The organism is Agrobacterium sp. El2ro-1b, assembly GCF_048298475.1.
Lineage (GTDB): Bacteria > Pseudomonadota > Alphaproteobacteria > Rhizobiales > Rhizobiaceae > Agrobacterium > Agrobacterium fabrum.
Window position 1 is genome coordinate 2,034,834 of record NZ_CP103459.1, and the last position, 90,532, is coordinate 2,125,365.

Here is a 90,532-nt window from a genome sequence, read left to right on the forward strand (position 1 = left end):
CACGATATGGTGCGTAAAAGCGCCCCGGATTCAACCTTGAGGACCGGTCGCGTCTTTCTTTCCCGGCCACGCCATCAGCGCAACATCGATCACGGCCTTCAACGTTGCCGTACATGCCCCGTCGCAAGCCTGTGCAGACATGCCCTGAATAATGGCGCCATAAAAGCGCGCAAGGGTGTCCGTATTGGTTTGTTCCGGTAGCTCACCGTCATGGATGGCGCGATCGAACCGCGCCTTGAGAATCTGTATCGCCCCCTCGCGCAATGCTGCCGTGGCGCGGGCGACGGAGGCGTTTTCTTCCGAATGCTGGAGAACGGCGGTCGAAACGATGCATCCGCGCGGCTTGTCCGGCTGGGTGTCGCCTTCGGCAATATCGTAAAGGTACGCGGCGAGCGCCTCGTGGGCCGGTATTTTCGCCTGCAATAGTCCGGCACGGCGCTCGCTTTGTTGCGCGATATGATGATCAAGCGCCTGCCGGAACAGTTCTTCCTTCGAACCGAAGGTCGCATAAAGAGATGGCGGCGTGATCCCCATCGCATGGGTGAGATCCATGTCTCAGAAACTGTCGAACAAAGTCGCTCTCATAACGGGAAGTTCAAGGGGCATCGGCCGTGCCGCCGCCCTGGCATTTGCCAAGGAGGGCGCAGGTCTTATCGGCGTCCATTATGGCGCAAACCCCGATGCCGCACAGTCAACAGTCCGCGAGATCGAAGCCCTCGGCTCGAAGGCGGTCGCCCTCAAGGCCGATCTGCGCGAGGGGAAAGCGGCAACGGACAACCTGTGGGATGAGTTCAAGCAAGCGTCCATCGCTTTCACCGGCACGCCATCGCTCGATATTCTCGTCAATAATGCGGGCATCGCACCGGCGACACCGTTGAAAGACATGACCGAGGCCGCGTTCGACGAGTTGATGACGATCAACTTCAAGGCGCCCTTCTTCCTGATCCAGGCTGTCGCCGATCATCTCCGCGACAATGGCCGTATCATCAATATCTCGACCGGTTTCACCCGCATCGCGGCACCGACCCATCCGGCCTATGCCGCTTCCAAGGGGGCGCTTGAAACATTGACGCTGGCGCTTGCGCCGGAATTCGGCCGGCGCGGAATTACCGTCAATTCGGTGCTTCCGGGCGTGACTGAAACCGACATGAACGCCGGATGGCTGGCAGCGCCTGAAGCGCGTGCCGGTGCCGAAGCCCTCTCGGTCTTCTCACGGATCGGCCGTGCCGAGGATATCGCTGACGTCATCACGTTCCTCGCCTCCGATGACGCCCGCTGGACGACCGGGCAGATGATCGATGCGACGGGTGGTGCGCGGATTTGATTTGATGTCATCAGGTGCCCCGCACAGCACAATGTTCGGGGCACTTCGCGTCTTGTGAGATGACGAAAGGTCACCGTGAACCATGGCTGCTCGGTTGCTTTGATATGTGGGCTTGAGGCCCGCACTCGGCCTGTGCCAGAATGTTCCGGCAGTTCAACCGGGCGTCCGTCTCCCATTCCACCTAAACGCATTGATGATCAGATGAAAATTATCGGAATTCTCGGCGGCATGTCGGCGGCATCGACGCAGATCTATTATCGCAAGCTCTGCGAGATCACCCGCGATCGCCTTGGCGGCCTTCATTCCCCCGAGCTTTTGATCCGCTCGCTTGATTTTGCGAGGATCGAGACATTGCAGGCGCGGGGCGAATGGGATGCCGCCGCAGCCATATTGAACGCCGGAGCTAAAGCCCTGCAGCGGGGCGGCGCGGACTTCGTCCTGCTTGCGACCAATACGATGCACAAGCTCGCCCGGGACATGATGGAGGGTATCGATATTCCGCTGCTGCATATCGCTGATGCTACCGCGGATCGTATATTAAGCGCCGGGCTCAGCCGGCCGGGCCTGATAGCAACTGCCTTCACCATGGAGCAAAGCTTCTACAAGGACAGGCTGGTTGCGGCGTCGCTTCATCCGGTCATTCCAGACGCTGAAGACCGCAGGCAGGTGCACCGCATCATCTACGACGAACTCTGCAAGGAAATTATCCGGGATGAAAGCCGTTCGACCTATGAAGATGTCGCCCGGCGGCTGGTCGATGCGGATGCCGATTGCATGATTCTCGGCTGTACCGAAGTCGGTATGCTCCTCAATCAAAACAATGTTTCGGTCCCCGTCTTCGATACCACGCTCATCCATTGCGAGGCGGCTATCGATCTTGCTCTGGCAATGCGAGGGGATGCGTGCGCTTTGCCGAGCCAATCCCGCGTCACCGCAAAATGACAGCTCCCGGTGCCTGATTGCCCCTCCTTTCGGCGCAATTCCAAATCATGTATAGCGGCATTACTTTTACATGCCTGGTGCCCCTATGGATCGCAATGTGACCGCCGAAAGGCAGTTGGAACCTACAGTATTTGCGCCGATTGCGCCGTCGCTTCCAGTCCGAGAGGATGAGCCTTACGCCCGCGACGAGATGCTGCACGAAATATTCGAGCAGACAGCCAGACGATTTCAGGCCAAATGCGCCGTCAGGCTGCTTGGCCATGATCCCGAAAACAGCCGCCGCACCCAGCTAAGCTATGCGCAACTGGCCGAGCGTGCCACCCGGTTTGCCCGCCAGCTTCGTGCCATGGGAGTCGAGCGCGGGGATCGCGTCGTCATCTGCCTGCCGCGCGGCCTTGATCAATATATGGCCATCCTCGGCACGCTCTGGGCCGGCGCCTGTTATGTGCCGGTTGACTGGAGCTATCCGCAGGATCGGATCGATTTCATTGCCGAGGATAGCGGTGCCACGCTCATCGTTACGGATGCGGAACGGGCCGGTGGCATGCGGGCAACAACGCTTGTGGTCAACGAGACGCTTGGTGATCTGGCCGCCCAGGATGCCGTGCCGATCACCCGCGCCGAAAGCGGCGCGTCTCCCGATGACCTCGCCTATATCATCTACACCTCGGGAACGACCGGTCGGCCGAAGGGCGTGATGATTTCCCACCGCAGCGCCTGCCATTTCCTGCGGTCTGAAGGGGCGATCCTCGCCATTGAAGAAAGCGATAGGGTTTTCGGCGGCTTCAGCATCGCCTTCGATATGTCGATCGAGACGATGTGGAGTGCTTTTTCCGCCGGTGCGGAGCTGCTTGTCGCCACCGAGGCGCTGCATAAGGCGGGCCCTGATGTGGGTATCACCCTGGCGGCTGAAAGCGTCACCGTCTGGCATGTGGTGCCGTCGCTCTTCACCCTCGTTGAGGCGGAAATACCCACGCTCCGCATCGTCAATCTGGGCGGGGAGGCATGTCCGCCTGATCTCGTCGAGCGCTGGGCGCGGCCGGGTCTTCGGATTCTCAACACCTATGGACCAACTGAAACAACCGTCACGGCCACCTGGACCGAGGTTCAGCCCGGCCGACGCGTCACCATTGGCCGACCATTACCGGGATATACGGCCTGGATTGTCGACGAAAAACTCTGGCCGGTCGCTGCCGGCGCCGAAGGTGAACTTGTCATCGGCGGCCCCGGTCTCAGCGGCGGTTATGTGAACCGCCCCGATCTCACCGCAGACAAGTTCGTCAACACGCCGTTTCATGGCCCGGAAGGGCAACCAGTCCGGATTTATCGCTCTGGTGACCTCGTGCGTCTCGATGCGGTCGGCGACATCGAATTCATGGGGCGTATCGATACGCAGGTGAAGATCCGTGGTTTCCGCGTCGAACTGGCGGAAATCGAAGCGGTCATTGCCGAAGATGCGTCGGTTGCGCAGGCCGTCGTCCATCTTTTCCGCGATAATGACGGATCGGAACTGCTGGCCGCATTCCTTGTCGCGCGCGGCAACGCCGCGATCGACATGGAAGCCGCCCGGAAACGGGTGAATGATCGTCTGCCGAACTATATGCGCCCGGTCGCCTATCAGGTGCTGGATGCCCTGCCGACCCTGCCGGCCTCCGGCAAGGTGGATCGAAAGGCGCTGCAGCGTCCGGTCGTCGTTGCCGTCACGGATCGGGAAACGGTCGCGCCTGAAACACCGCTTGAAATCCAGCTGCACGCCATCTGGTCGGAGGCTTTCGCACCGCAGAAGGTTTCGGTGGAGGATGATCTGTTCGAGGATCTCGGTGGCCATTCACTGAAGGCCGCCCGTCTTGCCTCGGCAATCCGCAAATCATCAGGCCTTTCCGGTGTTTCCATTCAGGATCTCTATGCCGCACCCACGATCCGGCGGCTTGCCGAACGGCTGCGTGACCGCGTGATGGCAGATACGGCGGTGCTGGAACCTTTCCACCGCGTCAGCGAATTCCAGAAACGCCTGTGCTGGGCGCTCCAGACGATTGCTCTGGTGCCGATCTATGCGGTGGCGGGATTGCAATGGTTCTTCCCCTATCTCGCCTATACCTATCTGGTCGAAGATTTCGGTCGTGTCTCGGCCCTGCTTCTCGGCGGCCTCAGCTTCGTTTTCATTCCGCCATTGGGAATGGTGTTCGCGATTATCGTCAAATGGCTGATCATCGGCCGCTACAAGCCCGGCGATTATCCGCTTTGGGGCAGCTATTATCTGCGCTGGTGGCTGGTGCGACGCCTCTCCGACATCATCGCCACGCCCTATCTCAGCGGCACGCCGATGATCCGTTTTTATTATCGGCTGCTGGGCGCCAGGATCGGTCGCCGCGCCTTTATCGGCACGGTCAGCATCGATACCGCTGATCTCGTCACCATCGGCGATGATGCCATCGTCAGCGATTACGCCATGCTGGCGACGAGTTCGGTCGAGCGGGGTCTGCTGCGCATCGGCTCGGTCAAGATTGGTAGCAGCGCTTTCATCGGCACCATGTCGGTGGTTGGACGCAACAGCGCGATTGGTGATGCAGCCGCGCTTGACGATCTCTCTTCCCTGCCGATGAACCAGTCGATCCCTTCGGGGGAAAGCTGGAGCGGCTCTCCCGCCAAGTGCATCGCGACCGGGCGTATCGCCCAGCGGGACGGGGAGGCGGGCTTTCTGCGTCGTCTGCTGGTAGGCTTCGGACTGTTCATCGCTGCGGTCATTCTTCCTCTGGTCGCGATCCTGCCGATTGCGCCGGGTCTGATCGCGATGATCGAAATCGACTGGAATACGGATGGTTATTCCTACCTGCTGATTTCGCCGTTCCTCGCGCTTACCTACATCATCCTGATGTGTATTTTGACCGTTGCCGCCAAACGCCTGATCCTCGGTCCGGTCCGGCCCGGGCGATATTCGATCCATAGCTGGTTCTACCTGCGGTTCTGGTTCGTCCAGCAGGTGACCGATCTGGCGCTGGCGCTGCTTCATCCGATCTATGCGACGCTCTACGTCATCCCCTGGTATCGTGCGCTCGGCGTGCGGATCGGCAAGCGCGCCGAAATCTCGACGGCTGCGAAGATCGTGCCCGATCTCGTCGATATCGGGCCGGAGAGCTTCATTGCGGATGCGGTTGTTTTCGGCGCGGCGCGCCATGAGCCGGGCATTATCGAACTGGCGCATACCCGGATCGGGCGACGGTCCTTCATCGGCAACTCGGCCGTGTTGCCAACGGGGGCGACCATTGCCGATGGCGTCCTGATCGGTGTGCTTTCCAAGCCGCCGGCAGATGGAGGCGCCGAGCAGCCGGACGGGACTTGGTTCGGTTCCCCGCCGATTTCGCTCCCCGTGCGGCAGGCCGTCGGCCTGTTCGATGAGGGCGCGCGCTTCAATCCGCGGCCGCGCCTCGTCGCGATGCGGCTTGCCATCGAGGCCATCCGCGTGATCCTGCCGCTGACATTGTTTCTGGCATTTTTCAGCCTGCTTTTCTCTGTTGTGGGCGATATCCAGGATTATGACGACAGCCACTTGCTGATCGCCGCGATTTTCCCCTTCCTCTACATTGGTTTTGCGCTCGCCTGCGGCCTCAGTGTCGTTGCGCTCAAATGGCTGGTGATGGGGCGGTATAAACCGACGACAAAGCCGCTCTGGAGCACTTTCGTCTGGCGAACGGAACTGGTGACGGCGACCTATGAAAACCTGGCGGTGCCGAACCTGCTGCAACCGCTGCGGGGCACGCCCTGGCTGGCGTTTTTTCTTCGCCTTCTCGGCTGCAAGATCGGCCGTGACTGCTTTATCGACACGACTGACATCACCGAACATGATCTTGTGCGGATTGGGGACGAAGTGGCGCTCAATGAATTCTCCGGTCTGCAAACCCACCTGTTTGAAGACCGCGTCATGAAAGTGAGCGGCGTGACGGTCGGTGACCGCGCCGTGATCGGCTCCTATGCCATCGTGCTCTACGATGCCGAAATCGGGGAGGACGCGCAGCTTGGCGATCTTTCCGTGGTCATGAAAGGCGAGACGCTGCCGGCTGGAACATCGTGGGAAGGGTCTCCGGCCCAGCTTGTTCGCAATGCATGAGCGAAGTCGCGCTGGCATTCAAGCACTGAGGGCCTGACTGCAGGAACGGGTGACGCGCCAGTCGCCTGGCGCGTGCGCCTCGCATGCGTCAGACCATGCGCGGAAGGACATCGGTCGGACCGCCTTTGTCCATCAGCCTGTGCTTCAGCGCGCCAAGCACATGAAGTCCGATCAGCACCAGAATGGCGTAGGCGCCGTAGCGATGCAGCGTCTGAAAGACCACGAAGGCATTGTCGTTCTTGGGAAGCAGTTCCGGCAGATGCGAAATCAGGAAAAACGGTATGCCGTCACTCTCGGAAAAACTGCTGGAAAGGGAATATCCGAGGAGGGGAACGAGGAAGGTCAGGAGAATGAGGAGCTTATGGACCGCGTGCGAGATCATTCGCTCCCACGGCGCAAGTGCCGATGGCGTCGAAGGCATGATCTTTGCGTAACGCCAGCGAAGCGCGAGATGGACGAGCGCCAACAGCCAGACGAGAATGCCGAACTGCTTATGGTTGGGATAAAAGATCGAGGCGGTGGCCATGTCGCTTTCCGGCAGGCGCGTCATGTACCAGCCCGATGCGATGAGTCCGATGATCAGGGCAGCCCTTACCCAGTGCAGACAGCGGATCGGCAAGGGATATTTTACGGCCGTGTGGCTGTCGGTGTTGATGTGTGACATCGCAATATCTCCGCTATTAACGTCGGCCAGATCGGCTCTGGCGCGTGAAAAAGACGGGCTCAGTGGCCCGCCTTCACGTTTTTGAGGGCAAGGAAAACGGCTGCCGAAAGCAGGCCGATCAGCGTGCCCGCCGCGGTCAGCAGAACCGCATGCGCCTGGGAAAAGGCGCTCTTGCCGGCGGCCACCAGTGTCGCAGCGACGTCTTGCGGCAGTTTGCCGGCCAAGACATAGGTATCTCCGATCGAATGGCTTGCAGCATCTGCGAGCTCTGCCGGAATACCGGCCGGAAACACCATCGCGCCCATGTAGATTGCCGACAAGGCGACGCCGAAGAAGGTGATGCCGAGTCCGGCGCCAAGCTCGTAACCGGTCGCTTCTAACGAACCGGCGGCACCGGCTTTTTCAGCCTCCACCGCTCCCATGATCGCGATGGATGAGGCGGTAAGCCCGATGCTGAGCGACAGTCCGAGCAGCACCAGGCATGCCGGCACGATGAGGCCGGGATCATGGAAGTCGGATTGCGCCAGCGCCACGAGGCAGAGGGCGGCAATCAGAAGAGACCCGCTTGCCACCGTTCGAAGGCCAAGTCGGTTCGACAGGAAGCCCGCAAGCGGACCTCCGACGGCGGCGGCAACCATGATGGGCAGCATGAAAAGGCCGGCCTGCAACGGAGATTTGCCAAGAACAAATTGCAGTTCCTGCGCAAGGGTCAGCTCCACACCCGCCAGTGCGCCAGATGTGATGATGGCCATGCCGACACCGGTAACGATGGCGGGGCGGGAAAAGAGCGTGACGTCCAGCATCGGCTCTGTGGCGGAAAGCTGGTGGCGCACGAAGATCGTCAGAGCGGCCGCGCCGATGAGGAAGGCCAACACCACAATCGCAAGCGGCTCCTTGCCGCCGAAACCGGTTTTGATGGCAAAGACCAGTCCGATGATCCCGACGATCAAAAGCAGGGCCTGGCTTATCTGCCATTTGCCGGGGGAGACGATTTCCTTTTCCGGCAGGATGAAGGCGATGATCGGCATGATGACGAGCACCACGGGAATATTGATGAGGAAGACCGATCCCCACCAGAAATGCTCGAGAAGGGCGCCGCCCACCAGCGGGCCGACCGCAGCACCCGCTGCACCGACCGTACCCCAGAGGCCAAGCGCCATCGCGCGCTCGCCCGGGTCTTCAAATGTGCGTCTGATGATGCCTAGCACGCAGGGCATGATCATCGACGCGCCAAAGGCAAGCAGGATACGTCCGGCGATCAGCATCCACGGGGTCAGCGAAAATGCAGCCACGACGGAAGCAAGGCCAAAGACGAACAGGCCGGTCAGCAGCATTTTTCTGTGGCCGATCCGGTCGGCGAGGGTTCCCATCGGCACGAGCAATCCGGCCATGAGCAGCGAATAGATATCGATGATCCACAGGACCTGTGTGGTCGATGCCTGCAGCGCCAGCGTCAGCGACGGCACGGCGATATGAAGGATCGTCATGTCGAGCACGACGGGCAGAAATGCCAGCATGACCGCAATGAGAATGACCCACCGGCGCGCATGAAGCGCGGAGGGCGGCGTGACGTTTTTCGGGTCGAGAGACACCGTCATTGTTTTCACCATCAGAATGCTTGATCGCGCAAGATGGCCGCCGCGGTGAAGGCGACGACTACTTCCGCAGCCTGAGCGTTATCGGCCGCGCCTTGTGGTTTCATGGAGGACATGTGGAGACTGTGTGGAGACTGGCACCGACCTGCAACCTCCGGTGACTGTGATCAGGAGGCTGGCCGGCCGAGCGAAATCTCGAACATGGCGCCGCCTTTTGCGGATGGCGCGTAACCTATCTTGCCGCCGTGAGCTTCTACGATGGCGCGAACGACGGAAAGACCAAGCCCATTGCCGCCCTTTTCCTGCGGGCCGGTCTGGATGCCTCTCCTGAACGGCTCGAAGGCCCAGGGTTCGATGTCGCCGCCGAGACCGGGGCCTTCATCCGTGACCCGCAGGAGCGTGACGTGGTTTTCAATCCCGAGCGTTATCTCGATAGCGCCGCGCACGGCATGACGGCGCGCATTCGTGACAAGGGCAAGGAGAGCTTGGCGAATGCGCATGGCATCGGCTTGCACCACGACATCGGAGAGGTTGAGCCGAAGTTCGAAACCCTCCTCCCGCAGTTCCTGTTCCAGCAGGCCGGCAAGCTGCTCGATTTCCGCCTTCAGCCGCACCGGTTCGATGCGCAGGTCGAGATGGCCGCTATCGGCAAGGGTGACGGTGCGCAGATCTTCGACAAGCCGGGCGAGCGAATCCACCTGCAGCACCAGCCCCTGAAGCGACGTCTCGTCAGGTTCGAACACGCCATCGATCATGCCCCGCAAACGGCCTTTGAGGATGGTGAGCGGCGTACGCAACTCGTGGGCGATGGTGGCGTTCCAGAGTTTCATATCCGCCGCCATGTCCTCGAGACGCTGCGCCATGGCATTAAAATCCTCGACGAGATGGGCGGTTTCCCCGAGCGAATGATCTCCCGGCAGGGCGCGCGCGGAAAGATCGCCATCCTTGATGCGTCTGGCGCTATGGGCGAGCGATTCAAGCGGCTGGAGAATACGCCGGGTCAGGCGGACCGAGGCGATGGCGGCAACGATGAGCGCGATGAAGATCAGGACCGAGAGGATGATGAAGTCGACCCCCGTCAGCCAGCTTTCCTCGCTTTCCGACCAGGGCGAAAAATAAAAGATGATGCTGAAGGCGATATAGGTGCCGAAAAAGACCACCAGCCCGGCAACCACGGTCATCGATGACATGGCCAGCAATATCTGCCGGCTGAGGCCTTTCTTCAGCATCATGGCTCGACCGCCAGGCGGTAACCGACACCGCGAATGCTGGCCAGCATGCCCTCGCCACCGGCCTGATCCAGTTTCTTGCGCAATTTGCTGAGATGGCTGTCGATCGTGCGGTCGAGCGCATCCGAACCGGGCAGGCAGGCGTCAACCAGTTCGCTGCGGGTGAAGACCTTGGTCGGCGTGCGCGCCAGATGCGCCAGCAGCCGGAACTCGGTCAGCGTCAGCGACAGGCGGGTGGTTTCGCCGTCCTTGTCGATCTTCGCCTGATAGCTGTCGAGATCGATGGTCAGATTGCCGACGCGGACGACGGCGCCCGCCTGGGCGAGCCCGGCGCGCCTGAGCACCGCTTTTGCGCGCGCGACGACTTCGATGGGGTTGAACGGCTTGACGATATAATCATCCGCGCCGATGCGCAGTCCCTGAAGACGGTCGACATCCTGGTCCAGCGCCGTGACCATGATGACGGGTGTGTGGCCACGCCTTTGTATTTCCGCCAGAACCTCCCACCCGTCCAGCCGTGGCATGGTGACGTCAGCCAGAACAATATCGGGTTTGAGGGCGCGGTGGAGTTCGAGAGCCACCTTGCCGTCACGGGCATGCACCGTGCGAAACCCCTCGCGGACGAAATAGGCTTCGAGGATGCCGGCGATTTCCATGTCGTCTTCAGCGATCAAAACTAGTTCAGCCATCGTCTTCAAACTCCTTGATACTTCCATGCCACCGAACGTCGGCGCCGTCGAGTATCGGGCGTTAGCCTCCACAAACCCGCAACAAAACCTCCACAAAGCCCCCACGCTCAAATCCTAGATGATCGCCAGCAAACAGGTTGTTTAAGAATTGGATGGTGGACACTCATGCGACGCGGATCACGCTTCTGGAAACTTGGCGCATTGTGCCTGCCGATCATGTTTCTCTTTGGCTGTAGCGACAACGGCCAGAGCGAAAGCGATACCGCTGAGGTGGTGGCGCCAGCGCGCGTCAGTGTCATGACCGTAGAGCCGGAAACGGTGACGGTTTATGATGAATTGCCCGGCCGGGTGTCGGCCTATCGCACGGCGGAAATCCGGGCGCAGGTGGGTGGCATCATCCAGAAAAAGCTCTTCACGGAAGGCGCATTCGTGGAAGCCGACACGCCGCTCTTCCAGATCGACCCCGCGCCGTTTTCCGCCGATGTGGATGCGGCAGCCGCCGTGCTCGCGCGTGCGGATGCGGAGCTGCTGAACGCACAGGTGAAGTATGAGCGGGCCAGATCGCTGTCTTCGCGCGAGATCACCAGTGCGGAATCTTTCAATAATGCCACGGCGGCTTTGGCGCAGGCGAAGGCAAATGTCGCGGAAGCGAAAGCCATTCTGGCGCGGCGGAAGCTGGAACTTTCCTATGCCACCCTGCGCAGCCCGATCAGTGGCGTGATCGGCCAATCCTTCATGAGTGAGGGCGGGCTCGTCTCATCATCGGCAACCTCGCCGCTAGCCGTCATTCAGCAGATCGATCAGGTCTATGTCGATGTCCGCCAGTCGGCCATGAGCCTGGAGGCATTGCGCGATACGGCATCCGAGGCGGGCGCGCAAAATCCGGAGGAGCTGCCGGTCAAGATCATGACCATTGCTGGCAAACCGTTCGTTCATGACGGGAAAGTGCTGTTCTCCGATATTTCAGTCGATAGCGCCACGGGCAGCCTCGGCATTCGTATCCTCGTTCCGAACCCCGAAGAACAGCTGCTTCCGGGCATGTATATCCGCGCCATGGTGCCGCGTGCCATCTACGGCGCCGCGATCCGGGTGCCGCAGGAAGCAATCATCCGCGATCCGGCCGGGCGTCCGCAGATCGTCGTTCTCGGCGCAGACAAGACCGGCGCGCGTCGCACGGTGGAACTGGGGCCGCTTGCCGACGGTCGATACATCGTCACGCACGGTCTTTCCGCCGGCGAGACCATCGTTGTGCTGGGGCAGGATCGTGTCCAGAGCGGACAGCCGCTCGAAACATCGCCCTTTTCCCCTGCCGCCCCAGAGACAAGAACCTAAGGAGCGGACACACCATGCCGCAGTTTTTCATCAACAGGCCGGTTTTCGCATGGGTTGTCGCCATTCTGATCGTGATCGCTGGCGTGATGTCCATCCCGCAGCTGCCGGTCTCGCGTTTTCCCGTCATCGCTCCGCCCAGCGTGTCGATCTACGCCACCTATACCGGCGCGACGCCGCAGACGATCAATGACAGCGTGACAAGCCTGATCGAACGCGAACTTTCGAGTGCGAAGAACATCCTCTATTTCGATTCATCGGCCGATTCCTCTGGTTCCGCCACCATCACCGTCACCTTCAAGCCGGGCACCAATCCCGAGCTTGCCCAGGTGGATGTGCAGAACCGGCTGAAGGCCGTGGAGCCGCGCTTGCCGGAGCAGGTTCGCCGCGCCGGCCTGACCGTGGAATCGGCATCGTCGGGATTCCTGATGATCGTATCGCTGAAATCGAAGGACGGTTCGCTCGATGCGCTCGCCCTCGACGATTATCTCGTCCGCAACGTTGCCCCGGAACTGAAGCGCGTCGCCGGCGTCGGCCGCGTGCAATCCTTCGGTTCGGAAGCGGCGATGCGCATCTGGCTCGATCCGGTCCGCCTTGTCGCACATTCCATCTCGATGGCCGAGGCGACGCAGGCGATACAGCAGCAAAATATCCAGGTCGCCCCCGGCCGTCTCGGTGAATCTCCCACCGTGCCGGGCCAGAAGGTTAGCGTGCCGCTCAATGTCAGCGGCCAGTTGCAGACGCCGGATCAGTTCGCGCAGATCATCCTCCGCTCCAATCCCGACGGTTCCCGGCTGACATTGGGCGACGTGGCGACAATCGAGGTCGGCTCGCAGACATCGAGCTTCTCCATCCTCGATGGCGGCAAGCCGGCGACGGCCGCTGCCATTCAGATGATGCCGGGCGCCAATGCTGTCAGCACCTCCACCGGCGTGCGTGAACGTCTGGCCGAGCTTTCAACGACCATGCCGGAGGGAATGGAATATGCCATTTCCTACGATACCGCGCCTTTCGTGAAGGTTTCGATCCAGAAGGTCGTTCAGACGCTTGCCGAAGCCATGGCTCTGGTTTTCCTGATCATGCTGCTGTTCCTGCAGAACCTGCGTTACACGCTCATTCCGGCCATCGTCGCGCCGATCGCCCTTCTCGGCACGTTCGCGGTCATGCTGGCGATCGGTTATTCGATCAACGCGTTGACCATGTTCGGCATGGTTCTCGCAATCGGCATCATTGTCGATGATGCCATCGTCGTGGTCGAAAATGTCGAGCGTCTGATGGCGACGGAGGGGCTTTCGCCGCTCGATGCGACCCGCAAGGCAATGACGGAGATATCCGGCGCCGTCATCGGCATCACGCTTGTCCTGACGGCGGTTTTCCTGCCCATGGGCATGGCCTCCGGTTCGGTGGGTGCGATCTACCGGCAGTTTACCGTGTCGATGGCCGTATCGATCCTGTTCTCGGCATTCCTGGCGCTCAGCCTCACGCCGGCGCTGTGCGCGACCCTACTGAAGCCGATCAGTCACGATCACCATCAGAAAAAAGGCTTCTTCGGCTGGTTCAACCGCGCCTTCGAGCGACTGACGGAACGTTATGCCGGTTGGGTGGCTATTCTCGTGCGCAAAACCGGACGGGCGATGGTCGTCTACCTCGCTATCATCGCAGCGGTTGCCTATGGCTATGGCACGCTCTCGACGGCTTTCGTGCCGGATGAGGACCAGGGCTCCTTCATGACATCTTTCACCCTGCCGGCGAATGCCACCGCCGAGCGCACCCGCGTCGTCGTTGATCTCTTCGAGAACCACGTCAAATCGAGGCCGGATATTGCCAATAATCTGACCATCATGGGCTTCGGCTTCTCTGGTTCGGGCCCGAACACCGCCATGTCCTTCACCACATTGAAGGAGTGGGGGGAGCGCAAGACGAGTGTGGACGAGGAAGTGAGCGCTGCGACCGAGGCGATGGCCGCCGCAGACGAAGGGCAGATTTTCAGCCTCAAGCCACCCGCAATCGACGAACTCGGCACGACATCGGGCTTTGCCCTGCGGCTTCAGGATCGCGCCAATCACGGTGGCGTGGCGCTTGCCCAGGCTGTCGCCCGGCTGACCCAGCTTGCAGCAGAGAGCAAGCTCGTGACGGATGTCCGCGTCGATGGTCTCCCCAGCGGCCCGAGCGTCACCCTGAATGTGGACCGTCAGAAAGCCAGTGCGCTTGGCGTTTCCTATTCGACCATCGCCGATACGCTGGGCGGGGCAATCGGCTCTACCTATGTCAACGATTTCCCGCGTGACGGCCGCCTGCAGCAGGTGATCGTACAGGCCAGGGCCGCAAGCCGCATGCAGGTGGATGACGTGCTCAACCTCCATGTCCGCAACGATGCCGGCAAGATGGTGCGCCTTTCGGAAATCGTCGAGCCAGAATGGTCGACGATGCCGCTGCAATTCACCCGCTATAACGGTTATCCGTCTGCCAGCATTTCCGGCGCGGCCGCATCGGGCGTCTCCAGCGGCAAGGCGATGGAGGAGATGGAACGGCTCGCGGCCAAGCTGCCCAAGGGTTTTGCGGTCGAATGGACAGGCCAGTCGCTGCAGGAACGGCAATCCGGTGCGCAGGCGCCGATGCTGATGGCCTTTTCGTTTCTCATCGTTTTCCTGGTTCTGGCCGCGCTTTACGAAAGCTGGACGGTGCCGCTTTCCGTCATGCTCGTCGTGCCGCTCGGCGTTATCGGCGCGGTCATCGCCGTGCATCTGCGCGGTCTGGAAAACGACGTCTTCTTCAAGGTCGGCCTGATCACGCTTATCGGGCTTTCTGCGAAAAATGCCGTGCTGATCGTGGAGTTCGCCCGAAAACGCCAGCAGGAGGGGCAGGGGCTCATCGATGCGGTCATCACCGCCTCACGTCTGCGCCTGCGGCCTATCGTGATGACCTCGCTCGCCTTCACTCTCGGCATCGTGCCGCTGGTGATCGCCAAGGGGGCAAGCTCGGAAACGCAGAATGCCATCGGCACCGGCCTTTTCGGCGGCATGATTTCGGCGACCGTGCTGGCCGTGCTCTTCGTCCCCGTCTTCTACGTCGTCGTGGCCCGTTTTCGCCGCAGCTGATCTTCAAACGGCAGGCGCTCCTGAGCCGACAAAGCCGAACAAGCTTTGAGGCCCGGAGCGCCTGCCGCCGACATTTGTTAGATTACCGAGTAATCCATGGCCCGGAGATCATCGAGCAGGCTAGGCCCATCCGTGGTCCAGCCCAGTTTTTCCCGCGTCAAGGCGCTAGACGCCCTGAGATCCATCGACGCGAACAGGGCGAACCAACCGAAATGGCCGGCGGCCTCCTCTTTCCCTACCGAAACGAGGGGCAACCCAAGGCCATGGGCAACGACCTCGGCAATGTCGCGCACGGCAACGCCTTCCTCGGCCACGGCGTTATAGCGCGCACCCCGTTCGGCCCGAGCCACCGCCTTCACATAGAGCTTCGCCACATCGTCCACATGACCTGCGGACCAGCGATTGGCGCCTTCTTCGACATAGGCGACGGCGCCCTTGCCGCGCGACATCTCGATATAAGGCGAAATGAGACCCTGTTTCACGGTGTCATGCACCTGCGGAAGCCTGACGACGCCGAGATTGATGCCCGCCTGCAATTGCTCCTCGCCCGCCAGTTCCGAGGCTATGCGCGGATTGAAGTGATGTGTGTCGAACACATCTTCACGCGCCGGTTCGCCATTGCCGGGATCGCCCATGCCGACCCCTGACGTGATGAGCAGCGGCCTGTCGGAACCCGCCAGAACGGAGCCGAGCGCCGCGATCACACGGCGATCCTTTTCGCAATTGGCCGCGAAATTCGCGAAATCATGGTCGAAAGCCGTATGGATGACGGCGTCTGCATTCTCGGCGCCGCGGGCAAGCCCCGCTGCATCTTCCAGCGTAGCGATATGCGCCGAGGCCCCGGCGGCCTGCAACTCTCTCGCACCGGCGTCCGATCGGGTAAGGCCGATCACCTCATGTCCGCCGGCCAGCAATTCACGACGAATCCGGGATCCGATGAACCCGGTGGCACCTGTCAGAAAAACACGCATACAAATCTCCCGCGTTGACGGAGCAGGTGATCCCATGAACAATTGTCCTGTTAAAGTAGTGACGTTATCATGGTATAATTCCCAACAGGCTGCGATGAGGAAACAATGACCGACAATGCGCTCAGCACCTTCCTGCGTGATCGCCGCATGCGGCTTGATCCCTCGACGTTCGGTTTTCCCATCGGCCGTCGTCGTACACCGGGCCTGCGCCGGGAGGAGGTCGCCCAGCGCGCCAATATCAGCCCAACCTGGTACACCTGGCTGGAGCAGGGTCGCGGCGGTTTGCCGTCCTCGGATGTGCTCGATCGGATCGCGAAAGGCTTGATGCTGACCGATCCTGAGCGCGATCACCTGCATATCCTGGCCTTCGGGCATCCACCCGAGCAGCGTTACCGCCAGTCAGAAACGATAACGCCGCGGCTGCAGGGCGTGCTGGATGCCATGCCGTTCAGCCCCGCCATCATCAGAACGGCGACATGGGATGTCCTGGCATGGAACCGGGCCGCCGCTGTCATCCTCACGGATTACAGCAAGCTGGCCAAGGAAAGCCGCAATATCCTGCGTCTGGTATTTTCCGATGAACGGGTGCGCTCCGCCCAAGAGGACTGGCGTAATGTCGCCCGTTATGTTGTCGGTGCGTTCAGGGCGGATGCCGCACGTGCCGGCGCGGGGACGGAGATACAGCAACTGGTCGATGAGCTCTCGGCCTCCAGCCCTGAATTCAAGGCCATGTGGGACGACAATGAGGTCACGAGCATGCATGACGGCGTCAAACGCCTCCACCACCCGGTCCTTGGAACCATCGCGCTGGAATTTTCAAGCTTTTCGGTCGAGGGACGCTCCGATCTCAGCATGATGGTCTATAATCCAGCAAATCCTGAAATGGCTGAACGCTTTCGCTCGCTGATTTCAGACAGCGTTTAGCGACGCGTTTGATGAGTTCCGAAACGCCCCGGGAGGGCGAGCAGCCACGAACTGGTGGAAATCCGCTTTGTCGCAGAAATTACAGCCGGCAGGGAGCGTCGAAACAGGTCAATCGGCATCTCGCGAATTCACATGGAATCGGACGATACCCATTTGTTCCGGCCGGTCTGTTTGGCGCTAAGCAGTGCGGCGTCCGCCCGTTCCAATACGCTGCTCACAGTTCCTGCACCCGGTGCCGTTGCGATGCCGATGGATATGGTTACCGGGTCGAGCAGGCGGCCTCTGTAGGTGAAGGGTGCCCGCTCGACGGCGTGCCGGAGTTTCTCCGCAAGCCTGGTTGCATCCTCGATGCCTGCATCTGGTATCAGCACGGTGAATTCCTCGCCGCCGAACCGGAATAGCGCGCCCTGATCGCCGATTGCTTCCGAAAGCACCTGGGCGACATATTGCATCACTGCGTCTCCGGCATCATGGCCGAAGCGGTCATTGAAGCGCTTGAAATGGTCGATATCCAGCATCAGGCAGGCAAGCGAACCGGTTGGCTTCTCAATGTGCCGGTTCAACGCCTCGTCGAGTGACCGGCGGTTTAGCAGACCGGTCAAGGCGTCCTGCCTTGCCATGCCAACCAGCCGCTTGCGAAGCTGGAGATTTGCGACGGCAAGGCCGATATTCTCGGCGAGAAGTTCCAGATACAGCCGCTCCGTCTCCAGCGTGTCGTTCCTCTCCGGAATTTCGAGATATAGCAAGCCAACCGTTTCGCCGAGCGCAGTCAGCGGTATGCACAGGCCGGTCCCGAAACTCCCATGAAGGTGATGGCAGACGACATCGTCGCCATCAGGATTGCTGGCGTGCGGACGTCCACGACGCAGAGCCCAGCAATCGTCGATCAAGAATTCCGAGGCGGAAAATGAAGGGTCGGACCATTGCCCGGTCGATTGGAGAAGCGAACTGTTTTCCTTGAGCACGAGCAGGCGGCCGGCAATGGCGGGGAAAATCTGCGGCATGAATTTCGAAACGACGTCGGACAATTCATCCTGATTCTGACAGGCCTGAATGCGATGCATCATCTGCAGGATCAGGTCCTTGATACGCTGGTTCCGGCGGTGCTCCGCGTCGAGCCGCTCCCGCTCCAGCCCGTTGCTGCGGAAGATCCTGATAGCCTGGTTCATTTCCCCAATTTCGTCACGACGCCCCTCGTCGGGCACCTCGATGCTGTAATCCTGCCGGGCAAGGCGCATGACGATATTGCTCATTCTGATCAGCGGGGCGGCAACGCGTCTGGTAAGGACGAAGTAGAGGACGGCCACAAACATCAGGGCGGTCAGGACAAGCATCACCTTGGCGATCGATCCGTAGAAATCGCTTCGGCTTTTGGCCTGATCGACGGTTGCCTGCGTACGGGCCGCAACCGTTTCTCTCAGCGTCGCAACGGTATCCAGCAGGCCCCTGTGCAGCCGGTAGTACTCATCGCCGAACAGGACCTGTTGTGCATCGCCCTGGTGGCCGGCGCGATAAAAACCGATAGCCTCGCGCTCCATCTTGTCGAGAACGTCGGCGCTCTTTTTTATCTCCTCAAATGATCTCGCCTCTTGCGGCGAAACACCGCGCGCGGCGAGTTTATCCAGGCTGTTTTCAAGGTGCTTTTCCTGGTCTTCGTCGACATAGAATTTTGCCAGATGCTGCTCGTCGCCGCGCATGACGTACAGCCGCGCCTCCTCGGTGCGCTCATCCGCGATGATCGCCAGTTCCTCGGCAAGATCGCTCACGTCGAGGTGATCCTGAATTGCCGCCCTCTCTTGAGAAGCGCTTCTGGCTGACAGAATGAATGTGGTCGCCGATACCGTTGTGAGTATCAGGGTCACGGCATAAGCCAGGTTCGTGATGGTGCTAAGTCGCATGATGGCGCCGTCTGCTTGCCGCGCGGTCTTACAAACCTCAGCGGCGGGTCCAGTTCCAGAGTCTCGTTGTTCTAGGACATATCGTCAAACGGGAAATCAGCAAGCGGTTAACCATCGATTTGATCTGTCGCGGCGAAGACCGGAAAGTCGCGGATCTGGAGGCTTTTGAAAAGCTCTGCGCCACACCGGCACTATATTTCACGCGGCATCACGAAGCCGTGAAACCTTTCAACGCATCGTTCGTTTAGCGCCCATGAGTGACAAAGACGCAGGACCGAAACCGGTCGTTGATGCCGACGAGACTGGCACCCAAACCGCATCCCAACAGGATGCTCCTGACACCGATGAGCCGCCTCCGCCGGAGGAGATGGAACCCGCTTCGGACTTGACCCCGGAGCAGGCGGAGGAGGTTCGCAGGAAATATCTGCTGAAACGCTTCTGGATCAGCGCCCGGGGCTTCTGGAGCCGGCGCGGCGATGCGCTCGCATGGCCGTTCACGCTCGGACTATTGGTAATGATCGGCATAAATGTCGGCTTCCAGTATGGTATCAACATCTGGAATCGCGGCATTTTCGACGCCATCGAGAAGCGGGACGCGTCGACGGTCTATTTCCTCGCCTCGATTTTCCCCCCGCTTGTGCTGGGCAGCGTTTTCATCGTCACCTCACAGGTTTATGTGAGAATGCGTATTCAGCGGCGCTGGCGTTCCTGGCTCACGAAGGTGCTCGTTGGCAGGTGGATTGCAAATGGCCGTTATTATCAGCTGAACCTGATCGATGGCGACCACCAAAATCCCGAAGCACGGCTCTCGGAGGATATGCGGATTGCGACGGAGGCACCGGTGGACTTTGTGTCCGGTGTCATCGCGGCCTTCGTGTCTGCCTCCACCTTCATCGTTGTCCTGTGGACGATTGGCGGCGCTCTGACGCTGTCAGTCGGTGGTGTGTGGATCACGATCCCGGGCTTTCTTGTCGTCGCGGCCGTTATCTATGCGGCCATCACCTCGACATCCATTGCCTTCATCGCCCGCAATTTCGTCAAGGTTTCCGAAGTCAAAAACCAGGTCGAGGCGGAGTTCCGCTATACGCTCACGCGCGTCAGGGAAAATGGTGAGAGCATCGCCCTGCTTGGCGGCGAGGAGGAGGAAAGAAGCGATCTCGACAAGAGGTTCGGCAATGTCCGGCGGCAGTGGCGCCTCATGGCGCAGCAATATATGCGGACAACGGTTGTCTCGAGCGGATCGATGCTGATTGCGCCCGTCGTACCGCTTCTCCTGTGTGCACCCAAGTTTCTCGATGGAAGCATGTCGCTCGGTGAAGTCATGCAGGCCGCTTCCGCTTTCACGATTGTCCAGTCCGCCTTTGGCTGGCTGGTCGACAACTATCCGCGTCTTGCCGACTGGAATGCGTGTGCCCGACGTGTTGCCTCGCTGATGATGTCGCTGGATGGTCTCGAACGGGCTGAAAAAAGCGATACGGTCGGCAGGATAGTGCGCGGCGAGACGGAAGGGGAGACGATGCTCAGTCTCAAGGATGTTTCCGTTTCTCTGGGTGACGGCACGGCCGTCGTCAAGGAGACGGACGTGGAAATCGGCGCCGGAGAGAGAGTGCTGGTCTCTGGAGAATCCGGATCTGGCAAGAGCACGCTGGTACGGGCTATTTCAGGTCTCTGGCCCTGGGGTGGAGGCAGCGTCAACTTCCGCGCCGACAGCCGGTTGTTCATGTTGCCGCAAAGGCCATATATCCCCGCCGGCACCCTTCGTCGCGCCGTCTGTTATCCGCAACCAGCCGAAAGCTGGACGTCGGAAGAGATCGGTGCTGCACTCGACAAGGTCGGCCTTGGTCAGCTCAAGGGCAAGATCGAAGACCAGGCGCCCTGGGACCAGACATTGTCGGGCGGCGAAAAACAACGGCTGACTTTCGCGCGCCTGTTGCTGAACGCGCCCGATATCATCGTCATGGACGAGGCGACGGCAGCCCTTGACGAGAAAAGTCAGGACAAGATGATGCAGACGGTGATCGAAGAACTGCCCGATGCCACCATCATCAGCGTCGCGCACCGTGCCGAACTGGAAGCATTTCATAGCCGGAAAATTACGCTGGAACGCCGGGAAGGCGGCGCAAAGCTCGTCAGCGATATCGAACTCATTCCACGGAAGGCGAGAGCGGGTTCCATGCTTCGCAGAATGGTGAAGCGCAAGTGAGTCGATCCGAGGTTTTTGACCTAGAGCCCAATCTCATATGCTGTGTCGTGGATGGCTACAAACGCCTCTCCAGACGGCGTCACCCAGCCGCGGAACATGCCCGGTGTATTGTATGGAGCGGCGATGCCGCCTTCAGCATCGATAGCTACTAGCCCCGCACCGATATCATGGGGACCCAGATCCTTGTGCACGAGATTGCCGGCGGCGGTTTCCAGATCCTGCCCGAGATAGGCGACGCGGGAAGCGATCTCGTGGCCGACGACATAACGGATGAAAAACTCGCCCTTGCCGGTGCCGGACACCGCGCAGACTCCGTCGCGCGCATAGGTGCCGGCGCCGATCACCGGGCTGTCACCCACCCGGCCGTCCGGCTTGTTGGTGTAACCGCCGGTCGAAGTAGCCGCTGCGAGATGCCCCGCTACATCGAGCGCCACCGCCCCCACGGTTCCATGTTTTTCGTTTTCCTTCGCTTCCGTACCACTGGCCGCATGACGCTTCATCGCCGCCAGCGCCTCGACGCGCTTTTGCGTGGTGAAATAGGATTGCGGCTCGGTGGCGAGGCCCTTCTCCCTGGCGAAGCGATCTACGGCCTCTCCCGTGAGATAGACGGCACGTTCATCTGTCATCAGCGCGCTGGCCGCCTTCACAGGATTGCGAATGGCGCGGGATGCGCTGATCGCGCCTGCCGCCAGCGTGGCCCCGTCCATGATCGAAGCATCGAGCTCGTGAATGCCGTTTTCGTTCAGTGCGGCACCATGGCCTGCATTGAAATGCGGGCTGTCCTCCATGACGACGACCGCTGCCTCAACGGCCTCGAGCGCTGTCCCGCCCGCCTTCAGCACGCCATAACCGGCGCGCAGCGCCGTTGCCAGATCGTCACGGGCCGCGGCCCATTCCGCAGCCGTCATGCTGTCTTCCGGCATCACGCCGCAACCACCGTGAATGGCCAGTGCGATCTTTGTCATTTGCTCACTCCTTCGTCGCCCAACTCTGACAGGGCCTCTTACAATCAATGAAAGGCGATATCGCCGATGACCCGCACGCGGACACGGCGCGCGCCCCCAGGCAGATAGGCGATCGGAATATCCTCGACTTCAAGCGTCTTGAGGCTTTCGCGCTCCGCACCTGAAGCAATCGCCGCGTTCTGCGCCTCGGTCTCGGCTTTCGCAAGGGCCTCGTCGCGGCTCAGCCCGGAAAACACCTGATCGACCTCGCCGGAAACCTGCGCCATCGCCGCGCCGAGCGCATTGGCGACGCCGGCATTTTCCACACGCAGCACTTCCGATGCGCCCGGAACAGTTTCGGGGATCAGGAACGCCCCGCCGCCGACTGCAACCAGCGGCACGTCTTCCGCAGACGTTTTCATTCGGTCGAAGCTGTCGGCCACCATGTCCCGGATGCGTTGAAGTGTGGCCTGCACGAAAGCCGGGTCCAAATCCGTCACTCGGTCCCGGTCGCCCATCTCAATCAGGCCTGCGGCCACGGCAATATCCGATGTCGTCAGTGTTTCGCCTCCAAACACGCGCGCTTCCGTCAGGATGCGATAACCGACCGAGCGCGGGCCGATCTTGCCGGTCTGCGGATCGACGATGGTGCCGCCGCCAAGTGCCACCGGCAGAAGGTCAGGCATACGGAAAAGCGTGCGCACCCCGCCAATATGGACGATATTGTTCGCCTCCCGCGGAAAACCGCCGACAAGGCAGCCAATATCGGAGGTGGTACCGCCGACATCCACCACCATGGCATCGGAAAGCCCGGTCAGGAAGGCCGCACCCCGCATCGAATTGGTCGGGCCGGAAGCGAAACTGTGCACGGGGTTGGCGGCGGCCACATCAGCAAGCGCAACGGTGCCGTCATTCTGGGTCAGATAGAACGGTGCTTTCACGCCCGCTTCGCGCAGCGCATCCGAAAATGCCTGCACTGTCGTCTTGCCAAGCGTCTGCAAGGCAGCATTCAGGAGGGCGACATTCTCACGCTCCAGAAGCCCGATACGCCCAAGCGTATGGGAAAGCGTGATGCGTGCATCGGGGATCACAGAACGGACGATTTCAGCCGCCCGCACCTCGCACTCCGTGGTCAGCGGCGAAAAGGTCGCGGAAATGGCGATGGAGGTGATGCCCGCATCGCGAATTTTCATCGCCGCCTCACGGATTTCATCCGGGATCATCGGCACCAGCGGGCTGCCGTCATATTCGTGGCCGCCATGCACCATGAAGATCAGCGGATCGACGGCGTCGTGCAGATCCTTCGGCCAGTCGCACATCGGCGGCAGCGAAGAACCTGTCGGCAGCGCGATGCGGATGGCGGCGACCCGCTCCAGCCTGGCGCGCTCCACCACTGCATTGGTAAAGTGTGTGGTGCCGATCATCACGGCGTCGATCGGACGGTCGGCCGCGCCGACATGACCCGCCACGTGGGCAAGCGCCGCCTTTACACCGGAGAGGACGTCCTGCGTGGTTGGAACCTTGATGGAAGCGACGATGGTGTCTCCATCGATCAAAACGGCATCCGTATTGGTGCCGCCAACGTCAATACCGATGCGTTTCATGGGAATACCGATCTGAAATCAATGTCATAACCGAAGGCGCGCGGGCCGACAGCGGCGATGCCGGCAGGTGTCGTCAAGAGTTCCGGCGCGGGTAAGGCGACAACCGTGACACGCTGGCCGTAACGCACCGATTCCGTGCCGATGGCGCTGCCCGAGATGGTGTCGAGAAGGCAAAGCAGGTCCGGCGTCATGGCAACCGGCTGGCCATCGCGGAAGGCGACCGCCCATTCGTTCTGGAAGGCCAGTTCCAGGCGCGAACCGCGGTCGGCGTCGATGCCTTCAATGGTCGTGCTGCCGCGCAAAAAACCACCGGTGGTCTCACGCGCAACATCCACCACCTTGCCGCGGAACAGCTGCTTGCCGCCCTCATGGTCGAGAACCGCCTGAACCGGGTCATCGTGGCGCGCACGCGCCTCCATCACCGCGCGCCCGAGTTCGGTCGCCTTGGTGACGGTGTAATGAATGCCCCATTCCTTCACCTCCCTGCCGGTGCGCGGCGCCTTGCAGGTGGCGGCAGTGGAGCCGACTTCGGTGCAGACCTTGCGCGAGATGCGCTCCATCCACTTCCAGGATGCCGCACGCGTCACGATCACCTCGTTATCGCGCACATCGACCAGCGACAGCGGAAACATCGGCAGGTTCCCTATGGCGAAGGATGTCATCTGCGCCTCCGGATAGGCGCGTCCCATGGCGTCGGCATTCACGACCGGTCGATCGAGCATGGCGGCGGCGAGGAAGGACGACAGCGCGTTGGAACCGCCGATTTCGACGCTCATGATCGCCCGGAACGGCTTGCCGAGATAATCCTCCATCACCTCGACGGCGCGGGCGAGATGGACAGGGTCCCCCAACCGCTCCTGACCCACAAGCGGTGCCCCCATCTTGGAGACAACCGCAACCATATCGTCATCGGCGAGCGCCATGGGGTCCATGACCTTTACCCGTTTGCCCTCAGCATAGAGACGCCGCAGATTAAGCGTTGAGATATAGGGGTTGCCGCCGCCGCCGGTTCCCAAAATCCAGGCGCCGGTGGCCAGAGGTTCGATATCGTCTTCGGAAAATTCCTGGATCATGCGTCATCCTCGGGCATGCCGCAGCCGTTCCGGCCGCAAGCAATGCTCCTTCCCTTTGAAGTTCCAAGTCTGGCCAACCCCGCCTTTGTGGCGGGGCCGGTTTTCATGAGGCGAAGGTCACTCCGCCTTGCAGTCCCAATGGAAGTTGGAGAAGTTCAGGTCCCAGCTCTGCATGGGAATGAACTCGTAACCCTGAAGGCACTTGTTCGCAGCATAACGGCGGTTCGGCGCAACGGCCCAGACGTCAGGCTGAAGATCGGCGATCTTCGTCTGCAGTTCCTTGTAGGTGGTGTTCTGCTCATTGACATCGGTGGTGGCGCGAACCTTGTCGATCAACCCGTCGATCTCAGCATTCTGCAGCCATTCCATTGACATCCAGGTGCCTGATGCCTTGGAGTGATACTGATTGTAGAACATCGCATCCGGCGACGGATAGGTCGGCGAGATGTTCACCTGCGTCGATGCCGGCGTCGTTTCCGGCTTGGAGGACAGCTCGACGATGCGGTTCCACGGCTCGGGCTTGATATCGAGCGTGATGCCGATCTGCTCGAGGCTGGACTGCAGAAGCAAAGCCACTTCCGCCTCGAAGGCCAGCGAAGCAACATAGCTGTTGACGAGCTTGATCTTCTGCCCGGCATATTTCGACTTTGCCAGTTCTTCCTTGGCCTTTTCCAGATCATAAACGCCGGGCTGGATATCGCCGTTATGCGCATCCTTAAAGGCATCGGAAAGCGGTCCCTGCATATCGAAACCGGGATAGATCACTTCCTGGATCGTTTTGTAATCCGTCGCATAGGCAATGGCGCGGCGAACGTGAACGTCGTCGGTCGGGTAAACCTTGGTGTTGAGCTTGATGACGAAACCGCCGGCGGTGCGGGTCTGGATCAGCTTGTAACCCTTCATGCGGCCGATGGATTCATAGGTGTCGTTGCCAAGACCATGCGAGGAAAGGCCGAGTTCGCCCTTTTCCGCCAGCGCCTTGACGGTGGCGTCGTCGCTGGTCTGCACGAAGCGCACTTCATCGATCGGCTTGCCCTTGGTCCAGCCGAGGAAATAATCGGCATTGCGGGCGATGACCATATCGGCCGAGCGGTTATAGCTGACAAGCTTGTAGGGGCCGGAACCGGCGGAATGTTCGCCGACATAGGCCTCACCCCATTTGTCTTCGGGCTTGGCGTTGGCTTCGATCAGCGTCTTGTTCAGCGCCATCATCAGCGGCGTCGCCGCCATGAAGGGCGAGAACTGACGTTCGATCTTCATGACCAGCGTCGCATCGTCAGGCGCGGTGACGTTTTCGGGCTTCAGCACGCCGACGATGAGGTTCGACGGACCCTTGTTGATGCCGAGCAGGCGCTGCACGGACCAGACCAGATCGGCAGCCTTGACCGCCGTGCCGTCCTGGAATTTCGCATCGTCGCGCAGGTGGAAGGTATAGGTCAGGCCATCTTGCGAAATGTCCCAGGATTTCGCCAGATGCGGCACGATTTCGCCCTTGGCGTTCACCGTGGTCAGGCCGTCATACATGTTCACGATGGCCATGTAGCCGGTATAGTCGGTCACCTTCGCCGGGTCGAGCGAGCTGAATATCTGCATGGTGTTGACCGCGACCGACACTTTATCTTCCGCAAAGGCTGCGGAAGAAACAAGCGGCAACACGAGCGCCGTGCCGAGCGCCAGCGTGGCGAGACGGGAAGAAAGTACAGGCATTTTCATTATCGTTCTCCTCTTTATTGGGGGCATTGGCCCCACTTATGGTTAGGCAGCCTTGCTGACCGGTACGGGCAGCGGTGAGAAAGGAATGTCCGGGTAACCAAAGGCCGCTGGCCCGACGACCTCTAGCGCGCGGGCGCTGCGCAGCAGGTCGTGGCAGGGAATGGCGATGACGGCCACACGCTGGCCATAACGCAGGACCTCGGTGGTGATCGGATACCCTGTATCGACATCGAGCAGGACGATCAGGTCGGGCACCGTCACTTCCACCTTGCCGTCACGGCGGAACAGCAGGAATTCGTTCTGGATCGCCACGCTTGCCGTCTGGCCCGAGCAATCGTCAAAGCCGGAAAGCTCGACATCGCCCACGGCGAAACCGCCGCGCAGGTGGCGCTTCAGATCGGTAATCTTGCCGTTGAAGATGCGCCGTCCGCCTTCCAGCGCACAGACAGCCGCAATCGGGTCTTCCTGCTGCTTGCGGGCACGGATCACCGCCTCGCCGATGGCGATCGCCTTGGTGTAGGTTTTCGGAATGCCGTACTGGTGCACGTAGTGCGCCTGCATCGGCGCGGTCGCCAGCATCGCGCCGCCGCCCTGCGAAACGACGCAGGCGCGCGCCATACGCTCGTGCCAGACCTCGGAAACGGCGTGGCTGAAAATGACCGCATTGCCATGCAGGTCACACATCACCGACGGCGTGGAACTATGGCCATAGATGGAGAAGGTGGTCATCTGCATTTCCGGGAAAGCCCGGCCCATGCCGTCGCAATCGAGGATCGGCAGACCGCCCAGCGCCGCCGTCACCAGCGGGTTCATGGAATTGGAGCCGCCGATTTCCTCGCAGACGATGGCGTCCACAGGCGTGCGGATCAGCTCCTCCATCGCCCGCAGGCACCGCAGGCCTTCGCGGCCTTCGCGGATGCGCTCGACGCCGACCACCGGCGCGCCGATACCGCCGATCGACATGCAAAGCGCGTCCGGCTCGATTGCGTCGGTCGCAAGGATCTTCAACTCGTAACCGGCCTTCATGGCCTCAAGTGCAAGCAGCTTGCCCAGATAAGGATTGCCACCGCCACCCGTGCCGAGAATACCGGCACCGATTTCCAGCGCGTCGAGGTCTTCCCGGGTCAGCGTGCGCAATGCCGCTTCGTCATATTTCAGCCTGCGCGTATCAGCCATGATTGGCTCCCATTTCTCCAACAACTTTCACATGAATGCGGGTGGCATTGCCGGGCAGGTAAGCAAGCGGCATGTCCTCGCGCTCGATGACCTCAAGCGTTTCGGCCAGTGCGCCGGCGGCAATCGCCTTTTCGCGTGCCTCGGCCTCGGCCTCGGTAAGCGCACTTTCACGCGTGCGTCCTTCTACCAGCGAGAAAACCCGGTCGGTCTCACCGCTGATCTGCGCAATGGCCGCGCCGACGGCATTGGCCACCGCGAAGTTCTCGGGGCGGATGACCTCCAGGTCACCGATGCGATCCGGCATCAGGATAGAGCCGCCGCCAACAGCGATCACCGGCACTGGCGATGACGAGATGCGGCTGCGCTCCACGCAGGCTTCGAGCATGTCGTTGATCTTTTGGACCGCAGCATCCACCAGCTTTTTATCGAGAGTGGTCACCAGCGCCTTCTCACCCACATTCGCCTTGCCGGATGCAACGGCGATATCGGTTGCCGTCAGGGTCGAGCCGCCGAAGCAGAGCGCATCGCGGCGAACGCGGTAACCGACGGATTTCGGTCCGACGGTCAGGCCATGATCGCCATGGACCACCAGCGAACCACCACCGAGACCGATGGAGAAAACATCAGGCATGCGGAAATTGGTGCGCACGCCGCCAATATCCACCGTGGTCGAGGCCTGACGCGGGAAGCCGTGAGAGAGCGAGCCGACATCTGAGGTGGTGCCGCCGACATCCACGACCACGGCATCCTTGAGACCGGTGAGGAAGGCCGCGCCGCGCATGGAATTTGTCGGGCCGGACGCGAAGGTGAGCACGGGGAAACCGCGCACCACGTCCGCTGCCATCAGCGTGCCGTCGTTCTGGGTGATATAAAACGGGCAGGTGATGCCCGCAGCCTTCAGCGCCTCGCCGAAAGCCGCAACGGTGCGGTCGGCCAGCGATAGCAGGCTGGCATTCATGATCGCCGCACTTTCACGCGCAAGCAGACCGTGACGGCCAATATCCTTGGACATCACCACCGGCAGGCCGGGGCAGCGGTCCTGCAGGATTTCCTTCGCCCGCATTTCCATCGCATCATTGATGCCGCTGAAAACGCAGGTGACGGCAGCGGCCTTCAGGCCCTTGGCGCGAATATCCGCGGCGATGCGGATAATTTCGTCCTCATCGAGCGGCGAAATTTCGCGGCCGTCGAATTCGTAACCGCCGCGCACCTGATAACCGTGGTTGCCGACGATTTCCTTGAGATCATCCGGCCAATCCACCATGGGCGGCAGGCCGGCGCCGGAGGGCAGGCCGAGACGGATGGCTGCGACCTCGTCCATATGCCGGCGCTCGATCACCGCATTGGTGAAATGCGTGGTGCCGATCATCACGGCGCCGATGCGCGCCCGGTCGATGCCCGATGCGTCGATGACCTTTTCAAGGGCTTCGATGACACCGGACGTCACATCCTCTGTCGTGGAGGCCTTCACCCCTGCCAGAACGGTTTTATCCTGCAACACAACGGCATCGGTATTCGTGCCGCCGACGTCAATTCCAACGCGATACACGTCAGGCTCCTCTTTATTAATCGGTCGTTTTTACGAGGAAGCGCATGCGCTCTTCCTCAGTCACGGTGGGTTTCAGACGCTCTTCCTCGTCGGTGACGACGGGGATGGCCGCGATCAGGGCGCGGGTATAGGGGTGCGACGGCTCGGCGAAGACCGCCGACGTTACGCCCTCTTCGACAATCTCGCCACGCAGCATGATAGCGATGCGCGAACAGAAATTGCGCATCAGCGACAGGTCGTGCGAGATCATCAGATAGGTCAGGCCAAGCTCCTCGCGCAGCTGCAGCAAAAGGTCGATCACCGTCTTCTGCACGGAGACATCGAGTGCTGCCGTTGGCTCATCGAGGATGAGGATTTTCGGCTCGGCCGCCAGTGCGCGGGCAATCGCCACGCGCTGCTTCTGGCCACCGGAAAGCTCATGCGGATATTTGCCGAGATAGGATTGCGGCAGTCGCACCAGTTCCATCAGTTCCTGCATGCGGCTTTCACGCACCTGGCCGTCCATGCCGATGGATTTCAACGGCAGAGCGAGCGTCTGCCTGGCGGTACGCTTCGGATTGAGCGAAGTACCGGGATTTTGGTAAACGATCTGCGTCAGGCGCTTGCCGCGTTCAGGCACCGGGGCGTCAATGACGAGATTGCCGGAAGTGGGACGCGAAAGGCCCATGATCATGCGCGCAACCGAGGTCTTGCCGGAGCCGGATTCACCGGCCAAACCGAACACTTCGCCTTCCTTCAGCGTGATGTTCACGTCGCGCACGGCATGGTAGCCATTGCGTCTGCCGTAAATCTTGTTCAGGCCTTCGATGGTGATGATCGGCTGCCGCGTGCTTTGGGCGAGATCCGTGACACGTGAGCCATAGAGCGGCGGCACCGCATCCAGCAGCGAACGCGTATAATCCGCAGCAGGAGAATGCAGGATTTGCGTGCAGGGACCAGTCTCAACGATATCACCGTGATGCATGACCACGACCCGGTCCGCCACCTTGCGCACGACGCCGAGATTGTGGGTGATCATCAGCAGTGCCATGTTTTCTTCGGCAACCAGCTGGTTGATGAGGTTGAGGATTTCATCCTGCGTGGTCACGTCGAGTGCGGTGCCGGGCTCATCGGCGATCAGAAGCTTCGGCTGGTGCAGTAGCGCAAGCCCGATCAGCACACGCTGGCGCATGCCGCCCGAAAGTTCGGACGGATAGGCATTCATCACCCGCTCGGTATCGGCAAGCTGCACCCGGCGCAGAACCGCTGCGATGCGGTTGCGGCGCTCAGCCTTGGACGAATTGATACCATCGCGTTTGTCGGCAAAGCGCATGACATCATCGAGATGCGTGCCGATTTTGAAGACTGGATTGAAGGAGGATAGCGGGTCCTGCATGATCAGCGAAAAGGCCGTTCCCTTCAGCGCCTCACGTTCTTTGCGCGGCAGAGCAAGCACATCCCGGCCATCGATGATGATGGCGCCTGATGTGATCGCGGCATTCTTCGGCAGGGTGCCGATGATCGTCTTGGCTGTGACGGACTTGCCCGATCCGGTCTCGCCGATCAGCGCCACGCGCTCGCCGGCGGCAACCGTGAAGGCGACATCGCGCAGCACCTGACGGGTGCGGCCGTAATTGGAGAAGGTGACGTTGAGGTTTTCGACCTTGAGAAGCGGTTCAGTCATGACTTTAGCTTTCCACGTCGAACATGTCGCGCAGGCCGTCGCCCAGCAGGTTGAAACCCAGCGTCACGTAAAGCACGGCCGCGCCGGGGCAGAGCACTTCCCACCAGAAATCCGGCATGAACTGGCGCCCGTCGGCAACCATCGATCCGAGGTCGGGGGTCGGCGGTTTAACGCCGAAACCGAGGAAGCTCAGCGTCGCGCCAAACAGGATGACGAAGGCGGCATCGAGCGTTGTCTTGACCGATATGACCGAGACGCAATTGGGCAGGATTTCACGAAAGAGAATGTGCAGCGGGCCCGCCCCGGCAAGACGCGCGGCTTCGATGTAGTCTTCGGAGGCAATGGATTTCGACACCGAATAGATCAGCCGCGCATGCCAGGTCCACCATAGCAGCGTGATTGCGATCATGGCGTTCGTCAGCGTCGGTTCCAGGAGGTTGGAGACCGCGAGCGCCATGACGAGCGGCGGCATGGCCAGCATCACATTCGTCAGGCCGCTGATGAGCTTTTCGGTCCAGCCACCGAAATAACCGGCGATGAGACCAAGCACGGTGCCGACTGGCACGGAAATGCCGAGCACGCCGATGACGAGAAGGAGAGAAACACGCAGCCCGAAGATGGTGCGGGAGAAGATATCGCGGCCGGCCTTGTCGGTGCCGAACCAGTGTTCCAGATCCGGCGGCATATGGCGGGCGCGGAAATCGACGACCGCGCCGATATGTTTGGGATAGGGTGTGAGCCATGGTGCGAAGATCGCCAGCACCAGCACCGATAACAGGATCAGTGAGCCGACGACCGCCGCCGGATTGCGGCTGAAGCGATACCACATCATGTAACCGGCGCTTAGGCCCCGATCGGTGGTTTCGAGCATTTTCATATCGGCCATCAGCGAGCCTCCTTGCGGCGCAGGCGCGGGTCGATGATCGAGATCAGGACATCCACGATCAGGTTCGCAACGATGAAGAACAGGCCGGCCACCAGCACCACGGCGGTCACGGCATTGAGGTCTTTCTGAAGGATGGCGTTCAGCCCATAGGAGGCAAACCCGCCCCAGGCGAATACCATTTCGATCACGAAGGCATTGCCGATCAGCGACGCGAATTCGAGCCCCATAATCGTCAGCGGCGCGATGGAGGAGAGCTTCAAGAGATAACGGAAGATGATGACCCGCTCCGGCACGCCGAAGCTTTGCAGGGTCAGCACATGGTCCTTGCGTTGGTTCTCAATCATCGAGGAGCGCGTGATGCGAGTGATCTGGCCGATGCCCGCCATGGAAAGCGCAAAGGCCGGCAACGCGAGATGCTTGAGCGCATCCAGCACCACATCGAACCGTCCGGCCAACGTGCCGTCGATGAGGATGAAACCGGTTGGACCGCCCTGCCAGCCGAGCCCGTGGTCAAGCCTGCCGATGATCGGCCAGCCGGAGAGAAACCGGGCGGCCAGCAATTGCAGCGTGATGGCGAAGAGAAAGCTTGGGATTGTCACACCGGTGAGCGACAGGATTCGGCCTATATGATCCAGTGGCCGGTCGCGATAATGCGCGGTGATGACGCCGAGTGGGATGGCGACGGCGAACATGAAGATCACGGAGACCAGCACCAGCTCGACGGTGGCCGGAACGGTCTGCGCCAGATCGGTGGTGACGGGACGCTGGGACACCAGCGAGAAGCCGAGATCGCCATGCAGCGCATTGCCGATATAGTCGAGATATTGAACGGCGAGCGGCTTGTCGAGACCCATCTCGCCGCGAAGCGCATCCACCTGTTCCTGCGTTGCCGCCGGGCCGAGCGCCATGCGGGCGGGATCACCCGGCACCACACGGGCCAGTGCGAAAATCATGATGGACAGGGCGATCATGACCAGCACGAAAGCGCCGAGCCTGTTCAAAATCGCGACCAGCGGATGTTGCTGCATCGGTGGAACGTTCCTTGTGCATCAGTTGCCTGAGCACAATTTTTCACCGCATGTCGGTTTGAACAATTGCTGAAAGGTATAGTTTTTTAAAAGATTGGTATAGGTTTTGTTGATTAAATCTCCTATCCCTCGTGAATGATGCTTTTGCCCCGCACCCGCCTTTGCCGTCGTATCGCCTGCGAAACCGCCGGTGTCATTTTTCTGCGTGCGCCGGCGGGAGCGGGGAAAAGCGTGCTGCTGGAGATGCTTGCGAAAGAGCTGGGCACCACCATATGCCGCACGCACCAGCCGCGAAGCGACGATGTGGCTGATGGCCGCCTTCTGTGGGACGTGCCGGTCTTTGCCCGGGCAGTGCGTATGCCTGCCGGCATTCTGGAATCGGTGCGCTTCGTGGTCATCGCGTGCCGCCCCGATCAACGGATCAGCGGGCTGGCGCGACAAATCCTGCATCGCGGCTCGCTCACCATCGGACCGGATGAACTGGCACTAGGTAACGATGAAGCCGAAAGCCTCCCATTCGAACAGCGACGCATCGCGCTTGAGGATTTTGCGGGATGGCCGGCCTTCCTGGCGTTGGCCCGGCAGCCGGATGAAACGCTGTGTGCAGAATATCTGCGGGAAAACTATCTGCCGCATCTTTCTCCCGCCCAGACAGTCGAGCTTTGTTTCTGGCTCGAAAATCCGTCTGCGGAACCCAAGGCGGAGTGGAGAGAGTTGCTCCCACCTTTCCTCACCGGACGTCCCGAACAACATCCCACGCTCTTTCGGCTTTTGACCCTGGCGGCACGCGACCGTCTCGCAACCTTACAGGTCGGCAGCGCCGTGGTGGAGGTCGCCTCCGCCTTTGAAAGGGCAGGGAATTCGCTTGCGGCGATGGCGATGCTGCTCGACCGGGGCCATGAGACCCATGCCGCACAGATGCTTGAACGCGCCCACGGCCGTGAACTGATCTACCGAAGCAGCGTCGACAGGTTTCGTGAGATCATCATGCGGTTTTCACAGGACATGATCGCAACGAACGAAACAGTGCTGTTTGCCGTGACCCGCGCCCTACTGAAACAGGGAGAGTTACAACGCGTGCGGCATCTGGTCGGCAAAAGCCTCGGGTCGGACTATCTCGATCCGCTGAAAGTGCTTTCCCGGGACTCGCGGTTTTCTTTCGCTGCCCGAACCTTCCGGCTAAACCTGATGATCGCCGAGGACCTGACGCCCAACGACGCGATGATAACGCGCCTCGGCGAATTCATGGCCGATTATCCCTTGGACGATCACGGCAAATGGGCGGCTTATTATAATGCGTTGCTTGAATTCGAAATCCGCCGCCGCAATTTTCGTGAGGCGGAGGCCGCGGCCACCCGCGCCCTCATCTATCTGCGCAAGATGGGCGGGCAGCCTTTGCTCGAATTCTTCATCCATCTGCACCAGATCGTGCTGCGGCTGATGAGTGGCGACGTGCTTCTGGCTCGCCGGGCGGCACAGGAGGCGCGCGCAAGGCTGGAGCAGGTGCCGCATGATGCGGTGCAGGAGTTCCGGATGTTGCGGCTTGCCGAGGCCTGTCTTGCCTATGAGGCGGGAAAGCCTCGTGACCTTCTGCATTTCGTTGAGCACGAGTTCGATCACTTTGCCGCTGCCGAAATCTGGCCAAGCCTGATGCATTTTGCGCTGTTTTACGCCTCGCAGGTGCTCATCGACCATTTCCCGATGACCGTTCGTGCGGGTTTTCTGGACGGTCTCTGGATTCACTTGTCGGAAGGGCTTCAATTCCATGCGATGATGGAGATCAGGACGGCCATCGCCTACCAGAATGCCAATCGCTGGGCGGATGCCGCCGCCACTCTTTCGGCAATCCGCATGCCGATGGGCCGCAACTGGGTGGAAAGTGCGCATGAGGATCTGTCGAGGCTGACGCGTCGTGACGAGATCGCCTATGTCATGGCGTGGCTGCGCGACGCCGTGCATCTCTTTACGCCGCGCGCCTATCTCTCCCGCCAGATAGACGCGATGATCGCCAACCCCAAGGTTACCAACCGGGAAAAAGTGGCGCTCCGGATCTGGCAGAGCTATGCCGCGCATCAGCGCCGCGACAATGCCGCTGCCCGCGCGCATATTCTTACAGCCCTTGAATCGGCGACCCGCCTTGGCTGCAGAGGTGTATTGTCGGAGGAGCGTTTGTTCCTGTCACCGCTCTTGAACAATCGTCGCATCCGCAGTTTCATCGAGACCTCCTCCGATGTCCGCACCGCGCTGTCGATATTCGCCGACTCGGTAAACTCGCCGCAGGCGCGCGCGCTGCATGGCGGGCTTTCCCAGCGGGAAGCGCAGATGCTGCAACTGCTTGGCAGTGGTATGTCGAACAAGAAGATCGCCCAGACGCTGAACATCTCGGAAGTGACGGTAAAGTTTCACTTGGGCAACCTTTTCCGGAAGCTCGATTGTAACCGGCGCTCCGAAGCAATTCGCGCAGCGAAGGCGCTGGACTGGCTTTAACGTGTCAGTGCTGATCGGCTTTGGTCACATGGTTTGGAGTTTTCCGACCTGTTTCACGGCGCTGACCAATTAAACAAGTCGCGTCGGGCGAGCCACTGTTGTTCGACATTTGACAGCAAAGCTCGGACTGAGCGCAAATCCATCCTTTTTATTTGAGCGCCGGGTGTGCACTATGACGCAACATCACCATTTCGACGTTCTGCGCCTTCATCTGTTCCTCGACCACGAGAATGGCGGCGCCTATGATACCGGCGTCGGGGTCTGGCGGTGACATCACCAGTTCCAGTTCCCTGGTCGCCAGCGGAAGCGAGCGTTTGTAGACCAATTCGCGTATGCCGGCCAGAAGATGGTCGTTGGCAATGGCCAGCGTGCCGCCGATGACGATCATCTGCGGGTTCAGGATGCTGACGAGGCTTGTCATGACCTCGCCGAGAATGCGGCCGGACTCCCTGACGAGGTGAATGGCAAGCGGCTGTCCAAGTTCGACAAGCCGGGTCACGTCGCGGGCGGTATGGGCCTCGACGCCCTCCCTGCGCAGCTCGCGGGCGATGGCCCAGCCGGCGGCACGCGCCTCGACGCAGCCGATCTTGCCGCATCGGCAGAGTGGCGCGGGCTCGCGCGCGAATTGGATATGGCCGATATCCCCCGCCGCACCTTGCGCGCCGCGATAGAGGCGGCCTTCCGTGATGATGCCGCTGCCGATGCCTGTTCCAACCTTGACGAACACCATTTCGCTGACATGCGCGCGTCGCTGCCGATGGTCGCTCAATGCCAGCAGATTGACGTCGTTTTCGGCATAAACGGGGACACCGAATTTTTCTTCAAGATGATGGCGGATTTCAAAATTGTCCCACCCGACCATGACGGAGGGGCCGACGACCCGGCCATTGGCGTAATCGACAGGGGCGGGCAGGCCGATGCCGATACCCAGCACGTCACCCGTTGTCTTGCCGATTTTAGCCAGAAGCGCTTCGAATTGCTCTTCGATCCAGTTGAGAACCACCGCGGGGCCGCGCAGAATGTCGAAGGTTTCTGAAATCTCTACCAAGATGCGCGGCTGCAGGTCGGTGACGGCGACCCGGATATGCTGTTCACCGATATCGGCGGACAGAACGACAGCAAAGTCTCGGTTGAGATCAAGGGCGCGTGTCGGGCGTCCGCCGCTCGGAAGCGTTTCCTCGGTCTCACGGATCAATCCCGCATCGATCAGGCCTGCGAGTTTCTGGTGTACAGTCGCGCGCGAGAGGCCGGAAAGTTCGGTCAGTGCACCGCGCGAACGGGCATGACCGGAGCCGACCAGCGACAGCAGCGCCGCACTTGCCTTGATCGAGTTGAGATCGCCCTGCCATTCGCGCGGAGGTGATCCTTGCCCGGAAGTTGTGCTCGTCATTGCGAATTCCCGTTCTTCACAGCGTCTCCAAATGTTTGGCATGTGGTCGCGTATCTGACGAGACCGTTCACCAAGATTTCGTAGAAAATCCCCTTATAATCCAAAATTTTAGATATTTCCTCTTATATATGTATAAAAAAATACAAAAGAGTGCATAGATAATATTGACAGTGTCCATAATTGGGGTAACTAATAATCGTGCCAAGACGGATTACGTCCCTCCGGCCGGGAGGGAGCGCTTGGTAATCTGGGAGGATTTCAAATGAAGTTTTTTGAAAAACCCGCTTCGGCGGGCAGTTTTGCCATGTCCGGACGTCTTGGTGCGGCGGCGCTTGCCTTTGGCGTGAGCCTTGCCTTCATTCCCTTGAACGCGCACGCCGAAGATATCCTCATCGGCGTCATCACCAAAACCGAAGCCAATCCGTTTTTTGCCAAGATTCGCGAAGGCGCGGGATTGAAGGCCAAGGAACTGGGCGGCGTGAAGATCCAGAGTTTCGCCGGCAAGTTCGATGGTGATAACGAAAGTCAGGTCGCTGCCGTCGAAAACCTCATCTCCGCCGGTGCCAAGGGCATTCTGATGGTGGCGAGCGACACCAAGGCCGTGGTGCCGGTGGTGGAGCAGGCCCGCAAGGCGGGTATCCTCGTTATCGCGCTTGATACGCCGCTTGAACCTGCCGATGCTGCGGATGCGACGTTCGCGACCGACAACTTCAAGGCGGGCGAACTGATCGGCTCCTGGGCCGCCAAAACGGTGGGTGATGCTTCCAAGGCAAAGGTCGCCTTTATCGATGCACTCGAGAGCCAGCCGACGGTGGATGTCGCGCGCGATCAGGGCTTCATGAAGGGCTTCGGTATCGATCCCAAGGACGTGACACGTTATCTCGATGAAGACGACAAGCGTATCGTGGGTCACCAGTGGGGGCAGGGATCGGAAGAGGGCGGCCGCACCGGCATGGAAACGCTCCTCCAGAAAGACGGTGATCTGACTGTCGTCTACACCATCAACGAGCCGACCGCCGCCGGCGCATATGAAGCACTGAAGGCGACCGGTAAGCAGAACTCTGTCATCATCACTTCGGTGGATGGCGGTTGCCCCGGCGTTAAAAACGTGAAGGCGGGCGTGATCGGCGCAACGTCGATGCAATATCCGCTCAAAATGGCGTCGCTGGGCGTCGAGGCGATCGTCGAATATGTAAAATCCGGTAAGAAGCCGGAGGCCACCCCCGGTCTGCCGTTCTTCAATACAGGCGTCACGCTCGTCACCGACAAGCCGGTTGCCGGCGTTGACTCGATCACCTCCGATGAAGCACTGAAGGCCTGCTGGGGCTGAGCAGCCTTTGACGCCCCGTCCTCTCTATGCCGGGGCGTCACTTCTGGCCAGGCCGGTTTTCTGATCGAACGCCGCACTTCCCTGCGGACGTGAAGAAGGCGCTCCAACATGTTGAATCCGTACATTATATTATATGGCAACCAATCCGCTGTCCGGGTTGAAGCCGCAGGCCTGCTAGGGGTGTATCTCTATGACTGAACCCAGCAATCATGCTTCGACTGGTCCGGCAGGCTTGGAGGCCGGTTCGACAGGAAGTGAACCATCTCATGCCGTGTTCGAGGATCAGGACACGAGCCCGCTTCGCAGGCTGCAACGTTTTCTGCACGGCAATCCGACGGTGGTGCCGTTTATCGTTCTGGCGGCCAGCGTCGGGGTGTTTTCCATCATCGTCGGTTCGCGGTTCTTTCAGCCCTTCAATCTTTCACTCATCCTTCAGCAGGTCACCATCATCGGCATTATCGGCATTGCCCAGACGCTGGTGATCCTGACAGCGGGCATCGACCTGTCCGTCGGCGCGATCATGGTATTGACCTCGACGCTCATGGGCCGCCTTGCCATTACGGCCGGGTTGCCGCCGGAACTCGCCTTTCTTATCGGTCTGGGCGGTGGGCTGGGTTGCGGCCTCATCAATGGGTTTCTCATAACCTATGTCCGTCTTCCGCCGTTCATCGTGACATTGGGGAGCTGGAGCGTCTTCGGGGCGCTGAACCTCTGGTATTCCGGCAGCCAGACCATCCGCAGCCAGGAGGTGGCCGAGGCCACTCCGATCCTGCAATGGATGGGTGCGGCAATCCAGTTGGGTGGCGCGCGCATTACGCTCGGAACGGTCCTGATGCTCGCTCTTGCGGCTCTCGCCTGGTACGTGCTCAACCGCACCGCCTTCGGCCGACATGTCTATGCAACGGGTGACGACCCGGATGCGGCGACGCTTGCGGGTATTGATACGCGCCGCGTGCTGCTGGCAGTCTATGCCTGTGCGGGTCTCATCTCGGCCATTGGCGCCTGGGCCTTGATTGGCCGGGTCGGCGCCATCAGCCCCACCTCCGGCTCGACCGCCAATCTGGATTCGATCACCGCGACGGTGATCGGTGGGACATCGCTGTTCGGCGGGCGTGGCACCATCATCGGCACGCTGATCGGCGCACTGATCGTGGGTGTCTTTCGCAACGGCCTGGCGCTCGCGGGTCTCGACGCGCTGTGGCAGGAATTCGCTGTCGGCATTCTGATCGTGGCGGCCGTCGGCGTTGACCAGTGGCTGCGGAGGCTTTCGGCATGACACGCGAACTTGCACTCGAGGGTCGCGGCCTGACCAAGCGATACGGTAATGTCGTTGCCCTCAACGGTGCGGACTTTGAATTGCGCCGCGGCGAAATCCTGGCCGTCATCGGAGACAACGGTGCTGGCAAATCCACCCTCATCAAGGCGCTTGCCGGCGCTGTGATCCCCGACAGCGGCGAAATCCGGCTGGAAGGCAAACGGGTCAACTTCAGAACCCCGATGGATGCGCGCTCCGCCGGCATCGAAACCGTGTTTCAGAACCTCGCTCTTTCGCCGGCGCTTTCCATTGCAGACAATCTGTTCCTTGGGCGGGAAATGCGTGCAGCCGGCATCAGCGGATCTTTGTTCCGTCTGCTGGACCGCAACCGCATGGCAAGCGAGGCGCGGCGGCATCTGTCGAGCCTTGGTTTGATGACAGTACAGGATATTCACCAGAGCGTCGAAACGCTGTCCGGCGGGCAGCGGCAGGGTATTGCGGTTGCGCGTGCCTGTGCGTTCGGTGGCCGCGTCGTTATTCTCGACGAGCCGACCGCAGCGCTCGGCGTCAAGGAATCGCGCAGGGTCCTCGATATGATCCTCGGTATTCGCGACAAGGGCCTGTCGATTGTACTCATCAGCCACAACATGCCGCATGTGTTTGAAATTGCTGACCGTATCCACATTCACAGGCTCGGTAGGCGGGCTGCTGTCGTCAAACCCGGAGATGTGACCATGTCGGATGCCGTGGCGATCATGACCGGCGCCGTGAGCGCTGCGGATTTCGAACGATCGGGCCGGCTTGCTCCTGCCGCTGCCAGCCCCACGGCGTGAAGAACGGCAATGTTTCTGTTCCTTAGAATTGCGAGATCCCATGCCCCTGAATGAGGCCCAGACCACACTTGCCAGCAGCTGCCAGAGGGCGTGAAGTCATGACTGATACTTACATAATCGGCATGGATTTCGGCTCTGAATCGGCGCGGGGCATTCTCGTCAACGCGCGGACCGGCATGCAGGAAGGCCACCATGTCCATCCGTATCGCAACGGCATTCTGACGCATTTCCTCCGCGGTAGAAGCCTGCCAGCCAATTTTGTGCTTCAGGTCGCGGATGATTATACGGAAGCTGCCGGGATCATTCTTTCGGCGCTCGGCAATGGCCGCAATGTTTCAGGGATCGGTATTGATTTCACCGCCTCGTCCCCAATGCCGGCATGCGCCGACGGCACGGCGCTTTCGGTGATTTATCCGGATGAGCCGCATGCCTATGTTAAGCTCTGGAAACATTCGGCACAGGCCCATGCCGATGCGATCAATGCCGAAGGCGGTGAGTATCTTCTGAACTTCGGAGATAAGCTCTCCGGCGAGTGGATGTTGGCCAAGGCAGCGCAGATGCGCGCCGAGGCACCGGCGCTGTGGTCGGAAACGGGGCGCTTCATCGAGGCGGGCGACTGGCTGGTCTGGCAGTTGACCGGCAACGAAGGGCGCAGCCTCGATTTCGCCTCCTACAAAGCCCAGTTCTCGCGGCAGGCCGGTTATCCGGAGCATGTCGTGCCGGGGCTGGCAGAAAGGCTTTCGCAACCGCTTCAGGTCGGCAGCTCGGCCGGCTCCCTGACGCCGGAGTGGCGCCGGCGCACCGGGATCACCGGAGATGCCATTGTTGCTGTATCGGTTATCGACAGCCATGTCGTGCTGCCGGCGGTCAACGCCGTGGGCCCCGGCGTGTTTGTCGGCGCGCTTGGAACATCTGCGGGTTTTCTCATCCTGGATGGTGAGGAACGTGGCCTTCCGCCGGGGCTCGAAGGGGCTGCCTACGGTGCGGCCTTGCCGGAATTATGGTGTTACGAGGCGGGGCAGGCGGCGTTTGGTGATATGCTGGCCTGGTATGTGAAGACCTTCCCGCGCCATGAAGACCTGTCCCGCAACTTCGGCCTGCATAATGAGGCGGCACAGGCGGTCGGCCCGGGCGGGGGCGGGGTTCTGGCGCTCGACTGGTTCGCCGGAAACCGCATTCCGCTGGCCGATTCTATGCTGTCGGGATTGTTGGTGGGCCTCAGCCTGAAATCGACCTCCGCCGGAATCTACCGAGCGCTGATCGAGGCATTGTGTTTCGGAACCCGATCCATCCTGGATATGGCGGTAGCGGGGGGCGTGCCAATCAGCCGTATCGTGATGACGAGCGGTTTGACGCGCAGCAATCCGTTTCTGGTGCAGACCATGGCGGACGTCTTCGGGAGAACGATCGAGGTTCCTGACGTCGAGAACCCGACGGCGCTCGGTGCGGCTATTCATGGGGCGGTGGCGTCCGGAATCGTTGGCTCTTTTGCCGAAGGCGCCGAAAGGCTCGGCGCACGCAACCTTCGCGAATTTGTGCCGAACCTGCGTCATTCGGAGCAATATGAAACGCTTTATGCCGAATATCGCCGGCTTGCGGCAGACGAGGAACTCCAGCGAGCCATGCGCTCTCTTCATCTGTTTGCCACCCGGCAAAAACCGCATTCGCAGCAGCAAGCGTAACGGCCTGAGGCGGTGCAGTGAATTTAACGATCAAAACGGCGGTTCGTCAGGTCAGCGGTGCAGGGGCTGGGAGCGAAACCAGCGTTACCTTGCGCTCGGTGGCCCTGAGCGATGTCAACGCATCCTGCGAAATGCCGGTATCGGTGATGACCTCGTCGATCTCTGAAATATCCGAAAGCGTGCAGAAACCGGGCGCCGTGAATTTCGAGCTGTCGACCAGAAGCACGGTCCTGCGGGCCGAGGCGATCATGGCGCGCTTGAGTGACGCCACTTCCAGCGAGGTTTCCGTCAGCAAGGTGCCCGTGACGGCCGAGGCTCCCGTCATGCAGATATCGGCATGCAGCGACTTGATGAAGCTCTCGCCTGGTTCGTCCCCAAGGTGGCGATGCCCGGACCGCACGGTGCCGCCAGGCAGGATGGTACGCCAGGATTTGATATCCTCGGCGAAATCAGCGATCTGCAGACTGTTGGTGACGACTGTCAACGGAAGGTCGCGTTCGGTGGCGGCTCTCACTGCCTCCATGACCGTTGAGGAACTTTCAAAGATGACGCTGTCGCCTGCGCTCAGTAGGTTAATCGCTCCGCCGCCTCGCGGCCGAACACCACCTTTTCCGGATGCTAAAGCGCTGCATTCACCGTCATCTCGCGTTCGAACGTCGCGCGCATCGGCTGCAACAGATACGCGCCGCAGTGCGTGCGCTCAGGTGTCAACAGCGTCAATCCAACCGCGTCATGACGCCAATCTCATGGGCCACTGGAGCCAGCCGTATGTGGCCGGGCCATTTCTGAAGCAGATGCCGCACCCAAGCCAGCACAAGATCGTGCCGACAAACTAAGCGTCATCAAAAATACCTTCGCCCACCCATGCCACGATCTCATCTGACCACAAAAGAACCGTGCTCAACCCCGGCTGTTCCTCCGCATCCACGGCGAGATAGAGAAGCATTTCGTCTCAATCTCCCGCGCGTTTGCGAGGCACTGGCCGCGACTCGAAATCCAGCAGCACCGCCCGGCCACCGCACCAGTGCTCGATATCAATCGTGCCGGGCTGGGAGAACATGTACATGCCCGCGGCTTTATAGTGGCGACCGAGCTTCAGCGCCTCGGCATTGGCCAATTCCACTTCCGACATGGCTGTTGTGGTGCTGTCGCGTTGGGTTTGCAAGGAGGGCCAGCAGGTGCTTTTGCTCAACAAAAAGGCCTGCCTCGATGCATAAAAAGCATCATGCCGCCTACGTCGGATGTGGTCGAGCAGCGCCTTACACGCCCTTTATGATATTGCAGATGCCGTCGCGAATGACGTTCTTGTCGGCGATCTGTCCTGCCTGGATATTGAAAACAGCATCGATCCGGACAGCATTGCCTTTCTGACGTGCCACCACCCGCAGCGTTTGAATTCTGCCGCTGCCGCTGGTTTCCTGATGGGCATCGATCGACGAAAGAGCCTTGTTGATCTGGATGCCGGAAAAACCTTCTGCCGCGACTGCCTGGGCAAGTTTCTGAAGGACGGCAGGTGCCTTGGCTTTCGGTAGTTCCTGCCATGATTTGTAGGAAACGGCAGTCACCATCGGCACACCCGAAACTGTGAAGTTTTTCTCGCAGGACGCTGCGAAGGCAGGGCTTGAGAAGGCGATGAGGCCAATGGCCGCGATAAGAGATTTCATTGCTATGGTCCGATTGTTGGTGAAGTTTTTCAGCTGTTACCCGCGTCAGAACGACGACCGTTTTCCCCGGTAGGTCGATGGCGGCGGCAGGGCCTCATGGGCTTGGGCCAGCGTTTCCAGCCATGTTGCGAGCCCATCAGGAACGGCTTCATTGCCGGCTTCCAGCGCTTCGATCCAGGAAAGCTCGCATTGCAGGGCAGAGGCAATATTGATTGGCGTCCAGCGGATCACCCGCAGGCATTCATTGAAGCGGTCTGGCGACATGATGATTTGTTATGTTCCCCGTCATTTTCTCACTGAAGCTTGCCCACGTAGCCCAAAGAGTCAATCATTTATGCAACTTTTGATTGGCGCAAGTTCGATTGCTTGTTATTTTCTGGGCGTCAGCCTGAACCAGTCAGCACTGCTGTATACAACCTTTGCCGAAACATGGTGCATGCTCACCCATGCCGCGGGCGAAAGCGACACGCGACCGTCACAACTTGTCGAGATCGGTGCCCTTGCACGCACCGAAGAGCGACGGCTCGCACGGTACGGCCCTACAGTTTCAAAATTAACGAGCTCGCATAAGCCATTCTCAAAGCTGCAGAAAACGGGCTCGCCCATCCGAATTGGGGGGTGCAGGAAACCTCAGATGCCAGACCCATCAAGCTCCCGGGCGTCCTCGCCTTCCCAGGGGGTGGGCATCGATAGGCCCTCGATATCGGCTGAGGGCATAGGCATCCAACATTTCAATTCCGGCTCCGAGTACTCGATGATCCGCCCTGGCGACGAGTCGGAGGCACGCCAGCCTTCTGAACCGTACTGGTCACCCTTCGACCAGTAAGCAAGGTCTACTTGGGACGGCCCTTGTTCGGACGAGCGGATCGTGACGAGAATGCGATCGCCATTTTTCGGCGCACCTGCCATATGACGCCATCGGCGTGGTTGATCCATGATTTTTCCTCCGTCTTGGTTTTCATTTGTGGCCTTGTCGTCAGAGAGGTCAACCAAAACTTTGCATGGCCTCTCTGTCGATCCGACGGGTGTCCGATAATGCAGCAATGAACCAGCCCCCAAAAAGTTTTCTGGGTTGTGTCACGCAAGGGTTTTTAGAGATGTTCTTTGCTCTGGATGCCTGGAACATGTGGAGTGTTCTGCAAAAAGCAGCGGAAGCGAAATCTAGCTTGGGGTTGCTACGAAAAATTCTCCAGTACAGCCAAAAAAGTATGCCGGTCACCCTGTCCTTCTGTCAGCCGCACACGTCCTTCGATGTCGGCGAGGTGGTGGTCCATCAACTGCTGCGCCTTGGCAATATCCTTCGCCTTCAAGGCCGACACGATCATGCGGTGATGGTCGGCGCCGCAATCGTCCTGTTTTTCTTCCTCGTAAAGCGCCATCACCAGGGAGAGGCGGGCGACGATTTTTGACAGCATTTCGGTCAGGACGCCGTTGCCGCCAAGCTCGGCGAGCACGATGTGGAATTTCCCGGAGAGCACCGTTTTCGATTTCTCGTCGCCGTGATGATGGATACGCTCTTCCTCATCAGTCAGCTTTTGAAGCGTGTCCAGTTCCTCGGTGGTCGCGCGTGCCATGACGAGATCGAGGATCGCGTATTCGATCTTGCGGCGGGCCTCGAACAGGGCTTTTGCTTCCTCTATGCCCGGCTCGGCGACGAAGGTTCCGCGGTTACGCTTGCGCTCCAGCAGGTGGTCGCTCTCAAGAACGCCAAGGGCGCCGCGAACGACGGTGCGGCTGACGCCGAAATGATCGGCGATCGCATCTTCGAGGATTTTCGTTCCCGGTTTCAGGGCGCCTTCGCCGATGGCGTTGGCAAGCGTGGTGCGGATGCGTTCAGAAACATCGTCATTGTTGTTTTCCGCCGCATCGGCCGTGCTGTTTGTCTTCGGCGCTGCTTTGATGCCCTGACGACGCGTCCGTTTCATGTTCTGCTCCAAATGCACACAAGCTTTTTTGCCGCTCGATCTAATCATATCCATGGAAATATTGTTGCGTATATCGGTCTACGCGCAAAATCCAGCCGGTCCAAAGGTTTTAGACGACGATGGCGGCGCACGCCACCGCCATCCCGTTAACCGCCTTAAGCTGCCTGACGTTTGGCGGCAGGCGGGCTGAGCTCGATGCCGTTATCGGCGCAGATCGTCTCGATATGTTTTGCCGAGTTGCGGATAAAGGTGATCGCCGCGTCATAGCCATAGTCCTGCTTCTCGTAGGTTGGGTAACCGTAATGGTTGGCTTCATAGGTTTCCCAATCCGGAATCTCCCCTGAGGAAACGCGCTTTTCGAAGCCCCTGACCATCGAAAGATAAGCTTCGAGTTCTTCTGCATTCAGATCAGGATGGCCAGCGCGCCAGATCGGATCGTTGATCTCGATGCGTTGACGCGGATTTGCCTTGCGTGGCTTGTCCTCGACGGAGGCGGCGACTTCGAGCGAGAGGTTGAGGTCCGGGTTTGCCTTGGCGAGGATGGGGATGATCGTTCCGAAATCCACGATGCCGCGGCCCACGGGGCGGGTCTGGAAATCGAGGCCGCCGGTCGCATGAGCCACGTAAGCATCCTTGATATGGGTCTGGCGAACATAGGGAGCGACGCGTTTGGCCGCATAGACCGGATGCTCACCGCGCTGCAGGCCGTTGGCCGTATCGAAGACGACGCCCATGCAGTCCTCACCGACCTTGTCAATCAACCGCAAAATCTCGAAGGAGGTGATCTCGTCATGGGTTTCCATGTTGAGATGCACGCCATTGGCGCGGGCAACGGCGGCGAGTTTCCGGAGCACCTTTTCCATTGCCAGAAGCTGTTCGTCCCAAGAGACGTCGGTGCGGAAACGGTCATTGGCGAGGCGGCCGCGATATTCTGATTTGAAATTGCCGGGCGAGACCCAAAGTTCGCGGCAGCCGATAGCTGCGCTCGCCTCGATCATGCGGGTAAAACCAAGTATCACGTCGCCGTCGCCAATTGCCCGGAACTCCGGGGCTTCGGCGCTGCAATAGGGGTTGATCTTCCCGACGCCTGCCTCAAGATAAAGGCCAAGCTCGTCCGCCCTGGCGCGAATATCGGCGAGTTCGCTTCCGTCCAGCGTCTCGCTCATATCGAGAACGGTGCTGAAGAAAATGCCGGCAAGGCCAAGTTCCTTCACATGGTCGAGGCTCTTTAGCGGGCCGCGTTTTTTTGCTTCCGGCAGTTTCTGCCCGTCGATACCCAATCTCATGATCTGCTCCTAGGTGTTTCCTGATCGGATGCGCTGCAATGGCGATCCTGTTTGGTTGAAGATGAAATGGCGACGCTTCAGGCGCGTTGCGTGCCGTCCTTTCGCGGACCTGCGTCGCGGCCTTTGAGGGCAAGCTGCCGTTCAAGGAAATGCTGGGCGACAGAGGCAATGGTGGTGATGATCAGATACCAAAGCGAGGCGACGCAGAGCATTTCGATGACGAGGAAGTTGCGGGCATAGATCGCCTGCGCCTGGGTGAGCAGATCCTGCATTCCGATGACGGAGACGATGGCGCTTGCCTTCAGCATGCCGATCGCCTGGTTGCCTGTTGGCGGAACGATCAGCCTCGTTGCCTGCGGCAGCACCACGGTTCTCAGGGTCTGGAGCGGTCGAAGACCCAATGAAGAGGCGGCCTCCCGCTGGCCGCGATCGACGGCGGTGAGGCCGCTGCGGATGATCTCGCTCATATTGGCTGCCTCATGCAGGCCAAGCGCCAGAAAGCCTGCGATAGCCGGCGTGACGAGGTCGTTGACCGAGATGGACCATGTCCCGATCCCGACCTCGGGGATGAAAAGGGCGATGTTGAACCAGAAGAAAATCTGAACGATCAGCGGCACGCCGCGAAACCACCAGACGAAGGCAATCGCCATCGCCTTCAGAACGATGTTCTGACTGGTTGCCATGATGGCAACAATACAGCCGAAGGCGATGCCGAAGACCATGGCGCCTGCCGTCAGCTCCAAGGTCAGAACCACGCCATCGAGAATGACGGGATCGACCATGTAGCGGGGAATTTGTCCCCACTGGACGCTCTGGTTTCTGGCGATGAGTGTGATGAGGAGAGCCAGCGCCAGTATCGCGCTGGCGCCGGTCGAGATTTGTCCCCAGCGAACTGGTTTGCCGATGGGAGGTGCGATGGCCATGCTGAAGGGTTGAGCAAACACAGCCATGTTCAATTCACCGGCATCGAGGCGGCATCATTGAACTTGACGGTTTTGACGGCGAGGGGACCGAGGCCCCATTTTTCCATGATTGCCGGATATGCACCGCTATCGACCATATGCTGCAACGAAGCGAGGACCGTGTCGCGCAATTGCGGATTGTCCTTGGCGATCAGCATTCCGAGATAACCGACGGCAAGGCGCACGTCCGGGAGCGCCTGAAGTCCGACTCCCTTGCCGGTCTGGTTTTCGGTCGTATAGACGCTTGTCGCATAACCATTGACGGTCGCATCGGCGCGGCCGGTACGGACGGCCTGTAGCACGTCAGGCATTTTCGGGATCGACATGACGTTCATCGGCGTCGAGCATTTGGCCGATGCGGTCTCCACCAGCCGCGCCTGAAAGGTGCCGACGGGTACGGCAACCTTCTTGCCGCACAGATCGTCCATGCTTTTGATGCCGAGCGGATTGCCCTTGATCGTCATGATCGTCGTTGCATCATACATGTAGTCGATCACATCGACCTGCTTTTCCAGTTCGATATCGTCGTTAATGCCGGAAATGGTCATGTCGAAACGCTTCGAGAGAACTGCCGGCACGATGGCCGCGCCTGCGCCGACATTGGTCATCTGCACATCAACGCCAAGGATAACGCCAAGTGCCGCCGCGATATCGGCATCAATGCCGACGAGCTTGCCAGCTTCGTCCTGAAAACTGATCGGCGGCGTCAAGTCCGTTGCGACCTTGATCGCCTTTTTGTCTTTGATCGAGGCGGGCAGGCTGTCGGCGAGTGTCTGGTTGAAGGCAACGCCCGGAAGCTTGGCCACATCTGGATCCGGCACCATTTTCATGGCGGTGCCTTCCGCCGCCTGGGTCGTCGATGCGAGCAATGCGAACAGGATTCCGGTAAGGCCGGCCTTGAGAGTTTCATTGAAGCTGTACATGTCGTTCCCCTTTTTTCACGTCTCTGTCGGTGTGAATTTTCTGGAAATGACGATGCAATCAGCGTGCCAAATTTTGTGTCATCACTTCATGTTGTTGTTTTAAAAGAAATATTTTTCTGAGTTTTGCAATGGGGCATAATTCGCATGAATATTCGTATGCTAATGCGAATGTCATCTGATTAAAAAATGAACTCGACCATTTTTATCGCCGGACATCATATGCCTCTTGGTGCTAAGTATCTGATGATCTGTCATATTTTAGAACTGATAAACACGATCAGGTGCGCGGGGCATATAAGAAAGAGAACAAATTTGCGGCTTACTCGAGGGGTTGGCTGCAATTTCGTGCCCAGCGAATGAGCGATCTTGAATAAATCTGCATCTTTATGGAATGCGACATTTTCAAAAATTATTTGATTATATTTGTGCGAAATAACATAAATCAAAAATAGCGCATAAATATCAATTAGATAATCTATTAATTTATGTTGCCTTTGTCAAGTTGGCATGCGGCTTGCAACTCCTTCGCCATGACCCAGAGCGAACTCCAAATAGCTGAACGATCACATCTCCGCCTGGTGGCAGCGAGCGCGAAGCGCCCGCCAGCCATGGTGCAACTCAAAGGGATATCTATGCCGCAGGTTTCGAATGCAGCAGAAGGAAAAGAGCTTAGCGTTCGTGGCCTGACCCATAGCTATGGCGGGCAGAATGCGATCAGTGATATTTCCTTTGACGTCAAAGCGGGCGAGATCGTTGCCCTTCTGGGTCCAAGCGGCTGTGGCAAATCGACAGTCCTGCGGGCGATTGCAGGGCTGATCCAACCCAAAAGCGGCCTCATCCAGCTCGGTGGCCAGAATCTCGCCAATGTCTCGGCCCGCGCCCGCGGTATCGGCATGGTTTTCCAGAACTATGCGCTGTTTCCGCATTTGACGGTGGCGGAAAACATCGCCTATCCGCTCGCCTGCCAGAAAGTATCCCGCGCGGAGCGGCGCGGGCGGGTGGAGGAAATGCTCTCGCTCGTGCAGCTGACTGGATATGGCAACCGGCTGCCAAGGGAGCTTTCCGGTGGGCAGCAGCAGCGCGTCGCGGTTGCGCGCGCGATTGCCGGGCGGCCATCGCTTCTGCTTCTCGATGAACCTTTCGGCGCGCTTGATCGGGCATTGCGTTTCGACCTGCAGGTCGAGCTTCTCCACCTGCAGAAGACGCTCGGCATCACCACGCTGATCGTCACGCATGACCAGGAGGAGGCGCAGAGCCTTGCCGGTCGGCTCGTGCTGATGAACCAGGGCAATGTCGAGCAGATCGATACGCCGATGGCCGTCTATGATCGGCCGAAGACGCTGTTCGTCAACACCTTCATCGGGCAAGCGAATGTGCTCCATGGCACGGTCGATCGACTGGACGCCGAGGCAACGGTTATTGCGCTCGCCAATGGCAACAGCCTGGTTTTGCCGCGTCGCCTGAATTTCACCGTCGGTTCCAGGGTCGCCATTACCTTCCGTCCCGAAGACCTTCGTTTGTCCGCTGTGCCAGGCGCATCGGCGATGTCGGCCCGGTTGACCGTATCCGTGCCGCTCGGGCCCACGCTCGTCCACGATCTCGTTCTTGACGACGGCACAAGCCTGCGCGCCTCGGAGGTCCGGGGACCTTCGACTTTTATTCCCGAGCCGGGGGCAAAGCTTTTTGCCGAGATCGACACTGCGAGGTGTCACGCCTTTCCGGGCGAACCGGAAGCATTCCGTGAATGAACAACAACAACAACAACAGAGGTGAACAGATGCAAGACTTCAACATGACACGACGCCACTTCGGACTGCTTGCCGCCGGCGCGGCTGCCGCAGTCACCATTCCCTTCTCTGTCCGTGCTGCCGGTGGCACCGCCGTCGCGGCAACCTTTCCGGGCAACTGGGAAGACGGGTATCGCACCGTGCTGACGCCGCTCGTCAAGGAGGCTGGTTTCGATCTGACAGTGGCTCCTGCCATGGCACAGGACCAGCTCGCCAAGGTCATGGCCAGCCCCGGTAACCCGCCCTATGACACTCTTCTGATGTCGCCCGGTCAGATGGCCGTTGCCGTCGAGAACGACCTGATCCAGAAGATCGACCCGTCGAAGCTGAAAAACTGGGGGATGCTTGATCCTGCCTTCCAGGGTGAGTACGGGCCGACAGTCACGGTTGAAGTCAACGGCATCGCCTATAATCCCGATCTGGTCCCTGCGCCGAAAGGCTATCGCGATCTCTTTGAAAACCCGGCCTACAAGGGACTGGTGTCATGGACGGGTTTTGCCTCCAACACCGGCGTGATGGCCTATACCGAGATCGCCAAGATCTTCGGTTCCGGCCCGACCGACATGGATGCCGTGTTCAAGCTGTTCAAGGACAATCCCGACCATATCAAGGGCGTCGTTGCCAGCACCAACCACCAGATGACGCTGTTCCAGCAGGGCGAGATCGCCGTCTTCATGTGCTCCACCGGCAATGTGGCCAAGCTCAAGGCTCTGGGCCTGAAGGCCGAGTTTGTCCAGCCGGAAACCGGCTCGCCGGCAGCTCCCGTCAACATCCACCTGACCAAGGGCGCGAAGAATGTCGATGCGGCCTATGCCTATATGGATGCCGCCATCTCCAAGGCCGCGCAGGACAGGCTGAAGATGCCGCCGCAGGAAATGTTCCCGACGAACGGGCAAGTGGAACTGACGCCCGGTATCGAGGCCTATGTGAAGCGCGAACAACTCGCTTCTCTCGTCTATCCGGACTGGGCCGCGATCAACAGGAACCGTGCGGAATGGATCCGCCAGTTCGACGCCATCGTTGCCGGCTGAGGAAAGACAATGAAGGCGAGCGGCTTCCCATACGTTATCCCGATGCTTGTGCTCTCGGTGGCGTTCTTTGCAACGCCGCTCGCCGTTCTCGTCGGGTTCAGCTTCATCGGCCCCGATGGCCTGTCCCTGCACAATTACGCGCGATTTTTCGGCAATACTTTCAATTATCGCGTATTGCTCAACACCGCCGTGCTCGGATTGCAGACAATTGTCAGCACGACTTTGCTCGGTGTACCCATCGCCCTGCTTTATTGGCATAGCGGCAGGACCGCGCGCCAGATCATCATCTTTCTGACATTGATCCCCATGCTGACCAGCAATGTGGTGCGGACCTTCGCCTGGATCGTCATTCTCGGGCGGCAGGGGCCGATCAGTGAAACCTTTATGGCGCTTGGTCTTGCGGAGCGCCCCTTCACGCTGATGTCGACCGAACTCGGGCTGGTGATGGCCATGTGCCAGATCGACTTGCCGCTGATCATCCTTCCGTTGATCGCCATCCTGTCGCGCATACCGGTCACCTATACCGAAGCCGCGCAGGTTTCAGGCGCAGGCCCGTGGCGTGTCCTCGTCACGGTTCTGTTGCCGATGATGCTGCCCGGCCTGCTGGCTGGCTGGATCCTCGTCTTTGCCAGCACCAGCGCGTCCTTCGTCACTCAGGCCGTTATCGGCGGTGCCCGTAACGTCTATGTCCCGCAACTGATCTATCGGGAGGTCGGCACGCTGTTCGATTGGCCGATGGCGTCTGCAATCGCCGTCGTGCTGCTGATGTCGACCGGCATTCTGCTTGTCACGATCACCATGATTTCCCGCCACCGGAGGCTCGTCGGCCATGCGTAGCAATCGTGAAAGCGGGATCCCCGGTCTCCTCTACAAGGCATTCGTCTTCGGCTTCGGCAGCTTGAGCCTGATCTATCTGGTTGCGCCGATCATGATTGCCATCACCATGTCGTTTACATCGGGCCAGACGCTTAAATATCCGCCCGAGGGTTTTTCACTGCGTTGGTACGAGGCGCTGCTCGACCCGGCCCGTTCCGCCACGGAGCATATTGCGGCAGGCAACTCGCTAAAGATCGCGGGTCTTGCCGTGCTGGGTTCGCTGTTGTTCGCCGTCCCGGCCACCATCGGCATGGCGCGGATGCAGCGCCGCGCGGTCAACACGATCGAGCCCTTGCTTCTCGCCCCGCTGGTCCTCCCGAGCCTCGTTTATGGTCTTGCGGCACTTATCGTCGCCAATTTTGTCGGTTTCCAGCCATCGCTCTGGCTTACCGTCATTGGCCATGTCGTGGTGTTCGGGCCGCTGATGTATCGCGCTGCTTCTGTTGTCGCGCAGGGGATCAACCCGTCGCTGGCAGAGGCTTCGACGGTGATGGGAGCGACATGGTTCACGACGCTCAGACGTGTGATCCTGCCATTGCTGACGCCGGGCATTCTGGCCGGTGCATTCCTCGTTTTCATCCAGTCGCTCGATAATGTTTCGGTCTCGCTCTTCCTCGCCGATGCGCAGACGACGGTTCTGCCACTGCGCATGTTCGCTCTCATCGAAGAGTCTCTCGATGTGCGCGTTGCTGCCATGTCAGGGCTGCTGATCGGGCTGACCCTCGTCGTCATGCTGGTCGCAAGACGCGTGCTGGCGCCAACGCGGCAGGCCTGACCCAATCATTCAAAATTCCGGAGGGAATACCAATGAACATACATACCAACAAAACAGGCTCTTACCGCGTCGGATCGCTGCTTGCCGATTTCCAGCCGGATTTCGATTTTTCCGCACCGCTGCCTCTGCCGGTCGAGGAATTCGAGGATCGCCTGCGCCGCATTCGCCGCCAGGCGGTTGAAGCCGGGCATGATGCGCTGATCGTCCATACCGGCGGTGTCGGCTGGTTCCACACATCGAACCACTATCTGCGTTATATCTGCGACTGGATGCGCGAGGGCGTGCTGATCATCCCGACGGATGTCGACAAGCCGATGGTGCTGCTGTCCTTCTTCACCCAGTCCGTGCTTCTGCCGCCGGGCGGCGAACCGGTGCTGGTGGAGGACATCTGGCAGATCGGTCCGATTGGCCGCGAATATGCCGACCGGCCGGGCGATAGCGTCGTCAAAACGGCGGAAAAATGTGCCGAGCTGCTGGCCGGGATGGGGCTTGCAAAGGCGCAGATTGGTCGCATCGGCGATCGCACGTCGCTGACCTTCTGGGCGGCTCTCGATGAGCTGATGCCGAGGGCGAAGTTCATCGCCGACAACGCCATTCTCGATCGTATGCAGAAGGTGCGATCCGCGCGCGAGATAGCGATGTTCCGGGCCGCCGCGCAATTGGTCAGCATTGCAACGCAGGCAGCCTACCATGTGGCGAAGCCCGGTGTGACCGACCACGAGATCTATGCCGCCTTCACCCAGGCGCAGCTTTCATTCGGCGGTGAGACCGGCGACGGCTATCAGATCGGCATCAATGCGTTCGGCACGCATTGCGGCAAGCCCTACGGCCATGTCGTGCGTCCGGGAGATCTGATCAATCTCTATGTGTCAAACGTCACCTATCGCGGCTACACCGCCCAGACCGCCCGCATGATCGCCGTCGGCGACATCACCACACGGCAGGAAGATGTGCTGACCGCCTGCACAGACGGTGTAAAACGCGCCGAAAAGCTTATCCGTCCCGGCGTCCTGATGCGGGATGTCAACAATGCGGCCTTCGAGCCGATGATCGAGCGAGGTCTGCTGACGTCACCCGAAGCCCGCACCATGCCCTATAACTGGGCGCCGATGGATGATGGCAGCGCTCGTCTTATCCCACGCCAATATGTGAAAGACATCGACTGGGAAGCGCAGGGGCGAACCCTGATGCATGTTTATCCGGCAACGCACGGCCCGCATAATCCGAACCTCGGTCATTCCGTCGGCATGGCGGGTGGCCAGAACAGCTTCAACATCTCGTCGCACAATTACGACCGGATGGAGGAGGGCATGGTCTTCGTGCTGCATACGCAGTGGCTGGAGCCGCTCGTTGCCGGCTGCAATGTCGGTGACATGTATGTCGTCACCCGCGACGGCTTTGAAAACCTGAGCCGCCACACCCCCCTTGAAACCCACCGCATCGCCGCCGAGGTTTGATATGACCACCACCACAGCCCATAGCCATTTCGATTTCGCAAAGCTCAATGAGCGCGAGCGCTACAAGATTTTGATTGGTACCGTCATCCCCCGTCCCATCGCGCTGGTGACGACCGTCAGCAAGGACGGCCAGCCGAATGCCGGACCGTTCAGCTTTTTCAACGTGCTGACCCACGACCCGGCCATCGTCGCCATCGGCGTCGAGAATTATGCCGATATGCGGTTCAAGGACACGGCTCGCAATATTCGCGAAACCGGCGAATTCACCGTGCACATCTGCGACAATGCGCTGGTCGACCAGATGGAAGTCTGCGCCATCAAGTTCGGCCCGGACGTGAATGAAATGGAAGAAGCCGGCCTCTCAACCGTGTCTGGCACGATGGTGCGCAGCCCGCGCATCCTCGCCGCCCCGGCCGCGCTGGAATGCCGCCGCCACACCACGTTGCAGGTTGGTCCCGCCCGTGAGATCATCCTCGGCGAAGTCGTCGGGGTCTTTGTGCGAAGTGATGCCGTCAATCCCGCAAACCTGCATATCGACCAGCAGATGATGGACGCCGTCGGCCGCATGGGCGGACACACCTATGCCCGCACGCGCGATCAGTTCGACATCAAGACACTGAGCCCACAGGAATGGGAAAGTCGCAAGAACGGTGCGAAATGTGCGGCGGAATGAAATGGCTCACTTCTGTAAGCCCTATCAAACAGGTTTCAGCAAAAACCGTTCAGTTTAAGGATTCTATACGCCTCGATAGAGGCGCGAAGTGCGTCCTCTGAATTGCGATCGCCGTCGTTGGCGTCGGGATGGTGCATTTTGAGCCTCTCCTTATAGCGGCTCCTGATTTCACTGGATGTCGCGTCTGGCGAAAGGCCGAGCGTGTCGAAAGCCTTGGCTTCAAGCACCTTCAGTTTTCTCTGCTGGGCACCGGCCTTTGTCTGTCCCGACCTGTCGGCCCTGCGCGCATTCAGCGTCTTTGCCGAGCCCGAACGAACCGAAGACGGTAGCGGAGTTTCGGTTGCTTCGCTCACCCGGGTTCCCCAAGTCGGGCGGGCGCCGGTTGTCGCCTCCTTCTGGTAACGGGCGACGTTGGGATTGGGTGGCGCCGTGGTGAAGCTGTATCCCTTGTTATAGGCCGTCACATGCTCAAGACAGAACATAAGATAAAGACCTTCGGCACCCGCGCCCACGGGCGCGCGGTGAACGCCGGTCTTTTCACACCCGTCCCATTGGCATTTTGGACCTGTGGATTCGCTGGCCGAAGGCGATCTTTTGCGAGAGGACCGAAGGCCTACGAATATTTTCGAATCATGCGTCATTGTAACTGTATGGACGCAGAGGTCCGCTAGGGCAACTGCGGTGGTCTTTTGCATTGCGATTCGTTGGTGCCGAGAATTGAACCAGGTTGCATTCCGGTCGCGCCCGAGGAATGCAACCAATGGACGTAAATAACGATTTTGAAAACTAAACGTTGACGTGGCGACCGCAGTTCCGTATAGATGCATCATCGATCTTTTGCTTGCCGAGCTTTGTCTACCGCGCGATTGGCACCGCGCTTTAAGCGAACTTCCCTCTCAAAAATAGTCGGTTTTCCTCTGCGTGGCATCGGCTGCGCGGTTCCTCAATCTATGCTTTGAAAGGGTTCATCATGACCACTGGCACAGTAAAATGGTTTAATTCCACCAAGGGCTTCGGCTTCATTCAGCCTGACAACGGCGGCGTTGACGCTTTCGTTCACATCTCGGCTGTCGAGCGCGCCGGAATGCGCGAACTCGTAGAAGGCCAGAAGATCGGCTTCGATCTCGAGCGCGACATGAAGTCGGGCAAGATGTCGGCCTGCAATCTGCAGTCCGCATAATCGGTATCTGCTTCCCTTTGACCACGGATGTACTGGCACTGCCGGAAGCACGTTATCATTTAAGGCCAGGCGGTTTGCCTGGCCTTTTTGTTTCGACTCCAAGCCTCTGAGGACCTATGACAGAGAGATACAGTAAATCCCGCCAACAGGCAGAGATTGCCTTCAGCAATCTGCAGACAGAGTTCTTTTCCAAGAACAGCGCTGTGGAAGAGCTTGAATCAGCAACGCAGGTCAGGGATGCAAAGACTTTAAGACTTCGAGCGGCGCGTCTTTCCAAAGAGCTCGCCGAGCGGACATCGGCGACGAATGCCTTGCTTGCCAAACGTGCAAAGAAGGGCTGACCAGTCCCGTCTGCTGTCGTGGCTTCAGGCCTTATCGAAGAGCGTGGCGCAAAATGCGACACTCATTCCAACGCAGGAGATTTCATGGCATCGGATACAAACGAACTGCAAACGATCAACACGGCTTGGCAGATCGCGATCCAGGAGATCCTGCGCATGGTCGTCCGCGACATGTATCATGCCGGCGGGGAGGCAGCCTTCAGCAGCCACATCAAGCGGATCGAAGAAGCCGCCGTTGACAGCATCTACACGGACTTGAGGCTTCGTGACACCGACGAATGGACGGAAACACTGGTCAAGGAACGAGCCAGCAATTTCGTAACGTCCCTTCTGACGTCCTTCACATATGACCGGGCCTGATTGCACCATGCAATCACTGCGATCATTGTTTTCCTGGTAAAGAGGAACGATGCCGCTCATTGGCGAACTCGTCTCGCTGAAATTAGCTTTGCAGATAAACCTCCTACCTCAAAAAAAGAAAGAAGGCCTCTAAAAAATCCAGTGGCTACTCTCCACCTTCTGACCCACGGGCTCTATCTCCGCACTGAATGGACGCTTGCAATCGTCCCCGCTCCGGGGCAGCGTTTGCCTCTGATAGTGGAACGAATCTTCCGGTTCCAGCGTCTTCTAGTATAGGAAACCAGAGCGTTTACCGTCATTCAGAGGTAGCCGTGGAGGATGCATGACAGATAATTCAGGTGCAAAAGCAAAGACCGGTGTAGAGGGCCTCGATGACATTCTCTCCGGCGGCCTCTCCCGGCGTCATGTCTTTCTGCTTGAAGGGGCTCCCGGCTCTGGCAAGACGACAATTGCGTTGCAGTTTCTTTTGGAGGGAGCCAGCATTGGCGAGCGCTGCCTCTACATCACACTTTCGGAAACAGAGAAGGAACTGCGCGACAGTGCTTCCTCGCATGGGAAGGACATAGGCGATCAGGTCGAGATTTTTGAGCTCGTTCCGCCGGAAAGTCTCCTGGATGCAGACCAGCAACAAAGTCTCCTGTATTCTTCCGACCTGGAACTCGGGGAGACGACAAAGCTGATCTTCGAAGCCTTTGAACGGGTAAAGCCCCATCGTGTGGTGATCGACAGTCTCTCGGAGATCCGGCTGCTGGCGCAAAGTTCGCTTCGCTATCGCCGCCAGATACTGGCACTGAAGCACTTCTTCTCGCGCTCCGATGCAACAGTTCTACTTCTTGATGACATGACCTCGGACGCAATGGACAAGACGGTGCACAGCGTGGTGCACGGCGTAATCCACCTTGAGCAGCTGGCTCCAGACTACGGGTCGGAGCGTCGGCGGCTTCGGGTTCTGAAATATCGAGGGCAGGCGTTTCGTGGTGGTTATCATGACTTCACCATCAAGACTGGTGGCGTCGAAGTCTTCCCGCGACTCCGCGCACTTGAACACAGGGTGGCGTTTGAGCGGACTCTCGTGGCGAGCGGCATCAGTGAGTTTGACGATCTCCTGGGAGGAGGCATTGCCCGCGGTTCCAGCACGCTTCTGATCGGCCCCGCCGGCACCGGCAAGAGCCTGTTTGCGCTACAATTTGTCGAGGCCGCCGTCAGTCGCGGCGAGCGGGCGGCAATCTTCGTCTTCGATGAGGAACTGGGACTGCTGTTTGATCGCACAAAGGAGATGGGGCTTGATCTGGAGGCCATGCGCGACAAGGACCTGCTCCATATCGAGCAGCTGGATGCGGCCGAACTGTCACCCGGCGAGTTCTCCCAGCGTGTAAGGGACAAGGTCGCCAGCTTCGATGCCAAGACAGTCGTGATAGACAGCATCAACGGCTATCAGGCTGCGATGCCGGAGGAGAACGCACTTATCCTTCACATGCACGAGTTGCTGCAATATTTGAACAGGCAGGGTGCCAACACCTTTATCACTGTCGCGCAGCACGGCCTCGTCGGCGACATGAAATCCCCGGTGGACGTGACGTATCTTGCCGATACAGTCATCCTGCTACGCTATTTCGAAGCAGAGGCCCGCGTTCGCCGGGCAATCTCCGTCATCAAGAAGCGTACTGGACGACACGAAGATACCATTCGCGAATATAAAATTGGAGCCAATGGGTTGACGCTCGGCGAACCGCTCTCCGCGTTCCAAGGGATCCTGCGTGGTGTTCCTATTTTCGTGGGAGACCGACAGCCCCTTTTGCAAACACTTGACGAGGATGGCAGCCATTCCTGAGCGCGATATATTTGGCCTGATCCACACTCCTATCGGTCGCGACGCGCCGATTGCGGCGGCGTTGCTGCACGAAGCCGGCCTGCGTGCAAACATTGTCCCGACGTTGGACGCCCTGGTGGCAGACTTGAACGAGAATGTCGCTTTCGCCGTGATGACGGAAGAGGCTCTGCGGTCGGTTGATCTGCGCCCGCTTGTCTCGTGGATCGAGACGCAGCCGAGTTGGTCCGACCTTCCCATCATCATTCTGACCGCGCGCGGCGGTGGCCCCGAGCGCAACCCGGCCGCCGCCCGTCTGTCGGAAGTTCTCGGCAATGTCAGTTTCGTCGAGCGGCCCTTCCATCCGACAACTTTTATCAGCGTCGCTCGTTCCGCAATGCGCGCGCGACGCCGACAATACGAGGCGAGTGCCCGTATGGAGGCACTGGATGAAGGGGAACGCCGTCTTCAGACAGCGCTCGAGGCCGGCCGCCTCGGTGCTTGGGAACTCGATCTTTCCACAAATGTCCTGACGACCTCGGCGACCTGCAGGGGGATATTTGGTCGTTCGCCGAACGACGGTTTCACCTATGAGGACCTGTTGCAGGCCATTCACCCGGATGACGCTGCACGGATGAAGGATGCGTTGCGAAACACGATCGAAACGGGAGCTGACTATTCCATTACCTATCGGATTGTCTGGCCTGACGGCTCTATTCATGGCGCGGAAATCCGTGCACAACTGCACCGCGACCGTACTGGACGGCCCATCAGGCTGGTCGGCGTTTCGGCCGACATAACTGAGCGTATGCAATCGGAAGAACAGCAGCGCCATCTCAACGAAACTCTTGAGGAACGCGTTGCGGAGCGGACACGGGAGCTGGAAGAGGCGCACAGGCTCGTGCTGGCCGAGGTCAGTCAGCGGGAACGCGCCGAGGAGCAGCTTCGTCATGCCCAGAAGATGGAGGCGATCGGCCAGCTCACTGGTGGGGTTGCCCACGACTTCAACAACCTCCTGATGGCTGTTCTTGGCAACCTTGAGCTGCTCCGCAAACATCTGACAGGTGATGCGAAGGCAACTCGACTAATTGATGGAGCCCTCCAGGGCGCGCAGCGAGGCGCCTCGCTCACCCAGCGGCTTCTTGCCTTCGCCCGCAGACAGGACCTTCAGGTGGGCCCGGTTGACCTTGCCGGTCTCGTGACCAATATGCAGGACCTTCTGCAACGGTCCGTCGGATCGAGGATTGCCATAGAAGTGGTCGCTCCGGAGCGCCTCCCGGCCGTATCGGCCGATGCCAACCAGGTGGAGCTCGCCCTCTTGAACCTTGCCGTCAATGCCCGTGACGCGATGCCGGACGGCGGAACGATCAAGATCGGGCTGAAGGAAGCGGTACAGCCGGCGGCATCGGATCTCCTCGCACCCGGACGTTATGTCGTGCTGTCGGTGATCGACCAAGGCCAGGGCATGGACGCGGCAACGTTGCAAAAGGCGATCGAGCCGTTCTTTTCCACGAAGGAACTCGGCAAGGGCACGGGTCTCGGGCTATCCATGGTTCATGGTCTTGCGTTGCAGCTGAACGGCCAATTGAAGCTGGCAAGCGCCGTGGGCAAGGGGACGACGGCGGACCTCTGGATTCCGGTATCGACATCGCAGAGTCTGGAAAAAGAGCAGGATGTCGCCGCAGCCGATGCCCGGAACGATGCCGGTCCCAAGCGAATCCTTCTCGTGGACGACGACGCACTGATTGCGATGAGTTCGGCTGACATGCTGACTGACCTCGGCCACGAGGTCGTGGAAGCCCATTCAGGCAAGGAGGCGCTCTCCTTGATTGATGGCGGCGCCACTTTCGACCTGGTAATCACTGACTATTCCATGCCGGGCATGACGGGCGCGGAACTGGCGAAAGCCGTCAGGGACCGCCTGCCGAGCCTGCCTATCGTGCTGGCCTCAGGCTATGTCGATTTTCCGTCGGGCGTGGAACTTGAGGTGGCCAGACTGTCAAAGCCATATTCCCAGGACGAGCTGGCCCTCATGCTCAGTAAGATTTCATAGCACGTTGGCATCGTCCGCCAAACGCAAGCCGGCAGTTTTGCTGATCGGTTCATTCACGCATCAGGTGCGTGCGTGAAAACCTCATTATTCGCTGCGACGTCCTGTGACCAAGTGCAAGTTCGGTCAGGAGCGCAGGAAAAACCACGAAGATATTGCGCTGCAGTTTGAGGACGAGACTGTCTTCCACCACGAAACCCCATACTTGGTCGAACAGGATAGAGTGCTGAAAATGCCAACGCCCTCAAGACCTTGGACCCGCAGTAAACAGACATGGTGGTGGCGCCCCGCAGATGTAACTCAACTTGCTACCTTTCGGAGCGATTTCTCAATTTCTCCGCCGCAATAAGCGTTGCCATATTCTTCGAAACTTTTACTGTTCAGAGCAGCCAGCGGAGCTGTAGCTACCACTCTCCTGGAGAGACCCCAGATTATGGGTGAGGTGTCCTCGATGATGCCCTTAATGGTCGGGAATCGGTCAGCTGCAGTTGTCCAAAGGATTGCTGTCACTATATCTGCAACCCCGATCTTTTCCGTCCCCAGCATAAAGCCCGAAGCAGCGCTCAAGCCGTTTCGTGCTCCGGTATCCGCGAAAATACGGATCCATTTTTGGAGACGCGGGACGAACTCCTGCCATTTTTCACGCGTCCACATCTCGCGTCCGCCGTTGAGGGTTAACTCATCGAGGACGTCATTGGCGTCGTTGACGATCTTGGCACTGAGCGTGCGGCCCTCAACAGTTGTCGGCAGAATATCCAGCCGCTCACCGAGGTAGATGGCGATTGCCGGCATCTGAGAGATCGCGAAATTGCGCTCACGGTCAATCAGAACCGGTGGCCCCATGAAGGCAACCGGCTGCTTTTCCGCCCCGCAATCCATAAGACCTTCAATCGCATCGACATCGTGTTCGTCCCAGGAGCACCCACAATGGGCCAGAATTCCGCGGATGAGCTGACCTCGAAACGGAACGGGCCAGTAATAAAGGTCGAAGGTGTTCATGCCGTCCTCCATTGGTCAATCTCCTGAGATCGCCGTGTTTCCGCAGTCGGAGCGTTCACTCCCCCATAACGGCTCCCTCACGCCTTGGATCGGCGCTGCCGGCCAAACCTTGCGCAGTGATCTCGATGGCATGCAACCGGAATTCAACTCGCCCGGTTTCACCTCGTAACCGAGCGCTTTCAGCCGCTCGGCCAGATCTTCCGCGCTGGTGTCGGCCTCGATGTCGTAGGTGCCGAAGCGGTTGATGAGGTGCGGCTGGGCGACGATCGCCTCAACCGGCATGCCCCAGTCAATATAGGCGATCAGCGCCTGCGCCACGTAGCCGATGATCTGGCTGCCGCCGGGCGAGCCAATGGCGAGTAGCGGCTTGCCATCCTTCATCACGATAGTCGGCGCCATGGAGGAGCGCGGCCGTTTGCCAGGCTCGACACGGTTGGCGATCGGCAGGCCGCCGTCGTGGGTCTTGAAGGAAAAGTCCGTCAACTCGTTATTGAGCAGGAAGCCGTTCGTCATCAGACGCGAGCCGAAGCCGCTTTCGATCGTGGTCGTCATCGAGACCACGTTGCCCTCCTTGTCGACGATGACAAAATGGCTGGTAGAGGGCAATTCAAGCGCGGCATCCCGGCCGAAAAGCAGCGCGTGGTCCCATTCCGGCTCGCCGGCCTTGACGGCATCTTTCGCCAGCGCCCTTTCGCCATCGAGCAGCTTTGCCCTCTCGCCGAGATAGGTCTTGTCCAGCAGGCCCTTGATCGGTAGCGGCACAAAATCGGTATCAGCGACATAACGCTCGCGGTCGGCGAAGGCGAGGCGCTGCGCATCGCCGATAAGGCGCCAGCTTTCGACGTTTTTCGGCCCCAGGGACTTGAGATCAAAATTCTCCGCCATGCCGAGCATCTGGCCGATGGCGATGCCGCCCGACGATGGCGGCCCCATGCCGCAAACGTCAAGAGCACGATAGGTGAAGCAGACGGGCTCGCGCTCGATGACGCGATAGTTGGAAAGATCGGAGAGCGACAGCACGCCGGGATTGTCGGTCGCCTCGCGCACGGTCTTGACGACCGCCTCGGCAATTCTCCCCTTGTAAAAGGCGTCTGCGCCGCTTTTGGCAAGCGTTGCAAGCGTCTCGGCATAGGCCGGGTTCTTTAACAGGGCACCGGTCTGCAGGGCGGCCCCGGAGGTGTCAAAGAAATAGGACCGGGCCTCTGGATATTTCTTCAACCGGTCGCCCTCGGACGCGATGAGGGAGGCAAGGCGCGGCGACACTTTGAAACCCTCGGTCGCCAGCGTTTCCGCCGGCTTCAGCAGGCTTGCCCAATCCGCCTTTCCATAACGCTTGTGGGCCTCCTCCAGAAGTCGCACCGTTCCCGGCGTGCCAACGGAACGGCCGCCGACCACGGCGTCCATGAATTTAAGCGGCTGACCTTTGTCATCCAGGAAGAGCTTTGGCGTGGCGTCCATCGGCGCCGTCTCCCGGCCGTCCAACGTCGTCAGCTTGCCGCTTTTTGCGTGATAGTAGACGAGGAAAGCACCGCCGCCGAGACCGGAACTCTGCGGTTCAACGAGGCCGAGCACGGTCTGCACAGCCACCATCGCATCGATGGCGTTACCGCCCGCGGCGATCACGTCGCGCCCCGCCTCGGCCGCTAGCGGATTGGCTGCTGCGACCATGAAGCTCCGGGACTCGACACGTCTGGCAGTCGCAACAGCAGTCGCTTTTTCGGGTGCCACCGTGTCAGACGCCTGCTGGGCTGAGGTGATTGCGGTGGAAAGCATCAAGGCGAGAAAAGCCTCACTGAGAAATCTCATTTTCATTAGCCTTATCCTCCAAAGCGGCACGACCCGTTAATGCGAGAAGGGCATCCAACCGGGCCAGCATGCAGGTCGAACCCCGATGAGTGAGGCGCGGATGACTTTACGAACTCTTCCTTCGCTCCCGCAAAGGCCTGGCCTTCGTCTGTATTTCGGTCCAGTCCGCGATAAGCGTCTGATCTCTTCTATTATCTTGCCGCTTTGTTTCAATGACAACCGGCGTTGATGATTTTGCTTGAAGGGTTGAGATCAGACGGGAAGGGGAAGCCTGACGATCACAAGAGTGCCCATGCCTTGCGCGCTTTCAAAGGTGATCGAGCCGTGGTTTATCGCGAGAATTTCTCTTGCAATCGCCAACCCCAGTCCAGAACCACCAACGCTTTCATCGAAGCGCTGGCCGCGTTTCCCTATGAGCTCCAACTCGGATTGCCCGATGCCAGGTCCGTCGTCTTGGACGCGCAACTCCGCAACATAATCTTGCATCGATGCTGACACATGCACTTTCGAAGTCGCCCACTTCGCCGCATTTTCCAGCAATATACCGACCAGCTCAACGAGATCGTTTTCATCGAGATCAACGTCGATGTTCTGCGCCATCTCGATTTGCCAGTGCAGTTGCTCGCCTTCTTTGGTCTTTTTGAGAACGGCGACGGCTCGATTGACGATCGATCCGAGAGGAGCCCGCAAGGTGTGCAGCCTTGCTCTTTGTCTGAGTTTCGACAACTTCAATTGATAGTCTATCCTGCTGTTCATTTCGTCTGAGAGATCGAACAAGACAGACGCAGCGGATGTCTCGCCACGATTTTCTAGCTCGTAGGCAATCGTTGCAAGAACGGACAAGGGCGTTTTCAACCCGTGAGCAAGATCGGAGGCGCGAGCCCGCGCAAATTCTATCGATGTCTCCTGCAGTTTCAACAGTTCGTTGACTTCGGCAACAAGCGGATACACCTCTGTCGGATATTCGCTCCCTAAAGAGGAAGCGGCACCTTTGCGGATAGTTTCGACTTCGCTCTTCAACTGCCGGAACGGCAGAAGGCCAAAACGAATCTGAAAAAGGGCGGCAAGGACAAGCGATGCGCCCAGCACGGTCAATGCCGCGGCCATTTCCCATGCGAATTTACGAATAGTTTCGTCCAGAATTGAACGGTCTTGTGCAACGACGACCTGGTAGCGCCGTTCAAGATTTCGGCCCTTGAACGTCGTCGTTAACGACAGCGCTAACAGGGATTGGCCTGCTGGACCCTCAACACTTGCGAAGTGCTCGCCGTCCGTGTTCTTCGCTCCGGTCTGGAGATTTTTATCCCACAGAGAGCGTGAGCGCAGCGCTTTTTGATTGTCCACGTCAGTGATCTGCCAATAAATACCGCTGAATGGGGTCTCATATCTCGGGTCAGGCAGCTGACGTGTCAGGCGGGGCCGATCTTGTTGTGCATCAAGATCGATGATGGCAATGAGACGTGAGAGCGTCGCGGTAAGATCGGAGCGAACCCCCTTTTCGACGGTTTCGATGAACATGTAGGATATTGCTGATCCCGCGAGTATGAGCGCGAAAAAAATCCATACCGCTCCTGCTACCATCATGCGGGATTTCAGCGATTTTGATTTCATGCGGCATGGCCACCCAGGAGATATCCCAACCCCCGTCGCGTAATGATGATATCGGCACCCAGTCGGCGACGAAGCCGACCAACCAACACCTCGACAGCATTGGACAGACGATCGTCATCCTGTGCATAGAGGTGTTCGGTAATTTCCAACTGCGAGACGACCTTACCCGGCCGGTGCGCCATGAAGGCCAGAAGGCGATACTCCTGCGGAGAAAGCGCAACGGGCAATCCTCCCATGGAGACCTGTTTCAGGCGTGTGTCCAAGGTGTATTGACCTATTGTAATAATCGGCGAGGAAAACCCGGCCGCGCGCCTGACCAGCGCCCGAACACGTGCAACGACCTCTTCCATCCTGAACGGCTTCACGACGTAGTCATCCGCGCCGGATTCGATACCTTCGACCCGTTCACTCCAGTCTCCACGGGCTGTCAGGATGAGAACCGGAGTAGCGCGCCCGTCACGACGCCACCGCTTGAGAATGGTCAATCCATCCAGGCCGGGAAGGCCGAGATCCAGAATGACGGCATCAAATGCCTCCGTTTCTCCCCGGAACCAGGCATCCTCACCGTTTGCCGATAGCTCTGTCACGAAACCGGCCGCCGCGAGTGCGACGGAAAGGGACTGAGCTATCCGTTTGTCATCTTCAGCGACAAGAACGCGCATGGGTCATTTCACTCCAATGAGGCGGCCGTCATGCGCGTCGAATGAGTATCGTCGCAACCGATCGTCATTTTCCAGGACTTTGAGTTCGTACCGGAGACCGTTATGGCGCGGTTTAAGTTCAGCGTCCAAAATGCGACCGTCCGTGAGTGCCTGGGTTTTCGCAGTAATGCTGTCGAGTGAAAGGATATGCTCCCCCTGGAGACTGTTTGGGCCCCCATGATCCTGCTGTTCATCATCCTCGATGCCGTTTGAAAAACCTCGCATCGAACCCGCGGCGTCACTGCCATTATAGACGCCCTCGGCAACGCCGTCGTCGCTTTCGGTCTGCGAAGACGTTTCGCTTTCGGCGCCTCCGTCCGTGTCATCTTCGGCATGGGCACGGGCGTGAAATGCAGCTGAAAGCATCAACGCCAGGACGACGGCGTATCGGACGTATCGCTTTGGGCTCAAGGTTTTCACATTGACCTCCCTGGTCACAGAACCTTTAGACGAATGAAGATGACAATTCGCTGACAACAGCTTCAAGGGGCTGTCAGGTCCAGTCGAATATATCACTGCCCGACGGATTTTTGCTCCGTTGGGTTCAGTGAGGTTCACACATGTTCATCCGCCTGCTTCCAGCCGCCGTATTTGTCGCCGTCTTCTGGATGGTTGCGCTCACGATCCTGGCCACACGAAACACGCCGGGATGGTCCGTAGACGGGCCGTTAAGGTGCCGCGACCGGACATACACGGATTGCGCCCTCCTGCGCTGAGACACGATTGAAACAGGAGATCTGAAAATGCCTAGAAGCAAACTGAAACTTGTGTCGCTCACCCCGCTGTTCGCCGCGCTTGTGGCCAGCCCTCTGGTCCAGCAAACCGTCGCCGTGACCGCGATCGTTTCGCTGTCGACGGGTCAGGCGGTTGCCGGCTCACCCGTCCGCATGAATGCGCCAGCCCTTCTTGGTGACATGCGCAGGTCGCTGGCGGAAATCGCTTTCTCGTTCAGCGAAGCGAAGGGGGACAGCAAGCGTCGCAGCGGGGTGGCAGTGCTCGCTGCTCTGACAGAGGCAACCCGGGCCGTCCAGAGTGTGGAAACCGCAATTGCAGCGCATGACCCGTCGCGCATCTCGCGGGCGACCAAGGCGCTGTCCCATGCGGTCGGTAATCTGCAGACCCGCTATTCACTGTCATCCGCCAAATGCGATGCTGTAACGCGCGCTCTCCAGCGGTTCAACGCAGCCTGGGCAGAATATTCGAGCCGTTTCGTTCTCGCAAAACATAAGGCGTCTGCGGCAAATGCAACGGCGTCGGATGTGCAGGCGCTCAGAAGAAAAGTCGCCGACTTGTCGTATAGAATGCAGCAGCTGGAGGACGATGTCGCCGACAACGCAGCTCTTCGCGGTGAAGTGATCAGGATGCGGCGTGAAATTGCGATAGCGCAGAGCACGCCTGCAAACGCATACGACTATCAAGGCCTTTCATTTACGCTGACCGTCCTGTCCGGATCCTTCGCAGCTCTTTCACTCACCACGAGGGAATATTACCCAAGCTACTATGTGAGTGTCGCGCCTTTTGAGAGCTACCGGTCGATCGACACCTACTGGGACGGATATTATGACGGGTACTATCAAGGTGTCGCCGACAGCTATTACAGCGAACCGATGGTCATCTCGAGCCCGATCATGACCGAAAGCCAAACTGAGACCTACCAGAACGTCACTTATGAAACGATATACAGCGTCACGAACGAGACGACGAACATCTACCAGACCATGCCCGAAGAGGATTTATCGGACGTCGCCGTGGTGCCCGTTCCTCAAGGCGTGAACTTCAGCGTCGAAGACATGTCCGCAAACCAGAAATCGGGTTCACCAGAGGTTGAGGAGTTCAGCAACACAGGGCTTCCCGCCTCTAAAGCAGCTTCCGGGACCAGGCCGGAGGTGCTGCCCGAGAGAAACTCAACGGATCAGGCTCCCGATGTTCCTGATGATCAGGACGAACCGCCGCCGGCTATTCCGTCACCGCTGGAACATCACTCGAACGATGGGAACGCGGGCACGTTTGACGATACCGCAGGCAGTGTATCGCCGGACCATGACGATAAGCCCTGGGCGCCTGAGGACCGGGTATCGCGCGATCATTCAACACCCGATGCTTTGCCGTCTAATGAAAGCACCGGCGAGCCACGCGCGGGTATGCGTGTTCCGGAAGATGAGGCCTCGGAAGAAGAGCCAGTGATGAAGGCCACACCATGAACCGCAGGGCGAAGCGGCGCATTGAACGGCCCTGTCGCCCTGTTCCAGTTTTATGCCCGCTGGTGCCTAATAATAGATTCCACATGCGCGAAATGAGCGAGACGAAAGCATGATCATCAAAACCATTGCCGCCGCACTCACGGTGATTGCTACGACAACGTGGTGTGCATCTTCTTCCAACGCGAGGGAAGGCATCGTTCGAGTTGCGGTTTACCGCGGGCCAGCCAGCTGCGAGGATTGTTCCGAAACCATGCGCAAATCGATAATGGCGCTCGGACCGGAATACCGTGTCGACTACGTCGGCGCGGAAGAGAAGATCGATATTCGTGATGAGACTCTTTCAAAATTTGACATCTATGTTCAGCCAGGCGGAGGCCAGGATATTCCCGCCGCGTTTGAAAGCCTTGGTGAGCAACGGGTCGAGGCGATCCGGAGATTTGTCGAGGCGGGAGGCGGCTTTTACGGCTCGTGCATGGGCGCCTATCTCGCGAGCGGATCGGGGATAGGCCTCATCGATGATGAGCTTGAATCTGAGGTCGGCCGTCCCGGTTTTCCTGTAAGCTCCATCATCAGCACGGCAGTGTCGACGAGTTGGAACGGGGAAAAGCAGACGGTCTTCTTTCAGGATGGTCCGTACATGTCAGAGCCGAAAGACATACGCGGGTTCAAAAAGATTGCCACGTATCAGAACGGCGATATTGCCGCGGCACGTTACCATTTTGGCAATGGAATCGTTGTGCTGACAGGCCCGCATCCGGAGGCAGATGGATCGTGGTTTCACGAAGCGGGCATACCGATTGACAAAATGCCTGATCCCCGTGTGCTCCGTTCCGTTATGGACGAGTTTCGCAGCGAACCGAGGTGATTTTTGTGTGCAACTTTGCCGAAAAATCGCGTGTGGCCCGCAAGCCGCGGCTCACCGCTGCAGAAACGAAGGAATGGCGTCGCACTTTCGTCTGTTGCGGTCTGTGCCGCTATTGTGGCCCAAGCGGTCGTCGCGGCGCTTCTCGGAGCCGCCGCGGGTGGTGAAACGATGGTCAGGATGCAACGGAAAGCGTCTTCGGATGCCAGAAAAGCGAGTACGGCGACGTCGGGGAGGCTTGCAGCAACCTCACCAACGCGGCACAAGTCTTGTGTAATCGGGATCAAAGAGCTTCATGTAAGCCGTGTCGTCGCGTTCTTTCAAGCTGCTCTCGTCATAAAGTGCCGCAAGAGACGCCAGTTTGTTCCTGTCCAGTGACACGCCAAGTCCCGGTTTCGTCGGTAAGCCGAGTTTCCCGTCGCGGAACGTGAATGGTGTCCCCTCGATGACGTCTGTCGCCGTCCAGGGGTAATGGGTGTCGCAGTCGAAGGTGAGATTTGGTGTCGCAGCAGCGGCGTGGACCATCGCCGCGAGTGTGATGCCAAGATGTGAGTTGGAATGCATCGAAAGACCGAGGTCCAGCACTTCGCAGATTTTTGCAAGATGGGATGCGGCGCGAAGGCCGCCCCAGTAGTGATGATCGGAAAGCACTATCTTTACCGCCTTTTTTTCAAAGGCTGCGGCAATGTGATCGAACTCCAGCACGACCATGTTTGTCGCAAGAGGCATTGAGGTTGCGGCGGCCACTTGCGCCATCTGGTCCATGCCCAGGACCGGGTCTTCCAGATATTCCAGAACATTCTCCAGCTTGCGCGCCACATAGATCGCAGTCTCGACCGTCCAGCCTCCATTTGGGTCAATGCGCAGAGGATGGCGCGGAAAGGCTTCTCGAAGCTTCAGCATAGTTTCGATTTCAAGGTCGGGATGGAGTACGCCGCCCTTGAGCTTCAGCGATTGGAAGCCGTGGTTCTCGACCATTCTGCGCGCTTCCCCAACCATCTGGTCAGGTGTGAGAACCTCTCCCCATTCGTCTGGCGCTTCTCCGATATGCCCCGCAAACTTGAAAAACAGATAGGCGCTGAATGGTACACTGGTCCGAACAGCACCGCCGAGGAGGTCGCATACGGGGCGACCGAGAAGCTTGCCTTGAATGTCAAGACAGGGAACTTCAAAGGCAGATGCGACCACATCCGTCAGCTTGTGATCGGCGACGGCTGATTTGGCGTTGATACCACCACCGCCCGGCAAGGCGGCTATGATCCGGGACTTCAGTTCGTGCAGATGAAATGGATCCAGTCCGATGAGTGCCGGAGCAGCGCGCCGCAGACCTTCCAGCGCTTTGATACTTCCGTAACTTTCCCCGAGGCCGACCGTACCGTCATCGCATATGACCTCGATGACGGTGCGCAGTGCATGCGGCTGATGGACACCTTTGCAGTTTAAAAGTGGCCTGTCGGGAATGGCGACCGGTGTGAGGTGAATTTCGGCTATGCGCATCAGGAGACTCCTTTTCGCCACCAGCTGTGCGCAGCCTTCAGCGCATCTGCGAGCGGGGGCAGTTGGGGATGCCAGTGGCGTTCCCATTCCAGACTGAGAGGGATTTGCCGTTCATACGGCAGAAGAAGCGAAAGCAATTCTGATATGGGAAACTGGCCTTGCCCTGGCAAAACGTAGCGCCGTTTTCCGTCGCTATCCATCATGCTGTCCTTGACGTGCAGATGGACGACGTTTCTTTCGATCTGACGCCAAACCATTTTGAGATCGGAGCCTTTTGCCCAGGTGTGGTGGGTGTCCCACAATATCCGGGCGGCCGGCACCTGCTCGATGAAGGTGAGAAGCTGCCCGAAATCCGAAAGCGCATCATGGGTTTCGATCATCAGGTCGACGTTCAGTCCACGTATCTGTCTAAGGGCTTGCCAATTATCCAGCAGTGTCGCCGAACGGTCCAAATCTTCCGCCCCAATTTTCTTGCCGCCGTCGAATATCCGCAGATAGGCGACGTTGGCAGCCTCCGCCCAGTCGATGAAGGGCTCGATCTCGGAGAGACTGTCGCTTCCAAACAACCGCATGGATGTGTTGAGAGCGGCAACCCTGAGGTTGCGCTCCCTCAGGAAGGTGGCAAATCGGGCAGGTGTGCCAAATTCGGCAGTGAGTGCAGCTATAAGGTCTATGGTGCCGGATAGTGCGCGCAATTCCACACTTGTTATGCCATGGCGCTCTGCCAGATCGGCCGTCTCGTGCAGGTTGAGCTCGGAGCAGCCAAGGGTCGAAAAGCAATAGTCGGAACCACTCATGCCATACGCTCCATATCCTGCTTGTGGACCGGGTGGAGGGGCGCAAGTCCCGCCACGAAGCGTTCAATTTCGGTAATGGCCAGATCGGAAAGTGCGCGCAATTCATTGCCCAATGCCCCGGCTATATGGGGGGTGAGCACGACATTGGGCAGATCGTAAAACGGGCTGTCCTTGGGCAAGGGCTCGGGTTCGGGCGTGTCGATCAGGATACGCAGCCGCCCGGAAAGCGCCTCGGCCAGCAATGCATCGTGATCGACGAGCCAGCCCCGCGCGGTGTTGATGAAGATGGCATGGTCCGCCATCAGCGCCAGTTCGCGGGCGCCGATCATATGGTGCGTTTCCGGCAGGATCGGCGCGTGCAGTGAAACGACGTCCGACCAAGCGAGAAGCTCGTCCAGTTCGGCCTTCTTCGCGCCAAGGGATACGGCCTCCTCCGCCGACAGAAAGGGATCGTAGACGGCAATCTCGAATTTGCCGCGCGCCAGCATCTCCATCACCAGCCGCCCGATGCGCGAGGCGCCGACAATGCCAACCTTGCGGGCATGATTGCCGAGATAGGGCAGGCTTCTGCCGCGCCTGCTGCCAAAAACGCCGGTGCCGCGCTCTGTTCTATGTTCATCCCGCAATCGAAACACATCCTTGCCGCACATGATGATTGCCGCATAGGTGAATTCGGCAACCGGCACGGCCATGGCGGAAGCTGCTGTCGTGACCAGAATATCCGACGTCTCCCAGAATTCTGCGGGCGCAACCATCCGCACCGATGATGCCGCATAGGCCAGCATTTTCAGCCGCGGCGCGCGTGAAAGTCGTTCGCGTGTCAGGGATGGCGTACCCCAGGCAGCGAGCAGAATATCCGCTTCGGCGAGGGCTTCGGCACCGTCAGCCGTGTCGAAATCCGCATGGGGAAAACCCGGAATAATGTCCGCTACGGCATTCAGCCTTGCCCATTCGGGCGGACCGAAGAAGCCTTCTGGAAGCTCGCTACGCATCGCAATTAGCAGGCGTGGTTTGTCCTGAGAATGTTTCATGCGCGCACCGGATTTGAAATGGGGTGGATGTCGATGCAGGAAACATCGATCTCGATCGGTTGAGAACCGGGCTGCAGGATCACGTCGAGAAAAAGCTCAGGCGGTGCTTTGCCCGGCCGCAGTTTCAGGGGAGGGGTTCTTAACGCGCCTTTCCAATGTCCGGATGGAAAGGAAAAGAGCCTGCCGTCATCGGCACGAAACGGTGCCAGCGCTGTCGCCGTCTGTCCTTCGGCTGCGACATCTTTCAGTCGCAGCGATATCCCGAGGACACGATCATGCGCCGGTACCTCCACATCGCAGATAGTCTCCACCCATACGCCCGTGCCGGGGTGGACAAGCTGCCCGCCGAGACGATGGTTCTGCTCACCTGTTTCGGTGACGGTCCGGGCCGAGAGGTCCGATGCGAGATTGCCGGCTGGATTGTTGACCGGATCGAAGCGGTCATCTCTTGACAGGAGCCGGACCGGCGCACGGGGCACGATCGTTTCGAGATAGTCCGCCAGCAATTGCCCGACGGCAAAGGCGCCGGGCACGGAAAAATGGGTTCCGTCATCGGAATAGCCGGGATATGGCTCGCCGAATTCGCTGTCAGGATCGACCCAAGCCGCATTCCAGTCGAAAACATGGCAATTGGCGTTGTTGGCTGCAAATTCGGCGCTCTGCCGGTTGATCCAGTGGGCCTTTGCCCGCTCTGCGCCACCTGCGGGCCATTTCCCCACGCTTCGCGCCAGAATGGGAAGCAGGATCACGGTCTTGCCGGCGGCGAGCAGGACTGAGGCGATCCTTGCTCGCGTATCTGCAATCGTCTGGCGCGTTTCCACCATCATGTCGTTGGTGCCGGCATCGACGATGACCAGATCGAAATCCGATTGCAGCAACCGCGGCAATCGGCGTTCGATCTCGACCGCCTTCTGGCCGGAAACTCCGAAATTGAGACCGGAAAAGAAGCGGCTGATGCCCGGCCGGTTGCTCGGCTCCCAGCCGGGCGGCGCGGAAGGGTCGTGATGGACCGGGCAGCAAAGCCTGCCATGCGACAGGACCTCGGCCCAGCTCATCCAGCCGCGTGCCGATGTGGCAAGCGAGCTGGCGTCACCAATATGGTTCTGCTGGACGAGCGAGGTGCCGAGAATAGCAATTCGGCCAGCCCGGGGGAGCGTTACCGACATGAGGCGATCCGGATCATCAGGAGAACAGGACGCCGCCGTTGATGTCGTAGCAGGCGCCGGTGACATAGGCGGCATCGCCAGACGCGAGGAAGGCCACCAGACCGGCGACGTCTTCGCTCGACCCTTCGCGCTTGAGCGACGTCGCGCCGGCCACCCGTTCGCGCACCTCCGGCTTGGTGAAGGTATCGTGGAAGGTGGTGGAGATCATGCCGGGGCAAACGGCGTTGACGCGGATTTTGGGGCCGACTTCCTTGGCAAGTCCACGGGTGAAGGTCATCACGGCACCCTTGGAAGTGGCATAGGCAAGAGCGCCCGGGCCGCCGCCATCACGACCGGCCTGCGACGAGAAAGTGACGATCGCGCCGCCCTTGGCCATTTTCGGCAATGCGGCCTTCGCCGTCAGGAACAGCGATGTCAGATTGACGTCGAGGACCTGATGCCAGAAGGCTTCATCCATCTCTGCGATTGTCTTGCGGGCGATCAGGCCGCCGGCAACATGGACGAGGCCGTGGATCTCCCCAAATTTGTCCGCAGCCGCAGAAATTGCTGCCTCGACTTCGGTGGCGTTTGTGAGATCCGCCTTGATCGCCAGAGCCGAGCGGCCAAGCTTTTCGATTTCGGCAACGGCTGTGGCCGCACCTTCTGCCGCGCCGTTATAGGTAAGAACGACATTGGCGCCTTCCTGTGCGAAACGGATGGCGCATGCCCGGCCGATATCCCGGCCGGCCCCGGCGACAACGATGGTTCTGTTGGTAAAACGCTGCATTGGAAACCTCGTGTGTTAGAACTGCTTGGGAAGGGAGAGCTTGAAACGCTCGTCATCGACATCGCTGAAGTAGATGTCGGTGGAAAAACCCTGATCGTCGATGAAGCTGAAAATGCGCTTCGGCTCCTTCAGGCTGTAAGGCACGAGAAGGGTGACAAGGCGATGCCGGGTGGCGGCCGGAACCGTGGTGCAGACATGGTGGTGTATGTCTAGCCCTTCGAATTCTTTCGGGTCGATATCGGGAAAACCTTCCACAGCGCTGATTTGCGGCGTGCCGCCCGAAGAGTAAACGAACTGTCCGTAGAAACCGGCTTTCTGGCCATTATAGCGGAAGCTCGACCTGCCGGTCTGCGGCGCTCCGAGTGTATGGCAAAGCCATTGCAGTTCCTGGGGTTCGGAACATTCGACTTCGTCGACGATCACGAAATAGCTGTCATTGACGAAGTGGATTTCGCGCAGCACCTTTTGAACCAGCGGGTTCGCAACCTGGTAGGCGGCGGTCGCATCGCCGACGATGCGAACATGTCCCGGCAGTTCCTCCACCGAGACGATGCGGCCGGCGGCGCGGCGGGCAAGCGCCTTGTCCTTTTCCGCATATTGGCCTTTGCCGCCGATCAGCACGGCATTTTTCGACCGTGTCTGACGGCGCCAATTCAGATGCATCTGCGAATTGAACGCCACGTAATAACCGGACTGGATCGCCAGATCCTCGCCATGGGCATAAAGCACAAAGGCATTCTGGTCGCCGTGACTGTGGCTGAGCGAACCGTAAGGGCTGGATTTGAAGACGAACTGCAGGTGCCTGTCCGGGTCTTCCATGTCTTTCTGGATGGTCGCCCAACCGATATCATCGAAAACGGCGAGTGCCGGCAGGTCGGCGGGAGACACGGATTCCACCTGCGGGTAATCGTGGCGATAGACGAGATCGTCGAAGTTCAGGTCCCACCAGCCGTAATTGTAAAAGGCCATTTCCGTGCCTGTTGCATCGGCCTTGATGTGATCGAAATACCACTGGTAGTGGCCGTTGCCGGTGACGCCGGCAAATTGCCGGACATTGTAGCCCAGCTTCAGGCCGGGAAGGTCGCCAAGGGTGGAGTCGTCGCCGAAGTTGGCGCGGCGGGTTCCCGGCGCCTTGGTGTAGAGCGGGAAGCGGCCGGTATTCTGGAAAAAAGGCCGTTGATAAAGGTCATAACCGATATAGGAGCGGATCAGATTGGCGGCCTCGATGAGATAGGCCATGCCGGTCATCCAGTAATGCGGACCTTCCGCCCAACCACCATCGGTTCCCGCCCAGGGAGAATAGAGCGTGGCAAGGAATTCGACGGTATAGTCGAGCCATTCGCCAGCCTCGTCGCTTTCACCCTGAAGTGCGATACAGGCCGGCGTCAATACAGCCGAAAGCGAGCGCACCGCATGGCTGTCATAGGGAAAGACGTGAATGCGGGCGTGTGCGATGACATGATCGGCAACTTCCCGCGTCCGTTCGAGAAGAACAGACCGCACGGTCCTGCGTTCGTCTTCGCTCAGATGATCGTACAGCCAGTCATAACCCCAGGCGAGTGCGACGACGACGCGGAACCCCGCCTCGTCATTATAGGCGCGCGAGGTCGCACCTTTCGTGTCCCAGGCGGCGACGGCCAGCAGCCATTTGCGGGATGCATCGAGAAGGTCGTCACGCCCGAGCACGCGGCCGGCGATGGCCAGGTGCCGGATCGCATAGATCACTTCCTGGCAGTCTATATACATCTGCCGCCAGAGCGTGGCGACACGCGTGTTGTTGGGATAGGGCTCCGGTTCCGACATAACCGGCCGCTGCAGCCATGGTTCAACCGATTTTTCGTAGAATTCGGCCCAACCGCAATGGTTGGGGTCCTTCGCAACGGCATCGGCGAAGGCACTCAATTGCTCGGAGTTGAGCCATAGCCGCGGGTGGCTGGTTTGCGCGGCGGCGTGGCGGGCAGACCTGCCGGGCAGCGGCGTTTTCGGCAGTGCGGCACCGATCTCGAAACTGCGCACGGCGCTCCAGTTGGAATTCGGCATTGCGGATTTCTGATCCCACAGCGCATAACACCAGTGATAATGGCCGTCCGGCAGTGCATCATCCGGGGTGAAAAAATTCCAGGCCAGATCCTCGAAGACGAGCGTTTTTTTGTCTGTAAAACCGGGATCGGTCGAAATGCGCAGTGCGTAACGCGCGCCGTCGTCGATATCGGGTAGCCATGAAAAGCGTGGAGGGTTCTCCGTCGGTTGTGCTTCTTCGCTCGGCTCGTAGCCAATGGTCAATGAGCCCGGGCGGGGTTCATCGAGAAGTGTCTGTCTGGAGATGGCCGGGGCAGAGGGACGCATTGCGCTCTAACTCCTATGAAAACAGAAGGGAAAGGATGGCGGCGACAAGGCCGCCATCATGGTCGGAGGGTTTATTGCGCCGCCTTGTACTGGCGGTCATAGGCCGACTGCATCATCTTGATGACCTCGTCGTAACCAAGAGCGGTGAGGCGCTTCTTGTAGGCGTCCCAGCCGGTATCGACGTCCTGCGCGCCGAGAATCCAGGTCTGCTGCATCTCGGTCATGTAGGTGAGGATGCTAGGCCAGTAGCGGTCGAAGGTCGCTTTTTCCTCGGCGTTCAGGGAAGCGCCCATGAACTCGTCCTTGAGGCAGTTGCACTTCTCGTAGAGGTCGATGCCCTCAAGCGCGATCTTGTTCGTCCACTGCCGCTCATATTCGTAATCCATCCAATATCCGCGCGGGATCGCCGCACCGACCGCCCATAGCTGGGCATTGACCGGATCCTTGTTGTCGAGGATTTCCTTCTTGAACTGCGGTTTGCCATCGACCATTTCGTAGGTCAGACCCTCAACGCCGAAATTCGACAGGATGCGGCCTTGCTGCGAGAACCAGAAGTCGAAATATTTGATGGTTTCGATGGGGTGTTCATTGGTCGCCGAAATGGCCCAGCCGACGGGCTGGACACGCAGGCGCCGGGAATCCTCGAAGCGTTGGCCCGAGGCGGTCTTGGGCGGAAGCATCGGCTTCAGCGCAAAGCCTTCAATCTTGGGCGACAGGGCGTCATTGTAGGTCGAGGTGCTGGCGAACCAGTCATGCGTCATGCCGCCGAGATTGTTGCCCAGCAGATATTCGCGCGAACGGGCGCCGCGGGTGAAAATCTCCTTGTCGATCAGGCCTTCCTTGTACCACTTGGCGACATTGGAAATGCCCGTCTTGTAGTTTTCCTCCGCCCACGGGTGACGCAGCTGCCCGTCGTAAACGGCAAAGTCGCCATAACGTTCGGATCCCGACACACGGGCGTCCCACAGGTTGATGAGGCGGACGGCATCGATTTCCTCCCGCGCAAAATAAGGCACTTCATCCTTGAGACCATTGCCGTTCGGGTCCTTGTCGCGGAAGGCTTTCAGAACTTCGTAGACCTCTTCCGGTGTCTCCGGCTGCTTCAGGCCGAGCTTGTCGAGCCAATCCTGGCGGATGAACCAGCCGCGCGAGAACTTGCCATCAGGCACATAGGGGATGAAATAAAGCTTGCCGTCCGGTCCGGAAATCGCATTGCGGATTTCCTTATGGCTGTCGAAGAATGCCTTGAGGTTGGGGGCGTTTTCCTCAATCAGCTCATCAAGCGGAATGAACGCGCCCTCCAGTCCGTAGCGGATGAAATCCTCCTTCAAGCCACCGGTGGCGTCACCGCCAACGATGTCGGGAAGGTTGCCCGAAGCGATCAGAAGATTGAAGGCGTCGCGGCTGCTGGTGGTCGCCAGGGATGCAACATTGCGGACATGGATATTGGTGATTTCCGCAGCCTTCTGTTCCACCGGCCATTTTTCCGAATAGACGTATTTGTCGCGGAAGTGGAAATGGATGGTCAGTTCCAGCGGGTCTTCGGTGATCTTGCCTGAATCCTGCGCCGATACCGGTAAGGCCAGGGTTGCGGCTGTCATCAACGCCAGTAGGGGCGCGCCTTTTCGTAGTGCTCTCACAGGTTCTCCTCCCTTGTGCTGCTACTCTTTGACTCCGCCCAGCAGAATTCCTTTGGTGAAATACTTCTGCGCGTAGGGGTAAATGATGAGGACGGGAATGATGGAAGCGATCATGATCGCTGATGTCACCGTCTCGAACGAATAGTGGGCGGTCAGCAGGCTCGAGGCGAATTCGTCATTGGAATTGAGATCGACGATGACGCGCTTCAGATAGACCTGAAGCGGGATTTTCTCCTCGCCGCGCAGCAGCACCATCGCCCAGAAATAACCGTTCCAGCGCGATACGATGCAGAACAGCGCCACCGTGACGATTGCGGGCTTCGACAGCGGAATGAATACCTTCCACAGCAGCTGCAATTCGCTCGCGCCATCCATCTTGGCTGCCTCTTCGAAGGATTTCGGCACGGCTTCGAAAAAATTGCGCAGCAGGATGACGTTGAAGGCATTGGCCGCGAAACCGAGGATGATGCCGAAGCGGCTGTCGAGAAGCCCGAGATCGCGCATATTCAGGAAGAACGGGATCATGCCGGCGTTGAACCAGAGCGTGAACGCGATGGCGATGTTGAAGAATGTGCGGCCACGCAGGCGTTTGCGCGAAAGGGCATAGGCGCCGGGTATCATGATCAGCAGGCTCATCAGCGTGCCGCCGAAGGTGTAGATGAAGGTGTTGCCATAGGCGACCCAGAACATCCTGTCGGACAAAACCCGGTCATAGGCGGCAAGCGTGACATCGACGGGCCAGAGGGTGACGCGGCCTGCGGTGACGGCGGCGCCCGAGGAGAGCGAGACCGACAGCACATAGATGAAGGGATAGAGTGTCGACAGGACGAACAGGCCGAGAAGAATGGCGTTTGCCCAGCCGAAAATCCTGTCACCACGGGAATAGAGATTGAAGTTTGCCATGTGTCAGCTCCTCACCACAGCGATGTCGACGAGACTTTTCGGCTGATGCGATTTGCCGAATAGACGAGGACGAAGGCGATGACCGCGTTGAACAGGCCGGCGGCAGTCGCAAGATCGTATTGGGTGCCTTGCAGGCCGGTGCGGTAAATGAAGGTGGAAACGACGTCCGCCGTCTCGTAGGTCGATGGGCGATAGAGCAGGATGATATATTCGAACCCGACTTCGACCAGATTGCCGATGCGGATGATCAGCATGATCACGATTGTCGGCAGGATGCAGGGCAGGGTGATACGCCACATCATCTGCCAGCGCGACGCGCCATCCACCCGGGCGGATTCGTAAAGTGTCGGGCTTACGCCGGCGATGGCTGCGAGATAGACGATGGATTCGAAGCCTGCCTCTTTCCAGACCGACGAGCCGATGTAGATGGGACGGAACCATTGCGGCTGGGTCAGGAAATAGATCGGCTCAAACCCAAGGCCTTTGAGCATAAGATTGACGATGCCGATCGAGGGCGAGAGGAAATTGATGACGATGCCGGCGACGATCACCACCGAAATGAAGTGCGGCAGGTAAACGACGGTCTGCGCCCAGCTGCGGGCAATGCCGTTCTGAACCTCGTTGAACATCAGGGCCAGAATGATCGGCACCGGAAAGGCGAAGATCAGGCCGAGGCCGCTGATGGTGATGGTGTTCCAGAAGGAACGCACGAACATGTCGTTGTGGAAGAGCTCCACGAAATTCGCAAAACCGACCCAGGGGCTCTTTTCGATGCCGCGGAAAATCGAGAAATCCTGGAATGCGATGACCAATCCGTACATGGGTTTGTAGAGGAAAACCGCAAACCAGATGAGCATTGGCGCCAGCAGCAGGTAGAGCTGCCAATCACGGCGCACGTCTTCCTGAAGGTCGTGAAGGCGCCCTTGAAAATCCTGTTTCATGGCTGCGCTCCATCCCGGATTTTGAGCGATCTTCCGGTCGCCGCGTCAAAGACGTGGACGCGGGCGGTATCGATGGAAAGCCGGCTGACGCCGTTAAGGGCATGATCGCCATAAAGCGTTTCGGCTTTGGCGATAAATGGCTGGCCATCCGCCTTTCCATGCAGCAGTGCTTCAGCGCCCAGCGGCTCCACAAGGTCAATGCTGCAATGGAGAACCTCGCGGCCATCGCTATCTTCCACCGACATGATTTCCGGCCGCAGGCCGAGCTTGACGGTCTGTCCTTCGGTTGCGTTCTTCGCGAAGGCATCGGGGATGCTGAAGCGCTGCCCGGAGCCGCCCGTGAGCCTGACCTTCACGGTGCCATCCTGCTTTTCGATGGTTCCGTCGAGTAGGTTCATTGGTGGCGAGCCGATGAAGCTTGCGACAAATGTGTTCGCCGGTTCGAGGAAAACCTCCATTGGCGAGCCGACCTGTTCGATATGGCCGCCATTCATGATGACGATGCGGTCGGCAAGCGTCATCGCCTCCACCTGGTCGTGGGTCACGTAGATGCTGGTGGCCTGCATCCGTTTGTGCAGCAGCTTGATCTCGGCGCGCATATGGGTGCGCAGCTTGGCGTCAAGATTGGAGAGGGGTTCGTCGAACAGGAAGATTTTCGGTTGGCGCACGATGGCGCGGCCCATGGCGACGCGCTGGCGCTGGCCACCGGAAAGATCGGCCGGCTTGCGGGCCAGATATTCGGTAAGTCCCAATATCTGTGCGGCTTCCGCAACGGCCTTGTCGACGACGGCCCGTTTCTCGCCCCTGACGCGCAGGCCGAACGCGATGTTCTCGGCCACGCTCAGATGGGGGTAGAGCGCATAGTTCTGGAATACCATGGCGACATCGCGGTCTTTCGGCGCGACCTTGTTGACCACCCGGCCGTCCATCGAAACGGTGCCGTCCGAGATGTCCTCCAGTCCGGCGAGCATACGCAGCGTGGTGGATTTTCCGCATCCCGAAGGACCAACGAGGACAACGAATTCCTGCGGCTGTATGGAAAGATTGATACCGTGGACGACCTCGAGTGCGCCATAGCGCTTGACGACGTCGTTGATTTGAACTGCAGACATGAAAGGCCCCTCCTCAAAAGCCTCGTATGGTCAGTCAGGCGTCTTCGACCCCCGCGATGCGCGCTTCCTCGTGACGCGCGTGTTGACCTGCTCGATGAAGGTCCAGATCTTCGGGTTCTTGGAGAGTTCTGCGATTTTGGTTTCGAGTGACCCGAGATGGCGCTGGACGGCTTCGCGTGCCGCCTCGACGTCGCCTGACTCGATTCCATCCACGATTGCCTCGTGCTCCTCGATAACCTTTTCTGTGCGTCTGACCGCAAATACGCGTTTCAGATGCCGCATACGGTCCATTTCGCCCTTGGCCTGGTTGACCACGCTCCAGGCGCCCGGAAGGCGCGCGGCTGCAAAGATGGTCTTGTGGAATTCCTCGTCAAGCAGGAAGAAATTCGTGAATTCTTCGTCTTTTGCAGCAATGCGCTGATTTGAGAGGCAGGTCTTGAGGCGCGCGATATCTTCAAGCGAATGGCGCTTCGTAGCCTCTATGACCGCGCCCTCTTCCAGTTTGAACCGTATGAAGCAGGCTTCCATGTACCGCTGCACATCGATCGGTGAGATGTATGTACCACCCTGTGGAACAACGGTGACGAAGCCCTCTTCCGACAGGCGGATGATCGCTTCGCGTACAGGCGTTTTGCTGACATTCAAAAGTGCGGCGATCTCTTTTTCCGACACTGCTCGCCCAGGAAGCAGCTTGACTTCCACAATGAGCTTGCGGAGCAGCGCATGGATCCGATTGGTCATGTTGCCGCCCTCCGGCAATTCGTCGGGAGTGACCAACTCGGACAGGGGCAAGGACGGAAACTCAAGGGACTCAGACATATCAAATCCATAACTGAGATATCAGAATAGGTTCTGACATATCGGAATGCGAAATTTCTGTCAAGCGGTCGGTTTGTCGCGATATCGGCCCAAAGGATGAATTGTAGTGCGTAACTGGTTCGAGGAGCGAAATGGCTGGAACCAGGTAAACTTCGTGAAAGTGCTCGCAACGGCACGATCTGAACCCACCCTGGCTTTACCGCAGACAGTTTGATTTGAGTTATGCGCTGGTGCGTCCAGTATGGCGTGATATCGTTCTTCGGCCACGACCGGAGGGATGTTTCCGATGGCGCCAGAAGGGGGGCTTCGGACGTGGCGGTTTGATTCCATGGACGATGACGAATCGGAGAAGAGAATGAGGAACGCATGGCGAGCAGGTCCGTTTCGGTATCTTGAGGTGTCGACCATCGGCAGCTTTTGCTCTGCATTTTTGAGTTTCGGGGTGGCCATGGCAACGCCGGCGGACATGACGGCGGAGCGCCTTCTCAACATCTGTGAAGCGCCCACCATGCAGGCCGCGATGATCAAAGGTGACGAACTTGGCTGGCCGCGGCTGACCGATGCGGAAACGGAGGAATGGCGTCGTAGTTTCGTCGCCTATAATGGGGGTTCAGTGGTGGTCGTGGGCTGGTGGGGCGAGAACGCCGGCAGAGCCGAGTCATTGTCTTTTTGGGTTGCGACTGGTCCAAACGGACACAAGGCATGCGCTTATTCCACGGCAAGGCCTGCCGGTTTTCTGGATGCCTTGTCGGAGCGGCTTGGTGCACCGGATAATCTCGACAAGAATGACGCGATCGAAAGTACGACAGCCTGGTGGAAACGAGGTGCGGTCGAGTATTCTTTTGTCCAGATCGGCTCATCCGCCGTCGTCAATATCCGTTCAAGTCAGTGAGGCAGTGGCGTAGACCTCAGGTAAATTGTCACGTAATCCGGCAGACCGCTTCAAAACGCGATACACAAAAGCTTTCAATTTTTTCGCGAGATAATACCGCTGGAACTGAAGGCGAAGGTCGAAAGCCAAGTGCGGATGCAGACCGACTTCACGTTTTGAAATGAACGGTCACCGAAAATGAGTTCCCATTTTGTGTCATCGCGGTCATGTATTCGGGAAAGTTCGTATGGGCGCTTGCTCGACGACACACGAATTGAAGAGCTGACACTATGGAAAATCCGGTTGCACTGAATCGTCTCTCCGAAAACACGGTCTTCCGTAAAGGCGATGTTTTCGTACTCTTCGGCGAACTGTTCGGTCGCGGATACGCCACCGGCTTGCTGGACGAAGCCAGACGGGCCGGAATGGAGATTGTGGGGATCACCGTCGGGCGGCGCGACGAGAATAACGCATTGCGGCCGCTTAACGCCGAGGAACTGTCTTCGGCGGAGGCCCAGCTGGGCGGCAGGATTATCAACATACCTCTTATGGCGGGTTTTGATCTCGACGCGCCGGCAGGCGGCCCCACTCCCACCGATCTCCTGGCAAAGATGACGCTTGAGAGCTGGGAACACGACAAGCTCGACTGGGACTATGTCGGGCAATGCCGCGACATCGCCGCGGCGCGTTTTACGGAGTCGCTTTCAAAGGTCATGGCCGTTCTAGATGGAATGATCGCCGATGGCCGCAATGTTTTCTTCGCCCACACAATGGCCGGGGGCATTCCGAAGGCGAAGGTATTCCTGGTCGTCGCCAATCGAATCTACAAGGGAACCGGCGCTCGCCACATGTCGTCGCAGACCTTGCTCGACAGTGACATGGGAAAGCTCATTCTACAGAATTTTGAGGATGTCTCCGCAAACACCTTTCGTTATCTCCTTGATTTCAGCGCGGCGATCCGCGAGCGCGTGGAAGCTTCGGGCGGTCAGGTACGATATACGGCCTATGGTTACCACGGATCGGCGGTCCTCATTGACGGAAGCTATCGTTGGCAGACCTACACCAACTACACCCAGGGTTATGCGAAGATGCGGCTCGAAGGCATTGCAGAGCAAGCCTGGGCGAAAGGGATCAAGGCAACTGTCTATAACTGCCCCGAAATCCGCACCAATTCGTCCGATGTGTTCACGGGCATCGAGCTGCCCCTGATACCGCTGCTGCTTGCTTTGAAGAAAGAAAACGGTGGCCCGTGGGCAGATGAACAGTGGCAGGCGTGCCAGCAGCTTCTGGCCGACGGTTTAACCATGAACGATGTTTTCCGGAAGATCACCGACATGCAGGCCAGCGAGGTCATGCGTCCGTTCTATGATTTTTCGGCATGGCCCATGGCAAACAGCCAGGCACAGGCCGATCTGACCATTGGCACGTCAAACGAAATCACCCAGATGCATCGGGATGGCAAGGTGATGATCAGCGACCTCCTGAGCGGTCTCGTGGTGAAGTCAACCGGGCAGCTAATTTTCGGCGAATCGTCCGAACCCTCCGGTCCCGTCCTGTGGCTCAACCACGATATCGTGGCTCGGCGACTTAACGCTTCCCACCCGCATTCGAAGTCTCCCGCGCCGCTTGCCGCGCAGGGAATGGAGCCCTCGCAAGTTGAGATGGCATGAAGGCTTCCGAGCTTAGCTTGGAAGCTGGGTGTTTTGGGCATAAAGCGACGAACTAGCGACGGGAAACGCCCTCATCATATCCTGCAAGTACTCCCAGGCTTTCCGCCCGCGTCGTTGTTATCACCGTGCGCGGCGATGAACATGGCGACGGCCGACCGGCAATAGGATTTGATTTCGTTGTCGTCCTCCGCTCTCGCCTGATCGAAGCGTGCGATAATCAGCAGATCGGATTCTTTGCCTCGGCTTTCATTCCCGCGATCACTCCACCCATAAAAACTTAGTTGATATGCTAAGTTTTCCTTGTGCCGTCACGACGGGACGTGATACTTAGCAATATGACTAAGCATCACCGTGAACTTTCATTGATCTTCCAGGCTCTGGCCGATCCGACGCGGCGGGCGATTCTGGCGCGGCTTGGCGGCGGGCCGGCACCGGTCATGGAGCTGTCCGCTCCCACGGGGCTGCGTCTGCCCACGGTCATGCGGCACCTTTCCGTGCTGGAGGAGGCGGGGCTGATCATCACGTCCAAGGATGGGCGGGTGCGCACCTGCGCGATTGTGCCGGCAGCGCTGGAGCCGGTACGCACATGGCTCGATGAGCAGCGGGCCGTGTGGGAGAGCCGGCTTGACCGGTTGGAGGCATTTGCAATGCAGGCCATGAAGGAGGATTCCAAATGACGACGAAGCCGGGTCAGGAAGGCGCACACGCTGAACCTCATCAGCCACAAGATCGTTTTGCGACGCTGAGTTTCGAACGGGAAATTGCCGTTCCGCTATCGACCCTCTGGCAGGTCTGGCTGTCACCCGCCGCCCGGGCAGTGTGGGCCTCTCCCTCGCCCTCGGTCACTGTAGAGTTCCTGGAGGCGGACAGCAGGCTGGGCGGTCGCGAAGTGTCGATCTGCAAGGTCGCCGGCCAACCGGATATTCGCTGTGAATGCGGCTGGCTGGAGCTACAGCCAACCCGCCGCAGCGTGAATTACGAGGTGGTGTCATCCGGCGGCGTAGCCCAGTCGGCAGCGCTGGTAACTGCCGATTTTCAGGCTGCGGAAGAGTGTAGCCGCTTGACCGTAACGGTGCAGCTTTCCTCGCTGGCCAAGGATATGCGCGATGGTTATCAAGAAGGTTTCGGCGCGGGTATCAACAATCTGGCCAGCGTGGCCGGGCGGACCATGGTGCTGGAACGAGTGATAAAGGTGCCGCGCAACATCCTCTGGAAAGCCTGGATGAACGAGAAGACGCTGCCGCAATGGTGGGGCCCTGAAGGGTTTTCCTGCCGCACGAAGAGGATTGACCTGCGGACCGGCGGGGAATGGGTCTTTGACATGATCGGCCCTGACGGCACAGTCTTCCCGAACCATCATCGTTATGTCGAGGTCCGGCCAGAAGAGCGGCTCGCCTATACGCTGCTGTGGGGCGAAAACGGGCCGAAACATGCCGACGCCTGGGCGTCTTTTGAAGATCAGGATGGCGCGACGAAAGTTGTGCTGGGCATGGTGTTCAGCACGGAAGCCGAGTTCCAGCAAGCGAAGGGTTTCGGCGCCGTGGAGTTGGGTCAGCAAACGCTGGGCAAATTGGAACGTTTCGCCAAGGCGCTATAGATGTGCCGGGCCGCCAGCTCCGTGTGCTGGGGGCTCGATACTGGCTCCTGTCCAGATCGGCTTAATCTTCAAAGCCGCTCTGCGCGTGCGAGATCGTCTTGCAGGTCCCGCCATCCTTCTCGCCAACCATGCGTTTATTGCGGATGACCGAACCCTTGGCGATGTCGATCTCCCATGCCACGGAGCCTTCATTCAGGCTCGCTTTACCACCGGCAAAGGTACCTTTCCATTCTCTGGCTTCCAGAAGCCGGGAAATAAACTCCAAATGTCCCGGCGGCTCCGTCGAGAGCGAAATTGAACACCTGAGGGGTTCCCTTCGAATCCGCAAATTCGCAGCTGAGATATGTCGGCGCGGCAAAGGCTACAGAGCCTGAAAAAAGAAGTGCGGCAGCGGCAAATCCGGTTCCTGTGATGACTTTCAATTCCTGATCCCCGTTCGTGTTTTTTCGCCTGATTAGAAATATTTCGCTCAGTCGATGATCGATTTGCTTCACGCAGCAACGATCTCCTCGAGAATTGGACGGCAGATTGCTTCCATTGCGGCGACAGCTTCCGTAATCAGCACGCCCACTCGGTCGGGATCTTCCGCTCCCCACCATATGTCTGCCTCCATTTTTTGCCATAACTCTAAGTTATTGGCGCGGAAACTGTCTGCGTCGGCCGACCACCGCACGAGCATCTGTGCAGCCGTGATGACCTTATTGATGGCTTCTTGCAGCCTTTGGAATGGAAGGTCGGCATTTACGCCAAACCAGGCAGTCATGCGATAGCGGAGCGCAAGTAGGTTTCCTATTTCCTTTCGATTTTTGTCGTAACGAGCTAGAATAACGTAGTATGTATCACGCAGCTTTGCTGTCGATTCTGTTTCGGCTGTCACTTTTGGACGGCTATCAGCTTCATAGAGATAACTCATCGGTGAACGTACTGATCGCATGATCGCCTCGGTTTGGTAGAAGCCCGTCAACACAGTTTCTGCCAAGTCTTGTTTGCGTTTACGATCAGCGTTCCGGGCATCCAACAAGAATTTCCTTTCTGCAAGCGAGATATCAAATGCGAATCTTTGTTCGGCTAGGCTTTGGTCAGCGGCAAGCTGCGACACATGAAGACGTCGTGTCGTCCAAGCAGAAATTCCCGCACCTAGAAGGCCCGCGATAAACGAGGCACCCGCTGAAATGACTGCGATTCCAGTCGGGGTTGTGAAGAAATTAGCATCTGTCGGCATCTTATACCTCTTGTCCCGCTTCAGTTTGGAAGGCTGTATGAACCCAGACCGTACATACTGCTGCGGCGGATGAAGGCTTCTTTTGCTCCTTCTAAGATTGCACATGCTGCATCACGGGTCTCTGCATGATCAATTGAACCCCGTGACGTTATGGTTCCGCGATCATTTAGTGCCTTCAGTACAACGATCTGCTCGGCATCGCCAAGGACTGCGACATTTGGATTATGGGTCACGATGATGATTTGTCGCCGTTCTTTTGCTCTTCTGAGCACCGGTACAAGGGTAGCGTAAATGAATTCTCCATCTAAATTGTCTTCTGGCTGGTCGATAATTAGCGGCCGATCACTGTCGGATGACAACATCAATGCCAACAGAACTGATTGCTGCTGCCCTAGCGATAGTTTGGAGAAGTCGCGGGTTACATGACGTGTACCGGTAGCGGAAGGATTGTGGCGAGTGACCTGTAGTTTCGGAAGGTCGTGCAATGCGACTCGCTCGAGCGCTTGCCGTGTCGTTTTTTCAGCTAAGGTTTCTAGTATCGACCGAGCTTCATCCTGTTTGAAGATTGAAACTCCTTCAGGCGTCTTAATACCCGTGACAGCCGAAAGATCCTTCTTTCCAAGCGAATCTAGGAGTTTCGGGATCGTCAACTCAGCAACCAGATAGTTAGCTCTTACTTGTTGGTTGGTTCTCCACCCCATGGCATTAATGATGATGTCCTCAGCCTCTGGGGAGTAGGCATTTCGCTTGTATTTCAGGCTTACAAAAAGATCGGACAAAGATTCACTCAGAATTTCACTCGCCTTACGACCGAATGCATCTCGAAGTGTAGCAACCCTCTCCCTAAGACCCCATCTCTCTCGCAAAGTTTGCACCCGCTGTTTTTTCAGCTCCTCAAGGTGCGGTTTCCAAGTTTTCAGATTTTTGATCGATTGCTCATGAGATGCCTCATCATTGGCGAGCTTACTGATATAGGACATATCAAAAGCAATGTTCAAAGCCTCTAGCTCGCGGCGCTTTTCATCAATACGTGTTTGGGCTGCAGTCTCTTTTGTTTTCCAAGTAAGAATTTTAGTTTTAACCACACCTTCCAGCGCATCGACACTTGAACGAATTTGTATTTCTGCTGCGCCGACGTTGGTTTCATAACTGGAGGCAGCTGTCAGGATCGCCTGGAACTCTTCTCGCCCTACAGTGAGAGTGTCCACTGTAGAAACCTCTCGTATGCGGCCGGCAAAGTCAGTGAAGCTGCCTGCCGCTATTTGCTGCTTAGCTTCACTGATGACTTCGGCGATGTCGGATTGCACCGCGCGTTCGGTCGCTAGTTTGCGCTGTAAAGTGATTAGTTCGGTCACTTCTGGCTTCTTTAAGGCTTCCAACTGCTGCCTAGTCGTTGCCAAGAGCCGTTCATGCTGGGGTATGAGTTCTACTTTTTGCTCAGCCTCTTCGATCTTAGATTGCAGCTCAAGTAATTTGTCCCTAACTTCGCTTTCGGAATCGATTGCCGCGCGAATATTGATAAAACGGTCAAGGTAGTTCAGAAGCGCAAGTGGATTGGTTTGGGCTTGGATGCTAATCTTCGCCGCATCGCCTTGACCAAAACAATCAATTTCAAAGGTAACGGGTCGATCGTCGCCGTCCAAGTTGATCATCTCACCTTCTTTATGGCGCTGTAAGCGATGTAGAACGCCTGCCTTATCGCGCCAGAAAAGATGCAATATATCTGGCCAAACTTCAGAATCGAGAACCTTGCAATCGGCGTCTACTCCCACCAAACAGCGAACGGCTTCAAAGGTGGTTGATTTACCGGTGCCACGGCCCCCAATAATACAATTAAGGTTTTGGCTAAATTGGATAGACTGGTTTGTAAGAAAACCACCATCGAGGGACACGCCTATAACGTGCGGTACGGAGCTGGGTATCAAATCCTCTATCCGGACTCGAGCATCTGCGTCTTCGAGAGCGAGCCGTAGAGCTCCAAACGAGAGACTGTCCATTTTGTAACGGGTAACTCTTTTTTGCAGCTCTGCATTGCGCCCAAGGTTCCCTAGGGAATGAGCATCTGAATTAAGAACTCTAGCCAGATATTGTCGGGACCCTAGCTTCAGTTTCTCTATTCGATTTTTCCCCATTTGCATTCGGTCCATATTGGGATCGCCTGCCGCATAGGATATAGCTGATCCAGCATGCTTTAGCTCGATTCCGAGCAGTGCTTTGTGGGCAATCACGTCGAATTTATGGGGTGAGGCACCGGGCACCTCGATTTCATAGCCCGATTCAATATCGACGTGCGCTAAGATACCAAAACCATGAAATTCTCTTGCAATGTTAAGACATTCAATGATTGATTGCTGGCATCGAGAGTTTACTAGTCCTCTGTCAATAATGGTGAGCCTAGCATAGAATTTCTGTAGGCTATCCATATCAGGAAGGTAACAAAGTAAGTGTCCCTGTGGAGTAGAAAGCTCAACTCCAGCAACAACAAGTATTCCAGTTCCATGTGAAGCTTTTATTGTTGCTTCAACATTTGAGATTTCATTGTGGTCTGTCACCGCAATAAGCGACAAACCTTCTCTTTTCGCAGTTTCCACAATATTTAGAGCTGTCATGGTTTCATCGCGGACATCATGTGATGCGCCAAAAGAGTGGATATGCAAATCCGCTCTATGAAATCGCGCTCCCGTTGGAAGCGACAAAACAGCGTCTTCAACACTGAAATACTCGTTATCCATTATTCCCCCCAAGCAATGCTATCTATTTATAGTGGAGTAGTATGCGCTTAACAACTGACTAGTGATATTTCACTTTGGGAAAGATTTTTATTTTCCCATTCATCCCCGCCCTGTTTTCCTGACCTATACTGCCTCTGTTCCGTGGTGAACCGGGAAGCATTCCGGTTTGAAGCGGAGCCAGCGCTGGTTGTGAGAGAAGACGCGTCGCGTGGTAGGAAAGGTGTGTTCAAATGGGTTTCTATGAAACGGACGTTCTTGCAGCTCGTGCAGATACAGCCCTGATGAGGCGAAGGGTGGCGAAGATTATGAATTGTCGGCGCAAGAAGCAATATTTGCACAACCAGAAGGGGAATTTGGATTTGGAAACCGAGATGAAGAGGGGAGTACCCCTTCGACCCGGGAGGATTCCATAAATATATATTTATATAGATATATACGCAGAAACATATAAAATATATGCTGCGTTGAATTGTATAGGAATATTGAGGGCGGACGAAAATCCGTGGCCAATCTTGCTTTTACGGCCTGCAATTTGCGGATTGCGGGGCAATAACGTGTAAA

General features: G+C 58.7%; 74 protein-coding genes and 2 pseudogenes. 29 read left to right on the plus strand and 47 right to left on the minus strand.

Annotated features, from left to right (window positions below):
* Window positions 1-30: 30 nt before the first annotated feature.
* On the minus strand, window positions 31-552 hold the full coding sequence (locus NYR50_RS23365; protein WP_418138194.1) for a TetR/AcrR family transcriptional regulator: 522 nt from the start codon (window positions 550-552) through the stop codon (window positions 31-33).
* Here NYR50_RS23365 and NYR50_RS23370 point away from each other — a divergent pair.
* The 3 genes from NYR50_RS23370 (at window position 551) to NYR50_RS23380 (ending at window position 6,371) form a co-directional block, all read left to right on the plus strand.
* On the plus strand, window positions 551-1,324 hold the full coding sequence (locus NYR50_RS23370; RefSeq protein WP_418138195.1) for an SDR family NAD(P)-dependent oxidoreductase: 774 nt from the start codon (window positions 551-553) through the stop codon (window positions 1,322-1,324). The two genes, NYR50_RS23365 and NYR50_RS23370, sit on opposite strands and share 2 nt — an antisense overlap.
* Window positions 1,325-1,525: 201 nt before the next feature.
* Entirely contained in the window at window positions 1,526-2,266 is a 741-nt protein-coding gene (locus NYR50_RS23375) for an aspartate/glutamate racemase family protein (RefSeq protein WP_418138196.1), read from the plus strand.
* A gap of 115 nt (window positions 2,267-2,381) precedes the next feature.
* Window positions 2,382-6,371: a Pls/PosA family non-ribosomal peptide synthetase gene (locus NYR50_RS23380; protein ID WP_418138198.1), complete on the plus strand. Its 3,990-nt coding sequence runs from the start codon at window positions 2,382-2,384 to the stop codon at window positions 6,369-6,371.
* Between the two features lie 88 nt (window positions 6,372-6,459).
* Here the strand turns inward: NYR50_RS23380 and NYR50_RS23385 are convergent, their stop codons facing one another.
* The 4 genes from NYR50_RS23385 to NYR50_RS23400 form a co-directional block, all read right to left on the minus strand.
* Window positions 6,460-7,035 (minus strand): cytochrome b, encoded by a 576-nt coding sequence (locus NYR50_RS23385; protein ID WP_418138199.1) that lies wholly within the window; start codon window positions 7,033-7,035, stop codon window positions 6,460-6,462.
* Between the two features lie 59 nt (window positions 7,036-7,094).
* Window positions 7,095-8,633, minus strand: a complete 1,539-nt coding sequence (locus tag NYR50_RS23390) for an MFS transporter (protein WP_418138201.1) — start codon at window positions 8,631-8,633, stop codon at window positions 7,095-7,097.
* Window positions 8,634-8,797: 164 nt separating this feature from the next.
* On the minus strand, window positions 8,798-9,862 hold the full coding sequence (locus NYR50_RS23395; protein ID WP_418138202.1) for an ATP-binding protein: 1,065 nt from the start codon (window positions 9,860-9,862) through the stop codon (window positions 8,798-8,800).
* Window positions 9,859-10,548, minus strand: coding sequence for a response regulator (locus tag NYR50_RS23400; RefSeq protein WP_092773546.1), 690 nt, complete (start codon window positions 10,546-10,548; stop codon window positions 9,859-9,861). The genes NYR50_RS23395 and NYR50_RS23400 overlap by 4 nt, the downstream gene beginning before the upstream one ends.
* A gap of 165 nt (window positions 10,549-10,713) precedes the next feature.
* On the opposite strand from NYR50_RS23400, the gene NYR50_RS23405 reads away from it, so the two are divergent.
* Both NYR50_RS23405 and NYR50_RS23410 read left to right on the plus strand, forming a co-directional pair.
* The gene (locus NYR50_RS23405) at window positions 10,714-11,880 is read left to right on the plus strand and encodes an efflux RND transporter periplasmic adaptor subunit (protein ID WP_418138203.1); all 1,167 of its coding nucleotides are present in this window, start codon (window positions 10,714-10,716) and stop codon (window positions 11,878-11,880) included.
* A gap of 14 nt (window positions 11,881-11,894) precedes the next feature.
* Window positions 11,895-14,975 carry a multidrug efflux RND transporter permease subunit gene (locus NYR50_RS23410; protein ID WP_418138204.1) on the plus strand — a complete coding sequence of 1,027 codons (3,081 nt, stop codon included), beginning with the start codon at window positions 11,895-11,897 and terminating at the stop codon, window positions 14,973-14,975.
* 77 nt (window positions 14,976-15,052) lie between these two features.
* Here NYR50_RS23410 and NYR50_RS23415 read toward each other — a convergent pair whose 3' ends face one another.
* The gene (locus NYR50_RS23415) at window positions 15,053-15,946 is read right to left on the minus strand and encodes an SDR family oxidoreductase (protein ID WP_418138205.1); all 894 of its coding nucleotides are present in this window, start codon (window positions 15,944-15,946) and stop codon (window positions 15,053-15,055) included.
* 105 nt (window positions 15,947-16,051) lie between these two features.
* On the opposite strand from NYR50_RS23415, the gene NYR50_RS23420 reads away from it, so the two are divergent.
* Window positions 16,052-16,870 (plus strand): helix-turn-helix transcriptional regulator, encoded by an 819-nt coding sequence (locus NYR50_RS23420; RefSeq protein WP_418138206.1) that lies wholly within the window; start codon window positions 16,052-16,054, stop codon window positions 16,868-16,870.
* A gap of 128 nt (window positions 16,871-16,998) precedes the next feature.
* Here NYR50_RS23420 and NYR50_RS23425 read toward each other — a convergent pair whose 3' ends face one another.
* Window positions 16,999-18,768 carry a diguanylate cyclase gene (locus NYR50_RS23425; protein WP_418138207.1) on the minus strand — a complete coding sequence of 590 codons (1,770 nt, stop codon included), beginning with the start codon at window positions 18,766-18,768 and terminating at the stop codon, window positions 16,999-17,001.
* A gap of 253 nt (window positions 18,769-19,021) precedes the next feature.
* Between NYR50_RS23425 and NYR50_RS23430 the strand changes: the two genes are divergently transcribed.
* Complete coding sequence (locus NYR50_RS23430; RefSeq protein ID WP_418138208.1) at window positions 19,022-20,971, plus strand: ABC transporter ATP-binding protein/permease; 1,950 nt, start codon at window positions 19,022-19,024, stop codon at window positions 20,969-20,971.
* A gap of 20 nt (window positions 20,972-20,991) precedes the next feature.
* Here NYR50_RS23430 and NYR50_RS23435 read toward each other — a convergent pair whose 3' ends face one another.
* From NYR50_RS23435 to NYR50_RS23475, 9 genes are all read right to left on the minus strand, one after another.
* Entirely contained in the window at window positions 20,992-21,936 is a 945-nt protein-coding gene (locus NYR50_RS23435; RefSeq protein ID WP_418138209.1) for an isoaspartyl peptidase/L-asparaginase family protein, read from the minus strand.
* Window positions 21,937-21,980: 44 nt separating this feature from the next.
* Window positions 21,981-23,519, minus strand: coding sequence for a hydantoinase/oxoprolinase N-terminal domain-containing protein (locus tag NYR50_RS23440; RefSeq protein WP_418138210.1), 1,539 nt, complete (start codon window positions 23,517-23,519; stop codon window positions 21,981-21,983).
* Window positions 23,516-24,592, minus strand: coding sequence for a DUF917 domain-containing protein (locus NYR50_RS23445; protein ID WP_418138211.1), 1,077 nt, complete (start codon window positions 24,590-24,592; stop codon window positions 23,516-23,518). Before NYR50_RS23445 ends, NYR50_RS23440 begins: the two co-directional genes overlap by 4 nt.
* A 117-nt stretch (window positions 24,593-24,709) precedes the next feature.
* Entirely contained in the window at window positions 24,710-26,305 is a 1,596-nt protein-coding gene (locus NYR50_RS23450) for an ABC transporter substrate-binding protein (protein ID WP_174009639.1), read from the minus strand.
* Window positions 26,306-26,347: 42 nt separating this feature from the next.
* A complete protein-coding gene (locus tag NYR50_RS23455) occupies window positions 26,348-27,481 on the minus strand; it encodes a DUF917 domain-containing protein (RefSeq protein ID WP_174009638.1) in 1,134 nt (377 codons plus the stop codon).
* A complete protein-coding gene (locus NYR50_RS23460) occupies window positions 27,474-29,030 on the minus strand; it encodes a hydantoinase/oxoprolinase N-terminal domain-containing protein (protein ID WP_418138212.1) in 1,557 nt (518 codons plus the stop codon). The genes NYR50_RS23455 and NYR50_RS23460 overlap by 8 nt, the downstream gene beginning before the upstream one ends.
* Before the next feature lie 16 nt (window positions 29,031-29,046).
* Window positions 29,047-30,693 (minus strand): nickel ABC transporter ATP-binding protein NikE, encoded by a 1,647-nt coding sequence (gene nikE / locus NYR50_RS23465; RefSeq protein WP_418138213.1) that lies wholly within the window; start codon window positions 30,691-30,693, stop codon window positions 29,047-29,049.
* 4 nt (window positions 30,694-30,697) lie between these two features.
* A complete protein-coding gene (locus NYR50_RS23470; protein WP_418138214.1) occupies window positions 30,698-31,579 on the minus strand; it encodes an ABC transporter permease in 882 nt (293 codons plus the stop codon).
* Window positions 31,579-32,607, minus strand: a complete 1,029-nt coding sequence (locus tag NYR50_RS23475) for an ABC transporter permease (RefSeq protein WP_006311992.1) — start codon at window positions 32,605-32,607, stop codon at window positions 31,579-31,581. Before NYR50_RS23475 ends, NYR50_RS23470 begins: the two co-directional genes overlap by 1 nt.
* A gap of 135 nt (window positions 32,608-32,742) precedes the next feature.
* Here NYR50_RS23475 and NYR50_RS23480 point away from each other — a divergent pair, with 135 nt between their 5' ends.
* Window positions 32,743-35,094 carry a helix-turn-helix transcriptional regulator gene (locus tag NYR50_RS23480; protein WP_418138215.1) on the plus strand — a complete coding sequence of 784 codons (2,352 nt, stop codon included), beginning with the start codon at window positions 32,743-32,745 and terminating at the stop codon, window positions 35,092-35,094.
* A gap of 148 nt (window positions 35,095-35,242) precedes the next feature.
* Here NYR50_RS23480 and NYR50_RS23485 read toward each other — a convergent pair whose 3' ends face one another.
* The gene (locus tag NYR50_RS23485) at window positions 35,243-36,484 is read right to left on the minus strand and encodes an ROK family protein (protein WP_418138216.1); all 1,242 of its coding nucleotides are present in this window, start codon (window positions 36,482-36,484) and stop codon (window positions 35,243-35,245) included.
* 262 nt (window positions 36,485-36,746) lie between these two features.
* Between NYR50_RS23485 and NYR50_RS23490 the strand changes: the two genes are divergently transcribed.
* The 4 genes from NYR50_RS23490 to NYR50_RS23505 all read left to right on the plus strand — a co-directional run bounded on the left by NYR50_RS23490 (window position 36,747) and on the right by NYR50_RS23505 (window position 41,584).
* Entirely contained in the window at window positions 36,747-37,814 is a 1,068-nt protein-coding gene (locus tag NYR50_RS23490) for a substrate-binding domain-containing protein (RefSeq protein ID WP_418138217.1), read from the plus strand.
* Window positions 37,815-38,004: 190 nt separating this feature from the next.
* Window positions 38,005-39,090: an ABC transporter permease gene (locus NYR50_RS23495; RefSeq protein ID WP_418138218.1), complete on the plus strand. Its 1,086-nt coding sequence runs from the start codon at window positions 38,005-38,007 to the stop codon at window positions 39,088-39,090.
* On the plus strand, window positions 39,087-39,902 hold the full coding sequence (locus NYR50_RS23500; RefSeq protein ID WP_418138219.1) for an ATP-binding cassette domain-containing protein: 816 nt from the start codon (window positions 39,087-39,089) through the stop codon (window positions 39,900-39,902). The genes NYR50_RS23495 and NYR50_RS23500 overlap by 4 nt, the downstream gene beginning before the upstream one ends.
* 98 nt (window positions 39,903-40,000) lie before the next feature.
* The gene (locus NYR50_RS23505; RefSeq protein ID WP_174009628.1) at window positions 40,001-41,584 is read left to right on the plus strand and encodes an FGGY-family carbohydrate kinase; all 1,584 of its coding nucleotides are present in this window, start codon (window positions 40,001-40,003) and stop codon (window positions 41,582-41,584) included.
* Window positions 41,585-41,630: 46 nt separating this feature from the next.
* Here the strand turns inward: NYR50_RS23505 and NYR50_RS23510 are convergent, their stop codons facing one another.
* From NYR50_RS23510 to NYR50_RS23550, 9 genes are all read right to left on the minus strand, one after another.
* Entirely contained in the window at window positions 41,631-42,107 is a 477-nt protein-coding gene (locus tag NYR50_RS23510; RefSeq protein WP_418138220.1) for a DeoR/GlpR family DNA-binding transcription regulator, read from the minus strand.
* Window positions 42,108-42,536: 429 nt separating this feature from the next.
* The gene (locus NYR50_RS23515; protein WP_174009627.1) at window positions 42,537-42,776 is read right to left on the minus strand and encodes a hypothetical protein; all 240 of its coding nucleotides are present in this window, start codon (window positions 42,774-42,776) and stop codon (window positions 42,537-42,539) included.
* Window positions 42,777-42,843: 67 nt separating this feature from the next.
* On the minus strand, window positions 42,844-43,248 hold the full coding sequence (locus NYR50_RS23520; protein ID WP_174009626.1) for a hypothetical protein: 405 nt from the start codon (window positions 43,246-43,248) through the stop codon (window positions 42,844-42,846).
* 45 nt (window positions 43,249-43,293) lie between these two features.
* Window positions 43,294-43,512 carry a hypothetical protein gene (locus NYR50_RS23525; RefSeq protein ID WP_003521599.1) on the minus strand — a complete coding sequence of 73 codons (219 nt, stop codon included), beginning with the start codon at window positions 43,510-43,512 and terminating at the stop codon, window positions 43,294-43,296.
* Between the two features lie 366 nt (window positions 43,513-43,878).
* A complete protein-coding gene (locus NYR50_RS23530; RefSeq protein ID WP_174009625.1) occupies window positions 43,879-44,184 on the minus strand; it encodes a hypothetical protein in 306 nt (101 codons plus the stop codon).
* A gap of 239 nt (window positions 44,185-44,423) precedes the next feature.
* The gene (locus tag NYR50_RS23535) at window positions 44,424-45,173 is read right to left on the minus strand and encodes a GntR family transcriptional regulator (RefSeq protein ID WP_418138221.1); all 750 of its coding nucleotides are present in this window, start codon (window positions 45,171-45,173) and stop codon (window positions 44,424-44,426) included.
* 155 nt (window positions 45,174-45,328) lie between these two features.
* A complete protein-coding gene (locus NYR50_RS23540) occupies window positions 45,329-46,459 on the minus strand; it encodes a sugar phosphate isomerase/epimerase family protein (protein WP_174009623.1) in 1,131 nt (376 codons plus the stop codon).
* A gap of 77 nt (window positions 46,460-46,536) precedes the next feature.
* On the minus strand, window positions 46,537-47,409 hold the full coding sequence (locus NYR50_RS23545) for an amino acid ABC transporter permease (protein WP_174009622.1): 873 nt from the start codon (window positions 47,407-47,409) through the stop codon (window positions 46,537-46,539).
* 2 nt (window positions 47,410-47,411) lie between these two features.
* Window positions 47,412-48,344, minus strand: coding sequence for an ABC transporter substrate-binding protein (locus tag NYR50_RS23550; protein WP_418138222.1), 933 nt, complete (start codon window positions 48,342-48,344; stop codon window positions 47,412-47,414).
* Window positions 48,345-48,874: 530 nt separating this feature from the next.
* Between NYR50_RS23550 and NYR50_RS23555 the strand changes: the two genes are divergently transcribed.
* From NYR50_RS23555 to NYR50_RS23580, 6 genes are read left to right on the plus strand one after another with little or no spacing between them, the layout of a single operon-like run.
* Complete coding sequence (locus NYR50_RS23555; protein WP_418138223.1) at window positions 48,875-50,092, plus strand: ABC transporter ATP-binding protein; 1,218 nt, start codon at window positions 48,875-48,877, stop codon at window positions 50,090-50,092.
* A gap of 29 nt (window positions 50,093-50,121) precedes the next feature.
* Window positions 50,122-51,162 carry an extracellular solute-binding protein gene (locus tag NYR50_RS23560; RefSeq protein ID WP_418138294.1) on the plus strand — a complete coding sequence of 347 codons (1,041 nt, stop codon included), beginning with the start codon at window positions 50,122-50,124 and terminating at the stop codon, window positions 51,160-51,162.
* Window positions 51,163-51,171: 9 nt separating this feature from the next.
* On the plus strand, window positions 51,172-51,999 hold the full coding sequence (locus tag NYR50_RS23565) for an ABC transporter permease (RefSeq protein ID WP_418138224.1): 828 nt from the start codon (window positions 51,172-51,174) through the stop codon (window positions 51,997-51,999).
* The gene (locus NYR50_RS23570; RefSeq protein ID WP_418138225.1) at window positions 51,992-52,813 is read left to right on the plus strand and encodes an ABC transporter permease; all 822 of its coding nucleotides are present in this window, start codon (window positions 51,992-51,994) and stop codon (window positions 52,811-52,813) included. Before NYR50_RS23565 ends, NYR50_RS23570 begins: the two co-directional genes overlap by 8 nt.
* Before the next feature lie 32 nt (window positions 52,814-52,845).
* Complete coding sequence (locus NYR50_RS23575; protein WP_418138226.1) at window positions 52,846-54,270, plus strand: M24 family metallopeptidase; 1,425 nt, start codon at window positions 52,846-52,848, stop codon at window positions 54,268-54,270.
* A 1-nt stretch (window position 54,271) separates the two neighbouring features.
* Window positions 54,272-54,943 (plus strand): flavin reductase family protein, encoded by a 672-nt coding sequence (locus tag NYR50_RS23580; RefSeq protein WP_418138227.1) that lies wholly within the window; start codon window positions 54,272-54,274, stop codon window positions 54,941-54,943.
* Window positions 54,944-54,978: 35 nt separating this feature from the next.
* Here the strand turns inward: NYR50_RS23580 and NYR50_RS23585 are convergent, their stop codons facing one another.
* Window positions 54,979-55,584: a J domain-containing protein gene (locus tag NYR50_RS23585; RefSeq protein WP_418138295.1), complete on the minus strand. Its 606-nt coding sequence runs from the start codon at window positions 55,582-55,584 to the stop codon at window positions 54,979-54,981.
* A gap of 329 nt (window positions 55,585-55,913) precedes the next feature.
* Between NYR50_RS23585 and NYR50_RS23590 the strand changes: the two genes are divergently transcribed.
* The 5 genes from NYR50_RS23590 (at window position 55,914) to NYR50_RS23610 (ending at window position 60,684) form a co-directional block, all read left to right on the plus strand.
* Window positions 55,914-56,123 (plus strand): cold-shock protein, encoded by a 210-nt coding sequence (locus tag NYR50_RS23590; protein ID WP_006313588.1) that lies wholly within the window; start codon window positions 55,914-55,916, stop codon window positions 56,121-56,123.
* A 116-nt stretch (window positions 56,124-56,239) separates the two neighbouring features.
* Entirely contained in the window at window positions 56,240-56,464 is a 225-nt protein-coding gene (locus NYR50_RS23595; RefSeq protein ID WP_174009614.1) for a hypothetical protein, read from the plus strand.
* A gap of 84 nt (window positions 56,465-56,548) precedes the next feature.
* A complete protein-coding gene (locus tag NYR50_RS23600) occupies window positions 56,549-56,824 on the plus strand; it encodes a hypothetical protein (RefSeq protein WP_174009613.1) in 276 nt (91 codons plus the stop codon).
* Between the two features lie 322 nt (window positions 56,825-57,146).
* The gene (locus NYR50_RS23605) at window positions 57,147-58,655 is read left to right on the plus strand and encodes an ATPase domain-containing protein (protein ID WP_418138228.1); all 1,509 of its coding nucleotides are present in this window, start codon (window positions 57,147-57,149) and stop codon (window positions 58,653-58,655) included.
* The gene (locus NYR50_RS23610) at window positions 58,639-60,684 is read left to right on the plus strand and encodes a response regulator (protein WP_418138296.1); all 2,046 of its coding nucleotides are present in this window, start codon (window positions 58,639-58,641) and stop codon (window positions 60,682-60,684) included. The genes NYR50_RS23605 and NYR50_RS23610 overlap by 17 nt, the downstream gene beginning before the upstream one ends.
* 297 nt (window positions 60,685-60,981) lie before the next feature.
* On the opposite strand, the gene gst is transcribed toward NYR50_RS23610, so the two are convergent.
* The 5 genes and pseudogenes from gst to NYR50_RS23635 form a co-directional block, all read right to left on the minus strand.
* Window positions 60,982-61,680 (minus strand): glutathione S-transferase, encoded by a 699-nt coding sequence (gene gst / locus NYR50_RS23615; RefSeq protein ID WP_418138229.1) that lies wholly within the window; start codon window positions 61,678-61,680, stop codon window positions 60,982-60,984.
* Window positions 61,681-61,735: 55 nt separating this feature from the next.
* Window positions 61,736-63,492, minus strand: a pseudogene (gene ggt, locus NYR50_RS23620) (gamma-glutamyltransferase).
* Window positions 63,493-63,738: 246 nt separating this feature from the next.
* Window positions 63,739-65,097 (minus strand): sensor histidine kinase, encoded by a 1,359-nt coding sequence (locus NYR50_RS23625; RefSeq protein WP_418138230.1) that lies wholly within the window; start codon window positions 65,095-65,097, stop codon window positions 63,739-63,741.
* Window positions 65,094-65,759, minus strand: a complete 666-nt coding sequence (locus NYR50_RS23630) for a response regulator transcription factor (protein WP_006313598.1) — start codon at window positions 65,757-65,759, stop codon at window positions 65,094-65,096. Before NYR50_RS23630 ends, NYR50_RS23625 begins: the two co-directional genes overlap by 4 nt.
* A gap of 3 nt (window positions 65,760-65,762) precedes the next feature.
* Window positions 65,763-66,218, minus strand: coding sequence for a PepSY domain-containing protein (locus NYR50_RS23635; protein ID WP_418138231.1), 456 nt, complete (start codon window positions 66,216-66,218; stop codon window positions 65,763-65,765).
* A gap of 323 nt (window positions 66,219-66,541) precedes the next feature.
* On the opposite strand from NYR50_RS23635, the gene NYR50_RS23640 reads away from it, so the two are divergent.
* Window positions 66,542-67,999: a hypothetical protein gene (locus NYR50_RS23640; protein WP_418138232.1), complete on the plus strand. Its 1,458-nt coding sequence runs from the start codon at window positions 66,542-66,544 to the stop codon at window positions 67,997-67,999.
* A 109-nt stretch (window positions 68,000-68,108) separates the two neighbouring features.
* On the plus strand, window positions 68,109-68,864 hold the full coding sequence (locus tag NYR50_RS23645; protein ID WP_418138233.1) for a BPL-N domain-containing protein: 756 nt from the start codon (window positions 68,109-68,111) through the stop codon (window positions 68,862-68,864).
* A gap of 246 nt (window positions 68,865-69,110) precedes the next feature.
* Here the strand turns inward: NYR50_RS23645 and NYR50_RS23650 are convergent, their stop codons facing one another.
* The 11 genes from NYR50_RS23650 to NYR50_RS23700 all read right to left on the minus strand — a co-directional run bounded on the left by NYR50_RS23650 (window position 69,111) and on the right by NYR50_RS23700 (window position 81,801).
* The gene (locus NYR50_RS23650) at window positions 69,111-70,358 is read right to left on the minus strand and encodes a glucarate dehydratase family protein (protein ID WP_418138234.1); all 1,248 of its coding nucleotides are present in this window, start codon (window positions 70,356-70,358) and stop codon (window positions 69,111-69,113) included.
* On the minus strand, window positions 70,358-71,155 hold the full coding sequence (locus NYR50_RS23655; RefSeq protein ID WP_418138235.1) for a sugar phosphate isomerase/epimerase family protein: 798 nt from the start codon (window positions 71,153-71,155) through the stop codon (window positions 70,358-70,360). The genes NYR50_RS23650 and NYR50_RS23655 overlap by 1 nt, the downstream gene beginning before the upstream one ends.
* Window positions 71,152-72,186: a hydroxyacid dehydrogenase gene (locus tag NYR50_RS23660; protein ID WP_418138236.1), complete on the minus strand. Its 1,035-nt coding sequence runs from the start codon at window positions 72,184-72,186 to the stop codon at window positions 71,152-71,154. Before NYR50_RS23660 ends, NYR50_RS23655 begins: the two co-directional genes overlap by 4 nt.
* Window positions 72,183-73,352: an SGNH/GDSL hydrolase family protein gene (locus tag NYR50_RS23665; RefSeq protein ID WP_418138237.1), complete on the minus strand. Its 1,170-nt coding sequence runs from the start codon at window positions 73,350-73,352 to the stop codon at window positions 72,183-72,185. The genes NYR50_RS23660 and NYR50_RS23665 overlap by 4 nt, the downstream gene beginning before the upstream one ends.
* Before the next feature lie 16 nt (window positions 73,353-73,368).
* Entirely contained in the window at window positions 73,369-74,118 is a 750-nt protein-coding gene (locus NYR50_RS23670) for an SDR family NAD(P)-dependent oxidoreductase (RefSeq protein WP_418138238.1), read from the minus strand.
* 15 nt (window positions 74,119-74,133) lie between these two features.
* Entirely contained in the window at window positions 74,134-76,464 is a 2,331-nt protein-coding gene (locus NYR50_RS23675) for an alginate lyase (protein ID WP_418138239.1), read from the minus strand.
* A 71-nt stretch (window positions 76,465-76,535) separates the two neighbouring features.
* On the minus strand, window positions 76,536-78,065 hold the full coding sequence (locus NYR50_RS23680; protein WP_418138297.1) for a sugar ABC transporter permease: 1,530 nt from the start codon (window positions 78,063-78,065) through the stop codon (window positions 76,536-76,538).
* 60 nt (window positions 78,066-78,125) lie between these two features.
* Window positions 78,126-79,007: a carbohydrate ABC transporter permease gene (locus NYR50_RS23685; RefSeq protein ID WP_003517572.1), complete on the minus strand. Its 882-nt coding sequence runs from the start codon at window positions 79,005-79,007 to the stop codon at window positions 78,126-78,128.
* A gap of 11 nt (window positions 79,008-79,018) precedes the next feature.
* Window positions 79,019-79,948, minus strand: a complete 930-nt coding sequence (locus NYR50_RS23690; protein ID WP_418138240.1) for an ABC transporter permease — start codon at window positions 79,946-79,948, stop codon at window positions 79,019-79,021.
* Window positions 79,945-81,060, minus strand: a complete 1,116-nt coding sequence (locus NYR50_RS23695) for an ABC transporter ATP-binding protein (RefSeq protein WP_230060517.1) — start codon at window positions 81,058-81,060, stop codon at window positions 79,945-79,947. The genes NYR50_RS23690 and NYR50_RS23695 overlap by 4 nt, the downstream gene beginning before the upstream one ends.
* Before the next feature lie 30 nt (window positions 81,061-81,090).
* Window positions 81,091-81,801 (minus strand): GntR family transcriptional regulator, encoded by a 711-nt coding sequence (locus NYR50_RS23700; protein ID WP_418138241.1) that lies wholly within the window; start codon window positions 81,799-81,801, stop codon window positions 81,091-81,093.
* A 406-nt stretch (window positions 81,802-82,207) separates the two neighbouring features.
* Here NYR50_RS23700 and NYR50_RS23705 point away from each other — a divergent pair, with 406 nt between their 5' ends.
* Both NYR50_RS23705 and NYR50_RS23710 read left to right on the plus strand, forming a co-directional pair.
* Window positions 82,208-82,771 carry a hypothetical protein gene (locus tag NYR50_RS23705; RefSeq protein ID WP_418138242.1) on the plus strand — a complete coding sequence of 188 codons (564 nt, stop codon included), beginning with the start codon at window positions 82,208-82,210 and terminating at the stop codon, window positions 82,769-82,771.
* 269 nt (window positions 82,772-83,040) lie between these two features.
* Window positions 83,041-84,420: an enoyl ACP reductase FabMG family protein gene (locus NYR50_RS23710; protein WP_418138243.1), complete on the plus strand. Its 1,380-nt coding sequence runs from the start codon at window positions 83,041-83,043 to the stop codon at window positions 84,418-84,420.
* Window positions 84,421-84,494: 74 nt separating this feature from the next.
* Here NYR50_RS23710 and NYR50_RS23715 read toward each other — a convergent pair.
* A pseudogene (locus NYR50_RS23715) lies at window positions 84,495-84,656 on the minus strand (TetR family transcriptional regulator); the annotation flags it as partial.
* A 99-nt stretch (window positions 84,657-84,755) separates the two neighbouring features.
* Between NYR50_RS23715 and NYR50_RS23720 the strand changes: the two are divergent.
* Together NYR50_RS23720 and NYR50_RS23725 are read left to right on the plus strand one after the other, a co-directional pair.
* On the plus strand, window positions 84,756-85,097 hold the full coding sequence (locus NYR50_RS23720) for an ArsR/SmtB family transcription factor (RefSeq protein WP_418138244.1): 342 nt from the start codon (window positions 84,756-84,758) through the stop codon (window positions 85,095-85,097).
* The gene (locus NYR50_RS23725) at window positions 85,094-86,017 is read left to right on the plus strand and encodes an SRPBCC family protein (RefSeq protein ID WP_418138245.1); all 924 of its coding nucleotides are present in this window, start codon (window positions 85,094-85,096) and stop codon (window positions 86,015-86,017) included. The genes NYR50_RS23720 and NYR50_RS23725 overlap by 4 nt, the downstream gene beginning before the upstream one ends.
* A gap of 61 nt (window positions 86,018-86,078) precedes the next feature.
* Here NYR50_RS23725 and NYR50_RS23730 read toward each other — a convergent pair whose 3' ends face one another.
* The 3 genes from NYR50_RS23730 to NYR50_RS23740 form a co-directional block, all read right to left on the minus strand.
* A complete protein-coding gene (locus NYR50_RS23730) occupies window positions 86,079-86,282 on the minus strand; it encodes a hypothetical protein (RefSeq protein WP_418138246.1) in 204 nt (67 codons plus the stop codon).
* Between the two features lie 225 nt (window positions 86,283-86,507).
* Entirely contained in the window at window positions 86,508-87,239 is a 732-nt protein-coding gene (locus NYR50_RS23735; protein ID WP_418138247.1) for a hypothetical protein, read from the minus strand.
* 20 nt (window positions 87,240-87,259) lie between these two features.
* Window positions 87,260-89,971 (minus strand): TrlF family AAA-like ATPase, encoded by a 2,712-nt coding sequence (locus NYR50_RS23740; protein WP_418138248.1) that lies wholly within the window; start codon window positions 89,969-89,971, stop codon window positions 87,260-87,262.
* Window positions 89,972-90,532 lie beyond the last annotated feature (561 nt).

Coding starts and splice junctions, on each gene's coding strand:
- NYR50_RS23370 (WP_418138195.1), top strand. CDS start 551: ATGTCTCAGAAACTGTCGAACAAAGTCGCTCTCATAACGGGAAGTTCA.
- NYR50_RS23365 (WP_418138194.1), bottom strand. CDS start 552: ATGGATCTCACCCATGCGATGGGGATCACGCCGCCATCTCTTTATGCG.
- NYR50_RS23375 (WP_418138196.1), top strand. CDS start 1,526: ATGAAAATTATCGGAATTCTCGGCGGCATGTCGGCGGCATCGACGCAG.
- NYR50_RS23385 (WP_418138199.1), bottom strand. CDS start 7,035: ATGTCACACATCAACACCGACAGCCACACGGCCGTAAAATATCCCTTG.
- NYR50_RS23390 (WP_418138201.1), bottom strand. CDS start 8,633: ATGACGGTGTCTCTCGACCCGAAAAACGTCACGCCGCCCTCCGCGCTT.
- NYR50_RS23395 (WP_418138202.1), bottom strand. CDS start 9,862: ATGATGCTGAAGAAAGGCCTCAGCCGGCAGATATTGCTGGCCATGTCA.
- NYR50_RS23400 (WP_092773546.1), bottom strand. CDS start 10,548: ATGGCTGAACTAGTTTTGATCGCTGAAGACGACATGGAAATCGCCGGC.
- NYR50_RS23405 (WP_418138203.1), top strand. CDS start 10,714: ATGCGACGCGGATCACGCTTCTGGAAACTTGGCGCATTGTGCCTGCCG.
- NYR50_RS23410 (WP_418138204.1), top strand. CDS start 11,895: ATGCCGCAGTTTTTCATCAACAGGCCGGTTTTCGCATGGGTTGTCGCC.
- NYR50_RS23415 (WP_418138205.1), bottom strand. CDS start 15,946: ATGCGTGTTTTTCTGACAGGTGCCACCGGGTTCATCGGATCCCGGATT.
- NYR50_RS23420 (WP_418138206.1), top strand. CDS start 16,052: ATGACCGACAATGCGCTCAGCACCTTCCTGCGTGATCGCCGCATGCGG.
- NYR50_RS23425 (WP_418138207.1), bottom strand. CDS start 18,768: ATGCGACTTAGCACCATCACGAACCTGGCTTATGCCGTGACCCTGATA.
- NYR50_RS23430 (WP_418138208.1), top strand. CDS start 19,022: ATGAGTGACAAAGACGCAGGACCGAAACCGGTCGTTGATGCCGACGAG.
- NYR50_RS23435 (WP_418138209.1), bottom strand. CDS start 21,936: ATGACAAAGATCGCACTGGCCATTCACGGTGGTTGCGGCGTGATGCCG.
- NYR50_RS23440 (WP_418138210.1), bottom strand. CDS start 23,519: ATGAAACGCATCGGTATTGACGTTGGCGGCACCAATACGGATGCCGTT.
- NYR50_RS23445 (WP_418138211.1), bottom strand. CDS start 24,592: ATGATCCAGGAATTTTCCGAAGACGATATCGAACCTCTGGCCACCGGC.
- NYR50_RS23450 (WP_174009639.1), bottom strand. CDS start 26,305: ATGAAAATGCCTGTACTTTCTTCCCGTCTCGCCACGCTGGCGCTCGGC.
- NYR50_RS23455 (WP_174009638.1), bottom strand. CDS start 27,481: ATGGCTGATACGCGCAGGCTGAAATATGACGAAGCGGCATTGCGCACG.
- nikE (WP_418138213.1), bottom strand. CDS start 30,693: ATGACTGAACCGCTTCTCAAGGTCGAAAACCTCAACGTCACCTTCTCC.
- NYR50_RS23470 (WP_418138214.1), bottom strand. CDS start 31,579: ATGGCCGATATGAAAATGCTCGAAACCACCGATCGGGGCCTAAGCGCC.
- NYR50_RS23475 (WP_006311992.1), bottom strand. CDS start 32,607: ATGCAGCAACATCCGCTGGTCGCGATTTTGAACAGGCTCGGCGCTTTC.
- NYR50_RS23480 (WP_418138215.1), top strand. CDS start 32,743: ATGATGCTTTTGCCCCGCACCCGCCTTTGCCGTCGTATCGCCTGCGAA.
- NYR50_RS23485 (WP_418138216.1), bottom strand. CDS start 36,484: ATGACGAGCACAACTTCCGGGCAAGGATCACCTCCGCGCGAATGGCAG.
- NYR50_RS23490 (WP_418138217.1), top strand. CDS start 36,747: ATGAAGTTTTTTGAAAAACCCGCTTCGGCGGGCAGTTTTGCCATGTCC.
- NYR50_RS23495 (WP_418138218.1), top strand. CDS start 38,005: ATGACTGAACCCAGCAATCATGCTTCGACTGGTCCGGCAGGCTTGGAG.
- NYR50_RS23500 (WP_418138219.1), top strand. CDS start 39,087: ATGACACGCGAACTTGCACTCGAGGGTCGCGGCCTGACCAAGCGATAC.
- NYR50_RS23505 (WP_174009628.1), top strand. CDS start 40,001: ATGACTGATACTTACATAATCGGCATGGATTTCGGCTCTGAATCGGCG.
- NYR50_RS23510 (WP_418138220.1), bottom strand. CDS start 42,107: ATGGAGGCAGTGAGAGCCGCCACCGAACGCGACCTTCCGTTGACAGTC.
- NYR50_RS23520 (WP_174009626.1), bottom strand. CDS start 43,248: ATGAAATCTCTTATCGCGGCCATTGGCCTCATCGCCTTCTCAAGCCCT.
- NYR50_RS23525 (WP_003521599.1), bottom strand. CDS start 43,512: ATGTCGCCAGACCGCTTCAATGAATGCCTGCGGGTGATCCGCTGGACG.
- NYR50_RS23530 (WP_174009625.1), bottom strand. CDS start 44,184: ATGGATCAACCACGCCGATGGCGTCATATGGCAGGTGCGCCGAAAAAT.
- NYR50_RS23535 (WP_418138221.1), bottom strand. CDS start 45,173: ATGAAACGGACGCGTCGTCAGGGCATCAAAGCAGCGCCGAAGACAAAC.
- NYR50_RS23540 (WP_174009623.1), bottom strand. CDS start 46,459: ATGAGATTGGGTATCGACGGGCAGAAACTGCCGGAAGCAAAAAAACGC.
- NYR50_RS23545 (WP_174009622.1), bottom strand. CDS start 47,409: ATGGCTGTGTTTGCTCAACCCTTCAGCATGGCCATCGCACCTCCCATC.
- NYR50_RS23550 (WP_418138222.1), bottom strand. CDS start 48,344: ATGTACAGCTTCAATGAAACTCTCAAGGCCGGCCTTACCGGAATCCTG.
- NYR50_RS23555 (WP_418138223.1), top strand. CDS start 48,875: ATGACCCAGAGCGAACTCCAAATAGCTGAACGATCACATCTCCGCCTG.
- NYR50_RS23560 (WP_418138294.1), top strand. CDS start 50,122: ATGCAAGACTTCAACATGACACGACGCCACTTCGGACTGCTTGCCGCC.
- NYR50_RS23565 (WP_418138224.1), top strand. CDS start 51,172: ATGAAGGCGAGCGGCTTCCCATACGTTATCCCGATGCTTGTGCTCTCG.
- NYR50_RS23570 (WP_418138225.1), top strand. CDS start 51,992: ATGCGTAGCAATCGTGAAAGCGGGATCCCCGGTCTCCTCTACAAGGCA.
- NYR50_RS23575 (WP_418138226.1), top strand. CDS start 52,846: ATGAACATACATACCAACAAAACAGGCTCTTACCGCGTCGGATCGCTG.
- NYR50_RS23580 (WP_418138227.1), top strand. CDS start 54,272: ATGACCACCACCACAGCCCATAGCCATTTCGATTTCGCAAAGCTCAAT.
- NYR50_RS23585 (WP_418138295.1), bottom strand. CDS start 55,584: ATGACGCATGATTCGAAAATATTCGTAGGCCTTCGGTCCTCTCGCAAA.
- NYR50_RS23590 (WP_006313588.1), top strand. CDS start 55,914: ATGACCACTGGCACAGTAAAATGGTTTAATTCCACCAAGGGCTTCGGC.
- NYR50_RS23595 (WP_174009614.1), top strand. CDS start 56,240: ATGACAGAGAGATACAGTAAATCCCGCCAACAGGCAGAGATTGCCTTC.
- NYR50_RS23600 (WP_174009613.1), top strand. CDS start 56,549: ATGGCATCGGATACAAACGAACTGCAAACGATCAACACGGCTTGGCAG.
- NYR50_RS23605 (WP_418138228.1), top strand. CDS start 57,147: ATGACAGATAATTCAGGTGCAAAAGCAAAGACCGGTGTAGAGGGCCTC.
- NYR50_RS23610 (WP_418138296.1), top strand. CDS start 58,639: ATGGCAGCCATTCCTGAGCGCGATATATTTGGCCTGATCCACACTCCT.
- gst (WP_418138229.1), bottom strand. CDS start 61,680: ATGAACACCTTCGACCTTTATTACTGGCCCGTTCCGTTTCGAGGTCAG.
- NYR50_RS23625 (WP_418138230.1), bottom strand. CDS start 65,097: ATGAAATCAAAATCGCTGAAATCCCGCATGATGGTAGCAGGAGCGGTA.
- NYR50_RS23630 (WP_006313598.1), bottom strand. CDS start 65,759: ATGCGCGTTCTTGTCGCTGAAGATGACAAACGGATAGCTCAGTCCCTT.
- NYR50_RS23640 (WP_418138232.1), top strand. CDS start 66,542: ATGCCTAGAAGCAAACTGAAACTTGTGTCGCTCACCCCGCTGTTCGCC.
- NYR50_RS23645 (WP_418138233.1), top strand. CDS start 68,109: ATGATCATCAAAACCATTGCCGCCGCACTCACGGTGATTGCTACGACA.
- NYR50_RS23650 (WP_418138234.1), bottom strand. CDS start 70,358: ATGCGCATAGCCGAAATTCACCTCACACCGGTCGCCATTCCCGACAGG.
- NYR50_RS23655 (WP_418138235.1), bottom strand. CDS start 71,155: ATGAGTGGTTCCGACTATTGCTTTTCGACCCTTGGCTGCTCCGAGCTC.
- NYR50_RS23660 (WP_418138236.1), bottom strand. CDS start 72,186: ATGAAACATTCTCAGGACAAACCACGCCTGCTAATTGCGATGCGTAGC.
- NYR50_RS23665 (WP_418138237.1), bottom strand. CDS start 73,352: ATGTCGGTAACGCTCCCCCGGGCTGGCCGAATTGCTATTCTCGGCACC.
- NYR50_RS23670 (WP_418138238.1), bottom strand. CDS start 74,118: ATGCAGCGTTTTACCAACAGAACCATCGTTGTCGCCGGGGCCGGCCGG.
- NYR50_RS23675 (WP_418138239.1), bottom strand. CDS start 76,464: ATGCGTCCCTCTGCCCCGGCCATCTCCAGACAGACACTTCTCGATGAA.
- NYR50_RS23680 (WP_418138297.1), bottom strand. CDS start 78,065: ATGACAGCCGCAACCCTGGCCTTACCGGTATCGGCGCAGGATTCAGGC.
- NYR50_RS23685 (WP_003517572.1), bottom strand. CDS start 79,007: ATGGCAAACTTCAATCTCTATTCCCGTGGTGACAGGATTTTCGGCTGG.
- NYR50_RS23690 (WP_418138240.1), bottom strand. CDS start 79,948: ATGAAACAGGATTTTCAAGGGCGCCTTCACGACCTTCAGGAAGACGTG.
- NYR50_RS23695 (WP_230060517.1), bottom strand. CDS start 81,060: ATGTCTGCAGTTCAAATCAACGACGTCGTCAAGCGCTATGGCGCACTC.
- NYR50_RS23700 (WP_418138241.1), bottom strand. CDS start 81,801: ATGACCAATCGGATCCATGCGCTGCTCCGCAAGCTCATTGTGGAAGTC.
- NYR50_RS23705 (WP_418138242.1), top strand. CDS start 82,208: ATGGACGATGACGAATCGGAGAAGAGAATGAGGAACGCATGGCGAGCA.
- NYR50_RS23710 (WP_418138243.1), top strand. CDS start 83,041: ATGGAAAATCCGGTTGCACTGAATCGTCTCTCCGAAAACACGGTCTTC.
- NYR50_RS23720 (WP_418138244.1), top strand. CDS start 84,756: ATGACTAAGCATCACCGTGAACTTTCATTGATCTTCCAGGCTCTGGCC.
- NYR50_RS23725 (WP_418138245.1), top strand. CDS start 85,094: ATGACGACGAAGCCGGGTCAGGAAGGCGCACACGCTGAACCTCATCAG.
- NYR50_RS23735 (WP_418138247.1), bottom strand. CDS start 87,239: ATGCCGACAGATGCTAATTTCTTCACAACCCCGACTGGAATCGCAGTC.
- NYR50_RS23740 (WP_418138248.1), bottom strand. CDS start 89,971: ATGGATAACGAGTATTTCAGTGTTGAAGACGCTGTTTTGTCGCTTCCA.